The 110,009-nt window shown below is 62.2% G+C and carries 104 protein-coding genes and 1 pseudogene; 65 read left to right on the forward strand and 40 right to left on the reverse strand.

All coding sequences use genetic code 11. The features are described from left to right. Both ACYP01_RS10435 and ACYP01_RS10440 read right to left on the reverse strand, forming a co-directional pair. Positions 1-350 (reverse strand): SDR family NAD(P)-dependent oxidoreductase (locus ACYP01_RS10435; RefSeq protein ID WP_459679838.1); only part of this gene is annotated, 350 nt, incomplete at its 3' end. Positions 351-459: 109 nt separating this feature from the next. Then, positions 460-651 carry a ferredoxin gene (locus ACYP01_RS10440; RefSeq protein ID WP_007734330.1) on the reverse strand — a complete coding sequence of 64 codons (192 nt, stop codon included), beginning with the start codon at positions 649-651 and terminating at the stop codon, positions 460-462. 265 nt (positions 652-916) lie between these two features. Between ACYP01_RS10440 and ACYP01_RS10445 the strand changes: the two genes are divergently transcribed. The 3 genes from ACYP01_RS10445 to ACYP01_RS10455 all read left to right on the forward strand — a co-directional run bounded on the left by ACYP01_RS10445 (position 917) and on the right by ACYP01_RS10455 (position 4,925). After that, entirely contained in the window at positions 917-2,098 is a 1,182-nt protein-coding gene (locus tag ACYP01_RS10445) for an acyl-CoA dehydrogenase family protein (protein ID WP_003945878.1), read from the forward strand. A gap of 12 nt (positions 2,099-2,110) precedes the next feature. Next, a complete protein-coding gene (locus tag ACYP01_RS10450) occupies positions 2,111-3,232 on the forward strand; it encodes an acyl-CoA dehydrogenase family protein (RefSeq protein WP_054825143.1) in 1,122 nt (373 codons plus the stop codon). A gap of 61 nt (positions 3,233-3,293) precedes the next feature. Next, entirely contained in the window at positions 3,294-4,925 is a 1,632-nt protein-coding gene (locus ACYP01_RS10455) for a long-chain-fatty-acid--CoA ligase (protein WP_042920426.1), read from the forward strand. A 9-nt stretch (positions 4,926-4,934) separates the two neighbouring features. Here ACYP01_RS10455 and nagB read toward each other — a convergent pair whose 3' ends face one another. From nagB to ACYP01_RS10500, 9 genes are read right to left on the reverse strand one after another with little or no spacing between them, the layout of a single operon-like run. After that, positions 4,935-5,714, reverse strand: a complete 780-nt coding sequence (nagB, locus tag ACYP01_RS10460) for a glucosamine-6-phosphate deaminase (RefSeq protein ID WP_054188081.1) — start codon at positions 5,712-5,714, stop codon at positions 4,935-4,937. Between the two features lie 11 nt (positions 5,715-5,725). Beyond that, on the reverse strand, positions 5,726-6,910 hold the full coding sequence (locus ACYP01_RS10465; protein WP_459679842.1) for an N-acetylglucosamine-6-phosphate deacetylase: 1,185 nt from the start codon (positions 6,908-6,910) through the stop codon (positions 5,726-5,728). After that, positions 6,907-7,539, reverse strand: coding sequence for an SGNH/GDSL hydrolase family protein (locus tag ACYP01_RS10470; RefSeq protein ID WP_459679845.1), 633 nt, complete (start codon positions 7,537-7,539; stop codon positions 6,907-6,909). Before ACYP01_RS10470 ends, ACYP01_RS10465 begins: the two co-directional genes overlap by 4 nt. 56 nt (positions 7,540-7,595) lie before the next feature. After that, complete coding sequence (locus ACYP01_RS10475) at positions 7,596-8,303, reverse strand: N-acetylmannosamine-6-phosphate 2-epimerase (protein WP_070161471.1); 708 nt, start codon at positions 8,301-8,303, stop codon at positions 7,596-7,598. After that, entirely contained in the window at positions 8,300-9,229 is a 930-nt protein-coding gene (locus ACYP01_RS10480) for an ROK family protein (RefSeq protein ID WP_070161469.1), read from the reverse strand. Before ACYP01_RS10480 ends, ACYP01_RS10475 begins: the two co-directional genes overlap by 4 nt. A gap of 1 nt (position 9,230) precedes the next feature. Then, complete coding sequence (locus ACYP01_RS10485) at positions 9,231-10,160, reverse strand: dihydrodipicolinate synthase family protein (RefSeq protein WP_211921488.1); 930 nt, start codon at positions 10,158-10,160, stop codon at positions 9,231-9,233. Between the two features lie 46 nt (positions 10,161-10,206). After that, positions 10,207-11,265, reverse strand: a complete 1,059-nt coding sequence (locus ACYP01_RS10490; protein WP_007734307.1) for a Gfo/Idh/MocA family protein — start codon at positions 11,263-11,265, stop codon at positions 10,207-10,209. After that, entirely contained in the window at positions 11,262-12,257 is a 996-nt protein-coding gene (locus tag ACYP01_RS10495; RefSeq protein WP_158170170.1) for a Gfo/Idh/MocA family protein, read from the reverse strand. Before ACYP01_RS10495 ends, ACYP01_RS10490 begins: the two co-directional genes overlap by 4 nt. After that, positions 12,254-13,312, reverse strand: coding sequence for a Gfo/Idh/MocA family protein (locus tag ACYP01_RS10500; protein WP_064111894.1), 1,059 nt, complete (start codon positions 13,310-13,312; stop codon positions 12,254-12,256). Before ACYP01_RS10500 ends, ACYP01_RS10495 begins: the two co-directional genes overlap by 4 nt. Positions 13,313-13,586: 274 nt before the next feature. Here ACYP01_RS10500 and ACYP01_RS10505 point away from each other — a divergent pair, with 274 nt between their 5' ends. The 6 genes from ACYP01_RS10505 (at position 13,587) to ACYP01_RS10530 (ending at position 20,129) form a co-directional block, all read left to right on the forward strand. After that, a complete protein-coding gene (locus tag ACYP01_RS10505) occupies positions 13,587-15,212 on the forward strand; it encodes an ABC transporter substrate-binding protein (RefSeq protein ID WP_003945716.1) in 1,626 nt (541 codons plus the stop codon). Between the two features lie 43 nt (positions 15,213-15,255). Then, positions 15,256-16,215, forward strand: coding sequence for an ABC transporter permease (locus ACYP01_RS10510; RefSeq protein ID WP_003945671.1), 960 nt, complete (start codon positions 15,256-15,258; stop codon positions 16,213-16,215). Beyond that, a complete protein-coding gene (locus tag ACYP01_RS10515) occupies positions 16,215-18,293 on the forward strand; it encodes a dipeptide/oligopeptide/nickel ABC transporter permease/ATP-binding protein (RefSeq protein WP_249342998.1) in 2,079 nt (692 codons plus the stop codon). Before ACYP01_RS10510 ends, ACYP01_RS10515 begins: the two co-directional genes overlap by 1 nt. Continuing rightward, positions 18,290-19,108 carry an ABC transporter ATP-binding protein gene (locus ACYP01_RS10520; RefSeq protein WP_003945888.1) on the forward strand — a complete coding sequence of 273 codons (819 nt, stop codon included), beginning with the start codon at positions 18,290-18,292 and terminating at the stop codon, positions 19,106-19,108. Before ACYP01_RS10515 ends, ACYP01_RS10520 begins: the two co-directional genes overlap by 4 nt. A gap of 60 nt (positions 19,109-19,168) precedes the next feature. Further along, entirely contained in the window at positions 19,169-19,906 is a 738-nt protein-coding gene (locus ACYP01_RS10525) for a FadR/GntR family transcriptional regulator (RefSeq protein WP_050655749.1), read from the forward strand. A 67-nt stretch (positions 19,907-19,973) separates the two neighbouring features. Then, on the forward strand, positions 19,974-20,129 hold the full coding sequence (locus tag ACYP01_RS10530; RefSeq protein ID WP_003945810.1) for a hypothetical protein: 156 nt from the start codon (positions 19,974-19,976) through the stop codon (positions 20,127-20,129). Between the two features lie 55 nt (positions 20,130-20,184). Here the strand turns inward: ACYP01_RS10530 and ACYP01_RS10535 are convergent, their stop codons facing one another. Both ACYP01_RS10535 and ACYP01_RS10540 read right to left on the reverse strand, forming a co-directional pair. Then, entirely contained in the window at positions 20,185-21,300 is a 1,116-nt protein-coding gene (locus tag ACYP01_RS10535; RefSeq protein ID WP_192711949.1) for an NAD(P)H-dependent flavin oxidoreductase, read from the reverse strand. Beyond that, the gene (locus ACYP01_RS10540; RefSeq protein ID WP_192711948.1) at positions 21,300-22,973 is read right to left on the reverse strand and encodes an acyl-CoA synthetase; all 1,674 of its coding nucleotides are present in this window, start codon (positions 22,971-22,973) and stop codon (positions 21,300-21,302) included. Before ACYP01_RS10540 ends, ACYP01_RS10535 begins: the two co-directional genes overlap by 1 nt. Positions 22,974-23,052: 79 nt before the next feature. Between ACYP01_RS10540 and ACYP01_RS10545 the strand changes: the two genes are divergently transcribed. Then, a complete protein-coding gene (locus ACYP01_RS10545; protein WP_007734275.1) occupies positions 23,053-23,877 on the forward strand; it encodes a crotonase/enoyl-CoA hydratase family protein in 825 nt (274 codons plus the stop codon). 167 nt (positions 23,878-24,044) lie between these two features. Here the strand turns inward: ACYP01_RS10545 and ACYP01_RS10550 are convergent, their stop codons facing one another. Both ACYP01_RS10550 and ACYP01_RS10555 read right to left on the reverse strand, forming a co-directional pair. Then, positions 24,045-25,019: a hypothetical protein gene (locus ACYP01_RS10550; RefSeq protein ID WP_042920440.1), complete on the reverse strand. Its 975-nt coding sequence runs from the start codon at positions 25,017-25,019 to the stop codon at positions 24,045-24,047. 173 nt (positions 25,020-25,192) lie between these two features. Next, entirely contained in the window at positions 25,193-26,230 is a 1,038-nt protein-coding gene (locus ACYP01_RS10555) for an LLM class F420-dependent oxidoreductase (protein WP_019746980.1), read from the reverse strand. 73 nt (positions 26,231-26,303) lie between these two features. Here ACYP01_RS10555 and ACYP01_RS10560 point away from each other — a divergent pair, with 73 nt between their 5' ends. The 6 genes from ACYP01_RS10560 to ACYP01_RS10585 all read left to right on the forward strand — a co-directional run bounded on the left by ACYP01_RS10560 (position 26,304) and on the right by ACYP01_RS10585 (position 31,417). Further along, entirely contained in the window at positions 26,304-27,281 is a 978-nt protein-coding gene (locus ACYP01_RS10560; protein ID WP_058039196.1) for a Zn-ribbon domain-containing OB-fold protein, read from the forward strand. 10 nt (positions 27,282-27,291) lie between these two features. Further along, positions 27,292-28,362 (forward strand): thiolase domain-containing protein, encoded by a 1,071-nt coding sequence (locus ACYP01_RS10565; protein WP_003945801.1) that lies wholly within the window; start codon positions 27,292-27,294, stop codon positions 28,360-28,362. Further along, on the forward strand, positions 28,362-29,543 hold the full coding sequence (locus ACYP01_RS10570) for a thiolase domain-containing protein (protein ID WP_007734272.1): 1,182 nt from the start codon (positions 28,362-28,364) through the stop codon (positions 29,541-29,543). The genes ACYP01_RS10565 and ACYP01_RS10570 overlap by 1 nt, the downstream gene beginning before the upstream one ends. Before the next feature lie 36 nt (positions 29,544-29,579). After that, the gene (locus tag ACYP01_RS10575) at positions 29,580-30,443 is read left to right on the forward strand and encodes a TIGR03619 family F420-dependent LLM class oxidoreductase (protein ID WP_003945527.1); all 864 of its coding nucleotides are present in this window, start codon (positions 29,580-29,582) and stop codon (positions 30,441-30,443) included. A 9-nt stretch (positions 30,444-30,452) separates the two neighbouring features. Further along, entirely contained in the window at positions 30,453-30,863 is a 411-nt protein-coding gene (locus ACYP01_RS10580) for a nuclear transport factor 2 family protein (protein ID WP_003945431.1), read from the forward strand. Between the two features lie 173 nt (positions 30,864-31,036). Further along, entirely contained in the window at positions 31,037-31,417 is a 381-nt protein-coding gene (locus ACYP01_RS10585) for a VOC family protein (protein ID WP_020906296.1), read from the forward strand. 194 nt (positions 31,418-31,611) lie between these two features. Here ACYP01_RS10585 and ACYP01_RS10590 read toward each other — a convergent pair whose 3' ends face one another. Further along, the gene (locus ACYP01_RS10590) at positions 31,612-32,862 is read right to left on the reverse strand and encodes a cytochrome P450 (RefSeq protein ID WP_211921484.1); all 1,251 of its coding nucleotides are present in this window, start codon (positions 32,860-32,862) and stop codon (positions 31,612-31,614) included. A gap of 174 nt (positions 32,863-33,036) precedes the next feature. Here ACYP01_RS10590 and ACYP01_RS10595 point away from each other — a divergent pair, with 174 nt between their 5' ends. The 4 genes from ACYP01_RS10595 (at position 33,037) to ACYP01_RS10610 (ending at position 35,927) form a co-directional block, all read left to right on the forward strand. Beyond that, the gene (locus ACYP01_RS10595) at positions 33,037-34,200 is read left to right on the forward strand and encodes a steroid 3-ketoacyl-CoA thiolase (protein WP_003945509.1); all 1,164 of its coding nucleotides are present in this window, start codon (positions 33,037-33,039) and stop codon (positions 34,198-34,200) included. Between the two features lies 1 nt (position 34,201). Beyond that, positions 34,202-34,690 carry a nitroreductase family deazaflavin-dependent oxidoreductase gene (locus ACYP01_RS10600; protein WP_459679857.1) on the forward strand — a complete coding sequence of 163 codons (489 nt, stop codon included), beginning with the start codon at positions 34,202-34,204 and terminating at the stop codon, positions 34,688-34,690. Positions 34,691-34,747: 57 nt separating this feature from the next. After that, positions 34,748-35,161: a hypothetical protein gene (locus ACYP01_RS10605; protein WP_007734258.1), complete on the forward strand. Its 414-nt coding sequence runs from the start codon at positions 34,748-34,750 to the stop codon at positions 35,159-35,161. Between the two features lie 94 nt (positions 35,162-35,255). Then, entirely contained in the window at positions 35,256-35,927 is a 672-nt protein-coding gene (locus ACYP01_RS10610; protein ID WP_003945460.1) for a GNAT family N-acetyltransferase, read from the forward strand. Positions 35,928-35,994: 67 nt separating this feature from the next. Here ACYP01_RS10610 and ACYP01_RS10615 read toward each other — a convergent pair whose 3' ends face one another. Next, positions 35,995-36,909, reverse strand: a complete 915-nt coding sequence (locus tag ACYP01_RS10615) for an SDR family oxidoreductase (protein ID WP_003945561.1) — start codon at positions 36,907-36,909, stop codon at positions 35,995-35,997. A gap of 102 nt (positions 36,910-37,011) precedes the next feature. On the opposite strand from ACYP01_RS10615, the gene echA20 reads away from it, so the two are divergent. From echA20 to ACYP01_RS10635, 4 genes are read left to right on the forward strand one after another with little or no spacing between them, the layout of a single operon-like run. After that, on the forward strand, positions 37,012-37,788 hold the full coding sequence (gene echA20, locus ACYP01_RS10620) for a (7aS)-7a-methyl-1,5-dioxo-2,3,5,6,7,7a-hexahydro-1H-indene-carboxyl-CoA hydrolase (RefSeq protein WP_003945611.1): 777 nt from the start codon (positions 37,012-37,014) through the stop codon (positions 37,786-37,788). Positions 37,789-37,795: 7 nt separating this feature from the next. Beyond that, positions 37,796-38,704: a cholesterol ring-cleaving hydrolase subunit IpdA gene (gene ipdA / locus ACYP01_RS10625; RefSeq protein WP_042449482.1), complete on the forward strand. Its 909-nt coding sequence runs from the start codon at positions 37,796-37,798 to the stop codon at positions 38,702-38,704. Beyond that, positions 38,701-39,456: a CoA-transferase subunit beta gene (locus ACYP01_RS10630; protein WP_003945796.1), complete on the forward strand. Its 756-nt coding sequence runs from the start codon at positions 38,701-38,703 to the stop codon at positions 39,454-39,456. Before ipdA ends, ACYP01_RS10630 begins: the two co-directional genes overlap by 4 nt. Next, entirely contained in the window at positions 39,453-40,514 is a 1,062-nt protein-coding gene (locus ACYP01_RS10635) for an NAD(P)H-dependent flavin oxidoreductase (RefSeq protein ID WP_007734249.1), read from the forward strand. Before ACYP01_RS10630 ends, ACYP01_RS10635 begins: the two co-directional genes overlap by 4 nt. Positions 40,515-40,592: 78 nt before the next feature. Here ACYP01_RS10635 and ACYP01_RS10640 read toward each other — a convergent pair whose 3' ends face one another. Next, a complete protein-coding gene (locus tag ACYP01_RS10640; RefSeq protein WP_058039199.1) occupies positions 40,593-41,312 on the reverse strand; it encodes an IclR family transcriptional regulator in 720 nt (239 codons plus the stop codon). Between the two features lie 250 nt (positions 41,313-41,562). Here ACYP01_RS10640 and ACYP01_RS10645 point away from each other — a divergent pair, with 250 nt between their 5' ends. Beyond that, entirely contained in the window at positions 41,563-42,327 is a 765-nt protein-coding gene (locus ACYP01_RS10645; RefSeq protein ID WP_058039200.1) for an SDR family NAD(P)-dependent oxidoreductase, read from the forward strand. An 83-nt stretch (positions 42,328-42,410) separates the two neighbouring features. Further along, complete coding sequence (locus tag ACYP01_RS10650; RefSeq protein WP_042449476.1) at positions 42,411-43,565, forward strand: Rieske 2Fe-2S domain-containing protein; 1,155 nt, start codon at positions 42,411-42,413, stop codon at positions 43,563-43,565. 245 nt (positions 43,566-43,810) lie between these two features. On the opposite strand, the gene ACYP01_RS10655 is transcribed toward ACYP01_RS10650, so the two are convergent. Continuing rightward, complete coding sequence (locus ACYP01_RS10655) at positions 43,811-45,016, reverse strand: winged helix-turn-helix domain-containing protein (protein ID WP_050655742.1); 1,206 nt, start codon at positions 45,014-45,016, stop codon at positions 43,811-43,813. A gap of 34 nt (positions 45,017-45,050) precedes the next feature. Further along, positions 45,051-46,310 (reverse strand): TetR/AcrR family transcriptional regulator, encoded by a 1,260-nt coding sequence (locus ACYP01_RS10660; protein ID WP_459679863.1) that lies wholly within the window; start codon positions 46,308-46,310, stop codon positions 45,051-45,053. A gap of 541 nt (positions 46,311-46,851) precedes the next feature. On the opposite strand from ACYP01_RS10660, the gene ACYP01_RS10665 reads away from it, so the two are divergent. From ACYP01_RS10665 to ACYP01_RS10715, 11 genes and pseudogenes are all read left to right on the forward strand, one after another. Next, positions 46,852-47,661 (forward strand): MlaE family ABC transporter permease, encoded by an 810-nt coding sequence (locus tag ACYP01_RS10665; RefSeq protein WP_003945485.1) that lies wholly within the window; start codon positions 46,852-46,854, stop codon positions 47,659-47,661. Further along, positions 47,661-48,518 carry an MlaE family ABC transporter permease gene (locus ACYP01_RS10670; protein WP_003945491.1) on the forward strand — a complete coding sequence of 286 codons (858 nt, stop codon included), beginning with the start codon at positions 47,661-47,663 and terminating at the stop codon, positions 48,516-48,518. Before ACYP01_RS10665 ends, ACYP01_RS10670 begins: the two co-directional genes overlap by 1 nt. Before the next feature lie 3 nt (positions 48,519-48,521). Next, positions 48,522-49,751 (forward strand): MCE family protein, encoded by a 1,230-nt coding sequence (locus tag ACYP01_RS10675; RefSeq protein ID WP_285181489.1) that lies wholly within the window; start codon positions 48,522-48,524, stop codon positions 49,749-49,751. Further along, entirely contained in the window at positions 49,748-50,779 is a 1,032-nt protein-coding gene (locus ACYP01_RS10680; RefSeq protein WP_459679866.1) for an MCE family protein, read from the forward strand. The genes ACYP01_RS10675 and ACYP01_RS10680 overlap by 4 nt, the downstream gene beginning before the upstream one ends. After that, positions 50,779-51,834, forward strand: coding sequence for an MCE family protein (locus tag ACYP01_RS10685; RefSeq protein ID WP_459680233.1), 1,056 nt, complete (start codon positions 50,779-50,781; stop codon positions 51,832-51,834). Before ACYP01_RS10680 ends, ACYP01_RS10685 begins: the two co-directional genes overlap by 1 nt. Further along, positions 51,831-52,928, forward strand: a complete 1,098-nt coding sequence (locus ACYP01_RS10690; RefSeq protein WP_003945762.1) for an MCE family protein — start codon at positions 51,831-51,833, stop codon at positions 52,926-52,928. The genes ACYP01_RS10685 and ACYP01_RS10690 overlap by 4 nt, the downstream gene beginning before the upstream one ends. After that, positions 52,925-53,989 carry an MCE family protein gene (locus ACYP01_RS10695; protein WP_054827260.1) on the forward strand — a complete coding sequence of 355 codons (1,065 nt, stop codon included), beginning with the start codon at positions 52,925-52,927 and terminating at the stop codon, positions 53,987-53,989. The genes ACYP01_RS10690 and ACYP01_RS10695 overlap by 4 nt, the downstream gene beginning before the upstream one ends. Beyond that, the gene (locus ACYP01_RS10700; protein WP_007734224.1) at positions 53,986-55,206 is read left to right on the forward strand and encodes an MlaD family protein; all 1,221 of its coding nucleotides are present in this window, start codon (positions 53,986-53,988) and stop codon (positions 55,204-55,206) included. Before ACYP01_RS10695 ends, ACYP01_RS10700 begins: the two co-directional genes overlap by 4 nt. Next, on the forward strand, positions 55,193-55,750 hold the full coding sequence (locus ACYP01_RS10705; protein WP_054827261.1) for a hypothetical protein: 558 nt from the start codon (positions 55,193-55,195) through the stop codon (positions 55,748-55,750). Before ACYP01_RS10700 ends, ACYP01_RS10705 begins: the two co-directional genes overlap by 14 nt. Positions 55,751-55,774: 24 nt before the next feature. Next, positions 55,775-56,680: an oxygenase MpaB family protein gene (locus ACYP01_RS10710; protein WP_459679870.1), complete on the forward strand. Its 906-nt coding sequence runs from the start codon at positions 55,775-55,777 to the stop codon at positions 56,678-56,680. Between the two features lie 483 nt (positions 56,681-57,163). After that, positions 57,164-57,490, forward strand: a pseudogene (locus tag ACYP01_RS10715) (transglycosylase family protein); the annotation flags it as partial. Between the two features lie 302 nt (positions 57,491-57,792). Here the strand turns inward: ACYP01_RS10715 and ACYP01_RS10720 are convergent. Genes ACYP01_RS10720 through ACYP01_RS10730 form a run of 3 tightly spaced genes read right to left on the reverse strand, consistent with a single transcriptional unit; the run spans position 57,793 to position 60,088 of the window. Next, positions 57,793-58,338 (reverse strand): NUDIX domain-containing protein, encoded by a 546-nt coding sequence (locus ACYP01_RS10720; RefSeq protein ID WP_459679873.1) that lies wholly within the window; start codon positions 58,336-58,338, stop codon positions 57,793-57,795. Between the two features lie 50 nt (positions 58,339-58,388). After that, positions 58,389-59,810 carry an alpha/beta hydrolase gene (locus ACYP01_RS10725; protein ID WP_459679875.1) on the reverse strand — a complete coding sequence of 474 codons (1,422 nt, stop codon included), beginning with the start codon at positions 59,808-59,810 and terminating at the stop codon, positions 58,389-58,391. A gap of 5 nt (positions 59,811-59,815) precedes the next feature. Continuing rightward, entirely contained in the window at positions 59,816-60,088 is a 273-nt protein-coding gene (locus tag ACYP01_RS10730) for a DUF2277 domain-containing protein (RefSeq protein ID WP_003945457.1), read from the reverse strand. 132 nt (positions 60,089-60,220) lie between these two features. Here ACYP01_RS10730 and ACYP01_RS10735 point away from each other — a divergent pair, with 132 nt between their 5' ends. Both ACYP01_RS10735 and ACYP01_RS10740 read left to right on the forward strand, forming a co-directional pair. Then, positions 60,221-61,099 carry a bile acid:sodium symporter family protein gene (locus ACYP01_RS10735; RefSeq protein ID WP_003945620.1) on the forward strand — a complete coding sequence of 293 codons (879 nt, stop codon included), beginning with the start codon at positions 60,221-60,223 and terminating at the stop codon, positions 61,097-61,099. An 82-nt stretch (positions 61,100-61,181) separates the two neighbouring features. Continuing rightward, positions 61,182-62,192 (forward strand): ABC transporter substrate-binding protein, encoded by a 1,011-nt coding sequence (locus ACYP01_RS10740; protein WP_459679877.1) that lies wholly within the window; start codon positions 61,182-61,184, stop codon positions 62,190-62,192. A gap of 47 nt (positions 62,193-62,239) precedes the next feature. On the opposite strand, the gene ACYP01_RS10745 is transcribed toward ACYP01_RS10740, so the two are convergent. After that, on the reverse strand, positions 62,240-62,827 hold the full coding sequence (locus ACYP01_RS10745) for a TetR/AcrR family transcriptional regulator (RefSeq protein WP_003945528.1): 588 nt from the start codon (positions 62,825-62,827) through the stop codon (positions 62,240-62,242). Positions 62,828-62,923: 96 nt separating this feature from the next. Between ACYP01_RS10745 and ACYP01_RS10750 the strand changes: the two genes are divergently transcribed. Together ACYP01_RS10750 and ACYP01_RS10755 are read left to right on the forward strand one after the other, a co-directional pair. Further along, complete coding sequence (locus ACYP01_RS10750; protein WP_459679880.1) at positions 62,924-64,324, forward strand: cytochrome P450; 1,401 nt, start codon at positions 62,924-62,926, stop codon at positions 64,322-64,324. Between the two features lie 98 nt (positions 64,325-64,422). After that, entirely contained in the window at positions 64,423-64,740 is a 318-nt protein-coding gene (locus ACYP01_RS10755; RefSeq protein WP_020906277.1) for a DUF4333 domain-containing protein, read from the forward strand. 54 nt (positions 64,741-64,794) lie between these two features. Here ACYP01_RS10755 and ACYP01_RS10760 read toward each other — a convergent pair whose 3' ends face one another. From ACYP01_RS10760 to ACYP01_RS10775, 4 genes are all read right to left on the reverse strand, one after another. Further along, positions 64,795-65,943 carry an acetyl-CoA C-acetyltransferase gene (locus tag ACYP01_RS10760; protein WP_003945727.1) on the reverse strand — a complete coding sequence of 383 codons (1,149 nt, stop codon included), beginning with the start codon at positions 65,941-65,943 and terminating at the stop codon, positions 64,795-64,797. Positions 65,944-65,954: 11 nt separating this feature from the next. Beyond that, a complete protein-coding gene (locus tag ACYP01_RS10765) occupies positions 65,955-66,626 on the reverse strand; it encodes a TetR/AcrR family transcriptional regulator (RefSeq protein ID WP_003945807.1) in 672 nt (223 codons plus the stop codon). A 76-nt stretch (positions 66,627-66,702) separates the two neighbouring features. Beyond that, positions 66,703-67,515, reverse strand: coding sequence for an SDR family oxidoreductase (locus ACYP01_RS10770; RefSeq protein WP_003945582.1), 813 nt, complete (start codon positions 67,513-67,515; stop codon positions 66,703-66,705). Beyond that, positions 67,515-68,744: an acyl-CoA dehydrogenase family protein gene (locus ACYP01_RS10775; protein ID WP_007734188.1), complete on the reverse strand. Its 1,230-nt coding sequence runs from the start codon at positions 68,742-68,744 to the stop codon at positions 67,515-67,517. The genes ACYP01_RS10770 and ACYP01_RS10775 overlap by 1 nt, the downstream gene beginning before the upstream one ends. A gap of 55 nt (positions 68,745-68,799) precedes the next feature. On the opposite strand from ACYP01_RS10775, the gene ACYP01_RS10780 reads away from it, so the two are divergent. The 8 genes from ACYP01_RS10780 (at position 68,800) to ACYP01_RS10815 (ending at position 77,193) form a co-directional block, all read left to right on the forward strand. After that, positions 68,800-70,341, forward strand: coding sequence for a FadD3 family acyl-CoA ligase (locus ACYP01_RS10780; RefSeq protein WP_373937093.1), 1,542 nt, complete (start codon positions 68,800-68,802; stop codon positions 70,339-70,341). After that, entirely contained in the window at positions 70,338-71,210 is an 873-nt protein-coding gene (locus tag ACYP01_RS10785; protein WP_003945432.1) for an enoyl-CoA hydratase, read from the forward strand. Before ACYP01_RS10780 ends, ACYP01_RS10785 begins: the two co-directional genes overlap by 4 nt. Further along, on the forward strand, positions 71,210-72,370 hold the full coding sequence (locus ACYP01_RS10790) for an acyl-CoA dehydrogenase family protein (RefSeq protein WP_007734181.1): 1,161 nt from the start codon (positions 71,210-71,212) through the stop codon (positions 72,368-72,370). The genes ACYP01_RS10785 and ACYP01_RS10790 overlap by 1 nt, the downstream gene beginning before the upstream one ends. Then, positions 72,367-73,332, forward strand: a complete 966-nt coding sequence (locus tag ACYP01_RS10795; RefSeq protein WP_007734178.1) for an acyl-CoA dehydrogenase family protein — start codon at positions 72,367-72,369, stop codon at positions 73,330-73,332. Before ACYP01_RS10790 ends, ACYP01_RS10795 begins: the two co-directional genes overlap by 4 nt. After that, positions 73,329-74,381 carry an acyl-CoA dehydrogenase family protein gene (locus tag ACYP01_RS10800; protein ID WP_021332412.1) on the forward strand — a complete coding sequence of 351 codons (1,053 nt, stop codon included), beginning with the start codon at positions 73,329-73,331 and terminating at the stop codon, positions 74,379-74,381. Before ACYP01_RS10795 ends, ACYP01_RS10800 begins: the two co-directional genes overlap by 4 nt. Before the next feature lie 146 nt (positions 74,382-74,527). Next, a complete protein-coding gene (locus tag ACYP01_RS10805) occupies positions 74,528-75,292 on the forward strand; it encodes an SDR family NAD(P)-dependent oxidoreductase (RefSeq protein WP_003945543.1) in 765 nt (254 codons plus the stop codon). Positions 75,293-75,414: 122 nt separating this feature from the next. After that, the gene (locus ACYP01_RS10810; RefSeq protein WP_099697038.1) at positions 75,415-76,080 is read left to right on the forward strand and encodes a hypothetical protein; all 666 of its coding nucleotides are present in this window, start codon (positions 75,415-75,417) and stop codon (positions 76,078-76,080) included. A 225-nt stretch (positions 76,081-76,305) separates the two neighbouring features. Continuing rightward, the gene (locus tag ACYP01_RS10815; RefSeq protein WP_007734173.1) at positions 76,306-77,193 is read left to right on the forward strand and encodes an alpha/beta fold hydrolase; all 888 of its coding nucleotides are present in this window, start codon (positions 76,306-76,308) and stop codon (positions 77,191-77,193) included. A 1-nt stretch (position 77,194) separates the two neighbouring features. Here the strand turns inward: ACYP01_RS10815 and ACYP01_RS10820 are convergent, their stop codons facing one another. Then, positions 77,195-78,013, reverse strand: a complete 819-nt coding sequence (locus ACYP01_RS10820) for an HAD family hydrolase (RefSeq protein ID WP_031332850.1) — start codon at positions 78,011-78,013, stop codon at positions 77,195-77,197. 62 nt (positions 78,014-78,075) lie between these two features. Then, positions 78,076-78,546 (reverse strand): MarR family winged helix-turn-helix transcriptional regulator, encoded by a 471-nt coding sequence (locus tag ACYP01_RS10825; RefSeq protein ID WP_099697041.1) that lies wholly within the window; start codon positions 78,544-78,546, stop codon positions 78,076-78,078. Between the two features lie 111 nt (positions 78,547-78,657). On the opposite strand from ACYP01_RS10825, the gene ACYP01_RS10830 reads away from it, so the two are divergent. From ACYP01_RS10830 to ACYP01_RS10840, 3 genes are read left to right on the forward strand one after another with little or no spacing between them, the layout of a single operon-like run. Continuing rightward, positions 78,658-79,155: a VOC family protein gene (locus tag ACYP01_RS10830; protein WP_054781329.1), complete on the forward strand. Its 498-nt coding sequence runs from the start codon at positions 78,658-78,660 to the stop codon at positions 79,153-79,155. Between the two features lie 37 nt (positions 79,156-79,192). Beyond that, a complete protein-coding gene (locus tag ACYP01_RS10835; RefSeq protein WP_459679889.1) occupies positions 79,193-79,981 on the forward strand; it encodes a pirin family protein in 789 nt (262 codons plus the stop codon). A 1-nt stretch (position 79,982) separates the two neighbouring features. Continuing rightward, on the forward strand, positions 79,983-81,047 hold the full coding sequence (locus ACYP01_RS10840; RefSeq protein WP_459679891.1) for a maleylacetate reductase: 1,065 nt from the start codon (positions 79,983-79,985) through the stop codon (positions 81,045-81,047). A 7-nt stretch (positions 81,048-81,054) separates the two neighbouring features. On the opposite strand, the gene ACYP01_RS10845 is transcribed toward ACYP01_RS10840, so the two are convergent. Further along, positions 81,055-81,576, reverse strand: coding sequence for an Lrp/AsnC family transcriptional regulator (locus ACYP01_RS10845; protein WP_158170149.1), 522 nt, complete (start codon positions 81,574-81,576; stop codon positions 81,055-81,057). A 109-nt stretch (positions 81,577-81,685) separates the two neighbouring features. Between ACYP01_RS10845 and ald the strand changes: the two genes are divergently transcribed. After that, on the forward strand, positions 81,686-82,786 hold the full coding sequence (gene ald, locus ACYP01_RS10850; protein WP_003945541.1) for an alanine dehydrogenase: 1,101 nt from the start codon (positions 81,686-81,688) through the stop codon (positions 82,784-82,786). A 53-nt stretch (positions 82,787-82,839) separates the two neighbouring features. Continuing rightward, a complete protein-coding gene (locus ACYP01_RS10855) occupies positions 82,840-83,715 on the forward strand; it encodes an aldo/keto reductase (protein ID WP_054831280.1) in 876 nt (291 codons plus the stop codon). Here ACYP01_RS10855 and ACYP01_RS10860 read toward each other — a convergent pair whose 3' ends face one another. The 3 genes from ACYP01_RS10860 to ACYP01_RS10870 all read right to left on the reverse strand — a co-directional run bounded on the left by ACYP01_RS10860 (position 83,716) and on the right by ACYP01_RS10870 (position 86,146). Next, positions 83,716-84,966 carry an NADH:flavin oxidoreductase/NADH oxidase family protein gene (locus ACYP01_RS10860; protein ID WP_459679895.1) on the reverse strand — a complete coding sequence of 417 codons (1,251 nt, stop codon included), beginning with the start codon at positions 84,964-84,966 and terminating at the stop codon, positions 83,716-83,718. Between the two features lie 28 nt (positions 84,967-84,994). Continuing rightward, the gene (locus ACYP01_RS10865) at positions 84,995-85,498 is read right to left on the reverse strand and encodes an SRPBCC family protein (RefSeq protein ID WP_003945790.1); all 504 of its coding nucleotides are present in this window, start codon (positions 85,496-85,498) and stop codon (positions 84,995-84,997) included. Between the two features lie 72 nt (positions 85,499-85,570). Beyond that, on the reverse strand, positions 85,571-86,146 hold the full coding sequence (locus ACYP01_RS10870; RefSeq protein ID WP_007734151.1) for a TetR/AcrR family transcriptional regulator: 576 nt from the start codon (positions 86,144-86,146) through the stop codon (positions 85,571-85,573). Positions 86,147-86,231: 85 nt separating this feature from the next. Between ACYP01_RS10870 and ACYP01_RS10875 the strand changes: the two genes are divergently transcribed. The 3 genes from ACYP01_RS10875 (at position 86,232) to ACYP01_RS10885 (ending at position 89,787) form a co-directional block, all read left to right on the forward strand. Further along, positions 86,232-86,690: a PaaI family thioesterase gene (locus tag ACYP01_RS10875; protein WP_003945940.1), complete on the forward strand. Its 459-nt coding sequence runs from the start codon at positions 86,232-86,234 to the stop codon at positions 86,688-86,690. A gap of 228 nt (positions 86,691-86,918) precedes the next feature. Further along, positions 86,919-88,220 carry a TrpB-like pyridoxal phosphate-dependent enzyme gene (locus ACYP01_RS10880; RefSeq protein ID WP_003945451.1) on the forward strand — a complete coding sequence of 434 codons (1,302 nt, stop codon included), beginning with the start codon at positions 86,919-86,921 and terminating at the stop codon, positions 88,218-88,220. A gap of 142 nt (positions 88,221-88,362) precedes the next feature. Next, positions 88,363-89,787: an outer membrane protein assembly factor BamB family protein gene (locus ACYP01_RS10885; RefSeq protein ID WP_459679899.1), complete on the forward strand. Its 1,425-nt coding sequence runs from the start codon at positions 88,363-88,365 to the stop codon at positions 89,785-89,787. 642 nt (positions 89,788-90,429) lie between these two features. On the opposite strand, the gene ACYP01_RS10890 is transcribed toward ACYP01_RS10885, so the two are convergent. Next, complete coding sequence (locus ACYP01_RS10890) at positions 90,430-91,647, reverse strand: PucR family transcriptional regulator (RefSeq protein WP_041814672.1); 1,218 nt, start codon at positions 91,645-91,647, stop codon at positions 90,430-90,432. Between the two features lie 401 nt (positions 91,648-92,048). Here ACYP01_RS10890 and ACYP01_RS10895 point away from each other — a divergent pair, with 401 nt between their 5' ends. Further along, on the forward strand, positions 92,049-93,389 hold the full coding sequence (locus ACYP01_RS10895; RefSeq protein ID WP_070385831.1) for an MFS transporter: 1,341 nt from the start codon (positions 92,049-92,051) through the stop codon (positions 93,387-93,389). A gap of 257 nt (positions 93,390-93,646) precedes the next feature. Further along, the gene (locus ACYP01_RS10900) at positions 93,647-94,957 is read left to right on the forward strand and encodes an NAD(P)/FAD-dependent oxidoreductase (RefSeq protein WP_003945449.1); all 1,311 of its coding nucleotides are present in this window, start codon (positions 93,647-93,649) and stop codon (positions 94,955-94,957) included. Between the two features lie 163 nt (positions 94,958-95,120). On the opposite strand, the gene ACYP01_RS10905 is transcribed toward ACYP01_RS10900, so the two are convergent. Together ACYP01_RS10905 and ACYP01_RS10910 are read right to left on the reverse strand one after the other, a co-directional pair. Next, positions 95,121-95,993, reverse strand: coding sequence for an alpha/beta hydrolase (locus ACYP01_RS10905; protein ID WP_020906257.1), 873 nt, complete (start codon positions 95,991-95,993; stop codon positions 95,121-95,123). After that, a complete protein-coding gene (locus ACYP01_RS10910) occupies positions 95,990-97,216 on the reverse strand; it encodes a metal-dependent hydrolase family protein (protein WP_256261713.1) in 1,227 nt (408 codons plus the stop codon). Before ACYP01_RS10910 ends, ACYP01_RS10905 begins: the two co-directional genes overlap by 4 nt. A gap of 98 nt (positions 97,217-97,314) precedes the next feature. Between ACYP01_RS10910 and ACYP01_RS10915 the strand changes: the two genes are divergently transcribed. Beyond that, positions 97,315-97,878 carry a TetR/AcrR family transcriptional regulator gene (locus tag ACYP01_RS10915; RefSeq protein ID WP_007734140.1) on the forward strand — a complete coding sequence of 188 codons (564 nt, stop codon included), beginning with the start codon at positions 97,315-97,317 and terminating at the stop codon, positions 97,876-97,878. Positions 97,879-98,128: 250 nt separating this feature from the next. Next, entirely contained in the window at positions 98,129-98,497 is a 369-nt protein-coding gene (locus tag ACYP01_RS10920) for a cupin domain-containing protein (RefSeq protein WP_058039220.1), read from the forward strand. Positions 98,498-98,523: 26 nt separating this feature from the next. On the opposite strand, the gene recD is transcribed toward ACYP01_RS10920, so the two are convergent. The 3 genes from recD to recC are packed head-to-tail and all read right to left on the reverse strand — an operon-like array spanning position 98,524 to position 106,991. Continuing rightward, positions 98,524-100,392 (reverse strand): exodeoxyribonuclease V subunit alpha, encoded by a 1,869-nt coding sequence (gene recD / locus ACYP01_RS10925; protein ID WP_064075154.1) that lies wholly within the window; start codon positions 100,390-100,392, stop codon positions 98,524-98,526. Continuing rightward, positions 100,389-103,706 (reverse strand): UvrD-helicase domain-containing protein, encoded by a 3,318-nt coding sequence (locus tag ACYP01_RS10930; RefSeq protein WP_459679904.1) that lies wholly within the window; start codon positions 103,704-103,706, stop codon positions 100,389-100,391. Before ACYP01_RS10930 ends, recD begins: the two co-directional genes overlap by 4 nt. A 3-nt stretch (positions 103,707-103,709) precedes the next feature. Continuing rightward, positions 103,710-106,991, reverse strand: a complete 3,282-nt coding sequence (gene recC, locus ACYP01_RS10935; protein ID WP_459679906.1) for an exodeoxyribonuclease V subunit gamma — start codon at positions 106,989-106,991, stop codon at positions 103,710-103,712. A 97-nt stretch (positions 106,992-107,088) separates the two neighbouring features. On the opposite strand from recC, the gene ACYP01_RS10940 reads away from it, so the two are divergent. From ACYP01_RS10940 to ACYP01_RS10955, 4 genes are all read left to right on the forward strand, one after another. Beyond that, positions 107,089-107,922, forward strand: coding sequence for an ABC transporter ATP-binding protein (locus ACYP01_RS10940; protein ID WP_003945415.1), 834 nt, complete (start codon positions 107,089-107,091; stop codon positions 107,920-107,922). Then, positions 107,919-108,749, forward strand: coding sequence for an ABC transporter permease (locus tag ACYP01_RS10945; protein ID WP_065351922.1), 831 nt, complete (start codon positions 107,919-107,921; stop codon positions 108,747-108,749). The genes ACYP01_RS10940 and ACYP01_RS10945 overlap by 4 nt, the downstream gene beginning before the upstream one ends. Continuing rightward, entirely contained in the window at positions 108,746-109,543 is a 798-nt protein-coding gene (locus tag ACYP01_RS10950) for an ABC transporter permease (RefSeq protein ID WP_459679909.1), read from the forward strand. The genes ACYP01_RS10945 and ACYP01_RS10950 overlap by 4 nt, the downstream gene beginning before the upstream one ends. A gap of 66 nt (positions 109,544-109,609) precedes the next feature. After that, positions 109,610-110,009: ABC transporter substrate-binding protein (locus ACYP01_RS10955; protein ID WP_459679912.1), on the forward strand; the 400-nt coding region annotated here is incomplete at its 3' end.

A 110,009-nucleotide genomic window follows, 5' to 3' on the forward strand; every position in this document is an offset into this window, starting at 1 on the left:
AGATCCCAGTCTTCGTCGGACATGTTGAACAGCATCCGGTCGCGTACGACGCCGGCATTGTTGACGACGATGTCGACACTGCCGAACTGCCCCTGCGCTGCTTCCATCAGTGCGTCGGCGGTAGAACGCTCACCGACGTTGCCTGCCACGAATTCGACTTTGGCGCCGAGACCGCGGATCTCCTCGAGCGTTGCTTCGACGGCCTCGTTCGGGGCCAGATCGTTGACGACCAACGACGCACCGGCCTTCGCCAGACCGATGGCCTCGAACTTTCCGAGCCCCGATCCGGCACCGGTCACGATGGCGACCTTGCCTTCGAGACTGGTTTCTGGGCTGTTCACAGCATTCATCGAAGCGCTCTCCCGGTTCTCTGCGGTCGTGTGTCGAGTTACCCGGCTCGATTGCCGTGACCCACGAGTTCGCAACTTTAGAACGTGTTCTTGTTTTGGGCAACCATCGTCACGGATGTTCGGTCAGTGCCGCGCGCGGGCACTGAGCGATCGCGGAACGGACATCCTCCCAGCGATCCTCCGGTGGGCGCACAGAACTGATCACGAGCTCCTCGTTGTCGTCGAGGTCGAAAATATCGGGCGCGATCCCGACGCACACACCGTTTGCCTCGCAACGGTCCAGATCAACCCTGACCTCCATGGCGATTCCTCTTCTCTACTCACAACTGCTCACACGAACACGGATACGAAACGAGTGCCGCAGGGCTGTGCCGCACACCGTTCCTGGCGATAACACTAGAACCTGTTTCAGTCGTGTGCAATGATTCGAAAAAGTACCGAGAACGGACGTCGAACGATCCGCCGGAGACGGCGAGGGCGCCCCTTGTCGCCGATGAACGCATCGATAGAACCTGTGTCAATCGAATGGTTGACGCTTTGATTCGTATCTCTATGGAGAGGTAACCATGCACATCACCTACACCCCTGAGCAGCAACAGCTCCAGGAGGAGTTGCGTGCCTACTTCGCACAACTGATGACTCCCGAGCGGCGTGAAGCGCTCGCCGCCACGACGGGTGAGTACGGCGAAGGCAATGTGTACCGCGAAGTCGTCGCGCAGATGGGCCAGGACGGCTGGCTCACGCTGGGTTGGCCGAAAGAGTACGGCGGACAGGAACGCTCCGCGATGGACCAGCTGATCTTCACCGACGAAGCTGCCATCGCCGGTGCGCCGGTGCCGTTCCTGACGATCAATTCGGTAGCGCCGACAATCATGCATTTCGGTACGGACGAGCAGAAGGCCTTCTTCCTGCCCAAGATCTCTCGCGGTGAGCTCCACTTCGCGATCGGCTACTCCGAGCCCGAGGCCGGCACCGACCTGGCCTCTCTGCGCACGTCGGCGGTCCGTGACGGTGACGATTACGTCATCAACGGGCAGAAGATGTGGACCAGCCTGATCCAGTACGCCGACTACGTGTGGTTGGCGTGCCGCACCGATCCGGAAGCCAAGAAGCACAAGGGAATCAGCATGCTGATCGTCCCCACCACGGCAGAAGGCTTCTCCTACACACCGGTTCACACCATGGCCGGCCCCGACACCAGCGCCACCTACTACCAGGACGTGCGGGTCCCGGCGTCGTCGATCGTGGGTCAGGAACACGGCGGCTGGGCACTGATCACCAATCAGCTCAACCACGAGCGCGTTGCCCTCACCTCGGCCGGACCGATTCTGACCGCGCAGCGTGAGGTCCGCGAGTGGGCACAGAACACCAAGCTGCCCGACGGCCGACGCATGATCGACCAGGAATGGGTGCAGATCAATCTGGCTCGCGTGCATGCCAAAGCCGAGTACCTGAAGTTGATGAACTGGGAAATCGCCTCCGCAACCGATCACGCTCCCGGCCCCGAAGCTGCGTCCGCCAACAAGGTGTTCGGTACCGAATTCGCCACCGAGGCTTACCGCTTGCTGATGGAAATCCTCGGATCCTCCGCCACGATCAGGCAGAACTCCCCCGGCGCTCTTCTGCGCGGCCGCATCGAACGTATGCATCGTTCTTCGCTGATCCTGACGTTCGGCGGCGGTACCAACGAAGTGCAACGCGACATCATCGGAATGACAGCTCTGCGGCTTCCCGCATCAAAGCGATAAGGACCCACGATCATGGAATTCACCCTTACCGAGGCCCAGCAGGACCTGTCCGGCCTGACACGATCCGTAGTCACCGAACTGGTCACCAACGATCGCCTTCGTGAACTCGACGCCGCGGAAGACCGCTTCGACGCCATCTTGTGGAACGCTCTGGCCTCGGCCGGCGTCCTCGGTGCGGCCCTTCCGGAGTCGGTCGGCGGAGACGGATTCGGTGTCCTCGAGCAGTGCAGCATCCTGGCCGAACTCGGACGCGGTGTTGCAGCCGTTCCGTTCCTGACGTCCATCGTCGGATCCGCCGCAGCGATAGCGGAATTCGGCTCGGACAAGCAGCGAGACGAATGGGCGAGCGCTGCCGCCGCCGGCGAGAAGATACTCACCGCGGCCCTCGCCGAGGAATACAACGACGACCCGGCCCACCCCGTCACGCGTGCCGAGAAGACCGCCGACGGTTGGCGCATCGACGGAGCCAAGATCACCGTCGACAGTGCACCGCTCGCAGATCTGTTCCTCGTCCCCGCCATCACCGAGGACGGCGTCGCGGTCTTCCTCGTCGAACCGTCGGACGCGGGCGTGAGCATTACCAGGCAATCGACCACAGATTTCTCGAGCGCGGGTCTCGTCGAATTCGATTCGGTGCAGATCCCGGCCGATCGTGTTCTCGGCTCGGTTGCCCAGGGATCGGACATCGCGGCGTGGATCGTCGAGCGAATTCAGCTCGGTTCGACCGCCTACCAGTACGGAGTGCTCGATCAAGCGTTGAAGCTGACCGCCGAATATGCCACCGAGCGTGTGCAGTTCGGTCGACCGATCGGTAGTTTCCAGGCCGTGGCCCAGCGCCTCGCAGACGGATACATCGACGTCAAGGGTGTTCGTCTGACTCTGTGGGCTGCCGCGTGGCGTCTGAGCGAAGGACTTCCTTCCGACGGCGCTGTACAGACGGCCAAGTTCTGGGCTGCAGATGCGGGACACCGTGTCGGGCACACTGCGGTTCACGTTCACGGCGGTGTCGGTCTGGACGAGGACCATCCGGTTCACCGCTACTTCCTCGCGGCCAAGCATCACGAGTTCCTGCTCGGCAACGCAACGGATCAGCTTCGCGCGCTCGGCAAGGTACTTGCCGCAGTCCCTGCCTGAGTGCGTCCCACCGAGTGGAAATCCATGACCTGGTCCGAGACGAATCGATGATGATGCAGCTATGAGTCAGAGCCCCACTGTTTCCGATCTACTCCTCGGAGTCAGCGAGATCGACGACCGCGGTCTCCGTTTCGAGGACCAGGTCATCACCTGGCGCGAGCACGTTCAAGGCTCGTTCGATCGAGCAGCGCTGCTGGACACGCTGCTCGATCGAACGCGCCCCAGGCATTTCGGACTTCTGATGGAGAACGTCCCCGAGTTCTCGTTGCTGCTCGGAGCGGCATCGTTCTCGGGTTCGGTCGCCGCCGGGCTGAACACGACTAGGCGCGGCCCGGCATTGGCGCGAGACATTGCGCTCTCCGACTGCCAGGTCATCTTCACCGAGAACAACCAGGCACATCTACTCGACGACATCGATCTCGGCGACGTCCGGGTGATCAACGTGGATTCTCCGGCCTGGGCGGAATTGTTGGCGCCCTTCGCCGATACGCCGGCCTACGCGTCGACGGCGCAGCCCGACGATCTGTTGATGCTCATCTTCACTTCCGGAACCAGCGGTGATCCCAAAGCGGTTCGGTGCACGCACCACAAGTTGGCCTCTCCCGGCGTCATGCTTGCCGATCGTTTCGGGCTCGGCGCCGACGACGTCGTCTACATGGCGATGCCCATGTTCCATTCCAACGCGATGATGGCGGCGTGGACGGTCGCGCTGCACGCTCGTGCGGGAATTGCCATGCGACGCAAGTTCTCCGCTTCGGGTTTTCTACCCGACGTTCACAAGTACGGAATCACGTACTCCAACTACGTCGGAAAGCCGTTGTCCTTCATCGCTTCCACCCCCGAGGTGCCGAACGAGCGGGACAACACCTTGAAGATCATGTACGGCAACGAGGGTTCGGCGCCCGCCGTCGCCACCTTCGTCCGGCGCTTCGACGCTCGCGTCATCGACGGGTTCGGTTCCACCGAGGGCGGCATTTCGATCTCCGCGGCACCGGTTCCCCGGCCCGGCGCCCTCGGACTGCTCCCGGACGGCGTCAAGATCCTCGATCCCGAGACCGGAGCGCCATGCCCGCCTGCAGTCTTCGATGCCGACGGCCGGATCACCAACGCAGACGAGGCAACTGGTGAACTGGTCAATGTCACCGGCCCAGGCACATTCGCCGGGTACTACAAGAACCCGGAAGCCGACGCCGAGCGAATGCGCAACGGCCAGTACTGGAGTGGCGATCTGGCGTACACCGACGTCGACGGTTACGTCTACTTCGCGGGACGCAGTTCCGGTTGGCTGCGAGTGGACGGCGAGAACATCGGTGCCGCACCCATCGAACGCTCCCTGGTCGGTTACCCGGGCTTCGCGCAGGTGTCCGTGTACGCAGTCCCCGACAGCGACGTCGGCGACCGCGTCATGGCGTCGGTGATTCCGGTCGGCGATGTCGACAACTTCGACCCGGCAGCCGTCGCCGAATACATCGATTCCCGGCCGGAACTCGGGCCGAAGCAGAAGCCGACCTTGATCCGAGTGTGCAGTGAGTTCCCGAGAACGGCGACGTTCAAGGTGGTCACTCGAACGCAGAGCGCCGAACGCTGGAACACCTCCGATCCGGTGTGGATCCGTCGGCGTGGGGAATCCGACTTCCAATTACTCACTCCCGAAATGGCACTCGGCCTCGAGAAAACGCGAGAGCCCGTCTAGTCCGATGTCTCAGTAGTGCTGAGCAAGCGGTTTGTGCGCCGACACCGTCTTGTAGAACTCGGTGAGCCGAAGCTGTGACGCCGCTGCCTCGTCGATCACCACTGTCGCGTGTGGATGCAGTTGGAGGACCGATGCCGGGCACACCGCGGCCAGCGGCCCCTCGACGGCAGCGGCAATCGCAGCGGCCTTGTGCTCGCCGGTCGCGATCATCACCAGATGCTTTGCTTCGCAGATAGTTCCGAGGCCCTGGGTGATCACGTGCCGTGGTACGTCGTCCGGACTCTCGAAGAATCGGGCGTTGTCGGTTCGAGTCTGTTCCGTCAGCGTCTTGACCCTGGTCCTCGAATTCAGTGAGGACGTCGGTTCGTTGAAACCGATGTGACCGTTGCCGCCGATGCCCAGAAGTTGTACGTCCACCGGACCATTCGACGCAATCGCCCGGTCGTAGGCTGCCGCGGCGGCAAATGGATCCGGCGCGGTTCCGTCGGGGCTGAATACCCTTGCCGCGTCCAGGTCCAGGTGATTCACCAGCTCGGTGCGGATCACCTGGGCATACGACTCAGGGTGGCCTTCCGGCAGGCCGACGTATTCGTCCAACAGGAACGCCTGCACGCCGGCAAAACTCAACCCTTCCTCGCGGTGACGGCGCGCGAGTTCGCGGTACACCGAGAGCGGTGAAGATCCTGTCGCCAGGCCCAAAGTCCGTGCACCTGAATGCACCGCGTGTTCGAAGATGTCGGCAACAACGGTGCCGGCCGCCTCCGCACTGTCGACAATGACAATTTCCATCGGTTGATTCCTCAGCTTTCGGTGTAGTTCATGAGCCAGTTCCCAGCGGCCATGACGGCGCGCGTTTCGAGTTCTGGACCGGTGACGATCAGATCGGCGCGGCAACCCGGCACGAGATCGCCGACTATTCCGGCCAGCCCCATCAGCGCAGCAGGCGTTGCCGTCGCTGCGATGACAGCCGAAAGCAGATCGACGCCCGCGTGATTGACGGCTCTGCGGACAATGTCCATCAACCGACTCGTCCCGCCGGCAATGGCCGTGTCCCCCTGGCCGGCCAGCCGCGCCACGCCACCGACCACGTCGACGTCGAGAGGTCCGAGTGGGTAGCGCCCGTCGGGCATTCCCGCCGCAGCCATCGCGTCGGAGACCAACGCGATCTGATGCGGACCGACCAGATCGAACACCGTCGCCACCGTCTCGTCGGCGAGATGTACTCCGTCCCCGATCAACTCGACCACCATCTGTCCTTTCGCGGCCGCGGCAAGACACGCCGCCACTGCGCCGGGAGCGCGATGATGCATCGGAGCCATACCGTTGAACAGGTGAGTGGCACTGAGCGGTGCATGCGCCGAGTGTGCGATCGAACGTGTCGCAATCGGGTTGGACGCATCGGTGTGTCCGATACTCACGACGGCCCGGTGACGCTCCAGCAATGAGGCAAGTTCGCCGAAGTGTGCTGTCTCCGGAGCGATCGTCATCGAGCGGATGTGCCCGCGGCCGGCTTCGAGCAGCGACTCGAGCAGAGCCGGGTCGCCGTCGAGAATGCTGTCGGGATCCTGGGCGCCACAACGGAGTACCGACAGGAATGGACCTTCCAGGTGAATTCCGGCCAGCGTGCCCTCGTCCACCAGTCCTGCCAGGAGCTCGATGCGACTGCGCAGGATCTGCGGCGGCGCAGAGACGAGCGAGCCGATCACCGAGGTCGTGCCGTTCGTCCGGTGGTGATCGGCAGCCACGGTGGATCCGAACTCGTCTGCCTCGGGGAAACCGAATCCGCCGGCGCCGTGGCAGTGAACGTCCACCAACCCCGGGATGATCGTTGTCCCCGCAGCTGCCCGTTCGGGTAACGGGTCGGTTCGCTGCGACGCGGGCCCGGCCCACACCACACGATTACCGGAAATCTCGACGACCCCGTCCGGAAGCAGTTGCCCACCGGTCACCAGTTGTCCACGCAGAATTTGTCCACGAAGTATCACGACATCACCTGCGGTACAACGGGAACTTCGGGATCTGCGATCGACAACTCGCGGAGCACGGCGTCCGCGAGCACGTAGTGCCCTTGTTCGTTCGGATGGAATGCGTCAGCCAGGAGAGCCGGCGGTGGACCATCGGGAGAATGGGCCGTCCACTGCGCGTAGTGGTCGACGAACACCACGCGCGTCGAGGCGGCAACGTGCCGCACGACCTCGACGTACTGAACCAATCCCGCTCTGGTGGGCGCATTCTCGACGTCGATCGGTGGCGGCGTCTGCAGGATCGGCACTGCACCGATCGCTCGCGTCCGGAAGATCGTGTCCGAGAGGTCGTCTCGAAACCGCTCCAGTCCTTCTTCGCCATCCAATGCGTCATTCGTACCGAGCATGATCAACACCACCGAGGGTTCGAACACTTCGATGCGGTGTGCGAAACCCGCACGCACATCGGAGGATCGATTGCCGCTCACCCCGGTATTGACAAGGACGTGGTTGAACAAGGAAAGTTCACCACGGACGCGCTCGGCGCAGTGTTCGACGTAACTTCGATGACCGTCGGTGTGCGTCAATCCCTGAGTGATGCTGTCGCCGGTGAAGACCCACCGTATCGGCGTCGAGGAGTCTACGAGCAAAGTCTCCAGTCGAATCCGTTCAGCAGTCCTGGACTTCAAAGCCTTCGACGTCGGGGTCACACCCTCTGCCTTTCGGCGCCCGATACTGCGGCTGCAAATTTCGACGTGATGAACGCCGGATCCGTGATTGCGGTTCCGACAACCACCGAGTCTGCACCCAGGGCGATGGCGCGTGCCGCATCCTCCGGGCTGTGGTACCGCCCCTCGGCGATGAGGACTGCATCTGGAAGTGCCTGCCGCAGTTCCGAGATCAGCTCCAGGTCCGGGCCGGCCAGCCGTCGGCTGTTCTCGGTATATCCCGCCAGTGTGCTGGAGATGACGTCGGCGCCCGCCGCGGCGGCAGCGATGCCGTCCTCGAGTGTTCCACAGTCGGCCATGACGAGGCCGCCGCGATCATGGACCGCGTCGACGGTGTCGGCAAAGGTCAGCCCGTCCGGACGTGGCCGCAGTGTGGCATCGGCAGCCACGATCTGCGCACCCGAGTCCACGACTTCGAGGGCTGATTCCCTTGTCGGCGTGATGAAGACGCCTTCGGAGCCGATCTTCGTCAATCCGATCACCGGTACCTTCACTGCCGACACGACTGCTGCGACATCCGGGGTACCGCCCACGCCGCCGCAGCGGATCGCCACCGCTCCTCCGTCGACCGCGGCGCGGGCCATCCTCTCGATGGTCCCGGTGTCGCGCAGGGCATGGCCGTGTCCGGCCTGACAGGACACGATCAGCTTCCCGCTGATGATCGTGAGCAATTCTTCGACAGTCACGGTGTTACCTCGATTCGTGTTGCGGCGGCCAGGAGCGCAGCGCCGACGAGCGGCGCATCGGTGCCCAAACGAGCAGGAAGAATGGCGGTTTCGGCAATGGGGCCCATCGCTTCCACCCGGAAAGCGGACGTCAGCGGAGACAGGAGGTCGGCTCCGATCTGGGCTGCGCCGCCGCCGATGACGATCACCTCGGGATCGAATGCAGTCGCGATGCCGGCCAGGACGCGGCCCAGCAGAGTACCGGCGTCGGAGACCACGGCACGGGCGATCGGATCGCCCGAGTGCATGAGCGCCACCACTGCCTGTAACGGTTGAGTGGGCACACCCGCCCGCGCTGCGTACTCGGCTGCCATCGCCGGGCCAGACGCGACTGCCTCGAGGTGATCGGTTCTGCCGCAACCGCAACCTATCGCCCCGGAGACCGGAACCAACAGATGCGCGAGCTCGCCGGCTGTTCCGTGGGCACCGTGGTACAGCTGACCGCCCACGGTCAACGCGCCACCGATTCCGGTACCGATCGAGACGAACAGTGCAGAGGTTCGACCGCGACCGGCGCCGATCATGTTCTCGCCGTGAGCCATCGCGCGCACGTCGTTGTCCACCGTCACCGGTAGGCCTGAGTGTGCCTCGAATTCTCCGCGAACCTCGGCGCCACTCCATCCAGACAGAATGTCGGAGGCGAAGACGACGCGGCCACGCACCCGATCGATGATTCCCGGTGCACCGACTCCGATTCCGGCTACCGTGTGATTCGCCCTCAGACGGTCGATCAACGCGGTAGCGGTCCCGAGAACGGCTTCCCTACCCGCCGTCGGTGTTGCCGCACGAACGGTGTCGATCACGTCTCCGTCGGACGTCACCACCGCGGCAGCCACTTTGGTGCCGCCGATGTCGATACCGATCCATCGCTTCTGCCCAGATGTCATGTCAGAGGAGCCCGGCCTGTTCCAGAACGACCTTGATCGTTGCGGTCTCGGACTCGTCGAGCGAGAGCATCGGCGCGCACATCGTGTTGCCGGTGATGACGCCGCGCAGGGCCAGAGCCGTCTTGAACGCGCCCAGACCCGCGGCACCGGCACTGACGCGACCCGGTGTCGGCGCCTCGACGATGGAGAACAGTTCGGTGAGTCGATCCTGCTCGGCCTTAGCTGCGGCCCAGTCTCCTGCCTGCGCAGCGCGCCACAGTCGTACGTAGCCGTGCGGGTCCACGTTGGCCAGGCCGGGCACTGCGCCCGAAGCACCCATCAGCAGGCATCCGTCGACGACTACCTCGTGCCCGGTGAAGACGGCGAAGTTTTCGAGCCCGGCCGACTGACGGAGCAACATACGGAAACTGACGTCGTCGCCGCTCGAATCCTTCACGCCGGCGATGACTCCCTCGCGACCGAGCTCGACCAGCATTGCCGGGCTGAGCTTGCTGTGGACACGAACCGGGACGTCGTAGGCGAACAACGGAAGATCCACTGCGGCGTGGATGGAGCGGAAATGCGTTGCCGTCTCGGCTGCATCGGTGATCGCGTAGAACGGCGCCGTCGCGACGATGGCATCCGCACCCGCCTCGCGCGCCTGCTCGGCGACGGCGATGACCCGGTTGGTGGTCATGTCGTTCACTCCGACGAGGACCGGTACCTGGCCGCCGACGTGACCGATGGCCGTCTGCACCACCTGGGCGCGCTGAGCGTCGGTGAGGTAACCGACCTCACCCGAGGAACCGAGGACGAACAAGCCGTCGACTCCGGCTTCGATCTGCAGTGAGAGCAGGCGTTCGAGCGACGTGGTGTCGACCTCGCCCTCGAGCGTCAGTGGTGTGACGATCGGCGGGACGATTCCGCTGAAGGTGGTGGTTTCCGTGCTCATGGGGTCTCCATATGTTGGTTGTCGGATTGAGTTGTGGGTGCGGCTGTCAGGGAGAAACGGAGACCGGCTGACCGCTCGAGGCGGACAGATAGGCAGCATCGATCACGCGCATCGACGCGCGGGCGTCTGCCACGGTGTAGTCGGGTTCGGTCCGTGTGGGAAGTCGATCGAGCACGTGAGAGAGAAAGCTCGACACCGCGTTGTCCGAACCGAAGCCGCCGATGGGTAGTGCGGTCACGTCTCCCGAGGCCGCGAAGTGGGTCACCGCGGGTTTGTCGTCGTCGGAACTCGCGTATCCGTGGGATCCGAGGACGCGAACCGTCGCGGTATTCGCGCCGAAACCCGGTGCTGCGGGGATTCTTCCGACGGTCACCGTCGCGGTGACGCCGTTTTCCAGGGCGAGCGAGATCAACGCCGTGTCTTCGACTCCGAACTGCTGGTGGGCCCCGCCGTAGAGTGTGCTCGTCTCGGCGTACACCTCGGTGACGTCCAGGCCGGTGAGGTATCGGAGGTAGTCGGCGGCGTAACCGGCGAAGTTCACTACTTCTCCCCCGCCGGAAAGCGCGGGATCCACCACCAGTTCGGGACGCTCGACAGACGTCGCGAAATGTGTTCCGCTTGCGAGGAACTCGATGTCGACGTGGCGCGGCAGTCCGAGATTTCCGGCGTCGATCCATCGGCGCAGTCGCCGGAGCGCAGGTGAATGAGTGCGGTTCACCACCGTGCAGATTCGCCCGTTCGACCGTGCGGCTTGCTGAACCGCCGCGGCCTCCGCCTCGTCGACGCCCACCGGCTTGTCCACCAGGACGTCGAGTCCGGCGTTCAATGCGGCAATCGCAAGCCGCGCATGCCTGGTCGGCTCACTGCAGATGATCGCCAGGTCAATCCGTTCGGGGTCGAGCAACTCGCCGAGTTCGTCGATCCACTCGATGTCTGCGGCCTTTGCCATCGCGATCCCGTCCTCACGAATCCAATCGGGGACCGAGGATTCGTCGGAGGCCCCGACCAGGCTCACTCGAGGATCGGATCGCAACAGGTCCGCATAGGAGCCGGCATGCCTGACGCCGCTGACAAATCCGACGCGGATCGAACCGGTGCCGGTCATTGGTTTTCTCCGATCGAGACAGCGCGGCCGGTGTCGAGCGATTGCTGGGCAGCGATGGCAGTCGCGAGAGCTGCACGCACCTGCCAGTTCTCGACTATCGGGCTCGCGGAACCGTCGAGAGTGGCGATCCAGTGACGCATCTGATGCGACATCGCGTCCTCGATCGACGACGGCGGCGCGTTGGTCGTGTCCGTCATCAGTCCCGGGTCGTCGCCGGTGTCGTGCGCGAGCGTGCCGGAAGTCCCCGACACCACGATCCGACGCACCATCTTTCCCGATTGTGGTAGCGCGTAGGCCAATTCGATCAGAGCCAGCGATCCGTCCTCGAAGCGAACGGTCAGATGGAAGCTGTCGTGCACGGGCATCCCCGCCGCGAAGGTGGGGAAACTACGAGCGAACACACGGGTCGGACGACGACCGATCAGCCACGTCACCAGATCGAGTGCGTGGGTTCCGTTGTGAACGGGGTGACCACCCGAACGATCCTTGTCGTGTTGCCAGCCTCGCCAGCCCCCTGGCCAGACATGGCCGGTGTACCAACTGAGATGGATCAACCGGGGGTCGCCGATGGCACCTTGTGCAACCGAGTTTCCGATCGAGGTGATCGACGGCTGGAATCGTACGGTCTGTCCGACCATCAGTGAGGTGCCGTTACCTTCGGTGGCCTCGACCATCGCGTCGAAGTCCGCGACTGTCAGCGCGGCCGGCTTCTCCACGTGCACATGCTTTCCCGCGCGGCCCGCGGCTATCGTCACGGGTGCGTGGTCGGGAGTGGCCCCGACAACGTTGACCGCCTGCACGCTCGGGTCGGCGAGAATCTTCGCCAGATCGGTACTGGCCTTCGCGCCCGGCGCCAACGCCGCAACCGATGCGGCCCGGTCCAAGTCACTGCCGAATACGTAGGCGACTTCGACCGACGGGATTCGCGCCAAGGCGCTGACGTGGTCCCGCGCGATTCCGCCGCTACCTATGACGGCTACACGCACCGTCACTTGGCACTTCCCGAGAGCGCTGCCGGTTCGCCGCCACCGAGTCGCACCTGTTCGGCGACGACGAGTGCGCGTTCACGTGCGTACGTCAACGGCGAGTCGGGATCAGCCTTGCCGTCGAGAACTGCTGCCATCTCGTCGATTTCGTGACGAATCGCAGCCTGCATCCACAGCGAGGATCCTCCGTTTCCCGAGTTGTACTTCTGCGTCCTGCTCGCAGCGTCGATCAACGATTGGTTCTCGGCGTCGACGTCGAAGATCGGCCACGACTCTACGACCTGTCCCCCGCGCAGTCGGCTGACCCGGCCGGTATGGAAGTCCGCGTGGACCGAACCTTCGATGGCATCGACGGTCAGCTGCCACGACGAAGTGTGTGAACGCGTTGAGATAGTGTGTCTGCCGATCGCGCCGCCGGCGAACGACACCACTGTGTTGCGGAAGCCGTCGTCCGCGGTGGCGATGCTCGACACGGCAGTCACCTCGCCGCCGAGCCAGCACATCAGGTCCAGTTCGTGAATCTCGTGAGTCAGTTCTCCACCCGTTCGGCTCTTGTCGAGCTTCCACCACTGTGGATCTGCGCCGTCGGTGTCGATCCAGCGTGAGCGAGACGTTTCGATCGCAGCGACCTCGCCGAGCTCCCCCGACGCCAGCAAGTCCGCCAGACGTCGTACACCCGGCATCATCCGCATGATGTGCCCGACCATCAACGGCGAACCGCTCGCGTCGGCGCTCGCGATCATGTTCTGCGCATCGACCAGTTCGACGGCGAGCGGCTTCTCGACAAAAACTGCCTTGCCGTGTTCGAGCGCCGCGATGGCAGGTTCGGCGTGCGCGTGATTGGGCGTCGCGACGACAACGAGGGCCAACTCCGGGTGAGCGGCCACCGCGTCGTGATCGTCTGTCGGGGTTGCCGAGAACTCTGCGGCGACGTCCTTGGCCCGCTCGAAGTCACGGTCGCACAGCATCGTCAGTTCGAAACGTGGATGGGCAGCCAGCTCGCGAGCGAGGGAACTACCGAAGAATCCGCAACCGACCACACCGACTTTGTATCGGGTCATGAAGTCTCCAAAGATTGGATGAGGGATGTCCTATGTTATACGGCCAGCGTCATCGGTCGTCAATTCGACGTCGGTAACACAGTCTTCATCTATGCAGGTGAGCGCACTATTTTTGGCTCGAAACCGGCAAAACGTCGAAGTTCGGCGCCGCCAGTTCCGAAGATTCTCTAGACGCTTTCTGATCCACAATGTAAGTTACGCAACATCGGACGTCGAACATAGGACATCCCCTATCCACTCCCTTGATGTCCCGCTCCCCGCCTTGGAGGCCGCCTTGAAGAACGAACGACCGCTGAGCTCCGCGTTCACCCGCCGAGACCTGTTCCGGTACACCGGGCTACTGGGAGCTGCAGCAGGTATCACCGCGACTCTCGCGGCGTGTGGCGGCGGGCCGTCATCGACCTCGGTTGTCGGCGGTTCCGCGAGCACCGGCGATCTGACCACCGCCATCGGATACGGCAACGACCAGAGCTTCGACCCGATGCAGACTGCATCCGGTTTCCTCATGGCAGCGGTCAACCACGTCTACGAGGGACTGCTCGAAAACGATCCAGGCACCGGTGAGACGTATGCGGCGCTCGCACAGGCCGTCCCGACCGACGCCACCGCCTCGAGCTGGACCATGAAAATCCGCGAGGGAGCAACCTGGCACGACGGCACTCCGGTCACCTCGGACGACGTCGTCTTCACCTTCGATCGCATCCTCGATCCACAGCAGAACGTACTGATCCGCTCCTTCTTCTCCTCCTGGCTGCAGTCCGTCACCAAGGTCGACGACCAAACGGTGACCCTGAACTTCAACTACCCGTTCAGCGCTGCCGCACAGCGTCTCTCGATCGCCAAGATCATGCCCAAGCACGTCTTCGACGGCCACTGGGACGAGGCCAAGTCCGGAGCGCTGGTCGTCGGTTCCGGTCCGTACAAGCTCAAGAGCCACACCCCCAAGAGCAACACAGCTTTCGAGGCCTTCGAGGCGTACAACGGGCCGCGTCCGGCCAACTTCGCGACCATGAACTGGCTCTCCATCGTCGACACCTCCTCACGCATCGCGCGCGTCTCGGGCAACAATGCCGGTGCACAACTCGCCGACAACATCCCCGTCGCCAACGTCCCCACTCTGACCTCCGGTGGGCGCACCGTCGAGGGCAACCCGGGCATGAACCTCATGTACCTGCTCTTCGACACCACTCAGGCACCGTTCGACGACGTTCGTGTTCGCCAGGCGATGTTCTACGCGATCAACACCCCGAAGATGATCGAGATCGCCCTCGGCGGCAAGGCAGCACCGGCCACGAGCTACCTGTACGAGCGCAACCCCGACTACGCGCGAGCGTCCACCGTCTACTCGTACGATCCGGACAAGGCCCGCTCACTCCTCGCTGCCGCCGGCGTCAGTGGCCTCGACCTGACACTGCTCTCCACCAACGTCAGCTGGCTGGCCGACTGCTTGCCGACCATCAAAGAGTCTTGGGACGCAGTCGGATTCAACACGACGCTCGAACCGCAGGACACCAGCGCCATGGTGAGCAAGCTCAACAGCGGCCAGAAGTTCCAGATCGCCGCCGGTACGTCCAACCCGCAGGCATTCGGCAGCGACGTCGACCTTCTCGTCCGCTACACGTACAGCAAGGGCGGCTTGTGGACGAAGACCTACGCCAAGTGGGACGACACCCCCGAAGCGCAGAAGATCTACGCCACCATGGACGAAGCCACCCGCGAGACCGACCCGGCAAAGCGCAGCACCCTCGTGCAGTCGTACCTGAACCAGATCGCCGAAAATGCTGTCTACTACCCGGTTCTCCATCAGGAACTCCTGACTGCGTGGGATCCGAAGAAGATCGCCGACGTCACTCCGCTGCCGTACCCCGGCGTCAACCTGCTTCAGGCGAAGCCGGCCTGATACCCGCCCGCTCGGCCGTTTCCCACAACTGAGAGATCCCCCGATGGCAAGAGTCCTCCCCATGCTGATCAGGCGATTACTGATACTGATCCCCCTGATCCTCGGCATCATCGCGTTCGTCTTCATCGTGATGCAGTTCGCGCCCACCGATCCCGCAACCGCGGCGTTCAACGGTGGCAACCCGACTGCGGAACAGCTGCAGCAGTTCAAGGAAGAGAACGGACTGCTCGATCCGCTTCCGCTGCAATACGTTCACTTCGTGACCGATCTGGTCAGCGGCAACATGGGTGACAGTCTGATTTCCGGTACCCCGGTGTTGGATTCGATCTCCACCGCTCTGCCACTGACCATTCAGCTCACGGTTCTCGGACTGGTGATCGCCATCGTGCTCTCGCTGATCTTCGGCGTCACCAGCGCACTGTTCCGCGATCGTTGGCCGGATCAGGTCATCCGAGTGATCTCCCTCGGTGGTGTGGCGGCACCGTCATTCTGGTTGGCACTGCTGATGATTCAGTATCTGGCTGTTCAACTCGGATGGTTCCCCACCGGTGGCTACGTCAATCCGAGCGACTCCGTCAGCGACTGGCTCTGGTACATGGCGCTCCCGGCGCTGTCCCTGTCACTGCCCGTCGCAGCACAACTCACGCGCATCATCCGCACGTCGATGGTCGAGGAGTTGGACAAAGACTACGTCCGGACCGCGATCGGCAGCGGCCTGCCCTATCACGTGGTGATCGGACGGAATGTGTTGCGTAACGCACTGATCAACCCGCTCACCGTCCTGGGTCTACGAGTCGGTTATCTCCTCGGTGGCGCTGTGGTCATCGAGCAGATCTTCGGCCTGCCCGGCATGGGTCAGCTCATGATCAACGGCGTCACCAACGGTGACCCCGCAGTCGTTCAGGGTGTTGTCATCGTCATCGCGGTCGGCTTCGTCGTCGTCAACCTCGCCGTCGACATCCTCTACCTGCTCGTCAATCCACGACTTCGGAGCGCAGCATGATGAGAAGAAAACTCACCGAGAAGCTTTCGCGACCCGGCATCACCTTTTCTCGCTTCCCCCTCTCGGCCTGGCTGTCGATGGCGGTTCTCGCGATCATCGTGCTCGCCTGCCTCTTCGCGCCGCTGATCACGCAGTACACGCCGCTCGAACAGGCGGTGGGTACCGCGGGCCCCAGCGCCGAGCACTGGTTCGGGCAGGACAGTCTCGGTCGAGATCTGTTCAGCCGCTTGCTCTACGGCGGACGCTGGTCGCTGACCATCGGCCTCGGTTCCACCTTCCTCGCACTGTGCGCCGGCGCTCTCATCGGATCGGTGGCCGCAACGAGCCGAAAAGGCGTCGACGAGACCATCATGCGTGTGCTCGACGTGGTCATGGCGTTCCCGGGCATCGCGCTCGCTGCCGTACTCGTCGCAGCCTTCGGTGGTTCGATTCCAGTTCTGATCGTCACTATCGCGTTCCTCTACACACCGATGGTGGCTCGCGTCGTTCGCGCGAACGTTCTCGCTCAGTACGGTGAGGACTACGTCGCGGCCGAAAAGGTCATCGGCGCAAGAACTTCACACATCGTCGTCAAGCACGTCGTAGCCAACTGTGCTGCGCCCGTTCTCGTCTTCTGCACTGTCATGGTCGCCGACGCCATCGTGCTCGAGGCCAGCCTGTCGTTCATCGGAGCAGGTGTCCGTCCCCCGGATCCGTCGTGGGGATCGGTGATCGCCGACGGCAAGAACATGGTCCTTCTCGGTGGTTGGTGGGCAACGGTGTTCCCCGGTCTGCTGATTCTTCTGACGGTGCTATCCCTCAACGTGCTCGCCGAGGGCCTGACGGACGCGATGGCCGATCCGAGTCTGAAGAAGACCAAGAAGACGCCCTCCGCACTCCAAGCAGCGCAGACCGCCGCAGCGGAGGAGACCTCCAACGAACTCATTCTGGAGGACGAAGCCGCATCGGTCGCCAACACTCCGGAGTTGATCGACGACTTCGCCGACCCGAGCGTCGTGAAAGATGTCCTGAAACCGGCCGCCGAGCCGACTCCTCTCGAAACTCACCTGAAGATCCTGGCGGAAACCGAGCGATCTCGGTCCGATCGTCTTGTGTACGAGGGCGATGCCGCACCACTCCTCGAGGTCCGCAATCTCACGATCCGGTTCCCGGAACGCTACGGAGACACCGCGATCGTCGACAACGTGAGCTTCACCGTCCGTCCGAACGAGACGATGGCGCTCGTCGGCGAGTCCGGTTGCGGAAAGTCGCTCACCTCGCTGGCGATCATGGGTCTGCTACCCAAGGCGGCAGTGGTGACCGGCGAGATCCTGTTCGACGGAGTCAACGTCCTCGAGCTGAACAACCGGGAGCGAAACAAGCTGCGCGGGCACGACATGGCCATGATCTACCAGGACGCGCTGAGTTCACTGAATCCGGCGATGCTGATCCGCGCGCAGTTCAAGCAGCTCACCAAGCGCGGCGGTACCCGCACAGCCGAGGAACTGCTCGAACTCGTCGGACTCGATCCGGTGCGCACTCTCGCCAGCTACCCACACGAGCTTTCCGGTGGTCAGCGCCAGCGCGTTCTGATCGCCATGTCGCTCACCCGCAGTCCACGGTTGATCGTCGCGGACGAGCCCACCACCGCCCTCGACGTCACCGTCCAGGCCCAGGTCGTGGACTTGCTCAACGATCTTCGGGAAAAGCTGGGATTTGCAATGGTCTTCGTCAGCCACGACCTGGCTCTGGTAGCCTCCCTGGCCCACAAGATCACGGTGATGTACGCCGGTCAGGTCGTCGAGTCGGCGCCCACGAGTGATCTGCTCGTCGATCCCCGCCACGAATACACCCAGGGCCTTCTCGGTGCCGTTCTCTCTATCGAGGACGAAGCGCCGCGACTGCATCAGATTCAGGGAACTGTTCCCTCGCCCGGAAACTTCGCGGCGGGTGACCGTTTCGCCGAGCGTTCCACTCGCCCGGACTCCGACCCCCTCCGTAAGCCGGAGATGGTCCGGGTCGACGGGACCGAGCATTGGTTCGCCAACCAGTCCGCGACTCCCGTACGTACAGAATCGGAATTGGAGAGCGTGCGATGACTACAGCTGAAGCACCCATCCTGGAACTGAAGAACATTCACGTCGTCCACAAGACCCGTTCGGGATCACTGTTCAAACCGGGCACGGTTCACGCGGTCAACGATGTCAGTATCGACGTACGACGAGGGACGACGATCGGCATCGTGGGCGAGTCGGGTTGTGGCAAGTCCACTCTGGCCAAAGTCATGGTCGGACTGCAGAAGCCGACGTCGGGCGACGTGGTCTTTCGCGGCCGAAGCGCTCTGACCCGGTCGGCCGGCGTGCGCAAGGAGTTCGGCCGAGCGATCTCGATCGTCTTCCAGGATCCGGCTACCGCGCTCAATCCCCGAATGACGGTGGCCGACATCCTCACCGATCCACTCGACGTCCACGGCATCGGCAACCGCGCGAGCCGAACCGCCCGAGTTCGCGAGCTGGTCGGTTTGGTCGGACTCCCCCAATCTGCGCTCGAAGTCATCCCGAGCCAGATCTCCGGCGGTCAGCGGCAACGTGTCGCGATCGCGCGTGCACTCGCGCTCGAACCTGACGTCATCGTGGCCGACGAGCCGACGTCGGCGCTCGACGTCTCGGTGCGAGCGCAGATCCTGAATCTGCTCAGCGACATCAAGGCTCGGTTGGGGCTCGGCATGGTGTTCATCTCGCACGACATACAGACGGTGCGGTACGTCTCCGACACCATCGTCGTCATGAACGCCGGGCGGATCGTCGAGCAGGGAACGGCCCAGGAAGTATTCGACAGCCCGTCCGATGCGTACACGGCCAAACTGCTGGGTGCGGCGCCCAGCCTCCTGCAACGCACCGTTGACGTGGGTTGACCAATGGAGCGGATGACCGGACATAGGATGAAGGACGTTCGTATCAGAAAAGGGGAATCGATGTCTGTCCGGAGTGGCACACAGGGCGCTCGTTTCAGCGCGCAAAACCGCATGCGCGCACTTCAGACGGACATCATGAACTTGATCCTCGAACGCAGGCTCTCCCCCGGCGACCCGATGCCCACCGAGGCCGAACTGTCCGAGGAATTGGGTATCGGCCGAAACACGCTCCGGGAGGCGCTCAAGGTTCTGCAGGCCTTGGGCGTCGTCGAGATCCGTCACGGCTTCGGAATGTTCGTCGCCCCTAGCAACTTCGACGCTCTCGCCGACGGCCTGACCTTCCGTGGCCGGTTGTCCTTGCAGGGCACCGGGCACGAGGCGATGGAACTGGTCGACATTCGTCAGGCACTCGAGACCGGACTGATCGGTGCGGCGATGGCCGAGATGACGTCGGCCGACCACGCCGACCTCGACGAACTCGTCACCGGCATGGAGGTCCGTGCCGCTGCCGGGAAGAACTTCTCCGACATCGATGCGACCTTCCACTCCCGCCTGTACTCCCCTCTCGACAACCAGGTCCTCGGTCAGTTGATGGACGTCTTCTGGCAGGTGTACAGCGAGATACAGCAGGCCATCGGGCATTCGGATACGCCACTGATCGACATCGCGTCGAAGCACCGTGCGATTCTCGATGCGATCCGTACGGGTGATGCAGTCGAGGCGGCGCACACTCTCGATGTGCACTTCGGTGGCCTGCGCGAGCGGATCGCCAGTCTCCATGCGTCCGAAGCGCAGTAATTTCGAAACACGTGATTTTGCTCCGCTGGCTCACCATCGCGCCCGTTCTTCCGGCAAAATTACGGGTATGAAGAACCCGAACCTGACGCCTTCGCGCGTTCTCGCAGTTGTCCTCGCTGCCGCCCTGGTCATTTTCGTGATCGCACGCCGCCGCGACGACGGCGCCCTCAGCCGCGGAGAATGGTTGTCGGACACCGTCGGACCGGACGACCTCGCCGGCTGAAACGACGTGTGCCCTCGGCCGAAACTCGGCCGAGGGCACACGCACGTGTCATCTACTACTTCATCGAATCCAGTCGGGTTCGCGCGTCCTCGAACCCGGATACCAGCTCTGCCATGACCTCGGCGACCGGGCGGATCTCGTTCATCCGTCCCACGATCTGACCGACGGGCATTGCCACAACTTCCGGGTTCTCCGATGCAGCGATTCTCTGATGAGCGTCGCTGACCAGAAGGTTCTGCAGCGGCATCGGCAAGGGCGCCGGTGCTCCCGGGTTCGACCAGGCTTCCGTCCACTTGGTCTTGAGCAACCGAGCGGGCTTACCCGAGTAGATGCGCGAACGAACGGTGTCGGCCGACGTCGCGCCCAACAGTGCACGCTGAATAGCGGACGGGCCCTCGCCCGATGCACTGCCGAGTTTGTATTCGGACGTGGTGAGCCAGTACGAGCCCATCCACACTCCGGACGCACCGAGTGCAAGTGCGGCAGCCACCTGACGGCCGCTGCCGATACCCCCGGCAGCCAGCACAGCAGCTGAATCACCCAGTGCATCAACGATTTCCGGAACGAGAACCATCGACGCAATTTCGCCGGTGTGACCGCCTGCCTCGTAGCCCTGCGCGATCACGATGTCGACACCGTTCTCGACGTGACGACGCGCATGCTCGACGGCGCCGGCCAGCGCTGCTACCGGTACGCCCTTCTCGTGCGCCTGATCGATGACGTCCTTCGGCGGTGATCCCAGTGCATTCGCAATCAACGCAATCCGGTGTCCCAGAGCAACATCGACGTGTGACCGCGCCACCGAGTGAAGCCATCCCAGTACGCCGGTCGCATGCTCGACGTCGTCGGAAAGCGGCGGCACACCGAGCTCGTCGAGCGTGCGGTTGACGAAGGCGCGGTGCTCCTCCGGAATCAGCTTGTCGAGATCGACGGCGCCGCCCTCGGTCGGCACCTTGGCCGGCATGACGATGTCGACGCCGTACGGCTTACCGTCGGTGTTCTCGTCCATCCACGTCAGTGTGGCTTCAAGCTCTTCCGGGTCGTTGAACCGGACGCAACCGAGCACGCCCAGACCTCCCGCGCGGGTGATCGCGGCCGCGACGTGCTCGGAAGGAGTGAATCCGAAAATCGGGTATTCGATGCCGAACTTGTCGGCGAGATCCGAACGCATCAGGCTTCCACGCTTTCGTTTGCGGACGCCACAGGAGCGCCGTTTCCGTTGTGATCATCAGCCTCGCGCGATTCCGTTTCGGCCTTCGCCCAGCGGTAGTCGGGCTTGCCTGCCGGGTTGCGCTTGATCTGGTCCACGAACCACACGCTGCGCGGAACCTTGTATCCGGCAATCTCTTTGCGTGCTGCGGTGGCGATGTCGTGCAGCGTCGGCGACGCGCCTTCGCGTACCTGGACCACTGCGGCAACGCGCTGACCGAAGCGCTCGTCGGGGATACCGACCACCAGCACGTCGAAGATGTCCGGGTGCGCCTTCAAAGCGCCCTCGACCTCTTCCGGGTACACCTTCTCGCCGCCGCTGTTGATCGACACCGAACCGCGGCCGAGCATCGTGACCGTGCCGTCGGCTTCGACCTGCGCATAGTCGCCGGGGATCGAGTAGCGAACGCCGTTGATGGTGCGGAAGGTTTCGGCCGTCTTGACCTCGTCCTTGTAGTAGCCGAGCGGGATGTTGCCCTTGCGAGCGAGCATGCCGCGCTTGCCCGATCCGGGTTCGACCTCGTTGCCGTCGTCGTCGAGAACCGTTGTGGAGGCGTCGATCTTGACCGTCGGACCGCCAGTGTGCTTCTGGCCCTTGCTCAGCACGGCGAGTCCACCGAAGCCGGTCTCGGATGCTCCGATGGAGTCCGTCAGCAGGCGGTTGGGCAACAGTTCGAGGAACTGCTCCTGGATACTCGGCGAGAAGAGTGCAGCACTGCTGGCCATCACGTAGAGCGTCGAAAGATCGTACGGCTCACCGGTCTCCGGGTTTCCGGCGATGAGTGCGTCGAGCATCGGACGGCCCATCGCGTCACCCGTGATGAAGATCAGGTTGACCTTGTGCTTGTCGATGTTCTGCCACACCTCGTGGGCGTCGAATTCCGGGTGCATCAAACAGGTTCCGCCGCCGAAGAGGCTGTGGAATACCGCCGACTGCGAACCGCCGTGAATCATCGGGGGGATCGGGTAGCGGATCATGCTCGGGTTGGCGGCGCCGACCTTCGCCATCTCGTACTCGTCCTCGACCGGAACTCCGGTGACGAAGTTGATGCCTCCGCCGAGAACACGCCACCAGTCCTCGTGACGCCACATGACGCCCTTGGGACTTCCGGTGGTGCCGCCGGTGTAGAGCATGAAGATGTCGTCGTTGCTGCGCTCTTCGAAATCACGCTCACCCGAACTCTGCGCGAGTGCGTCCTCGTAGCCGATGCCGAAAGCACTGAAGTCCAGATCGGTGCCGTCCTCGACCACGATGACGGACTTGACCTTGGGAGTGTTCGGCAGGACGTTCGCGACCTTGTCCGAGTAGCGGCGCTCGTGAATGAGCGCAACCATGTCGGAGTTGTCGAAGATGTACTGCAACTCGTTCTCGACGTACCGGTAGTTGATGTTGACCATCACGGCCCGGATCTTGAAAACCGCGACCATGGCCTCGATCGCCTCGATGACGTTCCGGCAGTAGATGCCGACCTTGTCACCCGGCTGAACGCCATGTTCACGCAGGTAGTGGCCGAGGCGGTTTGCTCGGTCCTCCAACTGTGCATAAGTCATCTCGCGGTTGTCCGAGACCAGCGCAACGCGGTCCGGAACGAGGTCGATTGCGTGCTCTACGAAGTCTGCGATGTTAAGGGCCACGAGTTCAAAGTAGAACGTGTTACCGTTTCTGGCAAGACCCAATTTGAGAGCCAGCTCACAGACCCGCCAGGAGCCATCAGTGTCCACTTCGACGACCGAAAAATCAGACATTTCGGAAACCGCGCCGCATTGCCTCGTGGAGAAGCGTGGCCACGTTCTCATCGTGACCATGAATCGCCCCGAGCGTAAGAACGCCATCACCGGCGAGATGATGGCGATCATGGTCGACGCCTGGGATCAGGTCGACAACGACCCCGAAATCCGTGTCGCCATCCTCACCGGTGCGGGCGGCGACTTCTGCGCCGGCGCCGACCTCAAGAACATGTCCGCCAAGCCGCCGGGAGATTCCTTCGCGGGCGGTGGCGTCGACATGTCCAAGATCGAAGGCCTCCTCAAGGGCCGTCGGTTGACCAAGCCGCTGATCGCTGCGGTCGAGGGTGCAGCCATCGCCGGCGGAACCGAAATCCTGCAGGGCACCGACATCCGCGTCGCGGGTGAGAGCGCCAAGTTCGGCGTCTCCGAAGCCAAGTGGGGGCTCTTCCCGCTCGGCGGTTCCGCAGTGCGTCTGGTGCGACAGATTCCGTACACGATCGCGGCGGACATCCTGCTCACAGGTCGTCACATCAAGGCTCCGGAGGCCAAGGAGATCGGGCTCATCGGCCACGTGGTCCCGGACGGCCAGGCCCTCGACAAGGCGCTGGAGCTCGCGGACCTGATCAGTGCCAACGGCCCTCTCGCCGTTCAGGCGATTCTCAAGACCATCCGCGACACCGAGGGCATGCATGAGGAAGAGGCCTTCCAGATCGACGCACAGCTGGGCATGAAGGTGTTCATGAGCGCCGACGCCAAGGAGGGCCCGCGGGCTTTCGGTGAGAAGCGGGCGCCCCAGTTCAAGGGTGTCTGACCCACCCCTGTCTGACCCACCCCTGTCTGAGCCACCCCTGTCTGAGCCACCCCCGTCTGACCGACCCGCGCCTGAGCCCCCTTTCCCGTCCGCTCTCGGTCCCACCCACCCCCTTTTCGAGCGAACGTACCTTTCGGCGCCTTCAGTGCGCCGAAAGGCACTTTCGCTCAGCCGGTTTCGTCCAATTTCACCCATCTCGACCTCGCGAACACCTGCGGCCGGGGACGTGACTGCGCCAATCTGTAGTGCGCACGCAGGTCCTCGATCACGCGATCAGGGTCCGTTCGCAGTGCACTGGGCACCGTCGGCAACACGATGATTCCCGCATTCTGCATACGCGTCCGACGCTCCACCGTGCGCTTGTAGTCCGTCGGCGCGGCATGCCATTCCAAGGAGTCGATGTCCCACGCGAAGGCAACCGAATCGATCCATCCGTCCGGAACTGCGATGAAGTCCCCGTTGGCATCCCGGATCTCATGGTTGAACAACATTTCCGGCAGCCCGCTCCGCTGCCACAATTTTCGCGCGTGAACCTCCGGAACCGAGTGGACGTTCGCGTTCACTTCGCGCAACACGACCCGAGGTAGCGCGGAACCCCGACTGCTACCCGCTTCGAGTTCCTTCGCAAGTTCGCGCACCGAGACATCGCCGCGCTGAACAGCCTCAGCGATGAGTGCCCGTGTGGGATCGAGCGCCTTGTACCGCCTCGCAGCGTCGAGTAACGCTCGCGGCAGCGGAGCACAGCGCAGACCGTTCCGAATCTCCGGCTCGGGCAGTCGAACAGTGCGCTCCACCGTGACGAACCCAACCGATTGAACTCGACGATCGATGGGGATGAGCACCTGCACATCCCCCGAGTGCGTTCGATATCCGTACTCCGACATGGCTGATCGCCCGGTCAGCAGGGAATCGTCACCGCTCAACATGAGCGCAGCGATCGAGCGTTGACGTGGCGTCGGTTGACCGTTTCTGAGCAGAATGACCCCCGGCAATATGCGCTGCCACGGTCCACCTACCCGACACCGGGTGTGCACTGCGGAGTTGGACACGCCCAATCGCGCCAACTCCGCCGTTCGGATCACTCCGCTTCGACTGACGCGGTAAATCGCGTCCAGATCATCGCCCCACGTTCCTCGCCGCATGGTTGCAGCATGACTCGAGCATCAGCGCGGGCCCCGGCGGCGAACTGGGGTTTCGGTGCGCCTGTGGATAACTTTGGGCGAGCGAAAGGTACGTTCAGCGCCTCAGATGCGCTGAACGTGCCGTTCGCTCGAAAAAAGGGGGTACCGCTCGAAAATGGGGGGGGGTGCCCCGCTCAACCACCCACCGCGGCCGCGAGCTCTCGCACATGGTCGGCGTCGCGGCAGGTCACCAGCAGCATCGTGACTCCGGCTTCCTCCCAACGCTTCACGTCTGCGCGCACCTCGTCGACGTTGCCGATGATCATGGTCTCGGTGACCATCTCGTCGGGGACGACGGCAGCAGCTTCGTCCTTGCGGCCCGACATGAAGAGGCGACCGATCTCGTCGACCTCCTTCTCGTAGCCCATCCGCTTGTAGACCTGCGCGTGAAAGTTCAACTCCGGGGCGCCCATTCCGCCGACGTAGAGGGCGGTCATCGGCTTGAGAGCGGCGATGGCAGCGGCGCGATCGTCAGTCACGATGACCTGGCACGTGGCGGCCACCTCGAAGTCTTCGCGACTGCGACGGGCCCCGGCGCGCGCGAACCCTTCGTCGAGCCACTTGTTGTACATCGGGGCCAGGCGCGGGGTGTAGTAGATCGCCAGCCAGCCGTCGGCGATTTCACCGGCGAGCGCGACGTTCTTCGGCCCTTCGGCGCCGAGCCAGATCGGGATGTCCGCACGCAGCGGGTGCGTAATGGGCTTGAGCGGCTTGCCAAGTCCCGAACTACCCGGTCCCGCATACGGCAGAGGGTAGTGGGGACCGGGACTGGTGACGGGCGCTTCACGGGCGAGGACCTGGCGCACGATCGAGACGTATTCGCGGGTGCGCGCGAGCGGCTTCTCGAACGGCTGGCCGTACCAACCTTCGACGACCTGCGGTCCGGATACGCCGAGCCCGAGGATCGTTCGCCCACCGTTGAGGTGATCGAGAGTGAGCGCGTGCATGGCACAGCTGGTCGGTGTTCGCGCCGAAATCTGTACGACGGAGGTGCCGAGACGGACGTTCTCGGTGCGCGATCCCCACCAGGCGAGCGGGGTGAAAGCGTCCGAGCCCCACGACTCCGCCGCGAAGACCGCGTCGAATCCCGCGCCTTCCGCGGCCTCGATCAGTTCCGGGGCGTTTGCCGGCGGCTGTGCGCCCCAGTATCCGAGTTGCAACCCAAGCTTCATCGCAGGCCTCCACATTGCCGGTGATCAGAAGTGACTCTTGCCACAATCTCTAGAACCTGTTCTACTCGATCTTGTGACCATCGGAAAGAGCGGGGTGGCCGACAAGCCCCTGAGCGCACCATTGAATCTCCATTTCGACTACACCAGATCGACGGGACCGACCATCGGCGCGTTCGTGACTGCCCTGCGTGATCGCAAGGTGATCGGCGCACGCGGGTCGAACGGTCGTGTCTTCGTGCCGCCGCCGGAATTCGATCCGGACACGGCCGAGCCACTGACCGACTTCGTCGGAGTCTCCGACGGCGGAACGGTCGTGAGTTGGACGTGGATGCCCGAACCCATCGAGGGTCAACCACTGACGAAGCCTTTCGCGTGGGCCCTGATCAAGCTCGACGGCGCGGACACGTCCATGCTCCACGCGGTCGACGTCGACTCCCCCGACGACATCAGCACCGGCCTGCGGGTCCGTGCTCGCTGGGCGTCGGAGCGGATCGGGCAGATCAAGGACATCGAGTGCTTCGAACCAGGTGAGAGCGAAAATGGAATCGCGACAGTCGATTCCATCGCCGATCCTGTCACCATGATCACGACGCCTGTCGACCTGCACTTCATGCATTCCGCTTCGGCCGAGGAGAGTTTCTACCTCCGCGGTCTCGCAGAAGGCAAGCTCATCGGTGGTCGCAGCGGACCCGAAGACAAGATCTACATCCCACCGCGCGGCGCCAATCCCACCAACGGGAAGCCGACGAGCGAGCAGATCGAACTGCCGGACAAGGGAATTGTCACCACCTTCTGCATCGTCAACGTCCCGTTCCTCGGGCAGCGAATCAAACCGCCCTACGTGGCCGCCTACGTGCTTCTCGACGGGGCTGACATTCCGTTCCTGCACTTGATTCTCGAATGTGATGCCGCGGACGTACGGATGGGCATGCGCGTCGAAGCCAAGTGGAAGCCTCGCGAAGAGTGGGGTTACACCCTCGAGAACATCGAATACTTCCGGCCGACAGGTGAACCCGACGCCGAGTACTCCACCTTCCAACACCACCTGTGAGGCTCCTGAAATGACTTCTGCAGACATCGCAGTCGTGGGCTTTGCTCAGGCACCCCACGTCCGCGAAACCAACGGCACCACCAACGGCGTCGAGATGCTCGTCCCGTGCTTCCAGCAGCTCTACAGCGATCTGGGAATCACCAAGTCAGACATCGGCTTCTGGTGCTCCGGATCTTCCGACTACCTGGCCGGACGAGCGTTCTCCTTCATCTCGGCCATCGACTCCATCGGAGCGGTCCCGCCGATCAACGAATCTCACGTCGAGATGGACGCTGCGTGGGCCTTCTACGAAGCGTGGATCAAGATCTTGACCGGTGAGGTCGAGACCGCGCTGGTGTACGGATTCGGCAAGTCCTCCGCCGGGCACCTGCGCAAGATCCTGTCCATGCAGCTCGATCCGTACCTCGTCACTCCGCTGTGGCCGGACTCCGTCTCGATCGCCGGACTTCAAGCCCGACTCGGACTCGACGCGGGTAAGTGGACACAAGAGGACATGGCGGAGGTTGCCGCTCGTAGCCGTCGTCACGCGCTGAGCAATCCGAAGGCTCAGCTCGCAGGTGAGGTCGACATCGAGGCCCTACTCGCCAGCCCGTTCCTCGCGGATCCGTTGCGCGCACACGATTGTGCGCCCATCACCGACGGCGCGGCAGCAATCGTCCTGGCCTCGGGTAACCGCGCCCGCGATCTCTGCGAGCGGCCGGCGTGGATCACCGGACTCGAGCATCGCATCGACTCCCCCAACCTGGGTGCACGTGACCTGACCACCTCACCGTCTACTACGTCGGCAGCCAAGGCGGCAACGGGCGGCGAGGTCGGCAACATCGACGTCGCCGAACTGCACGCACCGTTCACTCACCAGGAATTGATCTTGAAGGAAGCGATCGGCCTGACCGACGCCACCACGATCAACCCGTCCGGCGGTCCGCTCAGCGGCAACCCACTGTTCGCCGGTGGTCTGGAACGAATCGGCCACGCCGCCAAGGCAATCTTTGACGGCCAGGCGAATCGCGCTCTGGCCCATGCAACAAGCGGCCCTGTGCTGCAGCAGAATCTGGTAGCAGTCTTGGAGGGACGGAACTGATGGCCGGAACGCCTCAACTCGCGGCCGTGCTCGGCACCGGCCAAACTCACTACGTCGCAAAGCGTCACGATGTCTCGATGGCGGGCTTGGTCCGTGAAGCCATCGACGCCGCGATGCTCGACGCCAACGTCGGCTGGGACGACATCGACGCCGTCGTCATCGGAAAGGCCCCCGATTTGTTCGAGGGTTCGATGATGCCCGAACTCGCCATGTCGGATGCTTTGGGCGCAAACGGAAAGCCGTTGCTGCGTGTTCACACTGCCGGATCGGTGGGCGGTTCGACGGCTATCGTCGCCTCCAGCCTGGTCAAATCCGGTGTCCACAAGCGGGTTCTGACGGTTTCCTGGGAGAAGCAGTCCGAGTCGAACGCCATGTGGGCGCTGTCCGTACCGGTTCCGTTCAACATGCCGGTCGGCGCCGGTGCCGGTGGATACTTCGCGCCGCACGTCCGTTCGTACATTCGTCGATCGGGCGCACCGGAGCACATCGGCTACCTCGTCGCTGTGAAGGATCGACTCAACGGCAGCCTCAATCCGTATGCGCACTTGCGGCAGCCGGACATCACTCTCGAATCGGTACAGGCATCTCAGATGCTCTGGGATCCGATCCGCTACGACGAGACCTGCCCGTCCTCGGACGGCGCGTGCGCTCTGGTGATCGGCAACGAGGAAGCGGCCGCACAGGTCGAGGCCGAGGGTCGTTCGGTCGCGTGGATCCACGCGACGGCCATGCGCACCGAGCCGACCTTCTATGCCGGACGCGATCAGGTCAATCCGCAGGCCGGCCGTGATGCCGCGGCCGCGCTGTGGAAGTCCGCGGGAATCACCGATCCGCTGAACGAGATCGACTGCGCCGAAATCTATGTCCCGTTCTCGTGGTTCGAGCCGATGTGGCTCGAGAACCTCGGCTTCGCGGAGGAAGGCCAGGGCTGGAAGCTGACCGAGGCAGGTGAAACCGCGATCGGCGGCAAGCTCCCGGTCAATGCCTCGGGCGGTGTTCTCTCCTCCAACCCGATCGGCGCCTCGGGCATGATCCGTTTCGCCGAGTCGGCGATGCAGGTCATGCACCGCGCCGGCGATCACCAGGTGGCCGACGCGCGCAAGGCTCTCGGCCATGCCTACGGCGGTGGCTCGCAGTACTTCTCGATGTGGGTCGTCGGCTCCGAACGTCCCACCACGTAAGCAGCAGCACACACGCCGATCAGGAAGAGGCCGAAGATGAAGTACACCGTCGGGGTTGCCATGAACCCCTTGGACCAGTTAGCCGGTATCGCCAAAACTGCCGAGGAATGCGGCTTTTCGTCGATCGCTCTCCCCGATTCACTGTTCTTCATGGAAACACAGGCGGCGGATTACCCGTACACCCCGGACGGGTCTCGGATGTGGAATGCCGAGACCCCCTGGGTCGATCCGCTCATCGCCGCGGCTGCAATGGGCGCGGTGACCGAGAAGATCGAGTTCTACACCCAGGTGCTCAAGCTGGGTAGCCGCAATCCCGTCCTGCTCGCGCGACAGGTCGGTTCCGTGGCGGCATTGACGAACAACCGTTTCGGCTTCGGCGTCGGAATCGGCTGGGCTCCGGAAGAGTTCGAGTGGTGCGGCGCTCCGTACAAGCGTCGGGGCGCACGTGTGGACGAGATGATCGACGTCCTCAAACTGATCCTCGGCGGCGGCATGGTCGAGTATCACGGTGATTTCTTCGATTTCGATCGCCTGCAGATGAGCCCGGCACCCACCAAGCCGGTTCCGTTCTACGTCGGCGGCCACACCGAGGTCGCACTCAAGCGTGCTGCACGAGTCGGCGACGGTTGGACCTCGGCGATGATCAAGTTCGACGACCTGGTGGGTGTGATCGCACGACTACGCGAACTGCGCGCCGAGTACGGCCGCGAGAACGAGCCGTTCGAAATCCAGACGGTGTGCATCGACCGTTTCGGCAAGGACGGTTACGCAGAGCTCGAAGATGCCGGCGTCACGGACATCATCACCGTGCCTTGGGTTTTCGACGGAATCGGATTCGATGCCCCACTGGAGGCAAAGCAGGATTCGATGCGCAAATTCGCCGAGCAGTACATCAACTGAGGAGCCGCGATGACCGACGAACACCCCGCCCGCGTCGCGGGCAACGCTTCGCGCGCCGCAGCGAGTGGCAAGAACAAGGAAGCCTGGCTGGACCTCTTCGCCGAGGACGGTTGGGTGGAAGATCCGGTCGGGCCTTCGGGCTTCGATCCCGAAGGCAAAGGCCATCACGGGCGCGAAGCGATCTCCAAGTTCTACGACATGACGATCGCGAACGCGGACAAGCTCGAATTTCTGATCGACGATTCACTGGTGTGCGGCAACGAGAACGTCAACATCGGCAAGATCCGGACCACCATCGGCGGCTCGATCATCGACGCCGAGGGCGTGTTCGTCTATCGCGTGAACGACGACGGCAAGATCGCGTCGCTTCGAGCATTCTGGGAAGTGAACCGTGCGATGAAGACGGCACGCAAAGCCTGAGAACCCACAGTACGAGCGCGGCCCCGGTCATCGACCGGGGCCGCGCTCGTCGTATTCGAATCAGCCTGTCGTACTTGCACCGAGAACCTCGAAATGGTTTCCTGGTTCCCAACGTCGCGTGTCGATGACGGACTGCGTCAGGCATGGAGGCGTCGTACCGCAAGGGGTCACTCATGACCATTTCGTTCAATCACACCATCATCGCCGCAAAAGACCGACAAGAGTCTGCGTGGTTCTTCACTCACATGTTCGGTCTTCCAGGCCCAGTCGAAGCCGGCTACTTTCTCGGCGTTGAACTCGAGCACGGCGTGACACTGGACTTCGCACAGGTGGAAGAGGGCGCCGAGGTTGCGTCTCAGCACTACGCTTTCCTCGTCTCCGAAGATGACTTCGACGGCATCTACCAGCGGATACAGGCGTTGAAACTTGATCACTGGGCCGATCCGCGCCAGTCGAGTACCGGCTTCAACACCAACGACGGTGGGCGTGGGGTCTACTTCCTCGACCCGTCGGGACATTTCCTGGAAGCGATCACCAAACCATACGGCGGCTGAATTAGAGATCGAACTACAAACGGCGGCGCCTACGGGAGATGAGGGATCCCGCAGACGCCGCCGCAGTTCCAGGTTGCCAACAAGTGGCTCCCCGGAACGTCTACTGTAGTTCTGCGTGTTCGAGAGTGCAGAGGCAACTCCCGAAAACCTACACAGAACCTACTCGCCGGTTACCAGGTCAGTATATGTCCGGATCAGTGTTTGACCGGGCAGCCCGATGTCTTGTAATCAACCTGAAACTCTTTGATGCCGTTGAGCCAGCCCGAGCGCAGGCGACGGGGATCGCCGAGCCTGGTGATGTCGGGTAGGTGATCGGCGATCGCATTGAAGATCAGATCGATTTCGAGACGAGCCAAGTTGGCGCCGATGCAGAAGTGCGCACCCGTGCCGCCGAATCCGAGGTGCGGGTTGGGGTCACGCATGATGTCGAACTTCGTCGGGTTCTCGAAGACGTCCTCGTCGAAGTTGGCCGACGCGTACATCATCACGACGCGATCGCCCTTCTTGATCTTCTGTCCGCCGAGTTCGGTGTCTTCGAGCGCGGTCCGCTGGAAAGAGGTCACCGGGGTGGCCCAACGAACGATCTCGTCGGCCGCAGTCTTCGGGCGTTCCTTCTTGTACAGCTCCCACTGGTCGGGATTGTCGAGGAAGGCAACCATGCCGTGTGTGATGGCATTGCGAGTGGTCTCGTTACCCGCGACCGCAAGCAGAATCACGAAGAAGCCGAATTCCTCTGGGGAGAGCTCATTTCCGTCGATGTCAGCTTCGATGAGCTTGGTGACGATGTCATCGGCGGGACACTTCTTGCGCTGATCCGCCATCTGGTACGCGTATCCCAGAATCTCCATCGACGCTGCCTGCGGGTCGATGTCGAACTCGGGATCGTCGTAGGACGTCATCTGGTTGGACCAGTCGAAGAGCTTCATTCGATCTTCCTGCGGCACACCGAGAAGCTCGGCGATTGCCTGCAGCGGAAGTTCGGACGCGACCTGAACCACGAAGTCACCGGCACCACCGGCAGCCGCGGTCGTGACGATCTTTTCGGCGCGCTCGGTCAGTTCCTCGCGCAGGCTGTTGATGGCTCGCGGGGTGAATCCACGCGAAACCAGCTTGCGAAGCTTGGTGTGCTCCGGAGCGTCCTTGTTGATGAGGATGAATCGCTGCATCTCGACGTTCTCGCGCGGGATGTCGTCGGCGAAGCGAGGAATCGCAGTGTTCTCGTGGGTCGAGAAGATGTCGCTTCGCTGCGAGACTTCCTTGACCTCTTCATGACGGGTGACCACCCAGAAGCCCTCGTCCTGGAATCCACCGATTTCCGGGGGCTGCGGATTCCACCACACGGGGGCCGTCTTCCGGAGTTCGGCGAACTCCTCGAACGGCATGCGTTCCGCGTAGATGTCGGGGTCCGTGAAGTCGATTCCCTCGGGGAATGCGGGCTGTGCCACTGATGTCTCCTGCCCTAAGCCTTTTCATCACAGGGGTGATGGGGATCCGTGATGTGTAACACGTTCTACTCTCATTGAAACACAAGCCTGCTTACTAGGAAAGGAAACGTCGGCAGGTCTTGCTTCCCGCAGAGAACCTGTTCTACTTTTTCATTACAAGGAAAGGAGCCCGCTGTGGGCACACCAGTAATCGTCGAGGCTGTCCGTACACCGATCGGCAAGCGCGGAGGTTGGCTCGCCGGTCTGCACGCCGCCGAGATCCTCGGAGCTGCACAAAAGGGAGTTCTCGACCGGTCGGGAATCGACCCGTTGCTGATCGAGCAGGTGATCGGCGGCTGCGTCACCCAGGCCGGCGCTCAGTCCAACAACATCACGCGCACGGCCTGGCTGCACGCCGGACTTCCGTGGCAGACCGGCGCAACCACCGTGGACTGCCAGTGCGGTTCGGCCCAGCAGGCGAACCATCTGATCGCCGGTCTGATCGCCACCGGCGCCATCGACGCCGGTATCGCCTGCGGCATCGAAGCCATGAGCCAGGTTCCCCTCGGCGCCAACGTCGGCGATCAGGCCGGACCGCGCCGACCCGCGACGTGGGACATCGACATGCCCAACCAGTTCGAAGCTGCAGAACGCATCGCGCGTCGACGCGGACTGACCCGCGACGACGTCGAAGCCCTCGGCGTCCGCTCGCAGGCGCTGGCCAAGCAGGCTTGGGAGGAAGGACGGTTCGACCGCGAGGTTCTCGAACTCTCGGCACCCCAGGTCGACAAGGAAGGAAACCTCACGGGCGAGACCAAGGTCGTCAATCGCGATCAGGGCCTGCGCGATACGACGGCGGAGTCCCTTGCCCGACTGAAGCCCGTCCTCGAAGGCGGGATTCACACGGCCGGAACGTCTTCCCAGATCTCCGACGGCGCGGCCGCAGTCCTGCTCATGGACGAGGACAAGGCTCGCGCGCTCGGATTGAAGCCGCGCGCCCGCATCATCGCCCAGGCGCTGGTCGGCTCGGAACCGGAATTCCACCTCGACGGACCGGTGCAGGCAACCAGTCGCGTCTTGGAGAAGAGCGGAATGAAGATCGGCGACCTCGATCTGTTCGAGATCAACGAAGCATTCGCATCCGTCGCACTGTCCTGGGCTCAGGTTCACGAACCTGACTTCGACAACGTCAATGTCAACGGCGGCGCGCTCGCTCTCGGCCATCCGGTCGGCAGCACGGGATCTCGCCTGATCACCACCGCACTGCACGAACTCGAGCGTCGCAACGGCTCGACTGCTCTGATCACGATGTGCGCCGGCGGCGCACTGGCCACCGGAACCATCATCGAGCGTATCTGAGATGACTACTCCCCCAGCCAAACCCAAGGGACTCGACGCTCCGGCGACGGTCAAGATCATCAAGTGGATGTCGAAGGCGAACGTCGCGATGTATCGCGCCACCGACGGGCGGCTGGGTAGCAAGTGGCGGGTCGGCAGCGCGTTCCCTCGCGGGCTGCCGATCTGCCTGCTGACCACCACCGGTCGCAAATCCGGCGAGGAGCGGATCAGTCCGTTGCTGTTCCTCGAGGACGGCGAGAACGTGATTCTGGTGGCGTCGCAAGGCGGTCTTCCGAAGAACCCGATGTGGTACCTCAACATCAAGTCAGACCCGGTGGTGACGTTGCAGATCAAGTCTCGGATCCGCTCGATGAAAGCCCGCGTCGCGGCCGAGGACGAGCGCGCTCGGCTGTGGCCGATGTTGAGGGCGATGTATCCGGATTTCGACAACTATCAGGCCTGGACCGACCGGGTCATTCCCGTCATCGTGTGCGAGCCACTGAAGAGTTAAACGAACTGTTTACAACAAAACGTTTACATTGACCCGGGTTCGTGCCACCCTGGGTTCATGACCGATGACCAGTTCAGACCGATCGATTCCGGCCGCGAACGCGCACATCGCGAGTACGCCGGACTCTTTCGAATCAGCGAGCGCCACGGCGCGACCCCAAGCCAGCGCGCGCGGCAATCTCATCCGGAGATGCTCGAGCCCTACGGCGCGGTGCGCGTCGTGGCTCGTCTTGCGGGTGGCACCGACACACCGCAGCCGAACGAACCCGAGGTCGACGATGCCGACGTCATGGCCGCGTTGACTCTGATCCCCAAGGCCCGAGCCGAAATGGAACAGCTGGAAGCACTGTTCCTCGGGATTGCCCGCGAACGGGGCATGACCTGGCAGGACATCGCTTTCGGACTGGGACTCGGAAGCACTCAAGCCGCCCGCCAGCGTTACGAACGGCTCGTTCGCCGCACCGGAGGCTGAACGCGTGCCATAACCGGCGAGTTGGAGCACTATTGACTCGTACGGTCCGCACGGCGTTTCGACAGAGCCTCGAACACAGCAAGGAGTCGCATATATGACGACGCATATTCAAGATCAAATCCTGGACCGACGCGAGATCACCTCAGCCCTCGTGCGTGCGCTGGAGCGTCGCCACGAGGTGCTGGACGCAGTGGTCGACAGCAAGGACCACCAGGAGGCACTGACCACCGTCGCGGAACTCCTCGGCACGTCGGAAGCAAATGCCGAAGCAGTTCTGAGCCTCAAGTTCAGCGCACTGACCAAGGCAGCGCGCGATCGCATCCAGGGCGAGCTGGAGAATCTCGACGCCACTCTCGAATGGACGACGCTCGATCGTCCCGCGAGCAGCGGGCAGAACTTCACCCTGCGTCCGTTCAGCGACAGCGCAGAAGACAAGGCACTGTTCACGATTCGCTCGGCCGAGCAGCTCGGCGAAGACGGCAAGCCGTGGAGCGAGGATCGGATCGAAGCCGAGCGCGTCGGCGGTCTCGGTCGGATCGACGACGAGAGCGCTGCCTGGTTCGTCGCCGAGGACGTTTCCGGCGACGGCCCGAAGAGCGTCGGCCTGGTATTCGGCGAACTCGACGGCCAAGAGGTGAACGTGGCGATCTGGATCGCGCCGGAATCTCGCAAGAAGGGCTACGGCACCGCCTGCGTGAAGCATTCGCGGCGCGAACTCGCAGCTGAGTTCCCCGGCACCGTGTTGGTGGTTCGGGCGCCCGCGTAGGCGGCACGCCGCCTGTGAGTGGTTGAGGAGTTCCTGCACTCCTTAACCACTCACAGGGCCGGAGGCCCTACGCCCCGTACACCGGCGTCGGAATCTCCGCCTTCTCCAACAGCGTTGCCACGACGGGCCCGATCTCCTTCGGGTCCCAGCGATCTCCCTTGTCCTCGCTCGGGCCGTGACGCCAGCCCTCCGCGACGGTGATCTTTCCGCCCTCTACCTCGAACACCCGGCCCGTGACGTCCTTGGACTCGGCGCTACCGAGCCAGACGACCAGCGGCGAGATGTTCTCGGGAGCCATGGCGTCGAAGCCCTCTTCCGGAGCTGCCATCGCTTCTGCCATCGCCCCGCCCGCGCCGACAGTCATGCGTGTGCGCGCAGCAGGCGCGATCGCGTTGACACTGACTCCGTAATTCTTGAGCTCGGCGGCGGCCTGGATGGTCATCTCGGCGATGCCGGCCTTGGCCGCGGCGTAGTTGCCCTGGCCGATCGAACCCTGCAGTCCTGCACCCGAACTGGTGTTGATGATGCGAGCGTCGACGGTCTTGCCTGCCTTGGCCTCGGCGCGCCAGTAGGCAGCAGCGTGACGGAGCGGCGCGAAGTGCCCCTTGAGGTGCACGCGAATCACCGCGTCCCACTCGCCTTCGCTCATGCCGACCAGCATGCGGTCCCGCAGGAAGCCTGCGTTGTTCACGAGTACGTCCAGGCCACCGAAGGTGTCGATCGCGGTCTTGATCAGATTCTCGGCGCCCGCCCAGTCGGCGACGTCGTCTCCGTTGACCACTGCTTGGCCACCGGCGGCGATGATCTCCGCGACAACCTGCTCGGCCGGACTCTCACCGGTCGCGGAACCGTCGGCACCCGCACCGATGTCGTTGACGACGACCTTGGCGCCCTCGGCAGCAAATGCCAATGCATGCGCACGTCCGATACCGCGGCCAGCCCCGGTGATGATGACTACGCGTCCGTCGACCAATCCACTCATATTTGTCTCCTAATGCACTCTGCTCGGGCTTGTCGGCTCCGCTTGTGTGCTAACTTACCAAGCAATCGCTTGGTTTGGTACACAGACGTAAGGAATCCCGATATGGGCATCAGCACCTCCTCCGACGGAACCGGCATCACCACGGTCACCATCGACTACGCGCCGGTCAATGCAATCCCGTCCAAGGGATGGTTCGAGCTTGCCGACGCCATCCTCGACGCGGGCAAGGATCTCAACACTCACGTGGTGATCCTGCGAGCCGAGGGACGCGGATTCAACGCCGGCGTCGACATCAAGGAGATGCAGGCCACCGAGGGATTCGACGCGCTGGTCGCCGCCAACCGCGGTTGCGCCGCGGCCTTCGCGGCCGTCTACGACTGTGCTGTACCCGTCGTCGTGGCCGTCAACGGATTCTGTGTCGGCGGCGGCATCGGACTCGTCGGCAACGCGGACGTGATCGTCGCTTCCGACGACGCGATCTTCTCCCTCCCCGAGGTCGACCGCGGCGCACTCGGCGCTGCCACACACCTCTCGAGGCTGGTGCCACAGCACATGATGCGCACGCTCTACTACACCGCACAGAGCGTCGACGCGCACACACTCAAGCAGTTCGGCAGCGTCTACGACGTGGTCCCGCGCGAGAAGCTCGACGAGTGCGCTCGCGAGATCGCCGCGAAGATCGCCGCCAAGGACACCCGCATCATCCGGTGCGCCAAGGAAGCCATCAACGGCATCGACCCGGTCGACGTCAAGGGCAGCTACCGCCTCGAGCAGGGCTACACCTTCGAACTCAACCTCCTCGGCGTGTCCGACGAACACCGCGACGAGTTCGTCGCCACCGGCAAGCCGCGCGAGAACGCAACCCAGAAGGAAGGCTGAGACAAACATGGCTAGCAAGCGTGACAAGACGAAGTCGCTCGACGAGGTAGTCGGCGAACTCCGCAGCGGAATGACGATCGGCTTGGGCGGCTGGGGATCTCGCCGCAAGCCGATGGCCTTCGTGCGTGCGATTCTGCGTTCGGACGTCAAAGACCTGACCGTGGTCACCTACGGCGGACCGGATCTCGGACTGCTGTGCTCGGCAGGCAAGGTCAAGAAGGCGTACTACGGTTTCGTGTCCCTCGACTCCGCGCCGTTCTACGACCCGTGGTTTGCCAAGGCACGCACCGCCGGTGAGATCGAAGTCCGCGAGATGGACGAGGGCATGGTCAAGTGTGGCCTCGAAGCAGCTGCCGCTCGCCTTCCCTTCCTCCCGATCCGCGCCGGCCTGGGTTCGGATGTCCGGAACTTCTGGGGCGACGAACTCAAGACCGTCACCTCCCCGTACCCCGAGGCCGACGGCCGCTCCGAGACCTTGATCGCGATGCCTGCGCTCAACCTCGATGCGTCGTTCGTTCATCTCAATCTCGGTGACAAGCACGGCAACGCCGCGTACAACGGCGTCGACCCGTACTTCGACGACCTGTACTGCATGGCGGCCGAAAAGCGTTACGTCTCCGTCGAACGCATCGTCGAGACCGAGGAACTGGTCAAATCCGTTCCACTGCAGAACCTTCTGCTCAACCGCATGATGGTCGACGCCGTCGTCGAGGCACCCAATGGTGCGCACTTCACGTTGGCCGGCGAAAGCTACGGCCGCGACGAGAAGTTCCAGCGTCACTACGCCGAGTCCGCCAAGACCCCCGAGTCGTGGCAGGCGTTCGTCGACACCTTCCTCTCCGGCAGCGAAGAGGACTACCAAGCCGCAGTAAAGAAGTTTGCCGATTCATCAAAGGCAGGGGAGCAGGCAAAATGAGCGAATCCACCGTCACCCGCGCAGAGTACGTTGTTCTCGCTTGCGCTGAAATCTTCTCCGGTGCAGGCGAAATCATGGCCAGCCCGATGTCGACGTCGTCCACCATCGGCGCTCGCCTGGCTCGACTCACCACCGAGCCCGACCTGCTGATCACCGATGGTGAAGCCCTCATTCTCGAGGACACTCCGGCCGTCGGAACGAAGGGCCCCGTCGAAGGATGGATGCCGTTCCGCAAGGTGTTCGACGTCGTCGCTTCCGGCCGCCGTCACGTAGTCATGGGCGCCAATCAGCTCGATCGCCACGGCAACCAGAACCTCTCCGCCTTCGGCCCGCTTCAGCAGCCGACGCGTCAGATGTTCGGTGTGCGCGGCGCCCCGGGTAACACCATCAACCACGCGACGAGCTACTTCGTCCCCAAGCACTCCAAGCGAGTGTTCGTCGACAAGGTCGACGTGGTGTGCGGTGTCGGCTACGACCAGATCGATCCCGAGAATCCGGCTTACAAGTACCTGAACATCCCCCGCGTCGTCACCAACCTCGGTGTCTTCGACTTCGGCGGACCAGGAAACACCTTCCGCGCGTTGAGCCTTCACCCCGGCGTCACCGCCGAAGAGGTAGCCGAGAACACCTCGTTCGAGGTTGCCGGACTCGCCGAGGCCGGTATCACCCGTGACCCCACCGCCGAAGAACTTCACCTCATCCGCGAAACCCTCGATCCGCGCAACCTCCGGGACCGTGAGGTCTCGGCATGACCCCCACCCTGAAGACCGCGCTGACCGAACTGGTCGGTGTCGAGTACCCGATCGTGCAGACGGGTATGGGCTGGGTTTCCGGTCCCGCTCTCACGTCGGCAACGGCTAACGCCGGTGGTCTCGGTATCCTGGCTTCGGCCACGATGACGTACGACGAGCTCGAGCACGCGATCAAGAAGACGAAGCAGCTCACGGACAAGCCGTTCGGCGTCAACATGCGTGCCGACGCCACTGACGCCCCGCAACGCGCGGATCTGCTGATCCGTGAAGGCGTCAAGGTCGCGTCGTTTGCGTTGGCTCCCAAGAAGGAACTGATCGCCAAGCTCAAGGACCACGGCATCGTCGTCGTGCCCTCGATCGGTGCTGCGAAGCACGCGGTCAAGGTTGCATCCTGGGGCGCGGACGCCGTCATCGTCCAGGGCGGCGAAGGTGGTGGCCATACCGGCGGTGTGGCCACGACATTGCTTCTCCCCTCGGTTCTCGACGCGGTCGATATTCCGGTCATCGCCGGTGGCGGATTCTTCGACGGCCGCGGGCTGGCTGCCGCACTGGCGTACGGCGCTGCCGGTGTCGCGATGGGAACGCGATTCCTTCTCACCAGCGACTCTTCGGTGCCCGATTCCGTCAAACAGGAGTATCTCAAGCGCGGACTGACGGATACGACTGTCTCCCGCAAGGTCGACGGCATGCCTCATCGTGTGCTCAACACCGACCTGGTCAACAGCCTCGAAGGTTCCAGCTATGCAACCGGTTTGATCGCCGCGGCCAAGAATGCCACGAAGTTCAAGGCCATGACGGGCATGAAGTGGTCGACCCTCGCCAAGGACGGTCTCGCGATGAAGCGGTCGGGTGACCGCACGCTGATGCAGATCATCATGGCAGCCAACACACCGATGTTGCTCAAGGCCGGACTGGTCGAGGGCAACACGGAAGCCGGTGTTCTTGCTTCGGGTCAGGTTGTCGGCATGATCAACGATCTGCCCAGCTGCAAGGAACTGATCGAAAGCATCATGGAAGGTGCCGCGGGGCGTATCGACGCGCTTGCGGCTCTTCGCTGACACAGCTCTATCCGAGTGCGTCTCCCCCACTGTGCTTTACGCGTAGTGGGGGGAGGCGCACTCTTTGCGTTTGTCGGACTATCCCGTCTTCTCCTGCTCGAACCCGTCGATCATTCCGAAATACTGCGAGATCGCTGCTGCCGCCATCTGTACGGGAGCGGCGTTCCTCTTGTCTATCGTGCCGCGAATCAAGGGCCCACAAATCGAGAGACCTACTGGCATGTGGTCGAGCACCCCGATTCGCGCGGCGATACAGCCCATCCCGGAATTGCAGATTCCGAACGCAACTGCGTGTTGGCGAACGTCATTGGCGTTGTGCGACGACGCCACCGATCTGTTGCCGGCGCTCAACAGTGACTTCCCGATGGTCGACGCTTGCGCTGGGATACGTGAGCCGACGCGAGTCTGAAGGTCGGGGACCATCAGGCTCCCGATCTTCTGGATGTAGCGCACATGGTTTCCCTCCAACACCCCGAGGTGCACGGCGTGTCCAGTCACGAAATGCAATTGCTGAAGTAGGGGCGTAACCACTCGATCCACTTTGTTTCGATACAGCGAGAGCGCGCCCAGATCTCCTAGCTTGTCGCCTATCTCGTACTCGAGTCCTTCGCGGCGTAGCCAGTTCATCCTCACGAGTTTCAGTAGCATCCGATGCACGGACGATCGCGGAATCCCGGTTCGGCGCGCGACCTCCCCCAGTGTCAGCCGAGGCGCGTCACGAAAGCAGTCCACCACCACCGACAGTCTGTCGAGAGTTGACATGGGGATGGACTCTTCGGTGATCGGCCCGACCAACATCGATGTCTCCGTTCCGGTGGCCCGCCGCTTCGGCAGCCAACATTCGTTCCGCCCATCTGAGCTTCCGTGGACACACGACGCCAGTACGTTTCCCACGCAGCGGGAGATGCATCTGCATGGGCTCTCACCAGCACCTATACCGATGATCGGTCATGTTCGTTGAGCCCGAATCCATCCCTCGTCACAGTGATGACCGGAGCCCATCAGATCATGCGGCGCCGAGCAGAACGCTTCAAAATCAGGAGGACACATGAATGCTTCATCCCCGTCGACAGGCGTGATCATCACCGGCGGCGCATCCGGAATCGGATTGGCCTCCGCCCGCGCGCTCGCGGCGATCCGACGACCAGTCGCTCTCTGGGATATCGACGAGGCAAAAGCGGTCGATCAGGCAGCCGTGATCTCCTCCGAATTCGGCATCGACGCCATCGGAGTGGGAATCGATCTCACGAGAGCGGACGACTACGCGGCCGCATTGGCCACAACCCGTTCCTCACTTCCCTCCATCGGCGGACTTGTTCACTCCGCCGGGGTCGTCGATATCGGATCCCTCGAAGGAGTGACGCTCGACGTGTGGGAGACGGGTATCAACACCCATCTACGTCCGCTCATCCTGTTGGTTCAACAGTTGATGCCTGATTTCACGGCCAATCCCGGTTCGGCAATAGTCGGAATCGCTTCGATCAACGCAACTTTGGGCAATGCAATCAACCCTGTCTACTCCGCTGCAAAGGGTGGGATGTTGTCGATGGTCCGATCGCTGGCGGACCGACTGGGCCCGGACGGCATTCGGATCAACTGCGTCTCTCCCGGACAGATTCTGACCCCTCTGCTTCAGCCGACCGTAGACGCATTGGGTGACGGGGCATTCGAACGACGCATCCTCCTCGGCAGGCTCGGTCGCCCGGAGGAAATCGCACACGCTGTCCGCTTCCTGCTGTCCGACGAAGCAAGTTACATCACCGCAACGGAATTGGTTGTCGACGGCGGCAACGTCTCGTCGCAGCGTATGTGACTTGCCCAGAGATTTACCCCCCTTCGACTGTCGTACAACGTCGCTCGGTCCAGCCCACCGGGTGCACTCACGAAAGGAAGAACATGACAATTGCGGATGTCAATGAATCGGAAGAGGTTCGCATCATCGACCAGGGAGAACCTCCCACTCGATTTGCCCGCGGATGGCACTGCCTCGGCCTCGCCAAGGACTACAGCGACGGGAACCCGCATTCCGTCGAAGCTTTCGGTACCAAACTGGTCGTCTTCTCCGACTCGCATGGCGAACTGAAGATCCTCGACGCGTACTGCCGTCACATGGGCGGCGACCTGAGTCAGGGCACGGTCAAGGGCGATTCGATCGCGTGCCCCTTCCACGACTGGAGGTGGGGAGGCAACGGTAAGTGCACCGCGATTCCCTATGCTCGACGTGTCCCCCCGCTTGCCAAGACCCGCGCTTGGACTGCGCTCGAACAAGACGGGCTGCTCTTCGTCTGGCACGACCCCGAAGGCAATCCGCCTCCTGCCGAAGTCGCCATACCGATCATCAAGTCTGCGGAGCACGAGTGGACCGATTGGGTCTGGAAGTCGATAGTCATCGATACGAACTGCCGAGAAATCGTCGACAACGTCGTTGACATGGCGCACTTCTTCTACGTGCACTTCTCGTTCCCCACCTATTTCAAGAACGTCTTCGAAGGACACGTCGCCATCCAGGAGCAGAGCGGCATCAACCGCGACGACATCGTGACCTGGACCGACCCCGACGTACCGAAGTTGGTGTCGAATCTTTCGACAGCGGCCTACCACGGACCGTCGTTCATGATCGACGACTTGCGCTACGTCTACGAGAACTTCACGACCGATTCGGTGCTGATCAACTGCCACTACCCGGTGAGCCCGAACAAATTCGTACTCATGTACGGCATTACCGTCCAGAAGTCCGCAGAGATGCCCGCCGAGTTCGCCGATCAACTTGTCGATGCGATGATCGGATACATCGGTGTCGGGTTCGAGCAGGACATCGAGATCTGGAAGAACAAGACCCGCATCGACAATCCGCTGCTCTGCACCGAGGACGGTCCGGTATACCAACTGAGGCGGTGGTATGAACAGTTCTACGTGGACGTCGCCGACGTCACGCCCGAGATGGTCGACCGTTTCGAATTCGAGATGGACACAAGCAAACCCATCGAAGTGTGGAAGCAGGAAGTCGCTGACAACATCGCACGCAGGGCCGCCGCAGGAGTAGGGCAATGACCATGGAACCGCTGGACTGCGAGCGGTGCGGAACATACGTCCTCGTGGAGAAGAACAGCTGGCATCACACGTCGACCCAGTGGCGATCAGATTCGCGCACGGCATGTTTGGAGTACCGCGACGATGCTGAACCGCCGAGAATTCGATCCGGAAGTTGTTCCGCATTGAGAAATTCCATCAATCAGGCAGCTACCGACGGACGCATAACAGTTCCCGAATGACAATCGTCCTCGCGACCTTAAGGCTCACGTCATAGCGGCGGCCAACTGCTGAGACAACGTACCTTTGTTCTCCACCTCGACGGTGTCGCAGCCCTGCCAACGCGCAGTTCTCCGAAGGAGTTCCGCCAACCGCGGCGCAGTGTCGGCGTCCGCGGTGGGTTCGGCCCACGCCGCGCGGACAAGCAGTCGACGGTTCTGACGGTCGTTCTTCAGATCGACTCGGGCGCAGATCTTGTCGTCGATCAACACCGGGAGCACGTAGTATCCGTGAACTCGCTTGTGCGCCGGAGTGTAGATCTCGATCCGGTAGTGAAAGTCGAAGAGCCGCAACGCTCGATCGCGTGCCCACACTACCGGGTCGAAGGGTGACAACAGCGCATCCGCACGGATGGACCTGGGACGCTTCGCTCGCGGATCGATCCACACCTCCCTTGCCTTGCCTCGACGCTCCCAGCCGTCGACGGACACCCGGCGCACGCTGCCGGCGTCTTCGAGTTCCTGCAAGGCCGTTCGTGCTTCTGCGCTGGGCAGACGAAAGTAGTCGGCGATGTCGTCGAGGGTGCCGAGACCGTGTGCCTTCACACCCCGCAGCACCAGTTCGCGTATCGCCTCCGACCGCTCGACGTGTGCGTCGAGTATCTCGGGTGCAAGCATCTGCTCGGCCAGGCCGTAACGACGCTCGAAACCGGCGCGCCCCGCCGAGACCACCTCGCCCCAACGGAACAGCGTCTCCAGCCCGACCTTCACGTCGGACCACCCCCACCACGGACCGCGCCGTGTGTTCGCCTCGTGTTCGATCTCGCTCGCCGCCATCGGACCGTTGTCGCGCAACTCCTGCCGCAACCAATCGAGGAAGACACTCCGATCGGAAGCCCACCCGTCCTTGTCACTCAACGCTTTGGCGCGAAACTGGTCCATCCGCCAACGGAACAACGGCCACATGTCCACCGGCAAGAACGTTGCTTCGTGGCCCCAGTATTCGAGGTATCCCGAACCGGGGGCGAAGGCAAGCTGATCGAGTCTGGATTTGTCGTATGCGCCCAATCGCGCATAAACGGGTAGGTAGTGACTGCGTTCGAAGACATTGACCGAGTCGATCTGCAGCACCTGCAGCCGGTCCATCACGCCGACCAGATTGCGACGCGTCACCGTCGTGGGATGCGATTTGCCGAATCCCTGAGCGGCAAGCGCTATGCGACGGGCAGCTGCCAGTGACACGACTTCGCTCATAGTGGGCCAGACTACGCACACTCACCGACACGCTTCAGGCGGCCGAAGCCCGACGGCCGAACAGTACTGCCGACATGAACACCTGCAACATGGCCGCGTTCTCTGCGGCAGCGTCGAACTTCATCATGCGGCCGACATCCGGGACCAGGTTGAGCGCAGCGTGAACTACGAACTTCGCCTCTACTGCCGACAGCTCAGGACGAATCTCGCCGAGCACTCGCGCCCATTCGACCACGTAAAGCTTCTGGCGATTCTTCAGATCGCTTCGATGACTCGGCAGAAGGTTGTTCATCTCGGAGAAGTAGACCGACATCAATTCGTGCTGTGCAAACGACAACTCCACGTACATCGCCGACAGTGACCGGAGCACTTGTTCGTGCGAAGTCGCGGAGTCGAAGACCGCTGCCGTCGCCAAGTCCAAGCGATCTGCAGCTCGATAGAACACGGCGCCGAGAAGCTCTGCCTTGCTGGGAAAGTAGCGGTACATACCGGATGCGTTCAAGCCGGCGGCCGCGGCGATCTCTTCGATGCTGACGTCGTGATACCCGCGAGAGTCGAAGAGGCGCACGGCTTCCTGCAAGAGACGTTCACGTTTGTTCGTGGTCACGGTTCGAGGTAACGAGGACTGCTCCAAGCGGCTAGCGGTGATTGCACCCTCACCTTGATCTATCGCCAGACACGCGTCGAGCAGAACCTTCTCCATCGCTCGCTGGGGCAGCAACAGGTTATGGACGGTGATACTGCCGATGACGCTGAACATCGCTGCCACGACAAGGGTCTCGTCCCTCGCCGTCATCGCGGGTTCGGAACGCGAAAGATACCGGGCTACTCGGCGATTGACCGTACTGGCTTGCGCTCGAACGGATTTCCGATCATCGGTGTCGAGAAACCGGCTCTCCCAACGATAGATTCCGGCCGAACGCCGATTGCGGATCGTCGTTCGTATCACTGCAATCAGATCTTCGCGCAACCGCTGCGCATCGGTTGCCGCAGGCGCAACCGAAACGGCATCGAGGGCACTGGCGAGCGCTCCGGTCAACTCCAGTGCCGCGTGGCGGAACATCGCGTACTTGTTCGGAAAGTGCCGATAGAGCGCCGAACCCGAAATACCGACCGCCGACGCGATGTCGTCGACACTGACAGCAGGATATCCGCGCTCACTGAACGCGATTGCCGCTGCTGCCGCGATCTGCGCCTTGCGGTCCTTCGGTCGCCTCTTGACGGAGTCGGACCTCGGCTGCCGAACAATCCCATTCGACGTCTGCGCGTCGACGAACTGATCGTTCAGGCTCACCGTGTACCCCACTCTCCAGCCCTCACGCACAAAGCACTTCGATCCGACTGCTCATCAGACGAGAATCAGCATAAGCATGATTCTGAAAACTCGTACACCGATTTCAGCACATCGCGCGTCTAGAGTTTCATACATGCAGGTAACGCTGACTTTGATCGGAACACACCACTCGCCCTTCGCCACCTCCCCCGTTACTTCCACCGAGAATCTTCGTTAACAAAACGTTGCCTGTGGCCACCAGCAGTGGGTAGGGTCACCGCTCGAAGCATCCAGCCCGCATCCACGAAGCAATCCGACTGACAGATTCGGAATATTCGTAAACATACACAGGATGTCGACATGAACAGTTCCGATATATCCACGTCAATGAAGGAAACTCGGTCAACAGGGCTGACAGTTCGACGAGAATTTCGGTTCACATAATGCTTGCTTGGACACATATATGTGTGAGATGCTTCACAGGCAGTTCGCTCGACCGCCAGCGCTCGAACAGTTCGAACTCCGTGCCGAACACTGTTGATCTGCAAAGGAATTCAATTAGATGACGTACGAGCTGCCAGCCGCGAAGGGCCCGGTGCGAGACGTAGCGTTACAGGGGGGCTATCTGATCGGATTCTCGGTTCAGGCACTCTTCGGCCTGTTCACGGCAATCCTGCGCAGACGACTCTCATTGCACGAGACGGTTACTCAGACCCTGTTCATCGGTCGCGTCAGCACCGGCCCGTCGCTGCTTCTCATGATTCCGATCGGTGTATTCATCGCCGTCTCGGTCGGTGAACTGGCCGGCCGGATCGGAGCCGGTGGATATTCCGGAGCTGTCGTAGCTTTCATCATCGTCGGTCAGGCCGCGGCGCTGGTGTGCGCGTTGATGATGGCCGGTGTCGCAGGATCGGCGATCTGCACGGATTTGGGTTCACGAAAGATCCGGGAAGAGATCGACGCGATGGAAGTGATGGGCATCGACGTGATCGAGCGCCTCGTCGCACCGAGATTGGTTGCGGCAGTGATCGTCTCCCTTGCACTGTGTTCGATGGTCACCTTCGGCGGTGTGATCGCGTGCTACCTGTACCACATCTACGTCCAGCATCTTCCGGCCGGAACGTTCATGGCAACGTTCAGTCAGTACGGGCGATCTTCCGACTTCGTCATGGCTTTGGTGAAGGCTGCGGTCTTCGGCATCGCTTCGACTTTGGTCGCCACCTTCAAAGGTCTACATGCAAAAGGTGGCCCACGCGGCGTTGCCGACGCAGTCAACGAAGCCGTGGTCATCGCGTTCGCGCTCGTCTTCATCGTGAACACAGTGTTGTCCGCGCTCTACACCGTAATCGTCCCGGCAGTCGGTGAATTCTGATGTCGCTCGTCGATCTCCGTGTTCGAGCACGTCAAGCGAGCAGACCCCTGCGAACCGCGGGCGACGGCCTCGTCTCCCTCGGTCAGCACGTCACTTTCTACGTCCGCACTATCGCATCGATCCCCTTTGCGCTCACCAAGTACCGCAAGCATGTACTCGGTCAGATCAGCGAGGTCAGCTTCGGCACGAACTCCTTGTTGTCCGGCGGCGGCACCATCGGGATCGTCTTCGCGATGTCGCTGGCCGCGGCGATGATGTTGGGCGTCGAGACCCACCGGGGCCTCGAGCTTGTCGGGATGACCTCGCTCTCCGGCATGCTGTCCGCGGTTGCCAACACCCGTGAACTGGCCCCTGTTGTCGTCGCGATCGCGTTGGCCGCCAAGGTCGGAACGGGTTTCACCGCCCAGATCGGGGCCATGCGTATCTCCGACGAAATCGACGCGCTGGACTCGATGGCGATCCGATCGATCCCCTTCCTCGCGGGTACCCGGGTGATCGCTGCCATGATCTGTGTCATCCCGATCTACATGATCGGACTCCTGGCCAGTTACCTCTCGACCCGACTGGTCGTCGTGTTCTTCAACGGCGCATCGGCCGGTACTTACGACTACTTCTTCCATCTGGCGATCTCTCCGCAGGATCTCCTGTACTCGGGTCTCAAGGCCGTGGTGTTCGCCGCTGTTGTCGCGCTGGTTCACTGCGCGTACGGCTACTATGCCTCCGGTGGTCCGGCCGGCGTCGGGCAAGCGGCCGGGCGCGCGCTCCGGACTGCGATCCTCGCGATCGGAATCCTCGACGTACTGATGACTTTCGCGCTGTGGGGCCTCGTGCCCCAGATCCCGGGAATGGGGGTCTGAGCCGTGGACAGACTCACTACACGCACGAAGATCGTGTACGCCCTTCGCGGCGCGATCGCCATAGTCGTAGCCGTCGCCGCCGCCGCCGCCGTGACAATGGTTCTACGCGGTTCGGGAAATCTCGAGCAGAGCACCGACATCTTCGTCGCTGTTCCAGCCACAGCCGGTCTCATCAGCGGTGAAGCTCCGGTTCGGTACCACGGCGTCAACGTCGGCCGAATCGGTGAAATCGAATCAGGAACCGCCGAATCCGTTGTGCAGTTGCAGATTCAGACCGATGACGCGTCGAAGATTCCCGCTGACGTGGTGGCTCGCGTTGTTCCACGCACGTTCTTCGGCGACATCTACATGCAGCTCGTGGACAGTCCGAATGAGCAGGGCCAGACGACTCTGGCGGACGGAGACGAGATCCACATGGACGACGGTCCCGAAGCCGTTGCGCTCTACGACGTGTACACCAAGTTGGTGGGCGTCCTCACTGCGATGCAGCCCGAGAAGTTGCAGACAGCCCTGACTGCGCTGGGCCAGGCGCTCGACGGAAACGGAGCCGAGATCGGTACCACGATAGACAATCTCAGTGCCGCGTCCGGCGTACTGACACCCGCCGCACACCAATTCCTCGAATCGACACCCGAATTCAAGTCGGTCGTCGACGCGTTGGACCGTGCGACCCCCGACATTCTCGATACCTTGGCAGCCGCCACAACCGTCTCGAACGACATGGTCGCCAACAGAGCGAATCTCGAGTCCTCGATCGGCGCGGCCGCAGTCTTCGCCGCTACCGTCGACGATTTTGTCGGGGCGAACAACCGAAACATCATCACTGTGATCGATTCCGCCGGAAAGATACTCGCAACCACCGCGGCCAATCCCGGAGGACTGCGTTCCACCCTCGCGAATGCCAGTACGTTCGGCGCCGCGGGCGCTCGGGTCTTCGCCACCGGAAAGTTCGACATCACAGCAGTTGCCACGTTCGCCGAACCGCTCCCATACACGGGTGATGATTGCCCGCAGTACGGTGACTCGCGCGGAGCACAGTGTTCGGGCTCCAACCTGACGCCTGAACAACCCGTCAGTGCCCCGGTCGTGGGCGGCGTAGCCGAAGCGGCCCCCCTGCGGTACCTCGAAGATCAACTACTGGGCGGATCGCCGGAACCCTCGGATACCCCCAACCCGGCAACAACACTGATGTTGGGGCCGATGGTCAGAGGTAACGAGGTGACCGTCCCGTGAAGGTCCGTCCTGGCCAGGTAATTCGGTTGTCACTCTTCTGTCTCACCGGCGTCGCCTGCGCGTCGTTCGTGGCGAACACGTTGTCGGTCCCGGTTCGCGGAAGCACCGATTCGTACTCGTTCGAGTTCACCGACGTCGAAGGACTCAACCCGGGCAACCCGGTCACCATGTCGGGTGTGCGTATCGGCCGCGTGGACTCGGTTGCGTTCGCCGACAACGGAGGCGGGACGAGCAAGGCGATCGTCGACGTCGAAATCGAGTCGCGATATTCCCTCGAGTCGGATGTCCGTGCCGCCGTGCGCTACGGCGACATGCTCGGTGCTCGATATCTGGCACTGACGCAAGACGACAGCGCAACAACGGTATCCGCACGACAGCTCGAACCAGGTGACACGATACCGCTGGCGCAGACAACACCGCCGATCAACTTGACGGCCCTGATGAACGGGTTCAAACCGTTGTTCGCCGCGCTGCAGCCCGAGCAGGTCAACACGCTCACGCGAAGTTTTGTCGAAACCTTCAACGGCCAGGGCCAGGCAATGACCACCCTGCTCGACCAGATCGCGACCATGAGTTCCGGCCTGGTCGACCGTCAGGACGTCTTCGCGCAACTACTCACGAACATGAACACTCTTCTCACCTCCGTCGACGAGCGTCAACCCGAATTGGTCGGTCTGTTGGACGGTTTGAACGATCTGAGTACTTCCGTCGTCGGGCAGAACGATCAACTGGTCTCGCTCTTGGATCAGGGAAACCGCACTGTCTCGTCGTTGGCTCAGATCATGGCCGGGTCGAACGGCGCATTCGGTCAGACCGTGCAACAACTCGAAAGTGTCACCGGGAGTTGGATTGCGAGCACCGACGAGTTCAACAGACTTCTCGTCAACCTTCCCCAGTTCGCCGACGCCGCCCACCGGATCGGAAGTTACGGAAGTTTCATCAGCCTGTATCTGTGCAATTTCACTCTGAAGGCAGGCGACATGGAAGCCAACATCTTCGGTCCGACACACTCGCCGGTGTGCTCATGATGTTCCTGGTCAAGCTGATCGACGTGTTCGTCGGCATCGTGCTCTTCCTGTTCAAAGGGGATCGCCGTCGCAGCGGTAGCGGCACCGCTCTCGCCCTGGGCAGTCTCGGAATCTTCGTTCTGGTGGTGGGACTCGGCGCCGCCTTGGGCATTCCGAAGCTCTGGTACAACGTACGCACGTCGGCATACACAGCCGAGTTAGCCAATGCCAGCGGGCTTTCCGACACCGATCCGGTTTACGTGGCCGGGGTTCCCGCGGGCCGAGTGGATTCGATCGACCTTGCCGGCGACCACGTCGTCGTCAACTTCCGCTTGGACAAGGACCAGCCTTTGGGAAACCAGAGCACGGCGACGGTCAGGCTCAAGACGGTCCTCGGCAAGCGCTACCTGGAGATCGTGCCGGCCGGAGTGGTCGACGACTCCGAGGCGCGGGTCATCCCGCTCTCCCGCACAACCGTGCCGTACAGCCTCGACGACGTCAGCAGTGATGCCACCACTGCGGCAACAGGCGTCGACCTACAGGCGATGGAGTCCATGATGAACACCCTTTCGCAGGTGATTCCCACTGATTCCGATCAGGTGGGCCGGGCTCTGGCCGGAATCAGCGGCACCTCGGCGGCTTTCGCGCAGAACAGTGAACAGATCGACCAGATTCTCATCATGTCTCGTGAGCTGTCGGACATGGCTGCGGCACAAACCGATTCGATCGTCGGTACTGCGGCCAATGCTCAGACGATCGTTCGAACTCTTGCGATGCGCAAGGACGCACTGACTCAGCTGGTCGACAACCTGACAATCATCATCTCGAAGCTCTCCACCACTTTCGTCGATCGTCAGGACGAGTTCGGAGCCATGACCGACAACCTCGTCGCGGTCACCACCACGCTGAAGAACAACGCAGATCAGATCGACCTGCTGTTGACTCGTCTTCCTTCCGCGCTGCGTTCGGTCACCGATTCAACCGGCACCGGCAATTGGACCGACGTCAACGCGCCGGCGGCCGTGATCCCGGACAATCTGCTCTGCGCGCTCGGCATCATGGAGGGCTGCAAGTGAATACACGAAAAGCCGTCACGGCCATGCTGGTAGTGACCTTGGCGATCGCCCTGCCCGGTTGGTACATATTCGGACGAACAGATCAGTCCAAGACCGTCTACGCCGATTTCAGCTACGTCGGCGGAATCTACGAGGGAAGCAAGGTCACCGTCCTCGGAGTCGGCGTCGGGACGGTCACGTCGGTGGAACCTCGCGGAACTTCTGTTCGAGTAGCGATGTCGATGCCCGACTCCGTGGACCTGCCCGCCGACGCCTCGGCCTATGTCCTCAATCCATCGGTGATCAGCGATCGACACATCGAACTCGGCCCGGCGTACACCGGCGGAGAGACACTGAAAGACGGCGACCAGATTCCGATCGAACGTGCCCACTCCCCCATAGATTTCGACGGCTTGATGGGAAGCGTCAGCACTTTGGCCGACGCATTTGCCGGGGATGGGGGCAATCTCGGCGATCTCGTGAGCCGCGGCGCCGCCGGGTGGCAGGGCCAGGGCGATCAATTCAACACCGCAATTCGCAACCTCAGCACGGCAACCGGAGTTGTCGGCGCTCGGTCGGAAGACATAGGTGCCCTTGTCGACAATCTCAACACTTTGATGAATGCTCTGGACGCACGGCAGGTCAGCCTCGACGAACTTGTCGGCGACCTCGGCGTCCTGGGTGATCAATGGGCGAGCCAGAACATGGACATCTCACAGCCTCTGCAGGATCTGCAGGTGGTCTTCGACCAGTTGAACAGTTTCATGACAACTCACGGCGATGATGTCGGTGCCATAGCCGACAACGTGCGAGTTCTCGGTGACACTCTGGCTGCCAAAGAACCCGGCCTCGCCGAGTTCATGGACCTGGTGCCGTTGATGATGCAGAACCTCTCCCAGACAATCGGTCCTGATCAGCGCGGGCGCATTCGGCTCAACGTCTCGACTGCATTGACTCAGTTCGCGGTGGCGAAACCGCTGTGCGACACCTACAAGTTGCCGATCTGCACCGGAGCCGGGTTCACGAATCCGATTTCCTTCCCCCTCAGCACTTCTGATCCGCTCGGCATCGCCTCCGCGATTTCCGGCGGAGCCGTCCCCGGAGGTGGCAATTGACGCGGCAATCGGTTCGAATAATCGCCGGTATCGTGATCATCGGTGTGGGTTCTGCGGCCGTGCTCGCCTTCGGCGGCTGTAGCGCAGGCATTCAAGACCTACCCCTGGGTCGTTCGGCCGACGGTGACGCGTACAACGTGGCGCTGCAGCTGGCCGGCGCCGACGGCCTGGTGTTGGGAGCAGACGTCCGCAGCGGCCAGAAAGTCATCGGTCGAGTATCCGCGCTGTCAGCCGATGTCGTCGGAGCCGATGTGACTCTGAGTCTGGACGCCGCGACGCCATTGCCCGACAACGTCGAAGCTTCCGTCGAACTCCCGTCCGCACTTGGCAATCCGTTCATCAGACTCTTGGTGCCGGAAGTTCCGTCCGGCTCCACGCTCAGCGACGGAGACACAATTCCGGAGTCTCGCACCGAGATCGGTCCGCAGGTCGAAAGTGCGCTTGCCACCCTCGGCACGGTTCTGACCGGAAGCGGCATCGACCAACTCGATACCGTGGTGCGCGAGCTGAACACCGCGTTTTCCGGGCGCTCCGGTGAAGTTCGTTCTCTGACCGAGACCCTCACCTCGCTCATGGCAGAGGCAAGCAGTCACCGCAGCGAGTTCGACGAGGCCGTCGACCTCGCTGCCCGGGTCTCCTCCCAACTGGCCGGCCAACGCGTAGTTGTCGACAACTACCTCGATTCCGTTCCACAGGTGGTGTCGATTCTCGTGGGACAGAAGGATCAGATTGCGAGCCTGTTGAACTCGACCGTTCAGCTCGCCACCAACGCAAACACCATTCTCGACTCGTCTCCCAACGGCCTCGACGCGATGCTGCACGATGCGTCGACCGTTGTCGGGACTCTGGATTCGTTCAACTCGGAGATCGGCCAGACGCTGACGAACATGAACGGGTTGCTCGAAAACTTCACCGGTGCAGTGCAGGGTGACTACCTCGTTTTCGACGGCGCCCTGGATATTCCGGGAACGATCGACAAGCTCTGGAGCGGCGGTATGGCCGGTCAATCGATCGCACCAGCGGGAACTCTCACCGATCTACTTCAGGGAGGTCTGCGTTGAGTCGCCTTGCGCTTGTTCAACTTGTCCTGTTCGCTCTGATCGCTGCTGTGGTCATCCCTTTCGGGATCGTCTACGTGGTCGGCCCTCAGGGTTTCGGGGGTCAAATCCGGCTGCACGCCAACATGTCCGACGCCTTCGGACTGACCAAGGGCACGGTCGTCACGTATCGCGGCGTACAGGTGGGGAAAGTGAGTGAAGTCGAACTCGACGCAGGCACCCGCACGGCTCGGGTGGAACTCTCACTCAACGACAACACCGAGATACCTACCGACAGCGTCGCCAAGGTGACGATGGGGACCGCAGCCGGAATTCAGAATGTCGACATCTACCCCAACACAGACCACGGCCCGTATCTTAGGGACGGCGACGAGATCGCCATGCCCGCGGATCAGCAACCGGTCCAGATGAGCCAGTTGATGCTTCAGGCGTCCGGTGTCTTGGAAGGGATTGATCCACAAGCGATCAGCGACATCGGGACCGAGCTGGGGAATTCGTTCAACGGGCTCGGCCCGAGCTTGGCGACGATGATCGACAACGGTGGGACCATGTCGGCGCAGTTGAACGACCAGTCGGCCGAACTCGCTGCGCTGCTGTCGCGAACCTCCACGTTGGTGGACTCCATGGCGACACAATCGGATTCGTTCGTCCGGGGAATGGCAGCTGCCAAGAACTTCACCGAACAACTCGAATCCAACGCGCCGGTGCTGATCTACCTCACCGATCATTCGCCCGCCGCCCTGAACAGCGCTCAACAGTTGTTCGACAAGTACCACAACACTTTCGGAGCGGTCCTGGCCAATCTCGTCACTGTCGCACCGATCATCTCCGACCGCACAGACGCCCTGGAAACCGGACTTGTCACGATTCCTGAAGGTCTCGCCAAACTGGCATCCATCGTCAAAGGCGATCGCGCCGACTTTGCCTTGGTTGCGACCCAGGGGCCGGTCTGCAACTACGACACCCCTCGGCGTGAGGTCGGCGATCTGTCTCCCACCAGTCCGAGTCTGGCGATGTACTGTCCCCCCGCCGACGACCTCGTCCAACGCGGAGCACAGAATGCTCCGCGTCCGAACGACCTCGGTTTGCAGAACTCGACCGTCCCGGGCACTCCGATCGGACCGCCCGTCGTCGCAGATCCGATTCTCGTCCCGACCGGAGTCGACGCCCTGAACTACTGGAGATTGATGTTGGAAGGACTGGGAAATGGCACACGGTGACAACGCACTACTCGACGAGACAGAAGCCGAGGTGGCCGAACATCCGACTTCTCCGTCGCTACTTCACCGCCTGAAGGAGCCACGCAACGCACTGATCTCACTAATGGCGGTAGCGCTGGTCGCAGCATTGGCGGTGCTCGGATTCCAGATGTACTCGGCGAATCAGGAAGACACGCTGCGGCAGGAGGCTTTGGACACCGCGCGGGATTACTCGACCATCATGTCCTCCTTCGACTATCAGAACCTCGATGCCAACAAAGACAGCATTGCCTCGATGTCGACCGACGAGTTTGCCGGCACCTACCGAACAATGGTCGATTCACTTCGCGAAGTCGTTGCCGGGGGCCAAGGCCAGGCGAGCGCGACGGCGACAGACGTCGGTATCGAATCGCTGGACAATTCGTCGGCCAAGGTGCTCGTGTTCGTCGACCAACAAGCCAAGAATGTCGCAGCGCCAGAGGGAAACACACAGAAGTACCGCATGGTCGTGTCCCTGGTCCGCTCGGGCGACCGGTGGCTCGTGAGCAACGTCGAGACCAAGTAACTCACCACACGCGGAGGAAGATCCATGCCCACTCACTACCTGGATTCGGAAAAGTCCGAGTCGTCGCTTCGCACCGATCAGACACGCATCACCATCACGGCCGAGCGTAGACGGTGGGCACGTAAGCCCGCACACATCACCGACGCACTCGATTTCTGGTCGTTCGCCGGAGCCGCTGCCAACGTCATCCTGCAACTCGGTTGGCCCGAGGTGGCGTACGGCGTCATGGAGAGCAAGGTCGAATCGGGTGCTCTGACAGCGCATCCGTGGAAGCGTGCACGAACCACGACGCAGTACCTGACGGTCGCGATCCTGGGTGACGAGGAAGAGCGAAAGGCTTACCGCGAGGCCGTGAACTCGGTGCACCGACATGTGAAGTCGGATTCAAACAGCCCGGTCAAGTACAACGCCTTCAATCGCGAACTCCAATTATGGGTTGCTGCATGCCTGTTCATCGGTTTCGAAGACAGTCATCAGTTGCTGCACGGCAAGATGTCCGAAGAACAGGCGGAGTCGTTCTACAAGTCCGCGTCAACTTTGGGAACGACGCTGCAGGTCACCGAAGAGATGTGGCCGGCCACACGTGCCGACTTCGAGCGCTACTGGAACCTCGGTTGCGAACGCGTCGTCATCGACGAACGCACCAAGCAGTACCTGATCGACTTGGTCAACCTACAGATGATCGCGTGGCCGATACGCCTGGTGTTCCGAAACTTGTTGCGGTTCCTGACGGTCGGATTCCTTCCACCGATCTACCGCAACCAACTCGATCTCGAGTGGACCGAAGACGACCGCCGCCGGTTCGAACACCTCTTCATTTTCGTGTCGTTCGTCAACAGGTTCATTCCACGCTCCATCCGTCAGGCCGGAAACACCATTCAGATGCGCGACATTCGCCGCCGGATCAAGGCGAGCAAGAATCTCGTCTGAGCCAGTGTCGAGTTATTCGTTGTCAATTCTGCTGCCCGACAGGTAAATCGGGCCGGTCGGTCGACAACAGATCACGGCTGGACATGGGTTCCAGAACGACTGAAACCGGGTCGAAAAGCCGACAAACCGGGCTGATCGAGTGTCACATTCGCCGCATATCGACGCCGTCGAGGCGCGTTTCAGGTGACTTGCATCACATTTTATCTCGTTTATGTAACGCCGGGAGAGGTGGCATATCGCCACGCGACCTGGGAAAACACTCTTTGATGCATTTCTGTTGCACAAACATGTGTCGACACGCCGACCCGTGACCAATCCGTAATCATCTCTTATGGTTGGTGACAGCCCGATCAACCGGGCATTACCGAATCGCCACCGCCCGTCCCACCCCGCGGTTCGGACTCGACAACATTCCTAGTGGTGGGAGCGGAGCTGAGACGGTCACCGTCCTCCGTCGGCGGGACTCGAGAGGATTTACCGAAAATGACCAAGACCACCGTTACCCGTGCACTTGCCTCTGTCGCCGCAGCCGGAGCCCTCGCAGCCGGAGCCCTCGGATTGAGCGCAGGCACCGCATCCGCAGCCACCCACGACTGGTCGGGTGTCGCAGAATGCGAATCTTCGGGCAACTGGGCCGCGAACACCGGAAACGGCTACTACGGCGGACTCCAGTTCAGCCAGAGCACGTGGGAGGCCTACGGCGGAGCGGGCAGCGCCGCCAACGCCAGCCAGGCAGAACAGGTCCGCGTTGCTGAAAACGTCCTTGCCGGTCAGGGCGCCGGCGCGTGGCCGGTGTGCGGACAGTACCTCCGCTGACCCCAGTTCGAGTAGTGCGTCACTGCCCGGTGTTCGTCGAGAATTCGACGGGCCCCGGGCAGCGTCGCACTAGCGACCTTCATGCCCCGCCTGATCCGGCCCCTCCGCCGCTGCTGTTGAAAGACATTACGGCGGTACGTGATCCGTCGGGATGACGCGGAGCGAGCGAGGTGTACCGACTCGCCTTCCGATCACGCATCAGCCCTCGGAGAGCCATCCACAATTGTTGGGCCGTCCTCGCCAACCGGTTGTGAGAACTGACCAGCGCAGCCGTAGAAGCGTACGGGATGGGGTCCTTACGCACGTAGTGCTCCATAACCCCAGCGTAGCCGTGTTTCGATGCCGAAATGTTCGTTTTCAATCGCTACCTCGCATCCCTCACGGCGACCGAACAAATCGATTCGGCGCACTCGATAGCCCATCCTTGACCAGGCGTGCAAACCGGTCGGGTAAATCGCGTGGCCGAACACTTCTCGACCACTGTGTGACAAGAGACGGTCAACGCTCCACCACTCGAAGTGCTCGACCAGCTCGGCGGCCAGCGCTTCGCGCCCCAACGACCCACAGGGCTCGAATGCGGTCGCCACCGGCACGAGGAAGTAGTCGTTGATCGCACCACCCCAACCCGGCAATATCGCCGGGTCACGGATCTCCTCATGCCACACATGGGTGGCTGCGCCGTAGTCGCGCAAGCCGATCTCCTCGTCCAATTCGCGCGCGAGCGCCTCGGACGGGGTTTCGTCTCCTTCCAAGCCTCCGCCCGGAGGACACCAGACCGTCAGCCCGCCCCCGGGCGCGATGAATCGGTAAAGCAGAAGACGGGACTGGTCGTCAACGACCAACCCCCTGGCCGAATGCCTCAGACGCATGAGTGCCACCGTAAGTCAGCAGGTCAGGCCATGACGGCCAACTCCGGCAGTCCGGCAACCACAACTGCGAGGTTGTATCCCGACATCCGCAGTTCTCCGTTGTCCCCTGTCCTCGCGTACTCCGCATGCCCGAACGCCCGCTCGTGCTTCACTCCATCCGGGGTGATCCCCTCGGCCGTGGACAACCGATGGAACTCGGTGCGCGTCGGATCGCCACCGAAACGGCCGAACCCCGCGATACTGTCGCCTTCCGCTTTCATGACGTAGACGTGCCGGTCGGCGATACCGAGGTCCGACTCCACCTTGGCTCGCACCCCGGGTGAACCGTAGAACACCACGTCGTCGACCGCTGCGCTTGCCCCGCGTTGCAGCGCAAGAGAAGTCGCGAGGGATCCGTAGGAGTGGCCCAACGCGGTGATATGGACTCCGTCGTTGACCGACGCAGAACGAAGACCGTGAAAAAAGCTGCCCAATGCGTCGGCGGCTATGCCGGCCTTGGACGATCGACTGACGTCGAAGCTGGCCCGACCGATGTCGAACTTTCCCGGCCCGATCACCTGTGGCGCGTCGTATCCGATCCAGGCGATGGTGGCCACGCTTTCCTTTCGGCCGGCCAGTTCGAGTTGCCGCATCGCCTCGGCTCGTAATCGCGTTGCCTCGCCGACCATTCCGCGCATCGAGTCCTTGACGTTGGTGTTCAGTCCGGGAATCGTCACGGAGATGTGATCCGCTGTGTCCGGATCACCGACCGCAATTGCAGCGAAGCCGCGTTCACCCGAGCGCATGTCCATGAGCAGTAACCGTCGATCAGGTTCGGCCCGAAACAACTCGTCGAGCGCGTCCAGATCCTCGAGTTTGCGTTCGGCGTACCACTGGCCCGCCCCGGTGTTACTCAGTCTGCCGCCGAAGAACTCGCGGTGAAGTTCTTGCGAGATTCGGACTGAATCATCTTGCAGCCGTGCTCGTTCCGATTGAATTCGATCGAGATTGGCCGGGCTGCGAACCGCAGCAGGAATGCCGTCGAGGTTGGCGATCAGGCCTGGTGCATGACGCAACATCTGACGCTGCCGATCAGGGCTGAACGCTCGCCACTCCTCCCCCACACGCACAGCTTTGTCACGGAGGTCGGTGCCGACCTGAGACCGCAGAGACAACGCATGATGAAGATCCGCGCTGACCAGCAGTGCCTCACCGATCAAGTCTCGAACTGCGACCGCGAGCAACTGGGCGTGCACGTGGAGCGGATGACCGTCGGCGATGGGCGCAACGGCAGAGACGGTTCCGTCCTGACGAATATGCAAGTCGTCGGCGACGGCCTCTTTGCGCAGCGTATCCAGCCGTCGACGGATGTCGCGAACGCGGTGAGCGACCAGAACGCCTTCCAACCCAGCAGACAGTTGATCCAAGGCTTCGACGTCCCATACGTCGATATCTGTGAGATCCACTCGGGTCAGGACGAACGAGCAGCGATCCGAGCCTGTACTTCCGGGCGACGCAACGGAGGGACGGTCTGAGGTGGCTGTCTGCGAGGCGGCAACGCACTGAGCAGGCGCGTCGTCGTTTCGGTCACCTCACGCACCGCCTGTTCGAAGGCGTCTCGGTTCGCGTCGGACACCTTGGCTATTCCGCTCACCTTACGTACGTATTGGCGAGAGGCCGCCTCGATCTCCTCCGGCGTAGCAGCGGGCTCGAGTCCACGAAGTTCAGTGATGTTTCGGCACATAATTCGACGATAACCCTGCTCACCGACGCCGTCACGGTTCGATACATCAATGTATCCAAACTGCCACGCAGATCCGGGCATCACGGTAGTTTCAGTGAAATTCCCCCAGTGACTGGAAGTAGCCACTAACTCATGGACTCTGCACTCACCTCCGTCGGCCTACCCGCCGCACTCGCCATCATCATGTTCGGCCTCGGGCTTTCCTTGACGGTCGGAGATTTTGCCCGCGTGGCAAAAGCGCCGAAAGCCGTCTCGATTGCCCTGATCTGTCAGTTGTTGTTGCTCCCGGCCGCGGCCTTCGGTCTGGTCACGTTGTTCGACCTCGACCCGCTGCTCGCCGTCGGCATGATGCTCCTCGCCGCATCACCGGGCGGCACCACGGCAAATCTGTTCAGTCATCTGTTCCGCGGCGATGTCGCTCTCAATGTGACACTCACTGCGGTCAATTCGGTGATAGCGGTGGTCACCCTTCCGCTCATCACCAACTTCGCGTTGGGGTACTTCGAACCCGAGGACGCGGACGGCACCCTCGGACTGCAGTTCACGAAGGTACTTCAGGTCTTTGCCGTCGTACTGATTCCTGTCGCCCTCGGAATGTGGGTTCGATTGCGCTCGAGCGCCTTTGCCGAGCGCATGGACAAGCCCGTCCGCATCGGATCCGCGGTGGTTCTGGCACTGGTGATCGTCGGAACGGTTGTTTCCGAGCGCGAGAACATCGCGGACTATCTCGTCGACATCGGCGTCGTCGCTGCCTTGTTCTGCCTATTGAGCCTCTCGATCGGTTACGTCGTTCCCCGGATATTCGGCATCGAGGATCGTCAGGCCATCGCCAGTTCCATGGAAATCGGCATCCACAACAGCACGTTGGCGATCACCATCGCCGTCAGTCTCCTCGACAACGTGCAATTGGCAGTGCCGGCCGCGGTGTACGGCGTTCTGATGTTCCCGCTCGCTGCAGCCTTCGGCGCCGCCATCACCCGAAAGTCACGGACCATGGCCGAAATCGACTAATATCAGGCGGTTTTCGATATAGGTGATCTGGTATCGCCAACCCTACGATCGATACGGACTCAGACCGAAGGGTATCGAAAAAATGCTGACCAACACACCTACCGTGCCGGACGAACGCGTCTGGCAAGAGCTAGTCGACGCACTTACCCGTCGCCAATTCGGCATCGGAGCCGGGATGGCAGCAGTCGCAACTATTCTGTCGTCCTGCAGTTCCAGCGACGGTTCAGGTACCGATGATGACGCTCAAATGCGCACCGTCACCACGCCGTTGGGGACCTACGACATACCTACCAACCCGAAGCGGGTCTTGGCCGTCGACGCCCGAACCGACCTCGAGCTCGCCATTGCCCTGGAACTACCGGTGTTCGGATACAACATCTCGCCCGTCACCAAGTGGGTTCCCGCCGACGGCTCGGCCGAATACCTCAGCGACAAGCCCAATCTGGAGCAGATCCTCGGACTCGCACCCGATCTCATCATCTGCGTCGACGCCGACAACGAGTACTGGCCCGCTGCAAAGCTCCAAGCCATCGCTCCTGTCCTGACGACCGAATCGAAGCAGACGTGGCGGGAGAACCTGACCCGGCTCTCCGATTGGCTGGGCCGAACACCCACCATGGATCGCCTGATCACCGATTACGACGCTCTGATCACCGACATTCGCACTCGACACGCTTCGGCGATCGCGGGCAAAACCGTCGCAAGCTTGTCCTACAGTCCGGACAAGGCCACGATCTACATCGACAGCCTGCCCGTGTCGGAGGAAACGGGTAAGAAGAATCGTCAACCCACCGACATGACGCTCGCCGATATCGGCGGAAGAACATTGAGCACAACCGGTTTCGATAATCAGGGACGACTGAGCATCGAAGAGATGGATCGTCTGCAAGACTGCGACGCGTTCATGGTTTCTGTCACCGACAGCAGTGACACCACCTTCGATCAACTCTCGGACAACAAGTTGTGGCAACGACTTCCGGCTGTGCAGGCCGGGAACGTCACCGTTCTGCAAGGAAGTACGTACTACGGGTCCATCTACACCAACATGTACGTCGCCAAGGGCTGGGACGATCTCTATTCGACGCTCGACTGATCAGCCTTGTCCGTGGAAATGCCGGCCGCTCCCGCGCGGTCGGCTTTTCACGTTTCGAGGTCGATGCCCAACGCTCCGGAGAGGGTCCGCAGACAGATCACTCTCAACTCTTCCTGCGGTATGGAAGGTTGATCGAGCCAGTCGAGGCAGACAGCTCGGACGAACGCGATCCATCCCCGAACTGCAACGGCAGCGAGCTGTCTTCTTTCGCCCTCGAATCCCAGTGCATCGAGGATTCGAATCTGCTGCTGTTCGAGTTCGCGCTCGACAATCGCCCGGATACCGGCCTCGGCCGAGAGCGTCCCGACGTTGATGGCGCGCACTCCCCTGCTGTGCGACTTCACGTACGCGAAGTAGGCGTCCAACCCGGCTGCCACCTGTTCGCGCACCGGTAGCGTCGCATCGGGTGCGGTCACCTCGAGCAGGTGCTGCGATTCGCGCTCGACGATTGCGGCGAAGAAGTCTCGCTTGGTCGGAAAATAGTGGTACATCAACCCGCGCGAGACGCCCGCAATCTCGGCGACCTCTTCGATCCACACATCCTCGTACGAGCGATCGGCAAAAAGTTGCGCGCCGATGTCGAGCAACTGCGTGCGCCGCTGCTCTCGGTCCAGGCGTTTTCGTGGTGCGACCATAGGCAAGTCAGATTACTACTTGACACCGATTCAGTAAGGCGTACTTTGCGTACTAGACATCAATTCAGTAAGCGATCTCACCCCGGGGGACACACAATGAGCGTCGACACCACTCCAGAGGCGACGACCGATGCTCGGATCCCGCATCCGGCGTGGCGCCTGCCGGTCCTCGGGGACGTTCTCGGGATCAATATCCGGACACCGCTGCAGAACTCCGTGAGCATCGGCCGCGAACTCGGCCCGATCTTCGAGAGAAATGTCCTGGGAAATCGCTTCGTCTTCGCCTCGGGCGCGGACATGGTGGCAGAACTGTCCGACGAGTCCCGGTTCGCGAAGCACCTTGCACCTGGAGTCAAAGCACTCCGCGGAATCGGCGGCGACGGCCTGTTCACGGCGTACAACCACGAACCCAACTGGGGCAGGGCGCACAATCTCCTGGCACCGGCGTTCAGCCAGACTGCGATGCGCTCGTACCACCGCACCATGCTCGACGTGGCCGGCGAGTTGGTCGACCATTGGGACAGTCGTGAAAGTGACTCCCCCATCGACGTCTCTGCAGACATGACCAAGCTGACGCTGGAGACCATCGGACGCACTGGATTCAGCTACTCGTTCGACTCCTTCGAACGTGAAGAACAGCATCCGTTCGTCAAGGCAATGGTCGGCGCACTCTCCCATTCGCAGCGCACGACGTTCCTGAAGTCGACCGCCCTCGGGAGAGTGCTCGCACGTCGCGCCGATCAACGTGACGAGGTCCGCAAGGCGTACATGGCCGAGGTTGTGGACGAAGTGATCCGTGCCCGGCGGACAAGTACCGAACCGGGGCCCGAAGATCTTCTCGAACTGATGCTGCGGGCGGCACGCGAGAACGATCCCAACCGTATCGACGAACTGAACATCCGCCATCAGGTCGTGACCTTCCTCGTCGCCGGACACGAAACGACCTCCGGCGCATTGTCGTTCGCGCTGTACTACCTGTCACGAAACCCTGACGTGCTGGCCAAGGCGCAAGCCGAGGTCGACAAGGTATGGGAGGGCGAGGAGCCCGCCTTCGAGAAGATCGCGAAACTTCGATACGTACGACGCGTCCTCGACGAATCATTGCGTCTGTGGCCGACCGCTCCCGCCTACGGGCGCGCGGCGCTCGAAGACACGACGCTCGTCGGCAAGTATCCGATGAAGAAGGGCGATTGGATGCTCGTGCTCATCCCGTCACTTCATCGTGATCCGGTGTGGGGCAACGATCCCGAGGCGTTCGATCCGGACCGCTTCCTGCCCGCCAACATCAAAGCCAGGCCGGCGCACGTGTACAAGCCGTTCGGAACAGGTGAACGCGCCTGCATCGGAAGACAATTCGCTATTCACGAAGCGGTCCTCGTGTTGGGCACCATCTTGCAGAAATACACGATCGAGGCCGATCCGGACTACGAGTTGAAGGTAGCCGAACGGCTCACCCTGATGCCCGAAGGCTTCAACTTGACGGTCCGCCGACGCTGACCTCGCAAAACTGCGTCGCGCAACTCGGTTGAAACAGTCCCGAATGCGGTAATCCCTGAGGTGGCAGCAGCGAGCACCGGCGCACCCTGGGAGTTCACATGACAAAGAGGCCTGCAGTGGGAATCGTCTTACTCTCGGCGGCATTGGCCACGGGAGCTTGCTCGGCAAGCGTCGGGACGCCGCAAGTGGACAAGTCCGAAGTCGCAAGTCAGATCTCCACTCAACTAGCCGAGAAGATCGGCGAGCCACCAGACGACGTGACGTGTCCGGAGAACCTCGACGCCGAAGTCGGCGCATCGATCACGTGCATCCTGACCGAGCAGGGCACCGAGTACGACGTCACAGCTACCGTGACCAGCGTTGACGGTGAAAGTGCGAACTTCGACATCAAGGTTGCGGATGTGCCGAACAACTAACTGCTGTGCGCCTTTATTAACCGCCGGCGGTTAATAAAGGCGCACAGCAAGGCGTCAGAGACGCTCGATAATCGTCGCGTTCGCGGTGCCGCCACCTTCACAGATGGTCAGCAAGCCGTAGCGGCCACCGGTGCGCTCGAGTTCGTTGAGCAGGGTTGCCATCAGCTTGGTGCCGGTCGCGCCGAGCGGGTGACCGAGTGCGATCGCGCCGCCGTTGACGTTGACCTTGGCCGGATCTGCACCGATCTCCTTGATCCAGGCCAGGACGACCGGGGCGAAAGCTTCGTTGATCTCGACGATGTCGATGTCCTCGATGCTCAGGCCGGCCTTCGCGAGAGCATGCTTTGTGGCCGGGATCGGCGCACTGAGCATGAAGATCGGGTCGTCGCCGCGTGCGCTGAGGTGATGAATCCGGGCGCGGGGCTTGAGGTTGTACTTCTCCACCGCTTCCGCCGACGCCAGCAGCAGCGCACTCGCACCGTCGGAGATCTGGCTGGCCACTGCCGCGGTCATGCGTCCGTCTTCGACGAGAACCTTGAGCGTCGCCATCTTTTCGAGGCTGGTCTCGCGGGGTCCTTCGTCGACGGTCGCGTCGCCCATGGCAACGATCTCGTTGTCGAAGCGACCCGCGGCGATTGCAGCCTTGGCGCGCTCATGGCTCTGCAGGGCCCACTTCTCGAGCTCTTCGCGGCTGATGTCCCACTTCTCGGCGATCATTTCGGCGCCCTTGAACTGCGAGACCTCTTGGTCACCGTAGCGCTCGGTCCAACCGACCGAACCCGAAGTCGGCGTGTCGAATCCGTACTGCTGACCGACGATCATCGCTGCCGAGATCGGAATCTGGCTCATGTTCTGAACGCCGCCGGCAACGATCAGATCCGCGGTGCCCGACAGGATTGCCTGAGCGCCGAAGTGCACTGCCTGCTGGCTCGAACCGCACTGACGGTCGACGGTCACCCCGGGAACGTGCTCCGGGAAGCCCGCTGCGAGCCAGGACATACGGGCGATGTTGCCGGCCTGGCCGCCGATGGCGTCGACGCAACCGAAGATCACGTCATCGACGTCACTGGGGTCGATACCGGTGCGCTCGACCAGTGCCTTGACGACGTGCGCACCGAGATCGATGGGGTGCACGCCGGACAGCGCGCCGCCCCTCTTGCCGATCGGTGTGCGAATGGCGTCGACGATGTAAACCTCGGACATAGCGTTAGCTCCTAGTTTCGTTGTGCAGCAATAGTTCTTGAAGTTGATTCAGCAATAGCGTCTGAAGTTGTGGCCGGATCGGAGAGCCCGTCGAGCACGATCGCGAGATATTGAGCCGCGACGGCGTGCGCCGAGAGGGATCCACCCGGGCGGTACCAGCGAACCGCGACCCACACGGTGTCGCGCATGAAGCGGAAGACCAATTCGACGTCGATGTCGGAGCGGAAGGTCCCGTCCGCGACGCCGGCTTCGAGGACGCCGACCCACAGGTCCCGGAATTCGGTGTTGCGCTCGGCCAGGTAAGCGAAGCGCTCGTTCCCGACGAGGTGCTTGACCTCGTCCTGGTAGATCGCCACAGCCGAATGTGAGGCGTCGATGGCCTCGTACGACGTCACGACCAGTGCTTCGAGCGTCGCGCGACTGTCCAACCCCGCCGCGACGATCTCGCGGTATTTTCCGAAGAGTTCGTCGAGGAACTGGTGCAGGATCTCGTCGACCATCGACTCCTTGGAATCGAAATGGTGATACAGGCTGCCGGACAGGATCCCGGCGGCGTCGGCGATGTCGCGGACGGTCGTCGCGCGCACTCCGCGATCGGCGAAGAGCCCCGCCGCGATCTCGAGCAGCTCGTCGCGGCGCCCGGACTTGCCGTTTGATTCGTCGGAATTTCGAGGTGGCGTCATGTATTCAATCCTATCCAGGGCCTTCCCCTGTGCGCGGTCAGCGAGTCCAGGGACTCCTTAACCGCGCACGGGGACGCTAGGCCCTCTGCGAAGAAACGGAGACGATCTCGCCGGTCATGTAAGTGGAGTAATCGCTGGCGAGCATCGCGATGACCGTTGCGATCTCCCAGACCTCCGCGGCGCGGCCGTAGGCCTCACCGGAAGCCAACTGGTCGAGCAGTTCCTCACTGGTGACCTTCGCCAGGAACGCGTGACGCGCAATGGAAGGCGAGACCGCGTTGATACGGACTCCGTACTCCGCTGCTTCGATGGCGCTGCACCGAGTCAGCGCCATGACGCCGGCCTTGGCTGCGGCGTAGTGCGCCTGGGAATGCTGCGCGCGCCAACCGAGAACGGACGCGTTGTTCACCAGAACACCGCCGTGGGGAACGCTTTTGAAGTACCGCAGGGCTGCGCGCGTCGAACGGAAGGTGCTGTTGAGGGTGATGTCGAGAACGCGATCCCACTGATCGTCCGTCATGTCGACGACGGGAGTTTCACCGCCAAGGCCCGCGTTGTTGACGACGATGTCGATACGTCCCAACTTCTCGGCGGCGCCGACGAACAACGCGTCGACCTGCTCGGTGCTCGAGACGTCACAGATGATCGATTCGACCTGCTGACCGGGGAATTCGGCCTTCAGCTTCTCCACCGTCTCGCCGAGTCGACGCTCGTGGAAGTCGGAGACGAGAACGTCGCCGCCCTCGAGAAGCACCCTGCGCGCAGTGGAGAAACCGATGCCGGTTCCGGCTGCGGCGGTGATGATCGCCTTCTTGCCCGCGAGCAGTCCGTGGCCCGGGGTTTCCTCCGGCGCAACGGAAAGCGGGGACGCGGCTTTGGTGTCAGACATTAACGGGCCTCTCGGGGAAGACCGAGCACGCGCTCGGAAATGATGTTGCGCTGAATTTCGTTGGAGCCGCCGTAAATCGTGTCGGCGCGGGTGAAGAGGAAGAGGCGTTGCCATTCGTCGAGCTCGAGGTGCTCGGGATCGGTGATGTCCGAGGCATTGCCTTCGGAATCCGCCCACGGTGCAACCAACGACGACGCACCCTGCACGTCCATCGCCAGCTGTCCCAGATCACGATGCCAGTTGGCCCACAGCAGTTTTGCGACGGACGCTTCTCCGCCACCGGTTCCGGCGTCGACCGCGTCGAGAGTGCGCATCGCGTGGGCGCGCATCACGCGCAGTCCGACCCACGCGCGGGCGATCTTTTCGCGAATGTGCGGATCCTGGTCACTGCCATTGGCTTTCGCCAGGTCGACGACGCCTTGGAGCTCGCGGGCAAATCCGATCTGCTGTCCGAGCGTGGATACACCGCGCTCGAAGGTGAGCAGCCCCATCGCGATCTTCCAGCCCTCGCCGGGTTCCCCGACCACCAGATCGGCATCGGTGACGGCGTCGTCGAAGAAGACCTCGTTGAACTCCGATGTGCCGGTGAGCTGCTGAATGGGCCGAACTGTCACACCGGGCTGATCCAACGGGACCAGCAGGAAGCTCAACCCCTGGTGACGCTTGGAGCCCACCTCGGTGCGGCAGACCACGAAGCACCACTGCGCGACGTGAGCCAGTGAGGTCCACACCTTCTGGCCGTTGATGATCCACTTGCCGTCTTCGAGGCGTGCGGTCGTGGAGACGTTCGCGAGGTCGGAACCGGCGCCGGGCTCGGAGTAGCCCTGCGACCACAGTTCACTGACCGTGTTGATGCCAGGAAGGAATCGGCGCTTCTGCTCGTCGGTGCCGTACGCGATCAGCGTCGGGCCGAGCAGCTCTTCACCGATGTGGCTGACGCGAGCGGGCGCACCGGCCTTCGCGTACTCCTGATGGAAGATGACCTGCTGGGAGATGCTTGCTCCCCGCCCGCCGAACTCCTTCGGCCACCCGAGGCACGTCCACCCCGACGCTGCGAGGTGCTTGTCCCACTCGAGTCGTTGCTCGAAGAACTCGTGCTCACTGCCGGGGCCGCCCTTACCCTTGAGCTGGGCGAATTTGCCCGTCAAGTTCTCGGCCAACCACTGCGCGACCGTGGCCGCAAACTCGTCGTCCGTCATCTGCCCGTCCGGGCTCTCGCTCTGGTCCACATATGTAAGATAACCTACCAAGCACTTGCTAGGTAGCGTGTCAGGTAGGAGTCCAGTGACCGAACAACCGAGAACCATCCCATCAGCCCTCATCCGGGCCGCCGAGGAGTTCGGTGAGCGCGCGGCTATCGCCGATGGCGACACCCGACTGACCTTCGCACAGCTACATCAGCGCGTCCGCGATTTCGCCGGCGCACTGATCAACCGTGGGGTGAAGGCAGGCGACCGCGTCGTCATCTGGGCGCCCAACACGTACCACTGGGTGATCGCCCTGCTCGGCGCTCAGTACGCCGGCGCAGCCATCATCCCGATCAACACGCGCTACACCGGCACCGAAGCACTCGACATCATCGAGCGCGTCGACGCAGCTGCCCTGGTGGTCGTCGGCACGTTCCTCAAGGCCGATCGGTACCAGCAGTTGCTCGACGCCAATCCGGACCTGAGGATCCCCACCGTCATCCAGGTACCGATCGACGGGGACGACGACCGTGACGGCGTCATCGAGTTCGAGGACTTCCTTGCGCTCGCCACCGACGCCGCCCGCACCGAAGCCGATGCGCGTGCCGCGAAGGTACAGCCCGACGACATCAGCGACATCCTCTTCACCTCCGGCACCACGGGACGCAGCAAGGGTGCGATCACCGCGCATCGTCAGTCCATCGCCGTCGCCAAGTCGTGGGGTGAATGCGCCGAGGTCACCGCCGACGACAACTTCCTCATCATCAGCCCGTTCTTCCACACCTTCGGGTACAAGGCCGGAATCCTGGTCTGCCTGTTGAACGGTGCGACGATCGTGCCGGTGTCCGTCTTCAACATCGACGACACCCTCGCATTGGTCAGCAGCGAGAAGATCAGCATCCTGCCTGGCGCCCCGACGATCTACCAGACCATCCTCGATCATCCCCGCCGCAGCGAATACGACCTGTCCTCGCTCCGCATCGCGATCACGGGCGCAGCACCCGTGCCGGTTGCTCTCGTCGAGCGAATGCAAGCAGAGCTTTTCGACGCCGTCCTCACGGCATACGGTCTGACCGAGGCAGTGGTTGCGACCATGTGCCGCACCGACGACGACCCGGTCACCGTCTCCACCAGTTCCGGCCGCGCGACAGCCGATTTCGAGGTCAAGATCGGCGAACAAGGCGAGATCCTGCTTCGCGGACCGAACGTCATGCTCGGGTACCTCGACGACCCGGAATCCACCGCCAAGGCAATCGACGCCGACGGCTGGCTGCACACCGGAGACGTCGGAACCCTCGACGAGCGCGGATATCTCGACATCACCGACCGTCTGAAAGACATGTACGTCAGCGGCGGATTCAACGTCTACCCCGCCGAGATCGAGGGCATGTTGGCTCGCCTGCCCGGCGTCCACGAGTCTGCTGCCATCGGCATCCCCGATCACCGGATGGGAGAGGTGGGCCGCGTCTACATCGCCCAACTCGACGGTGCCGGCCTCACCGAAGAGTCGGTGATCGCCTTCCTCAAGGAGAAGATCGCAGGCTTCAAGGTGCCTCGCGAGGTGCGCTTCGTCGATCACCTACCCCGTAACCCTTCGGGCAAGGTCCTCAAAACGGTTCTGCGCGAGGAACAATCATGACCGTTCCCTTCGAAGCCGACGTCGTGACCTACGAGGTTCGCGACTCGGTCGCCGTCGTGACCTTGAATCGTCCCGACTACCGCAATGCCCAGAACTCGGTCGTGACGTACGCCCTCGACGCGGCATTCCAGCGCGCTGTCGAGGACGATGATGTGAAGGTGATCGTCCTGGCAGGCAACGGACCTCACTTCAGTGCCGGTCACGACCTGGGAACTCCGGGACGCGACCATCACGTCGAGTACGAGAACAAGGCCACCATGTGGTGGAATCACGTCGACAAGCCAGGCGGTGACCAGCGTTTCGCCCGCGAGATGGAGGTCTACCTGGGCATGTGCCGTCGCTGGCGGGAGATCCCCAAGCCCACCATCGCGATGGTGCAAGGCGCCTGCATTGCCGGCGGACTCATGCTCGCCTGGGTCTGCGACATGATCGTCGCGGCCGACGACGCCTTCTTCTCCGATCCCGTTGTCCGCATGGGCATCCCCGGCGTCGAATACTTCGCGCACCCGTGGATGGTCGGTTCACGATTCGCCAAGGAAATGCTCTTCACCGGCGATCGGTTCACCGCGCAACGCGCCTACGAAATCGGCATGGTGAACCGCGTCGTCGCCCGCAAGCATCTCGAGAAGGAGACGTTCGAACTCGCCGGACGTATCGCCGAGATGCCGCGCTTCGGACTGGCTTTGACCAAGAAGGCCGTCAATCAGTGCGAGGATCAGATGGGGATGCGCAACGGCATCGACTCCGTCTTCGGTCTGCATCACTTCGCTCACGCTCACAACGCCGAAGTCGGCAAAGACTCGCTTGGTGGTCTCGACGCCAAAGCTATGGCTGCCAGTGCTCGCGCACCGCAGGAAGGAACAAACTAGTGGATCTCGTATTCGACGACGCCACAACCGCATTCCGTGACGAGGTTCGCTCGTTCCTGGAAGCGAATGTGCCCGCGACTCCCCTGAAGTCGATGGATACCGCCGAAGGCTTCGAAGAGCACCGTCAGTGGGAGCACACGCTCGCCGATGCCGGCTACGCCGTCGTCTCCTGGCCCAAGGAACTCGGCGGACGCGATGCGTCCCTGCTCGAATGGGTCATCTTCGAGGAGGAGTACTACCGCTCGGGCGCGCCCGGCCGCGTCAGCCAGAACGGCATCTTCTTGTTGGCTCCCACACTGTTCGAGCATGCAAATGCCGAGCAGTTGGCTCGCATCATGCCGCGCATGGCTCGTGCCGACGACATCTGGGCCCAGGCCTGGTCCGAGCCCGAGTCCGGTTCCGACCTCGCAAGCCTGCGTTCGAGTGCGAAGAAGGTCGACGGCGGCTGGCTGCTCAACGGTCAGAAGACGTGGAGCTCACGCGCGAGTTACGCCGACTGGGGCTTCGGCTTGTTCCGCTCCGATCCGGATGCGCAGCGCCACAAGGGCATCACGTATTTCATGTTCGACCTCCGGTCGAAGGGTGTCACCGTTCGCCCGATCGATCAGCTCGACGGTGAGCCCGGCTTCGCCGAGATCTTCCTCGAAGACGTCTTCGTTCCGGACGACCCGGCCAACCCAGGTGAGTCGGGTGTGATCGGAAACGTCAACGAAGGTTGGCGGGTCGCGATGAGCACCGCGAGCAACGAGCGTGGTCTCTCGCTGCGCAGCCCCGGCCGCTTTCTCGCCACCGTCGACCGCCTGCTCGAGCTGTACAAGTCCAGCGGACGCACCGACGACAGCGCTCTGCGCAACCAGGTCGCCGACGCCTGGATCGGCGCTCGCGCTTACCAACTCAACACATTCGGCACCGTCACCCGTCTGGCCGACGGTGGACAGCTCGGCGCCGAGTCCTCGATCAACAAGGTCTTCTGGTCCGAGTGGGATATCGCCACCCACGAGACTGCTCTCGAACTTCAGGGCCCTGAAGCCGAGTTGGCCGACAACTGGATGGACGGATACCTGTTCTCCCTGTCCGGCCCGATCTACGCAGGCACCAACGAGATTCAGAAAAACGTCATCGCTGAGCGTCTGCTCGGCCTACCGAAGGCGGACCGATGAGATTCGCGCTCGACTCCTCCCACCAGGACTTCGCTGCAAGCATCGATGCACTGCTGACCAAGTCCGACATGCCCGCCGTCATCCGTTCGTGGAACGACGGTGACACCGAGCCGGGCAAGAAGCTCTGGCAGCGCCTCGCCGAGACCGGCGTCAACGGTCTCGTCATCTCCGAAGAGCACGACGGACTCGGCGCCGACGCCGTCGACCTGGTCGTTGCGCTCGAACAGCTCGGTCGGCACGCAGTACCCGGACCGGTCGTCGAGACCATCGCCGTGGCGCCGACGCTCCTGGCCTCCGTTGCACCGGAACGTCTCTCTGCTCTCGCCGAGGGTTCGCTGGCAACTGTCGCAGCTCCCCCGCGCACACCGTTCGCGCTCGACGCCGATGCGGTGGATCTGGTTCTGCTCGCGCAGGACGGTGCCGTATCACTCGGTGTCCCTGGCGAAGCCAAGGCATCGGTGGATCTCTCCCGCAAGCTCTACGAGGTTTCCGCCGGCGAATCGCTGGGCTCCGCCGACTTCTCGGCCGCCTTCGACATGGGCGCTCTTGCCACTGCCGCGCAGTTGCAGGGCCTGGGCCAGACACTGCTCGAGGTCACCACCGAATACGCGAAGCAACGCAAGCAGTTCGGCAAGGTCATCGGACAGTTCCAGGCCATGAAGCACCACCTGGCCGAGGTTGCCGTCTCCCTCGAAATGGCTCGCCCCCTGCTGCACGGCGCCGCACTGTCGGTTCGCGATCAGTCGGCCGACGCCTCGCGTGACATCTCTGCGGCCAAGGTCGCGTGCGGGGATGCTGCGTACAAGGCCGCTCGCGTCGGACTCCAGGTTCACGGCGCCATCGGCTACACGATGGAACACGATCTCTCCTTGTGGCTCACCAAGGTACGGGCGCTGCTCACCGCGTGGGGCACACCGTCCGAGCATCGCGCACGCGTCGTCGAAGCGCTGGTTGCATCATGAGCATCGACACCGAAGACCAGGCAGCACTGCGCGCATCGGTACGCGATCTCCTGAGCAAGCATTCCGACTCCGCTGCCGTCCGCGCCGCCATCACCACCGAGATCGGCTACGACGCCGCTTTGTGGAGCAAGCTGTGCGAGCAGATCGGCGTCGCCGCGTTGGCGATTCCGGAGGAGTTCGACGGCGTCGGAGCAGGTTTGGGCGAGGTACACGTGGTCCAGGAGGAATTGGGCCGCACGCTGACCCCGTCACCGATGCTGGGTTCGGCGATTCTTGCCGCACAGGCACTGCTGCTTTCCGGTGACGACGACGCATGCTCACGACTGCTGCCCGGTGTCGCGTCCGGCGAGAGCACGCTGGCCCTGTGCTGGGCAGGTGCCGCGGGTTGGAGCACCTTCGGCGTCGAGGCAACCGAAGACGCGTTGACCGGCACGGCGTCGTACGTCCTCGACGGACACGTCGCAGACACCCTGCTCGTTCTCACGGCCGACGGGTTCTACGAAGTGGATCCAGCGGCCGAAGGCGTCTCCCGCCGACGCGTCCCCACCATGGATCCGACGCGAACGCTGGCGGAGGTCACGTTCTCCGGTGTTCGTGGTCGGCCACTGGAGTGGTCCGAAGATCTGGTCGATCGGATCCGAACCGTCGTTCTGATCGCCTTGTCTGCTGAACAGGTCGGAGCGGCAGCAGCGATCGTCGAACAGACCGTGGAATACACCAAGTCGCGCAAGCAGTTCGGGCGCGCGATCGGTTCTTTCCAGGCCCTCAAACATCGGATGGCCGATATGTACACGTTGGTCGAGACGGCGAGGTCGATGACGTACGCCGCCGTGGCGACGCAGTCGGCGGACGACGCGGCAGTGGCGAAGGTCTACTGCTCGGAAGCCTTGCAGCAGATCACCTCCGAAGCAGTTCAGTTGCACGGCGGAATCGCAATCACCTGGGAGCACGACGCTCAGCTGTACTTCAAGCGTGCACACGGCAGCGCTCAGCTCTTCGGTCAGCCGAGCACCTACCTGCCGAGCCTCGCGCAGGCAGCGGGCCTCTAGGAGACGTCGGTGCTTGTTCGCTCGGGATTGCGAGCGAACAAGCACCACTGGTGCCCAGTCAGTGGAATGCCCAGCAGATTAATAGCTCTGGATCGCGCAGAATCGGTCACCAGACAGCTGTCCATCCCACAGACCGGAGTTTTCTCGTGAATCGATTCGACGACAAGCGCGTCCTCATCAGCGGCGCAGGATCCGGAATCGGCCAGGCCACCGTTGCCCGCATCCTGGCAGAAGGTGGCACCGTCGTCGCCGCCGACATTTCCGAGACCGGCCTCGAACAGACGCTGAACGCAGCGAAGGACGCAGGCCATTCCGATCGCCTGACCACGGTGAAGGTCGACATCTCCAGCGAAGAGTCTGTTCGCGAACAGGTCGGCGCTGCGATCAAGGCTCTGGGCGGCCTCGACGTGCTGGTCAATGCGGCGGGCATTCTGCGCTCCGCACACACCCACGAGATGACACTCGATTTCTGGAACACCGTCATCGGGGTCAACCTCACCGGAACATTCCTCATGACAAGGGAGTCCCTGCCGGCACTGCTCGAAAGCGGGGCAGGCGTCGTGGTCAACTTCAGTTCCACGTCGGCCACCTTCGCCCACCCGTATATGACGGCATATGCAGCGTCGAAGGGCGGAATCCAATCCTTCACGCACGCACTTGCACTCGAGTACAGCAAGCAGGGCCTTCGCGCCGTGGCCGTCGCACCCGGCAGCATCGCTTCGGGCATGACCTCCGATCCCGGCTTCCCGGCCGACATCGACTTCACGCTGCTCGGCAAGCTGGCCCCGGCAATCGGTGAGGGTTTCGCTCCCCCGTCCGCGGTCGCCGGCGTGATCGCGATGCTCGCTTCCGAGGACGGCTCGTTTGTCACCGGAACGGAAATCCGCATCGACGGCGGCACGCATATGTGACCACTTGCTGTGCGCCTTTATTAACCGCCGGCGGTTAATAAAGGCGCACAGCAGCGAGGCGGCATACTTATCTCGTCGCCCGGAACCGGTCCGGCGGTACGACGTGCGGTGGGGAGCCAGCGGTGAGCGAGTCAACAGGCACTACGAACCTCGAGCCCGTGCTGATCAGTCCCGTCGTCTGCGGAAAGATCCGCACCTGGTCCGAGGACGAGACCCGCTTGTGGAGCGTCGACGATCCCGCGGCGCTCGGCGCACTGTTGGGACGCGGTCTCGTAGCCCGTACGACCCTGCCGGACAACAAGTTCCGAGAGGTTGCGTTTCTGGATACCCAGACCCAGGCCCTCACTGTGCAGCCGCGCTTCGCTTCCCCTGACAGCACTGCACTTGCCGCACCGTTCAAGCTCACCGAGGCGTCGGCCCCGACGTCCGACGCTTGGGAAGATCTCGAATCGGTACTCGCGTCGGTCGCGATCTCCGCTGCTGGACGTGGCGAATTCTGGCTCGCGGAACTCGGCGGGTGGGATGCTCCGCACGAGCCGAACTGCCTCTTCACGACCGTCGACGAATCGGGACTGGCCAACGCGGTCATGGAGGCCACCCCCGCGCCCGCCGGAACCGGCGTCTGGCCGGAGGTTCCGAGCGGACAAACCGGCGTTTCCGTTTCGGCACCAGCCTCACAGGACACCATCGAGGCTGCCGGAATCTTCGCGGTATCAGCGATCGAGACGTGGGGCGTCACACCGTGGGACATCAACCTCACTTTCGGCAAACTGGTCGATTTCGCCTGATCAGCGGCGCCGACACGCGGCGGTGAGTTGTACGTCTCCCCTCAGCCGACGGCTCACGGTTCGTCACAACACGCCCGATGGCGACGACATCGGGCCCCTCGGTGGGCATACTGAGGGAACTGGGGTTACTCCCGGTCACAAATACCCGTGGATCCGCGTCGGGGCGGGTGCGGTCCGACAACACGCGAGCAGCCACAGACACTGGCGGCTCCGAAAGGTTCAATCATGGCAACCGACCAATTACAGACGGTTGTATTGCACGGCGACCAGCTCAAGTACGTCGACCAAGGCAGTGGCCCCGTTGTGGTGCTCATTCACGGCCTACTGGGCGCGCACTCCAATTGGGAGCCGCAGATCGAGACGCTCTCGCGTCATTACCGCGTGATCGCCCCTGATCTCTTCGGACACGGTGCGTCGGACAAGCCTGCCGGCGACTACTCACTCAGCGCTCACGCCGCCACTGTGCGTGACCTCCTCGAGGCCCTCGACATTCCGTCGGCCACCCTCGTCGGCCACTCCCTCGGTGGTGGGATCGCGATGCAGACACTGTATCTCTTCCCCGAGCGTGTGGAGCGGCTGTGCCTGGTAGCCAGCGGCGGACTCGGCCCCGAGGTGAGCCCACTCCTGCGTGCAGCAACTCTGCCCGGCAGCGAACTGGTACTTCCCGTCCTCGCGTCCCGGACCCTGACCGACGTGACAGACAAAGCGCTCGGACTTTTCAACAAGATCGGCCTGTTCAAGCTCGGTGCCAGCGCGAGTGAGGCCCGTAAGAGCTTTGCTTCGGTGTCGGACGCGTCGACGCGTCAGGCATTTCTGGCGACGGCACGATCGGTCATCAATTACAACGGTCAAACCGTCAATGCCACTCCGCATTTCGCCAACTTCAAGAATCTGCAGGCACTACTGGTGTGGGGTGAGGAAGACACCATCATCCCCAACGCCCACACCGAGAACGCTCGCGCCGAACTACCGCTGGGGCGGGTGGAGATCTTCAAGCGCGCCGGACATTTCCCGCACCTTGACTACCCGGATCGCTTCGACCGTGTCTTCTCCGAATTCATGACGGACTGCGGAGTCGGTATCGGCACCGGACCCAAGGCCGTCAGCAGCTGAACTAGCGCCCCGCAACCAACTCTTCGAGGTAGCTCGCCACGCCGTCCTCGTCGTTCGTGGGCAAAATTCGGTCGGCGAGCTCGATGACCTCGGTTCTGGCGTTGGCCGGCGCCAGAGCTGTTCCGGCCCAGGTCAGCATCGCAACGTCGTTGAAGGCGTCACCGGCTGCGGCCACTTCCGACGCGTCGATGCCGTCGATCGCGCACAACTGCGCGAGAGCGCTGGCCTTCGAGACGCCCGCTGCAGCCATTTCCATGTACGGAGCCCCGGAGTGGGTCAACTCCACACCCTCGATGCCCGCAGCGACCGCAGTTCGGTACAGGTCGGCGCTGGGAACCTCGGCATGCCGGGCCACGATCTTGACCATCGGCTCCACGTCCAGCGGCAGCGTATCGGCGAGCACCATCTCGTGCAGGTGCCGGTGATGGTCCGCGAACTCGCACAGAGCGGCATACTCCGGCTCGGCAAAGAACTGCGTGGGTCCGACGTTCGCGAACACGACGCCAGGAATCAGAGCACGAACCTGCTCCATAGCTGTTGCAGCCAAAGATGTTTCGATCGAAACGGTGTCGACGATCTCCGGAGTCCCGTCCGCCAGGTCGAGAATGACAGCTCCGTTGGCACACACAGCTTTACCGCGAAATCCGCACGAGCTCGCCAACGTGTGTACCGAATGCCTGGCCCGGGCCGTCGCCCACACAACTTCGATCCCCGCGAGCCGCGCGTTCTCCATGGCCTGCGCGGTGCGCGCCGAAATCGTTCGGTCGGAGCGCAGCAGGGTGCCGTCGAGGTCGGTTGCGAACATACGAATACGGGTCACCAGACAATGATGGCAGTCCGTTCGCAGCCCTCACCAACTACGTGACATGGGCCGTTGCTCTGTCAATTACTTGCTTGGGCCTCGAGAAGGTGCCGACGCATCTCACCGAAGACCACACCCAGCCGCTCGACATCTCGCGGGCTCAGCAGGTCGAACATGCTCTCCCGTACAGCGGCCACGTGCGCCGGGCTTGCCGACGCCAATTTCTCGGCACCCTGGTCGGTCAGCTCCGCATTAGCGCCCCTCTTGTCGTCGACACACTCGACCCGGCGCACCCACCCGGCACCGACCAATCGATTTACGGCCCTGGTCACACCACTTCGGGTAGCCATCACAGCGTCGGCGAGCTCACTCATGCGCAGTTGCCGGCCGGGCGCTTCGGCGAGAGCGACCAGCAGTTCGAAATCGGTGAAGGAAATGTCGGAGTCTCGCACCAACTGCTGATCGAGCACACGCTGCAGCAGTCGCGTCGAGTCCAGATACGCCCGCCAGGCCGATTGCTCCGAGTCGGTCAACCACCGCACTGATTCCATAACGCCAGCATATCCGAAGTAGTTGACAACAAAATCAAATGAGCTATTCTCGATGTAGTTGATCAGTCAACTACTTGTTCGAAGTGAAGATTCAACCGGGAGGCGGGCGCCATGAGCGACAACAACGCAGTGCAGTTCGAGGAACGCCGGGCCGAGATCAGGGATCGACATCTGCTCCCCGCCGACAAACGACCCGCATCGACCGCACGCGGCCTGCACCATACGGCCCTGATCAGCAGTGACGTCGAACGAACCGTGAAGTTCTACCAGGATCTCCTCGGATTCCCACTCACCGAGTTGATCGAGAACCGTGACTATCCCGGGTCGTCGCACTTCTTCTTCGACATCGGCAATGGCAACCTTCTGGCCTTCTTCGACTTCCCGGGTCTCGACGTGGGCCCGTACCAAGAAGTACTCGGCGGCCTCCACCACATCGCGATCAGCGTCGAACCTGCCAAGTGGGCGAAGCTGCGCACCCAACTGACCGAGGCCGGCGTCGAACTGATCGAGCACAGCGAGGTCTCGTTGTACTTCCGCGATCCCGACGGCGCTCGACTCGAGCTGATCGCCGATCCTCTCGGCGAGATGTACGGCAATCACGTCCTCTGAAAACTTGCTCTCCCCCATACCATTCGGAAGGCACACCATGACCTCCACTCTGTCGCAGCCGAACCTCGATATCCGTCGATCCGGGGATCGTTTCAAGTCCAATGCCGGCTGGCTGGACTCGAAGCACTCGTTCTCGTTCAGCAATCACTACGACCCGAAGAACACTCACCACGGTCTTCTTCTGGTGAACAACGACGACATCGTCACGCCGGGAATGGGATTCGACACCCATCCCCACCAGGACATGGAGATCGTCACCTGGGTACTGAGAGGTTCTCTCGTACATCAGGATTCGATGGGTCATTCGGGTGTCATCTACCCCGGTCTAGCCCAGCGGATGAGCGCCGGAACGGGCATCCTGCATTCGGAGAAGAACGATTCGTGGCGACTCGGTGACGTGGCCGGCAGCCATTCCGACAAGCACAGCGACCCGGTTCACTTCATCCAGATGTGGGTCATCCCCGACGAAGCCGGAATCACCCCCGGCTACGAGCAGTTGGAGATCGACGCCGAATTGCTTGCCGGTGGACTGGTTCCCGTCGCCTCCGGCATGGACGCGTACGCCGATCACTCGGCAATCCGGATCAAGAACAAGTACGCCGCGATGCACGTTGCGCGTCTGCAACCCGGACAGCCCGTGACCCTGCCCGACGCACCGTTCCTGCACGTTTTTGTCGCCGACGGTCAGGCCGCCGTGGAAGGCGTCGGAGTGCTCGAACAAGGTGACGCGGTACGCGTGTCCGGCGGCGGAGGTCAGCAGATCAGCTCCGATACCGGGGCAGAGGTCATCGTCTGGGAAATGCACGCCACCGTTTCGCAGGGATGACATGAAGCCCTTCTCGTACGACGCTTCACCGGCTCGAATTGTATTCGGCCAAGGGATGATCGATACGATCGCCGAAGAAGTGCGGCGGCTCGGCCGTAGCCGAGTGATGGTGCTGGCAAGTCGTCGACTCGACGCGGTTGCCGCCGCCGTGACCGAATCTCTCGGCGACATGGCGGTGGCCCGCTTCGACGGCGCTTTGATGCATACTCCGATCGAAGTCACGACAGCCGCGCTGAGACTTGCCGAGAACCATCACGTCGACACGGTCGTCGCGATCGGCGGCGGTTCGGCAACCGGGTTGTCCAAGGCATTGGCACTACGAGCGGGGTTCGATCAGATCGTCGTTCCGACAACGTACGCGGGATCAGAAGTCACTCCGGTGTTGGGTGAAACAGAGGACGGACGCAAGACAACTCGCTCCTCTCCCCACATCAGACCGGAAACCGTCATCTACGACGTCGACCTCACTCTCGATCTGCCGCTGGATACCACCGTCACCAGCGCCGTCAACGCGATGGCGCATGCGGTTGAAGCGTTGTACTCCACCGAGTCCAACCCGATCACGGACTTGATGGCGATCGAGGCGATCTCCGGGATCGCCCGTGCGCTGCCGAGCATTGTCGATGATCCGAAAAATCTGGAAGGTAGGGCCGAACTACTGCAAGCAGCCTGGTTGGCCGGAACCTGCTTGGGCACGGTCGGTATGGGGCTTCATCACAAGTTGTGCCACACCCTCGGTGGCAGCTTCGGTTTGCCGCACGCTCCCACCCACGCCGTTGTCCTTCCCCAGGCAATGGCGTTCAACGCGCCTGGCGTCCCGGAAGTCATGTCTCGAATAGCGACTGCCTTGGGTGTATCCGACGCCGCCACCGGCGTTTTCGACCTCGTCACCTCGTGCGGCGGACCGACCTCTCTGCGAGAGGTGGGAATGAGTCACGATCAGATCGGCCGTGCAGTCGAACTCGCGAACGCCGCCGCTTATCCGAACCCGCGTGAGATCACCCCGGCAGGCCTGAGCGAACTCCTCGAGAACGCCTGGTCCGGGCGTCGACCCGCCATCAGGTGAGAACGAATCAGGCAGTACCGCCTCGCGGCCTGACATGTTCGAAGATCAGAATCGTCTCGGTCGCAGCAACCGCCGGATGCGCCGAGAGATTGTTGACGACGAAGTCACGCAACTGCGCCGAATCCGTCGTTGCGACGTGCAGCATGTAGTCGTCGACACCCGCCACGAAATACACGTTGAGCACGGAGTCCAGCTTCGCGAAGTCGTCGCCGAGCCGGTTGAGATGCGACCGCGCGTTTGCCTGCAGTCGAACTGCGATCATCGCCTGCAGATCCATTCCGAGAGCGGCGGGATCGATGTCCGCATGGAATCCCCTGATCACGCCGTTTTCCACCAATGCGCGCACACGTCCGAGGCATGTCGACGGCGCAATTCCCGCGATCGCAGCCAGCGCATTGTTCGGAATCCTCGCGTCCTTCGCCAGCTCTTCGAGCAGAACCCGGTCGATCTCGTCCAACTTCATTGCTGCCCGAACATGCTTCGGCGAGGCAGCCGTCTGAATACCGATTTTTGAACTTTCACGCACCATGCATACAGCGTAGAGAATTATCTTCACTTCTCTTCACTATCTGGTGACGAAACTTCATGCTTGGCACCTGCCATTCGAAGAAACAACAGACTCAGTTCGGAGCCGTGTCATGAAGGTCGGAATCCCCCGCGAGATCAAAAACCACGAGTACCGCGTGGCCATCAGCCCAGCAGGCGTCCACGAACTGGTCGGCCGAGGACACGAAGTCGTCATCGAAACGGGTGCAGGCGTCGGCTCCTCGTTCAGTGACGAGGATTTCAAGGCCGCGGGCGCGCAGATCCTCGGATCTGCCGATCAGGTCTGGACGGACGCAGATCTACTCCTGAAGGTCAAAGAACCTATTGCAGAAGAGTATTCGCGACTCCGTAAGGATCAGGTTCTCTTCACCTACCTGCACCTGGCGGCGTCGAAGGAATGCACCGACGCGCTCCTGACGTCGAAGACCACCTCCATCGCCTACGAAACCGTTGTCGGTTCCGACGGTTCACTGCCCCTTCTCGCACCGATGAGCGAAGTAGCCGGACGCCTTGCGCCGCAGGCCGGCGCCTACCACTTGATGCGTCACGGCGGCGGACGCGGAGTGCTGATGGGCGGCGTACCCGGAGTGCGCCCCGCCAAGGTCGTGGTGATCGGTGCGGGAGTCTCCGGCAAGAACGCCATCGCCGTGGCCTACGGCATGCAGGCCGACGTCACCGTTCTCGATCTGTCGATCGCTCGCCTGCGGGAGATCGACGAGCTGTACCACGGCCAGGTCAAGACCATCACGTCCAACAGCCTCGAACTCGAACAGGCTGTACTCGACGCCGACCTGGTCATCGGCGCAGTGCTGGTCCCAGGGGCGAAGGCTCCCACTCTCGTGTCCAACAGTCTGGTGGCGCGCATGAAACCGGGTTCTGTCCTGGTCGACATCGCCATCGATCAGGGCGGCTGCTTCGAGGATTCGCACGCGACCACGCACGCCGATCCGACGTACCAGGTACACGGTTCGGTCTTCTACTGCGTTGCCAACATGCCCGGAGCCGTCCCCCGTACGTCCACCTACGCACTCACCAACGCGACGCTTCCGTACGTCGTCGCATTGGCCGACAAGGGGTGGAAGGACGCGGTCGCGACAGTTCCCGGCCTGGGGTCAGGTCTGAGCACACACGACGGCCTGCTCCTGTCCGACAGTGTTGCAGCGGCGCATGGGTACTCGGCTACCACTCTCTGACCCAGGCAGCTCTGACCCAGGCAACGAAAGCTCGAGATCGCTAGCCTTGATCCATGAGCAATCCTGACATCACGCTGAATTCCGGAACCACGATCCCGCAACTCGGCCTCGGAGTCTGGCAGGCCACCAACGACGAAACCGAGCATGCAGTACGGTTCGCACTCGACGAGGCCGGCTACCGGCACATCGACACCGCTGCCGCCTACGGAAACGAAGAGGGCGTCGGACGAGGTATCGCCAACTCGTCCGTCGCGCGAGAGGACATATTCCTCACCACGAAGCTGTGGAATGCAGATCAGGGCTACGAGCCGGCGTTGAAGGCTTTCGACAGCAGCATCGACAAGCTGGGCGTCGATTACGTCGATCTCTACCTCATCCACTGGCCACTGCAGGACAACGACCGACTCCTCCGCACGTGGGACGCACTCGAAAAGATCGCGGAATCGGGCCGCGCCAAGGCAATCGGGGTGTGCAACTTCGAGCCGCATCATCTGCAGCTTCTCGTCGAACGCGGTGGATTGTTGCCCGCAGTCGATCAGGTGGAACTGCACCCGCACCTCACGCAGCACGCCATTCGCGACAAGGCCGCCGAGCACGGGATCAAGGTCGAATCGTGGAGCCCACTCGGCGGTACCAGTAACGCAGGTTGGGGTAAGGCGTCCAAGCCCAACACCCTGCTTACCGACCCGATCATCACTCGAATCGGTGACCGCCACAGCAAGACTGCCGCGCAGGTCCTGATCCGCTGGCACCTTCAGAACGGCCTGATCGTCATCCCGAAATCCGTACACGATGCTCGAATCGCTCAGAACATCGACGTATTCGACTTCGAACTCACCGATCTCGACCTGAGCGAAATCGATACGCTCGACGACGGTACCCGCGTCGGCGCGCATCCCGATGAACTCAACATCGGTGCACCGAACTGATCAAGCCGCTCGTTTGGTGGGGCGAAGCGCATCGATTCCGTTTCGCCTCACCATCGTTCCGAGGGTCTTCCACCACGGCCGAGCCGGATCCGGCTCACTTCCGTCGCCCATCCGGTGCAACTGATCGGTGTGCCACTGCAGGTCGAGTGCACCGTCGAGCATCGAGATGTCGGCAACCTTCCCCAACAACTTCCGCGCTCCGAACTCAACAGTCGGCACGGTCAATCGTTCCCGATCCGATTCCAGGAGAACGGTTGCCGCGTCGGGGATCGTGATCGTCGGCCGGCCGAGGCCGATCACTTCGCACGCGCCGGAAGCCAGTGCCTCGACCATCGCCGATCGCGAGCGGAAGCCGCCGGTGACCGCCAAGGGAATGTCGCCGGCAATCGCTCGGACTGTCTCGGCGTACTCGAGGAAATATGCCTCTCGATCGCGAGTGCTCTGCTTCTGCGCTTTACCCATCATGGCCGGCGATTCATAACTGCCACCGCTGATCTCGATGAGATCCACCGACTCTTCGGTCAACGCGCGCACTACTTCTCGCGACTCGTCTTCCGAGAATCCACCTCGTTGGAAATCAGCCGAGTTGAGCTTGACCGAGACCGCGAATCCCGGAGCAACGGCAGAGCGTATGCGCCGAACGATCTCGATCAGAAAGCGTCGTCGACGCTCAGGATCTCCACCCCACTCGTCCGTCCGCTGATTGGACAAGGGCGAAAGGAACTGCGCAACAAGATAACCGTGCGCTGCGTGTATCTGCACGCCCCCGAAGCCGGAGGACTCCGCGACGCGAGCGGTTTCCGCGAACTTGTCGATGATCTCGTCGATCTCAGCGGTCGAGAGTTCTCGCGGCGTCGCCATTCCCGGAATCTTCAGCGCGATCGCGCTCGGGGCGACCGGTCTACCTCTGCTGGCAATCGGGTTGGATTGCCGCCCTGGGTGGTTCAGCTGCATCCAGATCTCGGCGCCGCCGTTCTTGGCGGTCTTGGCCCAGGCAGTCAGTGCTTCGGCATCACGATCGTCGTCGACGACGACATTGCCCGGTTCGGCGATCTGCGATCGATCGACCATGACATTGCCGGTGATCAGCAAACCGAACCCGCCACTGCCCCAACGACCGTACAGCGTTTCCAAGCGAGTGGACGGTCCATGAGTGCGGTCACCCAGAGCCTCGCTGAGCGCAGCTTTCATGGTCCGATTCCGCAGGATCTGCCCGCAGGGCAAAGTCAACGATTCTCCGAGTGTGGTCATGGATGCCTCTCGTATGAAGGGAAGAAAGTCAATGGCGTGGCGCAGAACCGAAGTGCCGCTTGGTATCGCGCACGAAGCTCGAGAAGATCAGTGAGTTGACCGGTAGCCCGCCACGCACCGCGAGCGACAGCTTCGGACGCGGCGAGAATGCAAAATTCCACTGCAGTCTCGAACCCACTGCGAGCTCGTCGACGCGGTAGTCCTCCGCGAAGGATTGGAACAGCGGAACATTGGACTGTTCGACGTAAAACGAGTGCCGACGCGTTTCGTCGTCCCAGGTGATGAACTTTTCGCGCATCTGCATCGCACCGCCGCCCACCTCCGCGATTCGGCGCGTGCCGGCGCCGTAGGGGCGCGGCGAGGTGTAGTGCACTTTTGTGAGCAGTCGGCACCACGACAAAGGCTCGTCGGCGGTCAGACCAGCCCAGACGTCATCCGGTGCGGCGGTGAGGTCGATCGAGTACGTGAAGATATGCGGTGCCGTGTCGAAGAAATCGACACCGACCGGTTCGAGGTCGAACCAATGTGTCATCGCCTACTCCTGCCCAATTAGCCGTTACATGAAGTTACGGATACTTGACGACCGAAGTCAACCCCCGAAGGCTCAGCGGGACCAAGCCTCAGAACGAGAGAGCCCCTGCAGTGAAGCGATGACCTGTTCGAGCGGCTCGATACTTCGAGTCGTCTGGCACACCGCCACCGCACCTTCGACCGACGTGATCGTCAGGTTTGCCATCGATTTTGCCTGCACTGCAGGATAACCCGCAGTTTCGAGTTGCGATTCGATCAACTTCTGCCATCCCAGCATGACCTCAGCCGACACTTCCGCGACTTCTGGCTCACTGGCACGCGCCAACCCGCCGGCAATCACCGGGCAGCCGATCGCGAAGTCCGAGCGTGTGAGATTGAGTCGCCAGATGTCTCCGACCGCTTCGATCACGTCGGCCGTGGAACCGGTAGCCGCAGCCGAGCTGATCCGTCTGGTGATGATCGCGCCGGCCGCGCGCACGGCTTCGACCATCAACTCGGTCTTACCGCCAGGAAAGTGGTGGTAGATCGACCCACGGGGTGCGCCGCTGTGCTTGATGACGTCGCTGAAGGACGTCGCGTCGACACCGTTGCGGCTGATCAGTTCAACCGCACTGCGAATCATGCGATCACGTGAGCTCAGCTCTGCCATGTCACAGATCCTTCGGCCGTCGGTACACCTGTCGACTCATACGCTACGTTATGTATGACGACCTACATAGTGATGGGATGAAACAATGAGTGACGAGACAACCGCGACCGTCGATCCGGCGCAGATGACAGGCCTCGAACTTCTCCGCTGGATGGGAACGCAGGTCAACGACCGACCCAGCATCGGACGCCTCCTCGGCATGGAGATGCGCGAGGTCAACGAAGGATCCGTGAGCTTCGCCCTGACCCCGCGCGCCGATTTCAGCAACCCGCTCGGCACTGTGCACGGCGGCATCTGCGCAACGCTGCTCGACTCGGTCATGGGCTGCGCGGTACACACGATGCTTCCGGCCGGCGTCGGCTACACGACCCTCGAACTCAAGCTCAACTACATCCGCACGGTGCCTCTCGACGGTGACGAACTGACAGCCCACGGCAGCGTCATTCACGTGGGCGGGCGTACCGCGACGGCAGAGGGCAAGGTCTTGGACAAGAACGGCAAGTTGGTGGCGCACGGAACTACGACGTGCATGATTTTCCGCTAAGCCCGACGTGAGCAGGGTGCGAGTACCGATGTACGATCGGCTCGTGACCCTGCTCACTGCGCACCTCTGGTGGCCCGACCGCTGACGGTCAGCCGCAACTGCGTGCTGCCCGGACCGACATCGGGTGGTCCAGCAGGCTCCTCTCCAGGATCCCCGATCCGGCAAATGCCGTACGCGTCGTCGCTACGACCGCCAAGATCAGGTACCGAATCCACGAAGGAGAGTTAGTTGACCACCACCCCACTCAACCGTTCGCTCGAGCCTTTGGGCGTCTCCATCCCGTCGAAAGTGCCGACGCACTGGTACAACCTGGCGGCTGACCTCCCCGAGCCCGTTCCCCCGCACCTGCATCCGGGCACTCGTGAGCCGCTCGGCCCCGAGGACTTGGCGCCGCTGTTCCCGATGAACCTCATCGCGCAGGAAGTCGCAACCGAGCGCTACATCGAGATCCCGGAGACGGTTCGCGAGATCTACGGCATGTGGAGGCCCTCTCCCTTGTTCCGCGCGCACCGACTCGAGCGCGCTCTCGGCACACCTGCCCGCATCTACTACAAGTACGAAGGCGTGAGCCCGGTCGGTTCACACAAGCCGAATACTGCTGTCGCGCAGGCTTACTACAACGCAATCGAGGGAACCACCAAGCTCACCACCGAAACCGGTGCGGGACAGTGGGGTGCGTCGCTGTCGTTCGCGGGCGCGCTGCTCGGACTCGACGTCGAGGTATGGCAGGTTCGCTCGTCCTTCGATTCGAAGCCGTACCGACGCATCCAGATGGAGGCGTACGGCGGAATCTGTCACCCGTCGCCTTCGGACCTGACGGAAGCCGGACGCGCACTGTTGAAGTCGCATCCCGACACCACCGGCTCGCTCGGCATGGCCATCAGTGAGGCCGTCGAGGTCGCTGCGCAGGATCCGAACACGCACTACTCACTCGGTAGCGTGCTGAACCACGTCATGCTGCACCAGACCGTGATCGGTCAGGAAGCAATGGTCCAGCTCGAAGAAGCCGGCGACGCCGTCCCCGACACCGTGTTCGGTTGCGCCGGCGGCGGTTCCAACCTCGCCGGACTCACCTTCCCGTTCCTGGGACGAAACCTTCGCGAAGGCACCAAGACTCGTCTGGTCGCCTGCGAGCCGTCGGCATGCCCGTCCCTCACCCAGGGCGAGTACCGCTACGACTTCGGTGACGTCGCCGGCCTGACGCCGCTGCTCAAGATGCACACTCTGGGTAAGGATTTCGTACCGCCGGCCATCCATGCCGGTGGCCTCCGCTACCACGGCATGTCGCCGATGGTCTCGCACGCGGTCAACCTCGGACTCATGGATGCAATTGCCGTCGATCAGGACGACGCACTCCAGGCAGGTCTGATTTTCGCCCGCGCCGAAGGAATCATCCCGGCTCCGGAATCAACCCACGCGGTTGCCGGCGCTATCGCTCACGCCCGTGCCGTCACCGAACCCGAGGTGATCGTGATCGGGCTGTCCGGCAACGGTCAGTTGGATCTTCCGGCGTACTCGCCTTACGTCTGACGCCGTCGGTGTGGTGGTCTCGTGCGTACGAGGCCACCACACTTCGTCACACCGAGCACGTGGGCTCGATCTCGCGATCGACATCGTGCCGGCCGTCCGCGAAACGAACCGATCAGTTTGATCGATCGGTTACGGTCTTTCGATGCAGCTTCGGTTGAAGGAACATTGGAAACTGGTCGCACTCGGACTGGCATTGCTCGTGGCGATCGCGTTCATCGTCGTATCGGTAATCTCCGACTCCAGTGATGCGGCATGGCCGAAGCAGAAGACAGGCGGTCCGATCGTCGAGCAAGGCGTTGTCGACGTAGACCTCTCCGATCCTCCGCAACAAGCCTGGGAACTCGATGTCCGAGCGCTCACGGACAACCCCGGGGACGTGATGCTGTCGATGCCTTCCACGCTCGATAGCTACTACGGCTACGGCAACACGTACCAAGTCGGTGACGTGCTGGTGGCCGCGACTGCTTATCCGCTTCCCAAGACCGACGAGTCTTCGTCGAGTCAGGGAGTCGGTGCCGTCACACTCGTCGGGGTGAATCCCGACGACGGAAGTCCGCTGTGGAAAACGCGAATCGGCGGAGTCATCGGCCAGTGCAGCCAACAGAACGAATCCACGATCATCGCGTGCTGGGGCGATCGACGGATGATCTTTGTCGATACCGCGACCGGAACTCTTATGTCCGACCTCGGAACCGACTTCGATCTCAATGGCGCCGTCATCACCGGAGACACCGTGTACACGTCCGGCGAAAGGATGGACGGAACGGTTCGAACACGAATTCTTGCCAGCGGCACCACAACCGATTTGACTGCCAACTTCGTTCGCACCTTCGAACCAAGTGAGAAGTTCGGGGCCGTCTACACGGACCCTCACACCGACACTGTCATTGCGATGGAACAGGGCGATGGCGGGGACCCACAGTACCGCTATCGAATCTACGATCTGGATTCCGGCGCCGAACGATTCAGATTCGAGGGTGATTCGCTTGCCCCGGCCGGGAACGGATTGTTCCTCACCAGTGTCGGCGGCAGGTCAGGTTATGCAGGAACCCAAAACCTCTTGGCTTCAAATGGATCCACGATTCGTGCGATACCGATTCCCTCGTACTCATCGTCGTCCTACCCAAGTAAGTCCTCGACGGGCCTGCCGATGTTTCTCGGCGACGGCGCCTACGACCCGAATTCCGGTGACGAACTCTGGCGCAGTTCACAAATCGTCAACACCACGATGGCCGGGACGGGAAGCGCCATCGCCGCGGTGGTAGGAAAAACAATCCTGGTCACGTCTCCCGAGACTCGCACAATCTCGGGTCTCGACATCGAGAGTGGCCGACAGTTGTGGCAAACGCCCTGGCAAGACGCGTACTGGGTTCGCAGCGGGGTAACCGATGGCGACCACTTCGTCTTCAGCGACTACACCGGCATGCACGCGATCCGGGCTCGCGACGGAAAGATGATGTGGTCGGTCCCTCTTCCGCCAGAGGTCGATCCGCGCGGAGTCGTCGTCTCGAATGCCGGCAAAAACGTGTCGTTCTCCTGGCAAAACCACTTCACCGTTTGGCGATAGGCCGGCAACATCACCGGTTCAATGTCGTACTGACCAGCCGGCTCAGCAACCAGCAAATGGATAGACGTACAGCCTCGATGGCCACAATCCAGTCTGGCGCGTTTGTTCAATTTCGGGGGAACGATCTCGAACAACTGCATGTATCTCCGCGACTCCGACTTCGGAAAGATCAGACCAGACCTGCGGTGAAGGGGTGCATACGAATCGCACCGACTCAGGTATCTGATCCAATCCAACGATAAAGGGAGCCAACGGGAATGGATGCGAAATCCCCAATTTGCAGTCGGCAACAAATAGTCCAGTTCGCGCGCGAACATCTGCGTACCGGGGGACCGAACTCAGACCAAATTCGTCGTCATTTCGGTTTGCAAAAACGCGCGTTCTTCACGCAGCTCGACACCCATCTGGACGATTCTGCACTTTCAATGCCCGAAAAAGTTGCACTCCGCCGCATCTGCCGACAGGAGGATAGAAGGTGCCCGATCAAACGTATGAACGTCTCAGCAGGTCAAGCCAACCCACCCCGGCCGATGTACGACGCGCTTCCTTTCCCACCCCAGAACCATCATGCTTGACGATCGAAAGCCGCCAACTACGTTGAGCCGCTGGATTCTTCCGCAGTCCCCTCTTCTCGGATCGGGATCATCGGAGATCCAACAGCCGCGCGACTTTCAGGCTCAAATGCAAGGCCAACCGGTCGTCGCCGTTTGCCAAGTCTGCTCGTGTTATCTCCTGAATTCGCCGCAAGCGATAGTACAAGCTCCCTCGATGCACACAGAGCGCCTCTGACGTTCGCTTTACGTCACCGGCATTGTCCAAAAAGCTCTCCAGCGTCGCGAGAAGAGCCTCACTTTTCGAGTCCTCATGGCTGAGCAAGGACTGCAAACCTGAGTGAATACTGTTCTCGAGTCGATCCTCCGACAGTTCGGCCAGAAGTCCGTAGACGCCGAGATCCCGATAACGCACAACATTTCCGAGTACCTTGACGACCTGGGCCACATCTGCGGAACGTCTGGACTCTTCGTAGGATTCGCGCACATCCGCAACCGAGGTTCGCGGTTCACCGATACCGACCCAACATTCGATGTTCTGGCGCCCACTTTCAGACAAGACTCGCTCCCGGGCTGCCACGATCAGCGAGTCCAGATGGGTTTGAGTCGAGCGTTCGGCCACCGATACGATCAACAGACTGTGGTCGGGGCGGTCGAGTTGGATTGCACTGTTCCGCGGGAGCCTCCGACGAAGCTGATCGACGCCGACGGCAACACTCAGACGATCTCTTTCGGTCAATGTCGACTGGTCGCCAGGACGGAGCAACACAGTGACCACGACTGCTGGACCCGCAGCCAACAAGCCCTCCTCGGCCAACCTGTTTGCCGCGTCCTCGCGCAGCGACCGCTCGCCCGACAGGACGTCTCGAGTAAGTTCCCGCTCCCGACTTCGGGACAACTCGTCCAGCAACTGTTCGCGGTGGAGGATCATCGCTGCCGCATCAGCCGTGCGCCTCAAGACCTCGGCTTGATCCTCGTCAACTTCGCCCTCCGAAGTCAACAGCCAGACGAAGCCCAGCAGCGCATTGCGGTATCGGATCGGCATCCCGACCCGGCCAAGGGTCAGCCCTAGTTCTTCGTTGACGGGAACAGTGAAGAGATCGAGGGCTTCACGGCCTCCACTCGCGTAGATGAAGTCTACGATCTCGCGTGAAACATTCCGCTGTAGAACGGAATTCATTCTGACTGAATCGACGGCACTGTCATGCGAGTTGTACGCGAGCAGACGAATCTGTACATCATCGATCGCAACGGAACGGTCCAGTCGGCGCCCGGTAGTGTCCACCAAATGCTGCAGTTCTCCGACCATGGTCGAACTGTACGAGCCCCCTCTCCGGTTTGCAACATATGCCCAAATTTCTACGTAGAAAATTGAACACATGACAGTGATGCAACTAACTTTTGCACCATAGGCTCGCTTCATGCCAAGCACCCGAGACCCGTGACGTCTTCACTCGGTCCGCAAACCGGCAGAAGTGGCAGCGACGAGATCTGTTGCAGCCGTGGGATTTGCGTAATGGGGAGCGAGGCCGGCCGGCACGATCTCCCTCAGACGAAGTCGCCTCCGACCCGAAATCGACAAACGACCTTCGGTCGCCAGTTCAACATCGAATCCCACCGACCTCTTTCAATGTCGAATACCTCGAATGACATCGGTGACCGTGATATCGCAAAGCCGTTGCCATTCAGCATATCCCGAGAGGAATCATCATGACCGGCACAGCAAATGCTCCTGTAGAGCATCAAACCGAGACGTCACCCGGACGTCGATCGGCGCGCCGTAGGGCCCTGATCGCCGGGGCGACAGGCAACATCGTCGAATGGTTCGATTTCACGATCTACGGTTTCACTGCCGCAGTTCTCGCGACAGTGTTCTTCCCTCCGGAGTTCGGCAGTGGCGCACTGCTTGCCACCTTCGCTCTTTACGGAGTCGCCTTCTTGGCCAGACCTGCCGGCGGCATATTCTTCGGACGGCTTGGTGACCGCCTCGGCCGACGGAGGTCACTGTCCCTGGCAATTACGCTCATGGGCTGCTCGACGGCGGCAATCGGTCTCCTACCGACGTACGCTTCGATCGGTGTTGCCGCACCGCTGTTGCTGCTGCTGTGCCGATTGGTTCAAGGATTCTCGGCCGGGGGCGAATACACCGGAGCTGCCACCTTCGTCGTCGAGCATGCGCCGTCCCACCGCCGAGGCTTGTACGCAGGGATAATCAGCTCTTCGTCATTTGTCGGCAGCATCTTGGCCACGGTCACAGTCTTGTCATTCAGCTCGGTCGGCGCTGAGCACTTCGCCGACGGAGGATGGCGTTGGCCGTTCATCATCGGAGGCGTTGTCGCCATGGTGGGCCTGTTCATGAGGCTTGCCGTCGAGGAGACTCCGGCGTTCAAGGAAATGCAAGAAAACGATTCCCTTCCAACCCGCCCACTCGCAGATCTGTTCCGCAATCACTGGCGGACTCTGCTCACGTCCTTCGTGTACTTCGCCTCGCTCGGTGTCGTTACTCATATGCTGCTCGGCTACATGCCGACATTTCTGGTTCTCTCAGCCGATGTTCCGAGCACGGTTGCACTGCTGATGACAACCGGCGCTTTGGTTCTCGCAGTACCGCTGTTCATCTTCTTCGGCGCCACAGTCGACCGAATCGGCCGGAGGCCACTCGTCAGAATCGGCATGGTGATGTCAGTTTTCGTCTCGGTGCCCAGCTACATGCTCATCGGTACCGGAAACATTTTCGCGATTGCCGTTGCACTGGCTTCTCTGGTCCTCGCGCTTTCCCTACTCGCGTCCGCTTTGCTCGTAATCCTCGAAATGATGCCGACGCATGCTCGATTCACCGGCACGGCAATCCCCTACAACATCGCATATGCACTTTTTGCAGGGACCGCTCCTCTGGTGTGCGCAGCACTGGTCAACGCCACTGGAAGCGATCTGTCGCCTGCCTTCTATGCGACCGCCATCGCTTTGATCGCGCTTCCCATTCTGTGGCGAGGGATTCCGGAAACGAAAAACTGGTCTGCCACGCAGGGCAGCCCGACGAAACATTTCTGACAACGGACGCGCCACGGCTGTAATTTTTTGCGCAGCTGTCGATAGCGTTCCGATGGCCGCCACGAGAGAGTTGAGGACGACGAACACCTCTGGACTTTCAGGTGCCAAATTCATTAAGGCAGAGCCGAATCCGAGAAGTCGGGATGAAGCTCTCCAGAGGAAGTCGACGGCGTCGGAATTACCAGAACCCAAGCTTGCCGGATCGAACAGCTGTGCTTTCGATCCGGCGAAGCCATCAGTAGAAAGAGAGGCCGAAAGTGCCTACCGACAAGACCGATGCAGTTGTGGTCGGAGCTGGAGTGATCGGCAGCTCCATCGCCTACGAACTGGCCGCTCGAGGTTACGAAGTCCTGGTCATCGACAAGTCTGGTGGTCCGGGCTACGGCTCGACCAGTGCATCCAGTGCGGTTATCCGGTTCAACTACTCCACATTCGACGGTATGGCTGCGGCTTGGGAGTCGCTGCATTGCTGGCAAAACTGGAACGAGCATCTCAACGCGACAGTCGACGGCGCGCTTGCGAAGTTTCGGCAATGCGGAATGGCACTGCTCGACGTCGACGTCGCACCCCACGCGCGCACGATTGGATTATTCGAGAAGATCGGAATCGACTACCAGCTCTGGGACGCAACGACACTCGTCGAGAAGATTCCCGGTATCGACGCCGGCAAATACTATCCTCCGAAGCCAGTCGACTCGGAGTCCTTCTTCGCAGATGCCGAAACCACGCTCGGCGCGCTGTACACACCTCAGGCGGGGTTCGTCGACGACCCGCAACTGGCTGCCGCGAATCTTGCTGCGGCAGCACGTTCGCACGGTGCGGTTTTCGCATACAACACGCGTGTAGTGGCAGTCGAGCAGTTGCCTGACGGCATCTGGCAGCTAGGGCTCGACGACGGGGAAAGTGTGAAATCCAAGATTGTCGTCAATGCCGCCGGCCCCTGGTCAGGAGCGTTCAACAAGCTGTCGAACGTCGGGGCCGACTTCAAGGTTTCGGTTCGGCCCTTGCGCCAGGAAGTTCATCACGTCACCGCACCCACTGGCTACAACGACGACGAGATCCTCGGCCCGATGATCGCCGATTTGGATCTCGGAACCTACATGCGAGCCGAACCTGGAAACGGTTTCCTTGTCGGCGGAACCGAACCGGATTGCGATCCGCTCGAGTGGATCGACGACCCTGATACCGCCAACCCGAATCGCACTGTTGCCCGGTTCGAAGCGCAGGTTTTCCGCGCCGCCAGACGTTTCCCCACCCTGGAGGTCCCGTCACAACCGAAAGGTATTGCCGGCGTGTACGACGCAGCATCCGACTGGACCCCGATCTATGACAAGACAGACAGGCAAGGTTTCTACGTCGCCATGGGCACCAGCGGGAACCAATTCAAAAATGCGCCCATCGCTGGGCGCCTCATGTCCAGGATCATCGACCAGGTGGAAGCTGGACACGATCACGACGCTGATCCCCTGACCTATGTCGGGATGCACACCGGGCTCGAAATCGACCTCGGCGCATTCTCCCGCCTTCGGGCACCCAATGCCGAGTCGACCGGGACGGTCATGGGTTAGAAGTCTTGTCCGGCTTGGAGAATCGATAGCCGCGACAACTGAATAGACACGGCTGTGGGTGTCCACTACGTGGTGGACACCCACAGCCGACTTCTCCTTCAACGGCGTCTACGGAAAATCGCCCTAGAACGTGTCAGCGGCACATCGCCTCCGGGACGGAGAGCTAACGTGCATGGCAGCTCTTCAAGTAGCTCAGGAACGATGCCTGCAGCCCGGTTACGTGCGTCTCGTGCAACAACGCGGTCGAAACATCCTGCGACCGTCCCTTGCCATGCAACTGCTCCACGACGGCGAGAACGTTGCGTGACAGTCCGCGATAGATCGGAATGGGTCCAGTCAGTTCGGCTTCGTTCAGCGTGACGTGCAGCTGCGGAACAACTGAGCCCACGCCACGCTCGGGCAGTGCCTCGACCAGTGTGTGGATCTGGCTGTCGGCGTTCACAACTCCGGGACTACCCGCACCGAAGGTCGCGAATGGGGGCGCGTCGCGCAGCCATGCGTAGAGGGCGAAAAGGCCTCCGTACGAGTACCCGAAGAGTCCGTGCCCGGACTCGCTGACACGTAGCTCCGACGAGTACAGGCGAGGGTGGAGTTCGTTGGTCAGGAAGTCGAGGAAGACGTCCGCGTGGGTGTCTGCCAGCTCCTCGAGGTAGGCGTCCACATACTCCTGGGTCATTGCACCCGAGTCGCGAGCAGCGGCAAGAGTGGCCGTCATTTCGTCGCCTACCGGTTCCCCGGGCGGCACGAGATCGCGGTTGCGTAGTCGTGCCCAGTTGGCAGCTTCTTCACCGGCATAACCGACGCTGACCTGGATGTACGGGGCGATCGTCAGATACGGGTCTGCCTGCGTGACGATGAGCGGGGCGGTAAGACCTACAGCCCAGTTGCCGTCCATCACGTATATCAGCGGTAAGGGATCCGTGGAGTCCGCGTAGCCGGGGGGTGTGGTCACCCAGATGCCGTAGCTGTACCCCGACTTCGCCGTTATTTCGAAGTACTCCGTGTCTGCAAAACATCCGTGCAGCATTGCGCTCATCGAACCTCTCCCTTCACTACGTGGCCGGCCTTCACGACGAGAACAGCCATGTCCGGATCGGCGAACACCTTGGCGTCGTGGAGCGGGTCTTGCTGCCAGGCGACCATGTCCGCCTGCATTCCGACGCGGATAGTTCCAACGGTGTCCCCGATACCGAGGATGTCGGCGTTGACGCTGGTGGCCGATACGAGAGCATGCATCGGCGACTCCAACTCGGCCCGCAAGCGCAACTCCTCGCCTCGGCGCTGCTGGTGCGGCCCGATGAGGTCCGAGCCCAGGCCGATCCTCAGGCCTGCTGCGCGAGAGACCGCGAGTGCCGAGGCCATGCGTTGACGTACTCCGGCGGCGCGGTCTCGTATTGCAGGGTCCAGGTCCATGCTCTCGGTGTCCGTCAACTGCTCGACCACGGCGAAGGTAGGGACCAGAGCCACGTCATGCTCGCGCATCAGCTGGGCGGTCTCTTCGTCGATGTCGGTGCCGTGTTCCACGCACCGGACACCGGCTCGCACTGCGTTGCGAATGCCCGCATTGTTGTGCGCGTGCACCGTGACGTAGGTGCCCCGCGACGCTGCTTCTTCCACTGCCACGGAGATTTCCTCGACGGTGAACTGTGTGTCGGTGAGGCTGTCATGGCCTCCGACGACACCGCCGGTGACGCACAGTTTCAGAAATGTTGCGCCTCGGCGGAACGATTCGCGCACGTTGCGTCGTAGCTCGTCGGCATTACCCGACATCAAGGACAAGGCGCAGAGCCCGGGAATGTGGTGCATGTTCCACAGCTCGGTCGGCTCCCATGCGGCCCCGTAGTAGCCGTGTCCACCGGTCTGGCACTGCACAGGACCGCACGAGAGGACACGCGGACCACGCACCTTGCCGCTCGCAATAACGTCGACGACTCCGCCGTCGATGCCACCGACGTCTCGCACCGTGGTGAAGCCCGCGTCGAGGGCATCGCCCGCGGTGGCGAAGATGCCCGCAGCCAGTTCGGCTGCCGAGAGCTCAAACCCGAATTGCCTTCGGATCGGACTCGAAATACCCAGGTGCACATGAGCATCGATCAGCCCCGGAGTCAGAAGCATGCCGTCCAAGTCAACTGTCGTCGAACCCGACGGCGCCTGTCCGATCGCGGTGACAATGCCGCCACTCACGCACACGTCGACTTCGACCGGGTCGGTGCCCGATCCATCCGCGACCATGCCGCCGGCAAACCATACGTCAGTCAAAGGGACCTCCCGAGCATTGGAAACCACTCTCCTAAACACTGGTGAATTCGATATGCGGTACCGTACTCAACAGTGGTGAACCCGTCAATGGAGGTAGCGTGAGATCGCCGGTTGGGGAGGGTCGAGAGCGACTGTTGCAGGCACTGTTCGACGAGTTCGGTGAAACCGGCCCAAGCCCGAAGCTGTCGATGCGCCAAGTAGCGGAGCGACTCGGAGTGCACCACACGCTGCTGACCTATCACTTCGGATCACGACCGGGGCTCCTCAGCGCCGTGCTGTCGGAAGCTCGCCGCCGTGACAACCTCGTCATCGCCGCGATGGGCAAGGATCTCGGGTTCGCGGCCCTGTGCAGGGCGATCTGGACCTTCTACTCGAACGCCGAGCACGAAGATCGAAGCCGCACCTTTTTTCACCTGGCCGGACTTGCGGTTTACGAGCACAAAGCATTTCAAGATTTCGCCGCCGACCTCGACGATTTGGCGCACCTCCTCGAAGCGGCGGCCCTCCGCGAAGGGTTCACAATGGTGGACGCAAAGCAGCAGAGCATCATCGCAACCGCATGTCTGCGAGGACTGTTGCTACAGAGGTTGCTCACCCCCGACGCCGAGGTCGACGCGGCAGCCGAGCGCTTCATCACCTCGTTGACAGCGTCCACCACGTAAACCCCTCATACACAACCGATCACCCCCGTTCGAGATCACCGGCGCGGGGGCGTTTTCCCTGGGCTCGGGCATGTTTCGGCGTGAGACGGTTCCCTGAGCCCCGGTTGAATGATGGTCGATCACCCTTTCGACATCTGTACGAGCGAAACGCCGAAAGATGCGACAAGTGAATGTATCCCGGCTCAGCAGACACACGACATCATCGACAAGTCCGATGATTCACATGAGTTTCGAAAGTCAGGATTGAATTGTGACCATTGCCTTCCGTGCCGCAGAGTTGAACAGCGCAAGTGGGATCTTCCAGCAAGCACTGCTCGGCCAACCCAGTGCAGAGCCACTCGGCGGAGACATCATCACTCGTGCAGATGTCGAGTTCACCAGTGACGACGGCCGCATTCAATCCGGAGTCTGGGAGAGCGAACCGGGAAAGTCGCGGTGGGAGTTCCTCACCCGCGGCGAGATCATCACCATCGTCTCCGGCGCCATGACCGTGGAGGAGGACGACGGCGATCCCGTACATCTCGTTGCCGGTACGAGTGCAATCTTCCCAATCGGATGGAAGGGTACGTGGACGGTCACCGAGACCGTACGCAAGGTGTTCGTCGTATACAACGTATGACCGAGAGAATCCGCAACATCCGACTTTCACGGCCCGTCGTACGGACGGATCTCACGACGCAGCCCACTTGCCCTGAGTACCTGTCGCTGCACTCCCGCCCTCACGGAATCCTCGGTGCCGATTACTCTCACATGGTTTCTGGCGCGAGTGATCGCCGTGTACAACAACTCCCGAGTCAGCAGTGACGACGCCTCGGCCGGCAACATCACCGATACGGTGTCGTACTGGCTGCCCTGGCTCCGGTGAATCGTCATCGCGTAAACCGTCTGCACCGACGAGAGTTGGCTCGGGTGAATCAGAAACGCATCACTGCCCCGCTGGAATGCGGCAATAGGCACGCCATCCTCACGCTGCACGATCACCCCGGCATCCCCGTTGTAGATCTTCGCCTCGTAGTCGTTGGCCGTCACCAACAGGGGTTGGCCCGGATACCACCGCGTCGGGTCAAGAAACTGCCCTGATGCCGTGCCGACCCACTCCATCGCCTGCTGCGCCCACCTCCCGACACCGTACGGTCCGTCACGGTGGGCGCACAGAAGGCGGTGCGATTCCAAGCCTTTCAGCGCGCCGATCGCATCACCCACCTCGGCCGACGCCGTCACCACCTCTGAACTCGCAACGATGTCGGCGCGCAATGCGTCAACATCCTCGGGCGAATGGAAGGAGACGGCTGGATCACCGCTGCGCAGGATACGCAGAACCTCAGCGGAATCTCCCGCTCGAACTGCCCTGGCCAACGACGCGATGGTTCCGTCGAAGCGGCGCCCGCGTGAGAGTTGAATGATCCCGCCCCGCAGACGATCCTGTTCATCCGCACTCAATGCCTCTTCGGAACCAGTGGCCGTGAGATCGTCACCCACCAACTGTGTCAGCGTCGGATTTCCACTGACCTTTACCGGGCGGGCGACAAGATCAGCAAGAACAGCGCCCGCGTCGACTGAGGTCAACTGATCGGGATCGCCGACGAGCAGTAGCCGGGCATCGGGGCGAACGGCTTCGAGCAGGCGCGCCATCAACGTGAGGGAGACCATCGACGTCTCGTCGACGACGACCACATCGTAGGGAAGTCTGTTGGTCGCATTGTATTTGAAACGACTCGAACTCCCCCGCTGCCAACCGAGTAGGCGGTGCAGGGTCATGGCCGCGAGTTCTTCGGGAAGGCCAAGGCTCGCGGTCTGCTCACGTACGGACTCCTGCAGCCGTGCTGCGGCTTTACCCGTCGGTGCGGCCAGACCGATGCGAGCATTCGAACCCAATTCCTCCGACAGGAGAGCGAGAATACGTGCGACCGTATGGGTTTTGCCGGTTCCGGGCCCACCGGCGATGACGGTGGTCCACTGTGTCGCGGCGAGAGCAGCTGCTATCCGTTGACGATCCGGCGCGATGGTCGGCCCGTTCTCGTCGACGAACAGCGAATCCAGCCGCGTTCGGACCGCTTTCAGGTCGGCGGGCGGCCACGTGGACGCCCGCTCGTCGAGCACTCGCCGAATCGTCTGCTCCTGCAGAAAATATCGATCGAGGTAGAGGAGTTCACCGTCGTCCGTGTCGACCAACCGGAGCGGTCTGAGAGGTCCGGCGTTTCCGCCGATCACCAGAGGGCTCAGCCGAAGGGCGGCAACGATCTCCGACGGTTCGGGCCACGGCAACGACGTAAGTTCCTCCTCCGTCGCATTGTCGACGCTCACATCACGCATCCGTCGTAGATCGAGGCACACCGAACCTGATCGCACGGCCCGAACTGCCAACGCCGCGGCCAGCATCACTTCTTCGGAAGTTTCACCGCCCAGGCTGCACACTCTCGTCGCGACATGAACATCGGCGGCAACCAGAACCCCGGCTTCGTTGAAGATTCGCACGATCCCTTTGGCGCGCTGCGCCAATTGCGCCTCGGTCATCGAATCTTCTCCCCTACTGTGTGGGACGCATCAAGACCGGCCAGCAGATCCGATAGTTCAACCGTCAGCTGAGCAGGCGGTTTCCATTCGAAGACACCGCATTCCGGCGGGCTGTCCGGGCCGAGCATCCCACGCACGAATTGATACTGCGCGCCCCCGAGATGACGGTGCGGATCGTAGTCGGGCAGGCGCCACCGCAGATACCGATGCAGTGCAACCGAATACAGCAGTGCCTGCAGCGGATAGTGCGAGCGCATCATCTCCGTCGCCATGAGTTCACGCGTGTAGTTGGCAGCCGTCAGATCGCCGCGACCGATCCGGTTGGTCTTGTAATCGACGATCACGAACGACGGGCCCGGGATCCGCAAGACTGCGTCGATACTGCCCGTCAGGAATCCGCGCATCGGTGACGTCTCGACACGGTCCAGATAGTCGGCGTACGACGCCAGAATGTCGTCGGAGGAAAGGTGGCGCCTCAACAGTTCCGATACTCCGCGGAGTGTGACACTCATCGACACCGGATCGTCGCCACCGGCCAGTGGGAGTTCGAAATCGAGTTCGGGAAGACGATCTTTCGGCGCGATCGTGGCCAAGGTTCCGAATCCCAAGGGAGTCTGCATCACCAGATACAGCGCATCCGCGAGTGCTTCGGAGTCGACCTCGGCCGCCCGTACCGAGACCGCCTCGGCGCAACGCATCCCGAGTTCCGCTCTCAGATCTGCCACAGCCGTGTCCACCACCTCGAGCACCTCATGCACCAGCGTGCCGAATGCGGCGCCCGCGGGAAGTCCGTTCATGGGTGAAGGGAACGCCTCCAGGGGCGAGGGGGTAATGCTCTCGAGGTCTACGGAATCCTCTGGCTCGTCGTCTTTTTCGGGATCCTCGACCTCACTGCCCGTGGTCGTGACCGCGTGGTGCGCTCCGGCGGTGAGTGCCGAGTACGACGTACGACGCCACAGAGTGTCCAGGTCTCGATCGAAACGCGCCGCGGCCAGTTCGGTCACGTCCGCAGCCGCTCTGGACCAGTGGACGGGCGAGGGCGGATGGGGACCAACAGGTTCCACCGAGATCACGTCGGAAGCTGCTGCCGGCCAGGTTGCGAGCCGTGCTGCGGTTGTACCGTCGTCGAGCACCTTCACTACCCGAGCAGGTTCGGCGATGCCGGGTGTACGTCCGAGCATCAACCGGTGCAGCGGCGAGCGGGAGGTCCCGTAGCTGGGTGCCCACCAGAGCACGAGTTGGCACTGCGCCCGGGTCAGCGCCACGTACAGCAGCCGCAGTTCTTCGCCCGCTTCTTCGGCCTCCGCAACAGTCTTTCTGGCGTTGTACCCCGGGCCTTCCTGCCCGCCGACGTCGAGGATGCGGCGTCCCTCCGGGTCGTGCAACAGCTGCGTCGGCGAGTTGAAGCCGCCAACGCTCTCCCAACTGAACGGGACGTAGACGATCGGGAACTCGAGCCCTTTGGTGGCATGCACCGTAGCGATTTGCACTGCGGCAGCGTCACTGTCGAGGCGACGGCTTCGATCGGTGGCGCTCCCGGACGTCGGATCCTTGATCCGGTCGGAAAGCCAGCGAACCAGTGCGCTCAACCCGAACGCTTCCTCGGTCGCGACGCGACCGAGGAGTTGTGCGACGTGCCGCAGATCGGTGAAATCTCGTTCGCCGGACGGGGCCGCGAGTACACGCTTCTCCAGATTTGTTTCGGCAGAGATTCTTTCGAACACAGCCGCAAACCCGACGCGTGCGAACAGCCCGGAATAGGAGCGCAGTTGACCTGCAAGTTCTGCAACGACGTTGTCGCCGTCCTTGTCCAGTTCTTCGGAGGTGCGCCCGAAAATTGGTGAGAGGGCCGTCAACCGGACACGATCGGAGCGATGGGGCTGCTCGATCGCCTGCAACAGCCACAGCCACTGGGTCGCACTGGGTGTCGCGAAAACACTGGACCCTCCGGTCAATACGGAAGGTACACCGACGGCATCGAGAGCATCGCGGATCATCGCCACGTGCTTGTGGGTGCGCACCAACACCGCGACGTCTCCTGGTTCGACCGGGCGTGGATCACCGTCGACTGCCAAGCGGGCATCGCCGCCCAGGAGGGCGACCACGTCTGCTGCGACGTCGTCCGCGACGCGACTGCGAAGTCTGCCTACGGCCGGAAATCCCGAACGATTGAGCGGGCCGGCTCCGGTACGGGGCAGATGGCGTACACGCATCGGCACCGGGCCGAACAACCGAGACTTCTTGTGCGAAGCCTCCACTGGATGCGCGACGATGCCTTCGTTGCCGAGTGCGGCACCACCGTAGAGGTGTTCGAGTGCCGCCAACAACCCTGGGTCGCTACGCCAATTGGTGGTCAACTCCTGGTGCGCATCCGCCTGATCGACCGCATCGAGATAACTCAGGACTTCTGCCCCGCGGAACGCATAGATGGCTTGCTTGGGATCACCGACCAGGACCAGGGTGGTGTGTCCGTGGAAGGCCAACCGCAGAATGTCCCACTGCAACGGATCGGTGTCCTGGAACTCGTCGATCAGCACGACCTTGAACTTTTCGCGCACCCGACGACACGCGACGGGACCGTATTCCGGATCGGTCAATACGCCGTGCAGCAGCGTCAGGAGATCGTTGAAGTCGCGAATTCCTTTGGTCCGCTTACGTCGTTCGACCTCGAGGCGAGCAGCCGCCGCGAAGAGGACGCGCTGACCGGGTGCGGTCTCCTCCTCGCCGTCGGGTTCGAGAATTGCCTGACCATCGCCGACTGCGCTTCGGGCGATGGCCAGCGCGTCCTTCGTGGAGAACGGTGGAGACGAGTCCGTCCGGCTGTAGCGGCTGAGGTACAAATCCGAGACGACCTCACTGATCAGGTCGTCGACCGACTCCACAAAAGTTGTGTCCGGTTCACGTTCCCCGGCGATGCCGAGTCCGTCGAGCATCCTCTGACAGAAACTGTGGGTGGTCGTGATGGTGCCGGCGTCGAACTCCGCGAGAGCGCGCAGGAGTCGACGACGCCGCACGCCGATCTCCTCGTCGTCAGCTGTGGCGAGGTACGCCACCAGATCATCATCCGACCGCCTCGCCGCCTCCGGGTCGACCAGAGCGGCGGACACTCCCGCGAACCTCTCCCTGGCACGCTCACGAAGTTCCTGAGTGGCGGCCCTACTGAATGTCACCAGCAGAACTTGCGATATGTCGGCGAGACCTTCGGCAACACAACGGGTCGCGAGTCCGACGATCGCGTAGGTCTTGCCAGTTCCGGCGCTCGCTTCCAACACCGTAGTGCCGGTCGGTAGTGGCCCCAATAGATCGAAGTCCACGGGTTACTCCGCTCTTTCGTTGGTCAGCAACGGATCCCACAGTCGTCGGGCGAGAACTCCGAATCGAGTCGGTTCCTCGGCCCAGACGAATTCGTCGTCCGACGGCGGATCCGCAGCCAACTCCGCCAGTGTTCGAGCTTCTCCGAAAACGTAAGCGTTGCTTGGATCGATCATCTCGCCGTACTGCCCGGTCCACTGGGTGTCCGCACCGTTTGTCGCATCGTCGACCGACTCGCCACCAAAGCGTCGGCGCGCATATTCGGCTGAAGTAGCGGCCCACATCGGCAACGGACGCTGCAGCCCCCGCTCGCGTAGGTCCACCAGTTGCTGCAGGATCTCGACCGCATTGCCCGGCGCATCGAGCACCGACCGTGCCGCTGCGATCTTTCCCCGACCCCGTCCGATCGACACTGCATCGAGCGGACCGGGTCGTCCGTGTGATTTCAAGGCGAGGAGATTGATCCAGGCCGTCATCCGATGTTTAGGCGCCAGTGAGGAATACGACGCTCGCACCACTGAATTGCCGTGCACACCGGTTACCGTTCCGGTGAGACGACGCCCGTCACCGAGGTCTATGTCGACGTCGACAGCTTCGGAGTCTCCGTCGAAGTGCGGCAAGGCAAGTCCGGCAATCTGATCGACCACCCATTCGACGTTGCCCAGAACCGTAGCGCCCAGGTTGTAGGGCGGCAGAGTGCCGCGGCGCCACTCGGCTGCACGGAAATCCGCCGAGCTGCGTCCAGCCAAGCGCGAGAGAAGCATTCGGTCACCCAGAGCCCAGGTGGACAGTGGATCGAGCTCGGTTGCCAGCGAATCCGCGATGTCGTCGTCGAGTTCCGGTACCCGGACGCCGAGGCGTTGGCGCAGAAAACCACGCGCGGGATGTACCAGGAAGTTCACCAAGTCTGCGAGGTTCACTTCCTTCGGATGCACCTCGGGTAGCTCGGCCGACAAGACTGTCGGCAATTCGACCGGTGTTCCGGAGGCAGCCCTCGCACCGGCCAGCGCTGCCGTGTCGAAGCTGAACGGCTTGTTCGGCGCGAAGTTTCGATTGTCGAACGATTGCAACGGATGCCGTGTCAGCACCCCGTTCACAGCGTCCGGACCCACCGTCGCACTGAGTACGTCGAGAAGGCCACTGAGGGGGATCGCCGGTGGTCTGACGACACCGGTGACCGGATCGGCACCGGTATACAACAGAATCAGATGTTCGCCCGCAGACATCACGGCATCGAGAAGCAGTTGCCGGTCTTCACTGCGCAGATCGCGCTCCCCCACAACGGGATCACGTGACAAGATGTCGTCGCCGTCGACTCCACCGGTTCGAGGGAACACCTCGTCGTCGAGTCCGATCAGCACGACCACGCGATGCGGTACCGAACGCATCGGAACCATCGTGCACACCGTCAGTTCGCCGGTTCGGAAGTTGGCACGCGTCGGTCTGCCCGCGAGGCTGCGCGAGAGCATCGCGCGAACATCGGCCAGACGTAACACCGTCTCTCCGCCGAATTCCACAGCAGCTACCAGTTCGCGGTGGGCCCCCGCGCTCTGCCAGGAATCTGCGGGCGCTGTGTCGGTCAGCAGATCCAGGGCCCGCATCAGCACACGAAGCCATTCGGCCGGTGAATGTGGGCCGGCAAGATCGCGAAGCGAGACGGCCAGGCGATCGACGAACTCTGCGAAACGTCCAGTCAGGTCGATGTCTGTGCCGTCCACGTCATCGAGTGGTAGCGCGAGATCCAACCAGGCATTTTCCGATTCGTCCGCGCTGACCCCCAACAAGATTCGGTCCATGGCGGTGTTGAAGGTGTTCTGCGGAAATGCGTCGAGGCCGAACGTGGCACGCTGCCGACTACCGATTCCCCAGCGAGCACCCGCTTCCGTCGTCCATTCCCGCAGTCTTTCCAACTCGTCGTCGCCCCACGAAAAACGTGTGCGGACAGGCTCGGTCGCGGCCAGGTCGAGAACCTCACTGGCTGTGGCCCGGCCGTCGGCCAATTCGAGGAGAGAGCCGAGAACCGCCAGGACAGGATTGGTCTGACGTAATCCGCGGTCTGCCAGCCTTACTCGAAGGAGATGCCCCGGGTGGCCATGGACGCCTTGCCCGAATGCAGCACGAACCAAAGGTGCGTACGTTTCGACGTCCGGGCACATCACGAGTACGTCGCGCGGCTGCAATGTCGGGTCGTCCTCGAACAATCGGAGCAGACATTCGCGGAGCACCTCGACCTGCCGTGCCGGCCCGTGGCAAGCGTGGACCTGAACTGTCCCATCCGGTTCCGCTGCAACGCTGGGAGCACGATCTGCGATGACATCGGCCTTGACCGTCGCCAGGAGGGATTTCGGGTCGGCTGGTTCGGGAAGATGCACCGACTCGAACTCGGCGGCACCGAGGCTGATCTGAAGTTCACGAACGTCGCGAGCAAGACTCGACAGCAACGGATTGGCGGATATCAGCGCTGACCCGTCTTCCGAACGTCGGATCGTGCTCTCACTTCGAGGCGGTATGCGCGAGCTCATCTTGGTCCACAGCGCGGGGCTGGGATGCGGGAGCCAGATGTGCACGTCCCGATTCGCACTGAGTGCGCTCAAGATCATTCGCTGATCGACCGGCAGCCGGGTCGGCCCGAAGACCGACAGACGTTCCGGTAGGTCGACCAAGGCCGGGTCCTCGACCAGTGCGCGGCTCACTTGCCCCAGTCGCTCTGCGGGCCCCGGAACGTCGATCTTGTCCGCGACGATGCACCACAGACGTGCCTGCCATTCGAAATCCTCCGACAGCGCCAATCCGTGTCCGTCGGTCAACCGCCCGGCGGCCCAGTCGATCAGCATCTGCGGGCGTTGCGCGGCATAACTGCGGAAGAGTTCGGTGACATGTGTGGCGGAGGCAAACCGTCGACCTTCACGATGGCCTTCGAGATGTTTCGCCAGGACTCCGCACCAGGGCTCGCCGAGGGACTCGTCGATCACATCGAGAACCGTCCACACCAATCGCGTCGGCGACCATGGGTCGTCGTCAGCCGTGATTCCACTGACCGCGGCCACGGACTCCGCGACCAGGCGCGCGGGTGAAGGAAACGCGATGTTCGCAGAAATTCCGTCCACTGCTGACGGTCCGGACGTGCCTAGCTGGGAGGACAGCCGCTGATTGAGCCAACGCTCGACGCCCTTGGCCGGCACCGCAACAGTTTCCCGGGCGAATGGATCCGACAGCGGGGTACGGAGGAGCGTGGCCAACGCCGAGACCAAGGTGTCCGAACGCTCGGCCCGGTACAACTTCAGCAATCTTCGCTCCCCTCACTCCGTCCAGACGTCCATCTCACCACGGCGCTGTGACAGGAGACGCCGAACCAGCCTCACGCAGCGGTGACGCGCAGGCAACATGACCGCAACCGGACGTTCGTACTGTGCGGGAATGACCAGTCCCGTCACCACACCTCGCCCCGCTGGAACCGGTCTCGACATCTCCGGCCTCGGCAAGACCTTCGAGATGGGTCGTCGGTCGGTGACCGCGCTGACCGACGTGTCCCTTCAAACCAGCGAAGGCTCTTTCCTGTCTCTGCTCGGGCCGTCCGGATGCGGGAAGTCCACCGTTCTCCGCATCCTTGCGGGCCTCGATAGTCCGACGTCGGGAACGGCCCTTGTCAACGGGCAGTCGCCCGCCGAGTTACGCAAGCGCCGCGAACTCGGAATCGCCTTCCAGGATTCGGCTTTGCTGCCGTGGCGAACAGTGGCCTCCAACATCAAACTGCCCCTTCAGGTTGCCGGCATCGATCCTGACCCCGACCTGATCGCCGACCTGATCGCGCTCGTCGGCCTCGAAGGATTCGAGAAGGCCAAGCCCGCCCAATTGTCCGGCGGTATGCGTCAGCGTGTGTCGATCGCACGATCGCTCGTGGTCAAGCCGAGTGTCCTCCTACTCGACGAACCCTTCGGCGCGCTGGACGACATGACCCGTCAACGGCTCAACATCGAATTGCTCAGAATCTGGACCGAAAAACCCGCGACCACGTTGATGGTGACTCACGGAATCGCCGAAGCCGTGTTCCTCTCCGACGTCGTCGCCGTCATGACGCCGCGGCCCGGACGCGTCCTCGAAGTCGTGCCGATCGACCTGCCGCGCCCGCGTACACCCGAGATGATGCGTACACCCGAGTTCCACGAGATCCACGACTACCTCTCTGGACTGCTCTTCGGAAAAGCAGGCGTCGCATGACAATTACCGATATCGAGAACGTCGCGACCGCGGCGGCGCAGCCATCTGTACCGCGCCGGATCCGATTGAAGCGTCCAACGTGGTTCGGCGGTGCAGTCGGTATCTGCGGACTGATCGTGCTCTGGTGGATTCTGGCGGCGGCCGGTGTTGCGGGAGGCACGATTCCGACGCCGTGGGTGGTTGTCTCGACGATGTTCGACGACGGTTGGTCGCTGTACGGACCCAATTTCACCGTCACGGCTTCCGGTGCGCTGCAGGGCTTTCTCTGGGGAAACCTGCTGGCGATCACGCTTGCCGTGCTTGTCGTTCTCATTCCGCCCATCGAGGGGTTGGCCACACAATTGGCAATCCTGAGCTACTGCACACCGCTGTTGGCGCTCGGCCCGATCATCCTGGTCGTCTTCGGCGGCCGGACCCCCACGATCTTTCTCGCCGCGATGTACTGCTTCTTCACCACGATGGTCGGCACACTCGCCGGCCTGAGATCAGCAGACAAGACGAGCCTCGATCTCGTCGCCGCCTACGGCGGTGGGCGTTGGCAGAAGTTCACCAAAGTTCAACTTGTGAGCGCACTTCCGAGCACCTTTGCCGCCCTCAAGATTGCTGCACCTTCGGCCGTACTGGGTGCAATTCTCGGTGAGTATCTCGGCGGGGTGGACAGCGGGATCGGCGTCGCACTCACAGCCGCTCAGACGTCGTACAACGTCCCGCGAACGTGGGGAATGGCTATCGCCGCCGCCTTGCTCGCCGGTCTGGGGTACGCCGTCGTCGCAGCGATCGCCCGGCTCGTCACCCCGTGGACGAGCGCTCCGGGAGCACAGAAATGACCGCGGTACGAGGAACATTGAGATTCCTCGCCCCGATTGCCATCGCCTCGGCGCTGTTGCTTGTCATCTGGGTGGTCTTCCTCAACGCCTTCCCCCAGGTCGGCCCGCGTGTGGGAAAGACGCCGGCCGACGTCTGGGAGTACCTGTTCTCCGGCCCAAAATCCGCCGACGCTCGTTCGGGCATCATCGACAACCTGTTCATCACTCTGCGCGACGCCGGTGTCGGCTTTGCCGTCGGAATGACTGCCGCGCTCGTGGTGGCATCGATCTTCGTCGTTTCCCGCACTGTCGAACAGACTTTCATGCCCGTTGCAATGCTTCTACGATCTGTTCCTCTCGTTGCGATGACCCCGATCATCGTCCTGATATTCGGCCGCGGAATCGTGGGTGTGACGGTCATGGTTGCGATAGTGGTGTTCTTTCCGGCCCTGGTCATGATCATGGTCGGTCTGCGCGCCGCTCCAACTCAGGCACAAGACCTCATCGTTGCGTACGGCGGGAGTCGTTGGACCGCATTGCGAATGGTGTCCGTACCGTCCGCACTTCCGGCTGTGTTCGCCGCTGCACGAGTATCCGTACCCGGCGCCTTGATCGGAGCACTGATCGGCGAATGGCTCGGTAGCGGCCAAGGCTTGGGTTCGAGCATGATCAAAGCCATTCCGCGCTACCAGTACAACGAATTGTGGGCATCTATCGTGGTGATCACCGTGGTGTCGATCGTCCTCTACGCCGTGGTCGGGATCTTCGAAAGCATCGCTCTGTCTCGTTTCGGTCCTTCGGCGGGCAAGTCGTGACATCTGTTAACACGACCTCAACAAACTCTCTCTCCCAAGCAAACTGAACGAAACCGACTGGCCCTAGTGTTCCGATTCATGACGCCATTCAAGCCCGTCCGCCAGCTGGACCGCAGGGCCTTCTTCCGCTACTCCGCGCTGACCGGCATCGCAGTCGCCGGTAGTGCGTCATTGCTCGCGTGTAGCAGTGACTCCGGCAGTTCGAGTGGCGGAACCACGGACGACGGTTCCGAATTCGGAACAGTTGCAGTGCAGTTGTCCTGGATCAAGAACATCGAGTTCGCCGGTGAGTACTTCGCTCTCGACAAGGGGTACTACAAGAATGCCGGCTTCGGAAATGTCGACCTGGTGGCAGGCGGCGCAGCCGGCACCGGCGTCGAAGCCGGCCTGGACACCGGCAAGGTGTGGATCGGAATGTCCGCACCGCAGCTCACAGCCCCCGCCGTACTCGACGGACTGGAGGCAA

It is taken from the genome of Rhodococcus sp. no. 34, from assembly GCF_054589475.1.

What these genes read in the sequence shown, in the direction of transcription:
- ACYP01_RS10440 (WP_007734330.1), bottom strand. Translation starts at nt 651, where the DNA reads ATGGAGGTCAGGGTTGATCTGGACCGTTGCGAGGCAAACGGTGTGTGC.
- ACYP01_RS10445 (WP_003945878.1), top strand. Translation starts at nt 917, where the DNA reads ATGCACATCACCTACACCCCTGAGCAGCAACAGCTCCAGGAGGAGTTG.
- ACYP01_RS10450 (WP_054825143.1), top strand. Translation starts at nt 2,111, where the DNA reads ATGGAATTCACCCTTACCGAGGCCCAGCAGGACCTGTCCGGCCTGACA.
- ACYP01_RS10455 (WP_042920426.1), top strand. Translation starts at nt 3,294, where the DNA reads ATGAGTCAGAGCCCCACTGTTTCCGATCTACTCCTCGGAGTCAGCGAG.
- nagB (WP_054188081.1), bottom strand. Translation starts at nt 5,714, where the DNA reads ATGGAAATTGTCATTGTCGACAGTGCGGAGGCGGCCGGCACCGTTGTT.
- ACYP01_RS10480 (WP_070161469.1), bottom strand. Translation starts at nt 9,229, where the DNA reads ATGACATCTGGGCAGAAGCGATGGATCGGTATCGACATCGGCGGCACC.
- ACYP01_RS10485 (WP_211921488.1), bottom strand. Translation starts at nt 10,160, where the DNA reads ATGAGCACGGAAACCACCACCTTCAGCGGAATCGTCCCGCCGATCGTC.
- ACYP01_RS10490 (WP_007734307.1), bottom strand. Translation starts at nt 11,265, where the DNA reads ATGACCGGCACCGGTTCGATCCGCGTCGGATTTGTCAGCGGCGTCAGG.
- ACYP01_RS10500 (WP_064111894.1), bottom strand. Translation starts at nt 13,312, where the DNA reads ATGACCCGATACAAAGTCGGTGTGGTCGGTTGCGGATTCTTCGGTAGT.
- ACYP01_RS10510 (WP_003945671.1), top strand. Translation starts at nt 15,256, where the DNA reads ATGGCAAGAGTCCTCCCCATGCTGATCAGGCGATTACTGATACTGATC.
- ACYP01_RS10515 (WP_249342998.1), top strand. Translation starts at nt 16,215, where the DNA reads ATGAGAAGAAAACTCACCGAGAAGCTTTCGCGACCCGGCATCACCTTT.
- ACYP01_RS10520 (WP_003945888.1), top strand. Translation starts at nt 18,290, where the DNA reads ATGACTACAGCTGAAGCACCCATCCTGGAACTGAAGAACATTCACGTC.
- ACYP01_RS10525 (WP_050655749.1), top strand. Translation starts at nt 19,169, where the DNA reads ATGTCTGTCCGGAGTGGCACACAGGGCGCTCGTTTCAGCGCGCAAAAC.
- ACYP01_RS10530 (WP_003945810.1), top strand. Translation starts at nt 19,974, where the DNA reads ATGAAGAACCCGAACCTGACGCCTTCGCGCGTTCTCGCAGTTGTCCTC.
- ACYP01_RS10535 (WP_192711949.1), bottom strand. Translation starts at nt 21,300, where the DNA reads ATGCGTTCGGATCTCGCCGACAAGTTCGGCATCGAATACCCGATTTTC.
- ACYP01_RS10550 (WP_042920440.1), bottom strand. Translation starts at nt 25,019, where the DNA reads ATGCGGCGAGGAACGTGGGGCGATGATCTGGACGCGATTTACCGCGTC.
- ACYP01_RS10555 (WP_019746980.1), bottom strand. Translation starts at nt 26,230, where the DNA reads ATGAAGCTTGGGTTGCAACTCGGATACTGGGGCGCACAGCCGCCGGCA.
- ACYP01_RS10565 (WP_003945801.1), top strand. Translation starts at nt 27,292, where the DNA reads ATGACTTCTGCAGACATCGCAGTCGTGGGCTTTGCTCAGGCACCCCAC.
- ACYP01_RS10570 (WP_007734272.1), top strand. Translation starts at nt 28,362, where the DNA reads ATGGCCGGAACGCCTCAACTCGCGGCCGTGCTCGGCACCGGCCAAACT.
- ACYP01_RS10575 (WP_003945527.1), top strand. Translation starts at nt 29,580, where the DNA reads ATGAAGTACACCGTCGGGGTTGCCATGAACCCCTTGGACCAGTTAGCC.
- ACYP01_RS10580 (WP_003945431.1), top strand. Translation starts at nt 30,453, where the DNA reads ATGACCGACGAACACCCCGCCCGCGTCGCGGGCAACGCTTCGCGCGCC.
- ACYP01_RS10585 (WP_020906296.1), top strand. Translation starts at nt 31,037, where the DNA reads ATGACCATTTCGTTCAATCACACCATCATCGCCGCAAAAGACCGACAA.
- ACYP01_RS10600 (WP_459679857.1), top strand. Translation starts at nt 34,202, where the DNA reads ATGACTACTCCCCCAGCCAAACCCAAGGGACTCGACGCTCCGGCGACG.
- ACYP01_RS10605 (WP_007734258.1), top strand. Translation starts at nt 34,748, where the DNA reads ATGACCGATGACCAGTTCAGACCGATCGATTCCGGCCGCGAACGCGCA.
- ACYP01_RS10610 (WP_003945460.1), top strand. Translation starts at nt 35,256, where the DNA reads ATGACGACGCATATTCAAGATCAAATCCTGGACCGACGCGAGATCACC.
- ACYP01_RS10615 (WP_003945561.1), bottom strand. Translation starts at nt 36,909, where the DNA reads ATGAGTGGATTGGTCGACGGACGCGTAGTCATCATCACCGGGGCTGGC.
- echA20 (WP_003945611.1), top strand. Translation starts at nt 37,012, where the DNA reads ATGGGCATCAGCACCTCCTCCGACGGAACCGGCATCACCACGGTCACC.
- ipdA (WP_042449482.1), top strand. Translation starts at nt 37,796, where the DNA reads ATGGCTAGCAAGCGTGACAAGACGAAGTCGCTCGACGAGGTAGTCGGC.
- ACYP01_RS10630 (WP_003945796.1), top strand. Translation starts at nt 38,701, where the DNA reads ATGAGCGAATCCACCGTCACCCGCGCAGAGTACGTTGTTCTCGCTTGC.
- ACYP01_RS10635 (WP_007734249.1), top strand. Translation starts at nt 39,453, where the DNA reads ATGACCCCCACCCTGAAGACCGCGCTGACCGAACTGGTCGGTGTCGAG.
- ACYP01_RS10640 (WP_058039199.1), bottom strand. Translation starts at nt 41,312, where the DNA reads ATGTTGGTCGGGCCGATCACCGAAGAGTCCATCCCCATGTCAACTCTC.
- ACYP01_RS10645 (WP_058039200.1), top strand. Translation starts at nt 41,563, where the DNA reads ATGAATGCTTCATCCCCGTCGACAGGCGTGATCATCACCGGCGGCGCA.
- ACYP01_RS10650 (WP_042449476.1), top strand. Translation starts at nt 42,411, where the DNA reads ATGACAATTGCGGATGTCAATGAATCGGAAGAGGTTCGCATCATCGAC.
- ACYP01_RS10655 (WP_050655742.1), bottom strand. Translation starts at nt 45,016, where the DNA reads ATGAGCGAAGTCGTGTCACTGGCAGCTGCCCGTCGCATAGCGCTTGCC.
- ACYP01_RS10665 (WP_003945485.1), top strand. Translation starts at nt 46,852, where the DNA reads ATGACGTACGAGCTGCCAGCCGCGAAGGGCCCGGTGCGAGACGTAGCG.
- ACYP01_RS10670 (WP_003945491.1), top strand. Translation starts at nt 47,661, where the DNA reads ATGTCGCTCGTCGATCTCCGTGTTCGAGCACGTCAAGCGAGCAGACCC.
- ACYP01_RS10685 (WP_459680233.1), top strand. Translation starts at nt 50,779, where the DNA reads ATGTTCCTGGTCAAGCTGATCGACGTGTTCGTCGGCATCGTGCTCTTC.
- ACYP01_RS10705 (WP_054827261.1), top strand. Translation starts at nt 55,193, where the DNA reads ATGGCACACGGTGACAACGCACTACTCGACGAGACAGAAGCCGAGGTG.
- ACYP01_RS10710 (WP_459679870.1), top strand. Translation starts at nt 55,775, where the DNA reads ATGCCCACTCACTACCTGGATTCGGAAAAGTCCGAGTCGTCGCTTCGC.
- ACYP01_RS10730 (WP_003945457.1), bottom strand. Translation starts at nt 60,088, where the DNA reads ATGTGCCGAAACATCACTGAACTTCGTGGACTCGAGCCCGCTGCTACG.
- ACYP01_RS10735 (WP_003945620.1), top strand. Translation starts at nt 60,221, where the DNA reads ATGGACTCTGCACTCACCTCCGTCGGCCTACCCGCCGCACTCGCCATC.
- ACYP01_RS10740 (WP_459679877.1), top strand. Translation starts at nt 61,182, where the DNA reads ATGCTGACCAACACACCTACCGTGCCGGACGAACGCGTCTGGCAAGAG.
- ACYP01_RS10745 (WP_003945528.1), bottom strand. Translation starts at nt 62,827, where the DNA reads ATGGTCGCACCACGAAAACGCCTGGACCGAGAGCAGCGGCGCACGCAG.
- ACYP01_RS10750 (WP_459679880.1), top strand. Translation starts at nt 62,924, where the DNA reads ATGAGCGTCGACACCACTCCAGAGGCGACGACCGATGCTCGGATCCCG.
- ACYP01_RS10755 (WP_020906277.1), top strand. Translation starts at nt 64,423, where the DNA reads ATGACAAAGAGGCCTGCAGTGGGAATCGTCTTACTCTCGGCGGCATTG.
- ACYP01_RS10760 (WP_003945727.1), bottom strand. Translation starts at nt 65,943, where the DNA reads ATGTCCGAGGTTTACATCGTCGACGCCATTCGCACACCGATCGGCAAG.
- ACYP01_RS10765 (WP_003945807.1), bottom strand. Translation starts at nt 66,626, where the DNA reads ATGACGCCACCTCGAAATTCCGACGAATCAAACGGCAAGTCCGGGCGC.
- ACYP01_RS10770 (WP_003945582.1), bottom strand. Translation starts at nt 67,515, where the DNA reads ATGTCTGACACCAAAGCCGCGTCCCCGCTTTCCGTTGCGCCGGAGGAA.
- ACYP01_RS10785 (WP_003945432.1), top strand. Translation starts at nt 70,338, where the DNA reads ATGACCGTTCCCTTCGAAGCCGACGTCGTGACCTACGAGGTTCGCGAC.
- ACYP01_RS10795 (WP_007734178.1), top strand. Translation starts at nt 72,367, where the DNA reads ATGAGATTCGCGCTCGACTCCTCCCACCAGGACTTCGCTGCAAGCATC.
- ACYP01_RS10800 (WP_021332412.1), top strand. Translation starts at nt 73,329, where the DNA reads ATGAGCATCGACACCGAAGACCAGGCAGCACTGCGCGCATCGGTACGC.
- ACYP01_RS10815 (WP_007734173.1), top strand. Translation starts at nt 76,306, where the DNA reads ATGGCAACCGACCAATTACAGACGGTTGTATTGCACGGCGACCAGCTC.
- ACYP01_RS10825 (WP_099697041.1), bottom strand. Translation starts at nt 78,546, where the DNA reads ATGGAATCAGTGCGGTGGTTGACCGACTCGGAGCAATCGGCCTGGCGG.
- ACYP01_RS10830 (WP_054781329.1), top strand. Translation starts at nt 78,658, where the DNA reads ATGAGCGACAACAACGCAGTGCAGTTCGAGGAACGCCGGGCCGAGATC.
- ACYP01_RS10835 (WP_459679889.1), top strand. Translation starts at nt 79,193, where the DNA reads ATGACCTCCACTCTGTCGCAGCCGAACCTCGATATCCGTCGATCCGGG.
- ACYP01_RS10840 (WP_459679891.1), top strand. Translation starts at nt 79,983, where the DNA reads ATGAAGCCCTTCTCGTACGACGCTTCACCGGCTCGAATTGTATTCGGC.
- ACYP01_RS10845 (WP_158170149.1), bottom strand. Translation starts at nt 81,576, where the DNA reads ATGGTGCGTGAAAGTTCAAAAATCGGTATTCAGACGGCTGCCTCGCCG.
- ald (WP_003945541.1), top strand. Translation starts at nt 81,686, where the DNA reads ATGAAGGTCGGAATCCCCCGCGAGATCAAAAACCACGAGTACCGCGTG.
- ACYP01_RS10855 (WP_054831280.1), top strand. Translation starts at nt 82,840, where the DNA reads ATGAGCAATCCTGACATCACGCTGAATTCCGGAACCACGATCCCGCAA.
- ACYP01_RS10860 (WP_459679895.1), bottom strand. Translation starts at nt 84,966, where the DNA reads ATGACCACACTCGGAGAATCGTTGACTTTGCCCTGCGGGCAGATCCTG.
- ACYP01_RS10865 (WP_003945790.1), bottom strand. Translation starts at nt 85,498, where the DNA reads ATGACACATTGGTTCGACCTCGAACCGGTCGGTGTCGATTTCTTCGAC.
- ACYP01_RS10870 (WP_007734151.1), bottom strand. Translation starts at nt 86,146, where the DNA reads ATGGCAGAGCTGAGCTCACGTGATCGCATGATTCGCAGTGCGGTTGAA.
- ACYP01_RS10875 (WP_003945940.1), top strand. Translation starts at nt 86,232, where the DNA reads ATGAGTGACGAGACAACCGCGACCGTCGATCCGGCGCAGATGACAGGC.
- ACYP01_RS10885 (WP_459679899.1), top strand. Translation starts at nt 88,363, where the DNA reads ATGCAGCTTCGGTTGAAGGAACATTGGAAACTGGTCGCACTCGGACTG.
- ACYP01_RS10890 (WP_041814672.1), bottom strand. Translation starts at nt 91,647, where the DNA reads ATGGTCGGAGAACTGCAGCATTTGGTGGACACTACCGGGCGCCGACTG.
- ACYP01_RS10895 (WP_070385831.1), top strand. Translation starts at nt 92,049, where the DNA reads ATGACCGGCACAGCAAATGCTCCTGTAGAGCATCAAACCGAGACGTCA.
- ACYP01_RS10905 (WP_020906257.1), bottom strand. Translation starts at nt 95,993, where the DNA reads ATGAGCGCAATGCTGCACGGATGTTTTGCAGACACGGAGTACTTCGAA.
- recD (WP_064075154.1), bottom strand. Translation starts at nt 100,392, where the DNA reads ATGACCGAGGCGCAATTGGCGCAGCGCGCCAAAGGGATCGTGCGAATC.
- ACYP01_RS10940 (WP_003945415.1), top strand. Translation starts at nt 107,089, where the DNA reads ATGACCGCAACCGGACGTTCGTACTGTGCGGGAATGACCAGTCCCGTC.
- ACYP01_RS10945 (WP_065351922.1), top strand. Translation starts at nt 107,919, where the DNA reads ATGACAATTACCGATATCGAGAACGTCGCGACCGCGGCGGCGCAGCCA.
- ACYP01_RS10950 (WP_459679909.1), top strand. Translation starts at nt 108,746, where the DNA reads ATGACCGCGGTACGAGGAACATTGAGATTCCTCGCCCCGATTGCCATC.